Origin of the sequence: Bacillus sp. SKDU12 (assembly GCF_010093085.1) — a bacterium.
GTDB classification, from domain to species: domain Bacteria; phylum Bacillota; class Bacilli; order Bacillales; family Bacillaceae; genus Bacillus; species Bacillus mexicanus.
This window is the reverse complement of record NZ_MSRC01000017.1, coordinates 1-115,343: the sequence shown is the minus strand read 5'-3', so window position 1 is coordinate 115,343 and position 115,343 is coordinate 1. Positions and strand designations below refer to the sequence as shown.

The following is a 115,343-nucleotide window of genomic DNA, read 5'->3' as shown; positions in this document are numbered from 1 at the left end:
TAACTTCAGGAAGCACCGCAAAGTTGTAATGCGGCGGAATCGCAGAAGAAGTCGCCCAATCAAGCGTACGTCCCACACCCCATGAATCTCCGCTGATTTCACGAGTAGAGTAACGGAAGCTGTAGTAGATGTTATAGCAAAGGATTAAGAATCCTATACCCATCATGAAAGCTCCGACAGTTGAGATAAAGTTCAATGTTGTCCAGCCGTCATTCGGTCCGTATGTGTAAATACGGCGAGGCATGCCTTGAAGCCCCAAGAAATATTGAGGGAAGAAACATACATTGAAACCGATCATAAAGATCCAGAAGAACCATTTTCCGATTCTTTCGTTCAGCTTGTGACCGAACATTTTTGGATACCAGAAAATAAATCCTGCGAAACAAGCAAATACAGTACCCGCAATCAGCACATAGTGGAAGTGAGATACAAGGAAGTACGTATTATGATATTGATAATCCGCTGCTGCCATCGCAAGCATAACCCCTGTAACCCCGCCGATCACGAAGTTCGGAATGAACGCAAGCGCCCACAGCATAGGCGTTGTAAAGCTAATTCGGCCTTTATACATTGTAAAGAGCCAGTTAAAGATTTTAACCCCGGTCGGGATTGAGATTGCCATTGTCGTAATTGAGAAGAATGAGTTAACGGACGCACTGTTCCCCATTGTGAAGAAATGGTGAGTCCAAACTAAGAAACTCAATACGGAGATGGCGATAATAGAACCAACCATCGCTTTGTAACCAAACAATTGTTTTCTTGCAAAGCTTGAGATGATTTCTGAGAAAATACCGAACGCCGGAAGAATAACGATATATACTTCAGGATGTCCCCAAATCCAGAACAAGTTAGCCCAAAGCATTGGCATACCGCCCGCTTCCAATGTGAAAAAGTGAGCGCCGAACAAACGATCAAAAGATAAAAGTGCTAATGCTACTGTAAGAACAGGGAACGCAAACACGATAATAACCATTGTGATCAGTGTTGTCCAAGTGAACATTGGCATACGCATTAATGTCATGCCTTTTGTTCTCATTTTTAAGATTGTTACCATAAAGTTGATCCCTGTCATCAGGGTACCGATACCTGCAATCTGAAGTCCGAGGAGGTAATAGTTCTCACCCGGCCCAGGGCTCATGTCGTTACTTGCAAGCGGCATGTAACTTGTCCAGCCTGCATTCGGAGAACCTCCGATAACGAAAGAAATATTGAAAAGCATCGCCCCTACGAAGAACGTCCAGAAGCTTAGGTTGTTCAAGTAAGGGAACGCAACGTCGCGCGCACCGATTTGAAGAGGTACAACAACGTTGATAAGACCGATTAAGAACGGCATCGCCATGAAGATGATCATGATTGTACCGTGTGTTGTAAAAATTTCATTATAGTGGTTTGAGTCTAAAAAACTGTTATTCGGAAGCGCTAGCTGGGCGCGCATCATCACGCCGTCGACACCACCGCGGAAAAACATAATTACAGCAGATATAATATACATAATTCCGAGTTTTTTATGGTCAACGGTAGTTATCCATTCAGACCAGAGCCATTTCCATTTTTTGAAGTAAGTCAGTACAAAGATGATGGCAATGGTTGAAAGCGCAATGGAAACTTGTGCGCCCAAAATTAATGGGTCACCAGTTACGAAAAATTCGTCCCATCTCATTTTCATGCGGGCTTCCTCCTTTCCTGATCAAATATCATTCTTCTGTATCATCAGACTTCTTAAATTCATTTTTCTTTACGTTTTCAAACGGATCTGTTTTAGAGTGCGGAGAAACAGCTTGATAGCCTAGGCGTTTGCGCGCTTCCATCGCGTACTCAGCATCTTGTCCGTGATCAACGTATTTTAAGTGAGTGGAAGAGAACGTTAATTCGTCCACATTTTCAGGAAGCATCAATTCATCATACTTCTCTTTTGTCAGCTTAGGAGACTCTTTCTGAGTCTTTTTCACCCAGCTGTTAAAGTCTTTTTGCGTGACTGCATTTACATCAAACTCTTGGTCTGCAAAATGTTCACCTGTGAAGTTCGCGTTGCGGCCTTCGTAAGTTCCCACTTTATCGGCCTGTAAGTATTGATCCATCAGCATGCCTGCCATCGCGTATTTTTGTCCTCCAAGCTGAGGAATCCATAGCGAAGCCATAGAATCTGCAGATGCAATTTTGAACAAGATCGGGCGGTCGACAGGAATGTTTAAGTAGTTGACCGTTTCAATATCTTGTTCCGGGTAGCTAAATACCCATTTCCAGTCTACCGAAGTAGCATAAACAACAAGAGGCTCTTTGTCCTTTGTTGCTTCAGGAGCTTTTTCTAATGAATATATCGTCTGTACGGTTGGCACAGAAAGTGCAATGACGATTAAAATTGGGATCACTGTCCAGACTACTTCTAAGAACGTGTTACCATGAATTTTTGGGTTATAAGATCCATTATCTTTGCCTTTACGGTCGCGGTATTTTACTAAGATAATGGTAAATAGAACAAAGACAACCCCGACAATAAACAGCATAAATCCGATAGATAACAGGATTAAATCACTTTGCTGTTCAGCTACAGGTCCTTTTGGATCTAATACTGAAGCATTGCTGCATCCCCCAAGGACGAAAACCACAGTTAACAGCGCTAATACAAGCAACGGTTTTAATGCTCTGAACAAGAAGATCACCATCCTTCCTATTGGTGTAATAAATCTGAAGTGCAACTTCCTCAAAATCTTTTCTTTACTTTGTTATGCTATCAAAAAGTTCACATATTAGCTTTATTTTTTTCTAAACTTCATCCCTTTTTCGCTTAAATGTCATAAAATCGACAAAAAATGCTCCAACTTTATTCACATCTATCGCTTAAGATGAAAAGTTTTTAGATATTTCCGCATATAAGTAAAGAAAGATAGTGAAGAATTATTTCTGACAAGTAAAGGTTTACCATAATAAAAAACCTAGGTCAATCAAAAGTTTCATTTTGTTAAACTTTTTAGATAGAAATGATTTTTCCTTGTCTAGTACCATTTCACACAGTTACCATTTTAACGCAACCATTTTTGAAAAAAAAGGCTTAGTAAAGCGTCGATATGCTCTGAATTGTTTCCATTTTTTATGAAAGCATTCAAATGTTTATCAAATATCAAACAGTGGAATGATATAAACAAATAAATCGAAATAGGATGTGTTATATGATGAGTTTCATTATTTCTCTTATTGTCGCTATTATTATCGGTTGGCTTGGCAGCCTGTTTGTGAAAGGAGATATGCCCGGAGGAATTATTGGGTCTATGATCGCAGGCCTTATTGGTGCCTGGATTGGACATGGGCTTCTTGGAACATGGGGGCCGCATCTAGGAGGATTTGCGATCATTCCTGCGGTAATCGGCGCAGCAATTGTTGTATTTCTAGTAAGTCTATTAACCAGAAGAAAAGGCTAAAAATAACGATGCCCAAAGTGTCAGCGCTTTGGGCATTTGTTTTGCGAGAAAACCAGAAAAGCCTCAGCTTTCATGGCTGAGGCTTTTGACTCGTTTGACGCCTAAATGATTGATAAACCTTTTGAAGGCCTGTTTGCCCTCCGGTGTCTGTTTAAATACACCTGCGTGTTCAAGAATGCGCGTGAATACGTGTCCAAGCTCTTCCTTTACGACAAGATCCGCATTCTCTTTTGTTATTGTTCTTTTTCCCCTCAACTGAAGAGCCCATTCCTTATGCTTTGCTGTGAGCGGGTTTTGCTCTAAAGCTGTTTTCGGATCAGCAGAGCAGAGCGCCGCTGCCGTTTCTTTCATTTCTTCCTGTAAACGCCCCGGCAATATTGCCAATCCCATGACTTCAATCAGGCCGATATTTTCCTTTTTAATATGGTGGACTTCCTGATGAGGATGAAATATTCCTAATGGATGCTCCTCATCCGTCCGGTTGTTTCTCAGCACGATATCGAGCTCGTACAAGTCTCCCCTGCGCCGCGCAATCGGTGTGACCGTATTATGGGGCGTATCGCCTGTAGATGAGGCGATGCCTGCTTTTTCATCGGAATACGTTTTCCATGTGCGGAATATATGATCAGCAGCTTCGGCGATACAATCCGGATTGTTTCCTTGGAGTCTGAGCACGGACATCGGCCACTTCACTAAGCCCAGCGTCACGCCGGGATAATCATTTAATTCATAAACGTCTTCTGCTTGTGCACGCGCCATCGGAAAATCGTGCGCCCCGCCTTGGAAATGGTCATGGCTTAGGATGCTGCCGCCGACAATCGGCAAATCCGCATTCGAACCGATAAAGTAATGCGGATATTGCCTGAGAAATGACAGCAGCCTTTCAAATGTTTTTCTGCTGATCTCCATCGGTTCATGCTCACCCTTTAAGACGATGCAATGCTCCTGATAATAAACATATGGCGAGAACTGCAAGTACCATTGTTCGCCTTTAAGGATGACCGGAATGATTCTGTGGTTTTGCCGAGCTGGGTGATCCACGCTTCCCTCATACCCGACATTTTCTTTACACAGCAAACACAGTGGATAATTTACCTGCTTCTGCTCTTTTGCAGCGGCAATCGCTTTAGGGTCCTTTTCAGGTTTTGACAGATTAATAGTCATTTCCAGCTCACCATATTCGGTCGACACCGTCCAATGAACGTTTTTGGCGATCCTGTCAGACCGGATATAATAGATATCCTCTGAATATTGATAAAATTCCTTTGTCGCCTGTTTTGGCCCGTATAATGCTTTTGTCTCTTCAAATTTGCGGATGACCTCAGATGGCGCAGGCACAAAACATCCCATCAGCTTTGCGCTGAGCAGGTCGCGGTATGTATCTGTATCCGCTTCCATTCTCCCGGTTTCCACAGCCCATTTGTAAATAGGAGCAAGCAAATCCGGCAGGCGTTGCGCCTGTTTGATCGATGTGCGAGAGACCGGCGCGGGAGGTTTAATGTCCAATGCTTCATAAAGACGGTTTCTCGTATATGCCTGATCCCAGATCGAAATCAGTTTTCGTTCCAGCCCATATTCCAACAGCTGTTCCAGATGTTCAACGATGCTCATATGTCATTCCCCCTTCAGTTCTCTCGCTCCCTCTCCGATATCAGCGACATAAAAATCCGCTTTGAGTCCTGTTTTTTCTTGATATCTATCTCCAACCTGCTGGATAAAATCATCCACAAACGCATCCTTTACAATGCTGATGGTGCAGCCGCCGAAGCCCGCTCCCGTCATTCTTGATCCAATTGCGCCTTCATGTCCCCATGCCGCAAACACAAGCTCATCAAGCTCTGGGCAGGTCACTTCATAATCCTCCTTTAATGAAAGGTGGGATTCCTTCATTAACCGCCCAATTTCGTCTATATTGTTTTCTCTGAACATACGGGCTGTCTTGATGGCACGTTGATTTTCATATACGGCGTGCTTTGCACGGCGCCTGTTCGTTTCATTTTGAATCAGGCTGGAATGGGCGAAGAAATCAGCGGGCTTGATGTCGCCCAATGAGGCAATATCAAGTGCTTTTTGCAGATCAAGCAAGGCGTCGCTGCATTCTTTGCGTCTCTTATTATAGCTCGAGTCTGCCAATGTCCTTTTTTTGTTGGTGTTTGCGATGACCATCGTGAGATCAGAGACATCGAGTTTGCTATATTCATAGTCGAGTGTGTCGCAATTCAGAAGTATCGCATGATGTTTTTTCCCCATTCCGATTGCGAATTGGTCCATAATCCCGCAATTGACACCGATGAATGAATTTTCCGCATGCTGCGCCATTTTGACAAGCTCCAGCGTACCCACTTCAGAATGAAAAAGGCTTTGGAGCACGACTCCCATCAGCAGCTCAATAGAAGCGGAAGATGAAAGTCCCGCCCCATTTGGAATATTCCCTGAAAATACAATGTCAAAGCCGCGGGGGATGGAGTAGCCTCTTTGCTGAAATTCATAAATGACGCCTTTCGGATAATTCGCCCAGTCGTCTTCTTTTTGATAGCGGATGTCATCAAGGCTGCATTCCTTGATACTTGCGGCCTTAAAGTTGTCTGAATACATCCTGACCATCCTGTCGTTTCTCTCTGCAACAGCAGCATATGTACCTATTGTAAGCGCGCATGGAAACACATGCCCGCCGTTATAGTCTGTATGTTCGCCAATCAGATTCACTCTTCCAGGTGCGAAAAAAAACCGCAACCCCTCTTTTTCTCCGAATACACTGGAAAATATCCCCTCTAGCTCTGCCTGCATGCACAATCACCTTTCATGGTTTTTATTTATTATTTCCCCCTATTTCTTCAGGGAAAACGGTCTTTTATACTGATGACCCTCTCATACCCCTTCTTCTTTTGTCTTTTTAAAGACAATCCATTTACTTGCCACATAGTTCACGACAACAATGACCGCGTTGTCGAGTATTTTTGCCAAGGTTTCATTTGTGTTGAACAGGCTGACAAGAATGATCATCATGCCTAAATCTATACCGAGAGACAGGACGCGAACACTGAAAAAAGCAGTGATTTCTTTCAACAGGCTCTGCAGGTCATGTGTTTTTTGCTGAAACACATATAATTTATTTGTAATGTATGCAAACAGCACGGACAAGATCCAAGCGACAACAGTAGCGGCTTTGTAATCCATATCTATGACCTCTGCAAAAATATAAAAGCTGGCGATATTCACAATGGTAGTGAAAACCCCCATAATGATATACATAATCATTTCTCTATACTTCACTGATGTTCCTCGCTTTCTGAAAAACTTTTCAACATTTTCGGGCTCGTGTGCTCTCTTTCAGGCGTAATGAAGACAGAAAGTGCGTCTGAAAAACTGCGAAAGGCGGCGGGCTTGCCCAATACGTATGATCGCTTGATGATTCCGTCGAGCACTGCACATATTATTTTAGCCGTATATCCCGGTTCAATACAGGAGTCAATCAGCTTTCTCTCCTTCAGCCACTTCATATATAACGCATTTTCTTCCACCCACAATTCGTACAGCCGGACATAGGCCTTGCACGTCTAAAGGACTTTATATGTCGGCATATTCATAGCAAAAGACGTAATGTCCCAAAACGGCTTATTGATGTAATAGGAATAAAGCAGCTCTGCTGATATCCTCTACAGAAACCGGATCATACGCTCGGTTAATCAACAAACTCAGGCCAGCATCTAAAAAACTTTCAAATGTTGCTTCCCTTTACATTTGAAAGTTTTTTTCATATTTTCTCCAGACAGTATGATTATCCTTATCTTACACCGGATCAATCTTTAGCGGTATTTATTTCTTTAAACGGCTATGCTAATCGGTTTCGCCGAGGTCATTTTTAATAGGCTAATTGATTTATTTTCATTTACATACTATCCAGTCAGTATTTAATTGTTTATTATTATAAATAAGATTCATTGGTTATATTAGTCAATTTTTTAGGGAATAGGTAGGTGGTTTTTCCTTCAGTTTGTGAATACCGAGCAACTATGTGTGAAATTTGTTGTACTCGCCTCATCATCGCGCCGGCTTATCAATATGCCCGCATGTTGCAGGAGAACATTTTATACAATTGGAGGTTACTATGAAAACTCATATTAAAAAAGAATTGGACAAAGATTGGCATATGTTAATGCAAGAAGCTAGATCCATTGGGTTAGGCATTCATGATGTGAGACAGTTTTTGGAATCTGAGACAGCATCAATAAAAAATTATCCTAAAAAAACCGTCCGCCAAGACTAACTCCGAACAGGCGGATCTATCACCTCTGGCTTTTCTATCATCTGATCTGAGTTTTCACCATATCCTCTATTCGAAAGCGAATGCTGCGCCGCCGGGCTTAGAGAACGGTGTGTCAGCTCCTCTACGACAGACAGCCGGTGATGTATAACCGGGCTCTGGCAAACAGCAGCTTCGCTGAGAACAAGCTGCATTCGGTGAGGTTTTGATAGCAGCTACGTTTATATGCGGCCGAGTTGGAAAACCTTCGTCTGTCTTCATACACTCGCATTCCTAGCTTACGACTTCCTTTATCATTCTCCAGATACTCATTATCAACGCATAAACCAGACTTTCAGTACATACCTATTGGTGTACCTTTTTACTTACTTTTAGCGAATGTAAGGGAGGATAGCCATGAACAAAACTGATTACAAACAGATTGCTGCAACACCGGCTTTTCAAGCTTTTTTAAAGCAGAAACGCGCTTTTATTGTTCCTTCTGCGATTTTCTTTTTTGTTTTTTATTTTTCACTTCCTGTTTTGACGTCTTATTTTACCTTTTTGAATGCTCCGGCCATCGGAGCTGTTTCATGGGCTTGGCTGTTTGCCATCACCCAATTCGCGATGACCTGGATCCTGAGTACGGTATATTCCCGAAGAGCAGCTCATTTCGATCGTTATGTAAGCGCTTTAAAATCAAGTCTGAAGGGTGAGCAAACATGAATATGACGGCTTTTCTTTTATTTTTAGCGATTGTCGCTCTGACGCTTATTATCACGTATTTTGCCGCGAAACAGACGAAAACGACGAGTGAGTTTTATACAGCAGGCGGCGGGCTCACCGGTGTTCAGAATGGACTGGCAATTGCCGGCGACTACATGTCCGCTGCCTCTTTTCTCGGGATTGCCGGAATGATTGCGTTATATGGGTTTGATGGGTTCTTTTACAGCATTGGTTTTTTGGTGGCTTACCTCGTTGTCTTATATATCGTGGCGGAACCGCTGCGGAATCTTGGGAAGTACACCATGGCGGACATGATCGCTGCTCGTTTTAAAGAAAAGAAAATCCGCGGTGTCGCAGCTCTCAATACCATTGCCATCTCCACTTTTTATATGATCGCCCAGCTTGTGGGAGCGGGTGCGCTGATCAAGCTGCTGCTTGGATTGGATTATACCGTGGCCGTCCTCATTGTCGGAGTGCTAATGACCATTTATGTCGTGTTCGGCGGCATGATTGCGACAAGCTGGGTTCAAATAATTAAAGCTGTTTTACTGATGGCCGGCACACTCGTCATTTCAATCATCGTGTTTTCAAAATTTGGCTTTAGCCTTAATACCATGTTTGAGCAGATGAAAACGGCAACTCCGCTTGGCGCTGATTTCTTAAACCCCGGAAATAAATACAAGGTGCCGCTTGAGACCCTGTCATTAAACTTAGCACTCGTGCTGGGAACCGCCGGCCTTCCGCATATTTTGATCCGGTTTTATACCGTTAAGGATGCCAAGACCGCCCGGACATCTGTTGTATCAGCGACATGGATTATCGGTGTATTTTACATTATGACGGTGTTTCTCGGCTTCGGCGCCGCTGCTTTTGTCGGTTATGAAGCGATTACGGCGGCAGATCAAGCGGGAAATATGGCGGCGCCTCTTTTGGCAAAAGCGCTCGGGGGAGATTTTCTGTTCGCATTCGTGTCAGCCATCGCTTTTGCCACCATTTTAGCGGTCGTGACAGGATTGGTGCTGTCGGCGGCCTCAGCATTTGCTCATGATATTTACAGCCAGATCATCAGAAAGGGAGAAGCAACTGAAAAAGAACAGATGAAAGCGGCCAGATGGGCTTCTGTCACCGTGTCAGTGCTCTCGATTCTCCTCGCGATTTTTGCACAATCATTAAATGTGGCATTCCTTGTCGCACTTGCATTTGCGGTAGCGGCAAGCGCTAATCTCCCGCTGATTGTGTTTACGGTCTTCTGGAAGAGATTCAATGCCTCAGGCGCTTTGTGTGGCAGCCTGACAGGCCTGATCAGCGCGCTTGTGCTTGTGTCGATGAGTCCTAGTGTGTGGGATCCGTCCGGAGGTGCCATTTTTACCGGAGACCCGCTTATCCCGCTTTCTAATCCGGGCATTATTTCTATCCCGCTAGGCTTCCTCGGCGCGTGGCTCGGAACAGTGCTGTCGCCACATAAAATGGTTGATGAAGAGACGTTTGCGGAAATACAGGTGAAGGCGCATACGGGTATTCATATGGAGCAGGAGTAAAATGAGAGCAGGATGTGGGCGGCGGCGTTGAGACAGACCGTCTAAGCCCATCTCAACGGCCGCCCCCGCCAACGCTCCTCATTTGAGGAAGTCGCGTCTTTGAATTTGTTGTTCATGCTGTTCCAAAATTCCTTTTATAGCACATTTGCAATCTCTGACATTTATCTTCCCGCTTTAAATGTTTGAATGTTTTCGCGAAACGTGCGTGCGGCGCCTTCTGGATCCTTCGCCTGGCTGATGGCGCTGATCATACTGACACCGTCAGCCCCAGCTTGGATAACAGGAGCGGCATTGTCGATTGTGATGCCGCCGATGCCGACAATCGGTATTCCAATACCTTGGCGGCGAACTGCTTCGATAAGAGATACCCCCTGTACGGCTCTCGTATCCTTTTTCGTTTCTGTCGGATAGATTGGCCCGAGTCCAACATAATCGGCCCCATCCTCTTCAGCTTTCTTTACCTCAGACATTGTATGGGCGGAAACACCAAGAATCATATCACCTATCGCATTTCTTACTTCTGTTGCGTTTGCATCTTCCTGCCCGATATGGATACCGTCAGCCTTCAGTTTCAGTGCAAGCTCTACATCATCATTGACAATAAACGGAACACCGGCTTCACGGCAGGCTTCCTGCACATTTTTAGCGAATTCAATCCGCGCCTCTCCTGTCAGCGCGTCCCTGCCCTTTTCACGAAATTGGTACAAAGTGGCGCCGCCTTTTAATGCTTTTTGTATGACGGTAACCGGAGCGGCTTTTGTATTGTTTGATCCCATAATGAAGTAAACAGACAATAACTCTTTTATCATTTCCCGAGAAATACGTGTCATGAGACAGTCACCCTTTCTATTCTCGCCAGTTCTTGGACATCTTGTTCAGTAACAGATGAAAGCTTGTTCAGCAATTCAATCTGAAAGCTTCCCGGCCCTTTATTAGCTGTCTCCTGCGCGGCAAGCTGAGCTGCAACTCCATAAGAAGAAATAGCAGCGAGAACCGCAGACAATGAATTTTCTTCCACAGCGCAAAATGCACCGACAACAGACGTCAGCAGGCAGCCGGCACCCGTCACTTTCGTCAGCAGTTTGTGGCCATTACGAAGGGTATATACACTCGACGTATCGGCTACCACATCCGCTTCGCCAGTAATCGCAATGACTGTATTTAGTTTTTGTGCCGCCTGCTGGGCCAGCCGGATGCTGTCCCCTCCGCCTTCCCCCGCGTCAACACCTTTAATCAGCCAATCGGTCACGCCGACGGTATGGGCAATTTCAGCAGCATTTCCTCTGATCGCAGAGAGGCGCACCTCACGAATGATGTCACGCGCCGATTCGGTACGGAACGGTGTGGCTCCAGCGCCGACAGGATCTAGTATGACGGGGACGCCATAATCATTGGCTGATTTTCCCGCAATGACCATGGCTTCGACTGATTCCTTGCTCAGCGTTCCAATATTTAAAACGAGTGCACCCGCCATCTTTGCCATATCGGCAACCTCTTCTTTTGCGTATGCCATGACAGGTGATGCGCCGAGGGCGAGCAGGCCGTTCGCTGTAAAATTCGTTACAACATTATTGGTTATGCTGTGTACCAGAGGGCAGTGCTGACGGACAGCAGTAAGACATTTTGCTGCTGATTGTGCATCCATTTTTCATCATCCTTCACTCTCTTTTTTCGAGTCCCATAAATACGATTTCGTATGGTCGAGCCAAGCTCTGGCCGCAAAGGGCAAGTAGCGGTCCTTTCTCCATATAATGGCCAGGTGCCAAGGAATGACTGGATCAATAAGCGGAATGATCTTCACTTTTTCCGGGTCAAGCCCGCGGCAGATTCGTTCCGGTAAAAGCCCGATTCCAAGGTTGGCTGACACCATCTCACTGATAAAATCCCATTGCGAGGTTTCATAAATGATATGAGGCCGGAACCCAGCCTTGATACATTCCGTCATAATTCGATTGTGCAGGACAAAATCCTCCCTGAAGAAAATAAAGGGCTCGTCCTTCAGCTCCCAGAGCCGGCACTCTTTTTCGTCAGCCAGCCGGTGGGAAGGGTGAACGACAAGCATTAAGGTTTCTTTTACGATTGTAAACGAATGAAAGATATCTTCGTTTGCGGGAAGAACGACAACACCGATATCAAGAGAGCCGTCCCCGACGCCTTCTTGAACTTTTATAGAACCGTCTTCGACCAGCTGAAAAGTGATATTCGGATAATTTTCGCGGAAATTGCCGAGCACTCGCGGGAAAAATCCCGACCCGATCATCGGCGGCAGTCCAATCCGAACGTGTCCTTTCTTGACCTCCATAATATCATTTAGTTCTGATGTCAGGTTTTGAAATGATTTAATAATTTCCTGCGCCTGTACATACATACTTTGGCCGGCGTCAGTCAGTTCCACCTGTCTGCCGTTTCGGTAAAACAGTTCGATCCCAAGCTCTTCTTCTAAATTTTTGATCATTTTTGATATCGTCGGCTGAGATACATAAAGGGATTGGGAAGCCTTCGTAAAGCTTTTTAAACGGGCGACTTCCAAAAAATATGTTAAATGGCGGATATCCATGTACTTCACCCTTTCTATAGACAAAAGGAATACTTATTATTCTTTATATATATTTTACCTATAGCGAGACATTATGTACAATATGAATATAAGGGAGGCATCAATATGAAAAAACTGTTGCTAACCGTTATTCAAATCGCTCTGTTATTTATATTTGCTCGGCTGATTAATTGGGTGACAGCCCTTCTTCATATAAATATTCCCGGCAGTATAATTGGGATTGTGATCCTTTTCACATTATTGCACTTTAAGATCATCAAGCTTGAATGGGTAGAGCTTGGCGCTGCGTGGCTTCTCGGGGAGCTGCTTTTATTTTTTATCCCGTCTGCCGTCGGAGTGATTGAATACGGAGACATTATGTCGAAATTTGGTGTCAGCATTCTGCTTGTTGTCATCATCAGTACGTTTGTCGTGATGGTGTCTACAGGAACGCTTACACAAATCATTGCAAAAAGAAAGGAGAATAAGCATACGTGTTCATCGGAATTGTAAGTTTGTTTTTAACGGTTTTGGTATATGTAGGTGCTAAAAAGGTATATCAACGCTTTCCGCGTGTCTATACATCGCCGCTATTGGTGACACCTGCTGTGTTAGTCGGTCTGCTGCTGGTAGTGAATGTTCCGTACGAGTCATATAATCTTGGCGGCGGCTTTCTGACCGATATGCTTCAGCCTGCCACCGTGGCATTCGCGATCCCGCTATATAAATATTTCCCTGTTTTAAAGAAATACGCAGTGGAAATTATTTTGAACGTGGCCGTCGGCTCATGCATCGCGATTATTTCAACCGCTCTTATTGCAAAATGGCTTCACCTTGGCACAGGCTTAATTGACAGCCTCGTTCCAAGATCAGTGACAACGCCGATTGCTATGAACGTATCTGAAATGATCGGCGGTATGCCTGCCGTAACAGCAGTGTTTGTCATTTTAACCGCTTTGCTCGGCACAATGATCGGCCCAATGGTCATCCGCTATTTCCGCATCGATAACGAAATTGCGCGGGGCGTGCTGCTCGGCACAAGCGCACATGGAGCAGGAACGTCTAAAGCATTTGAACTCAGCTCTGTGTCCGGCACGATTTCCAGTGTGTCGATGATCTTAGCTGCGATCATGACGCTTTGTGCGGCGCCGATTTTACTTTCGTTTATGTAAAAACTGTCCTTTTCAAGGACAGTTTTTTTTATGTGCTTCTCCTTATTGAAAAGCTGCAGAATTCCAATATAATGTATTTGTGGATACTAAAGGAGGCACCCCCATGCACAACTTGCAGGTGAGACGGCATTACGCCGCGTTAAAGGGATTTTATTTGTTTGCGTTTCTTGGCACAGGCAGCATTATCCCTTTACTCAGTATGTATTTAACGAAAGAACAGCATTTGAGCGGATCACAGGTTGGTTTGATTATGTCCCTCGGCCCGATTGTGATGATTTTCTTTCAGCCATTTTGGGGCATGCTGAGCGATTATACGCAAAAAACAAAAAGCCTGCTTGCGGTTTGCACATCGATTACGGGTATCATTGGTTTAGGCTATATTGCATTTGACGGCTTTCCGCTGCTTATTTTGATAGCGGCCTGTTTTGCAGCCTTTCAAAGCACAATTATTCCGTTATCGGACAGCATTTCGCTAAGGTACACACACGAAACAAACGGAAACTACGGCGGAATCCGCCTGTTTGGTTCTCTCGGTTTCGGACTCGCAGTGTTTGTCATGGGGCAGGTAACAAATCAGCTGTATCCCCTTCACGTGATCTTTATCTTTGCCTGTGTCTTTCTGTGCGTTGCCGCCATATTGGCCTCCCAAATGCCTGGCCAGCAGAAATCAAAAACAAAGGCCAATATCCGCAAAGGATTCCGGGAGCTTATCAGTAACAAAACGTTCCTCATCTTTATGATCATCACCTTTACGACATTTGCTCCAAACTTAGCGAACAATACGTATTTCAGTCTTTTTCTGGACGAAAGCGGCGCATCACTTTCCGCTATCGGCGTTTTATTTTTCATTGGCGTGATTTCGGAAATTCCATTTATGCGATTTGCCCAAACATTGATAGATAAAATGGGGCTGCTCAACATCATTATGCTGTCAGGCGGAATTTCATTATTCAGGTGGGTGCTCTATTTCACTGCGCCTTCATTATGGATCATTTATGCGACAGTTTTTCTTCAAGGAGCCGCCATCGGTTTATTTATCCCGGCGGCGCTTCAATATGTGAAAAAAATTACCCCAAGCCACGTGGAAGCGACGGCGCTGACCATGTACGCCGCTATCGGCAATGGATTCGGCAACTGGTTCTGCACATTTGCAGGCGGATATATTTTTGACTACGTGTCAATCTTTGCAGTTTACTTGCTTTTTGGCATTCTGAGCATAGCAGGCTTTGGACTGACATTATATTTAATGAAGGCTGAAAAAAACAAACATACTCTTCATCATCAAGCTGTTACTTTTAAACCATAATGACGATAATGAAAAAGAGAGAGGATGTGCACGATGAACGGACAAGAGCGAAACAGCATTTCAAAAGGAGTACAGGTTGATATTGTATTGAAAGCAGATCAAAAAACAGGAAAACTGACGAGAGGGACAGTGAAGGATATTTTGACGAAATCAAGCTTTCATCCGCACGGCATTAAAGTCCGGCTTGAAGACGGCCGCATCGGCCGCGTCCAGAAAATCATTTCCACATAAAAAAAGCTGCTCCTAAAACGGGCAGCTTTTTGCTTTATTTTTTCTGGAGAAAGACCACTTTTAAATAGTTGCCTTCCGGAAATGCCGAAGTTGTTTTGAAATCCTCTGGCAGTGTAAATTCCTCAATGATGGTGTAGCGTTCATTTGTTTCTTTAAAGGCAGCATCAATAAAGCCTTTGAATTTCTTCATGCCGAAGGCGCTGCTGTTTGTGGAAGCAACGATGATGCCCTTGTCAGCTGTGATCGCGATCGTTTCCTTTAACAGGTTTTTGTAATCCTTGGCCGCGCTGAAGGTGCGCTTTTTTGTCCGTGCAAAGGAAGGCGGGTCGAGAATAATTAAATCAAAACGGAGATTCTTTTTCGCCGCGTATGAAAAATAGTTAAACACGTCCATTACCTTAATATCGTGTGCCTCGTAATCGAGCTTGTTCACGCTGAATTGCTCGATCGTTTTGGCCAGGCTTCGGTTTGCCACGTCCACGCTTGTTGTTTTTTCCGCTCCGCCAAGCGCCGCTGCCACGGAGAATGCACCCGTATAAGAAAACGTATTTAACACTGTTTTTCCTTTAGCATACCGGTCTCTGATCGCCTTGCGCACATGTCTCTGATCCAAAAAGATACCCGTCATGGCGCCTTCATTTAGATCAACCGCGTATTGAATGCCGTTTTCCTGAATAATGAGCGGGAATTCGCCTCTTGTCCCTTTCAAGAAATCATCATCTTCAACATACTGTCCAGCCGTGTCGAAGCGCTTTTTCTCGTAAACCGCTTTATAATCAAGATTCAGTTCATCCAAAGCGGAAATCAGCATGTCTTTAAAAGTGTAAATGCCTTTGCTGTACCACTGAACCAGCAGGTAGCCGCCATAATAGTCGATTGTGACGCCGCCGATGCCGTCGCCTTCGCCATTGAACAGGCGGAAAGCCGTTGTATCTTGGGCGGTGAATAGTTTGGCGCGCGCTTGAACCGCTTTTGTTAATTTGCCGAGAAAAAATGCTTGGTCAATCTGTTCATCTTTGTTGCGGGTGAGCGTCCAGCCGACCCCTTTGTTTTGCAGACCATAATAGCCTCGCGCGAGAAACTCGCCGCTTTCTGACACGATATCAATGAGGTCTCCTTCTTTCACATGTCCCGCACTCCCTGCGAGAGCTTCCTTATCGATGAGCGGATAGCCTTTTTTGATTTTTGCAGCGTGTGCTTTCTTTAAGGTGAGTAGCTTCATATCTGTTCGTCCTCTTTCTGTTTGCTTTCCCTTATCGTACCACAAAACGCCAAGATGTCTGCATTGACAGAAAGGAAAGGTTTTTCTACGATAGACAAATAAGAGTTACGAGGAGGAACAGCATGGCAAAACGAATTGATCATACAGGCATTATGGTAAGAGATATGAACGCGTCCATCACATTTTATGAAGAGGTTCTCGGCATGAAATTGAAGGATCGCATCACACATACGAACGGTGTGATCGAGCTTGCTTTTCTCGGCTTTGAAGACGGCCCGGAAACAGAAATTGAACTGATTCAAGGCTACAGCAGCGAGCTTCCCGCCGAAGGAAAAGTACATCACATCGCCCTGCTGACGGATGACATCGCGGCTGAATATACAAAAGCGGAAAGAATGAACGCGAAATTTATCGATAAAGAGATCACAACACTTCCAAACGGATACCGTTATTTTTATATCGAAGGTCCTGATGGTGAGTGGATTGAGCTCTTTCAGCGTTAAAAATAAAGAACGTACATGCTGAGATGTACGTTCTTTTTTCATCTATACCAGCTCATATACGTTGACTCATCGCAAATCATGGCTCCCCAGCCCATACGCAGAATCAATTCATTGATGTTTTCACCTTTAACACCCATAAACACAAAGTCCTTTTTATCAGTCAAGATGAACTCTGTGACAGCAATATCAAATCTGTCTGCAAGTTCGACTCAGTTATGTTCGGAAAACAGCTAGAGGACATATTTCCCTTACATGAAACAGATTGCCTTTTCCCCTTATTTTTTTTTCGATCACATAACATTCTTCTCCCCTGCTTCAGCCGCACTCTCTTCCTTCCATTTTTGATAGTCCCATATTCTGAAAAACGGATAGTAGAGGACGCAGGTGATCAGCAGATTCACCAGCTGCATAACGGCGCCTGATACTTTTCCGCCTGTCGCCAGGTAGCCTGATATGAGCGGCGGCATTGTCCATGGCACGGCGATGCCGGCCGGCCTAGCCACCAGTCCAGTGCTCATGCCGATATAAGTTGCGGTTATTGTAAGGAGCGGTGCGATGATGAACGGAACGATAAGAAGCGGGTTCATGACAAGCGGCATGCCGAAAATGATCGGCTCGTTAATATTAAATAGCGCAGGGCCAATCCCCAAGCGGCCAAGCTGCTTCATTTGTTTGCTCCGTGAGCGTACCAGCATAGTCAGGACAAGCGCAAGCGTCGCTCCGCTTCCGCCGACATTGATCCAGATTTGAAAAAATTGAGTCGTAAAAATACTTGGCAGTGCCTCACCCGCCTGAAACGCGAGACGGTTAGCATCCATCGCGCCATACCAAATCGGCGCCATAATTCCGCCGATGATGGAAGCTCCGTGAATCCCGCATGACCAAAGCAGCATCTGTACAAATTCAGCGATCAGGCTTCCGCCGAGACTGCCGCCAAGAATCGAAAGCGGTGTGCCAAGCAGATCTCCTACGACATTGTGCAGGCTCTGAAATGGCGTCATTTCAATCAACAGACGTGCCAGCCATACGAAAAACACAATGATAAAGCCGGGAATCAGCGCGACAAATGATTTACTTACCGCCGGCGGCACGCCGTCTGGCATTTTGAAAACGATATTTATTTGAATAATGTACCGGTACATTTCCGTTGAAAACAAAGCGATCAGCATAGCGACAAATAAACCTTTGCTGCCAAGCAGTGTAATTGGGATTCCGCCGCCGACTAATGTGGATTCGGTTGAACCATCCGGCGTAAACGGCACCTCAAACGGTGTTGCCAATAGAAATGCTGCAATTGATATCGCGCCAGCCGAAAGAGCATCAACGCCATAGCTTTCCGCAAGACGATAAGCGATGCCAAAAGCGGCGATCATCGCCATAATATCAAATGAAGCATTAACGGGATAACTGAGCTTATCCGCCCACTCTTCCCCAAACACACTCGCCATGAAATCTGCATAACCCGGAATCGGCAGGCTCGTTAAAATCAAAAAGACAGACCCGATAATAATCAGCGGCATGGTTAGGATAATTCCGTCACGCAATGCGCTGAGATGCCGCTGTCCGGCAATTTTCCCGGCGACCGGCATTATTTTTTCTTCCATCACCCGAGTGAATGCGGTCATCTGAATAGCCCCCTTTTTCATTGCTTTGTGAACAACCTTCGCAATGTTTTCTTTATCTTATTTTGTAAACGCTTACATATTCATTCGAAAAATTTCCTCTTTCTCCGGAAAAAATCTAAATGCTGCTAAACAACCCTGTTCATTAAAAATATTCCCCTTACTATTAAACCCTGTTTTTTCTCCGATATATATATCAAACATCATAGAAAGAGGAGATTCATCATGAAAAACATGTCTTGCAAACTTGTTGTATCAGTCACTCTGTTTTTCAGTTTTCTCGCCATAGGCCCTCTCGCTCACGCGCAAACAAGCAGCGAGAAAGAAGTTATTGTGGTTTATAAAAATAAAGCCGTCAAAGATACCGTCCTTGACAGCGATGCTGAGGTTGAACAGCAGTATAAGCACCTTCCAGCTGTAGCAGTCACAGCAGATCAGGAGACAGTAAAAGAATTAAAACAAGACCCTGATATTTTGTATGTTGAAAACAATGTTTCATTGACCGCAGCGGGCGGCACAGATATCAAAGTGCTTTCAGGCAGCACTAAGGCCTCTGACAACTTCGGGCAGTGGAACCTTGAACCAATTCAAGTAAAACAGGCTTGGAAAGCGGGACTGACAGGCAAGAATGTCAAAATTGCAGTCATCGACAGCGGGATCTCCCCCCATGATGACCTGTCGATTGCCGGTGGGTTTTCAGCTGTCAGCTATACCTCTTCTTACAAAGATGATAACGGCCACGGAACACATGTCGCAGGGATTATCGGAGCTAAGCATAATGGCTACGGAATTGACGGCATCGCACCTGAAGCACAAATATACGCGGTTAAAGCGCTTGATCGGAACGGTTCGGGGGATCTTCAAAGCCTTCTTCAAGGAATCGACTGGTCGATCACAAACAGGATGGATATTATCAATATGAGCCTTGGCACGACGGCAGACAGCAACATCCTCCATGACGCCGTGGACAAAGCATATGAGCAAGGCATTCTGCTTGTTGCCGCAAGCGGAAATGACGGAAACAGCAAGCCAGTGAACTATCCGGCCGCGTACAGCAGTGTCGTTGCGGTTTCAGCAACAAATGAAAATAATCGGCTTGCCTCCTTCTCAACGACTGGGAATGAAGTTGAATTTTCAGCGCCGGGAACAAATATCACGAGCACTTACTTAAACCAATATTATGCGACTGGGAGCGGAACATCACAAGCGACACCTCACGCCGCTGCCATGTTTGCTTTGTTAAAACAGCGTGATCCTGCCAAGACAAATGTGCAGCTTCGAGCGGATATGCAGAAAAATATCTTTGATCCGGGAGCTCCAGGCCGCGATCAGCAATTTGGCTATGGCTTAATCCAGTATAAAGTGCAGAAATCAGACTCAGGGTACACGACGACAGAACAAGCAGTAAAAAAAGCGGAACAAACAAAAGCACAAACCGATATCGACAAAGCGAGAAAGCTCGTCAGCAAGCTTCCGAATTCCAATGCCAAAACAGCCCTGCAAAAAAGACTGGATAAAGTACAGTCATACAGAGATGTAAAAGATGCGAAAGACAAAGTGGCAAAGGCGGAAAAATATAAAACACAGCAGACCGTTGATACAGCACAAACTCCTATTAATAAGCTTTCAAACGGAACAGATAAAAAGAATCTGCAAAAACGCTTAGACCAAGTAAAACGCTACATCGCATCAAAGCAGGCGAAAGAGAAAGTGGCGAAAGCGGAAAAAAGCAAAAGGAAACCAGATGTTGACAGCGCACAATCAACAGTCAGCAAGCTTCCGGCAGGTTCAGAAAAAACGGGCCTGCAAAAACGCCTGAACAAAGTGAAGAGCGCCAATTTGAAAACAGCGCAGCAATCTGTATCTGCGGCTGAAAAGAAGCCAACCGATGCAAATGCGGCAAAAGCACAATCAGCAGTCAATCAGCTACAATCCGGCAAAGACAAAACGTCATTGCAAAAACGGGTAGATAAAGTGAAGAAAAAAGCGGCAGCAGCCAAAGCAAAACATATCGAAACTGCCAAAACCAAAGTTAAGAAAGCGGAAAAAGACAAAACAAAAAAATCAAAGAAATCCGCTCAATCCGCAGTGAATCAGTTAAAAGCATCCAATGAAAAAACAAAGCTGCAAAAACGGCTGAATGCCGTTAAACCGAAGAAGTAACCAAAAAGCCTGTAAGACTTATATTTTAGGGTCTTAGAGGCTTTTTTTTATTCAAAAAAACAACCATACGCAACCTTTTTCCCATTTTACCCGCAGGCTTTTTCTACTATTGCTATCAAGCGATGAACATCATAAAATGAACGTTATTACAGTTATCACCACATATGGAGGGATTGTGACTGGCAGGCAGGCAAGCCCCAATGATGCAAAGGGAGTATAAATGCCTAAAAACAGGGCATTTTCAACTCTTCTTTTCGTGTTGGACTCATAACGGCGCCATGGATACCCCCTTATTCTCATGCTCCGTCACCGATGCGGGCATTTTTTGTGCTGTTCCTGCACGTTTTGTCATTTTCAGCCGGTATTTCTCACTTTTTTCACTTTGATTGTCAACTTTTCATTTGATACGATAAACAAGCCGACTTTTCTTCTGCAAAGGAGGTTTTGATTGCTTGCAAAAAGAAATCGCAAAAGAACTAGTGCTCCTCGCAGGAGGAAAAAGCAATATTATCAGCATCAGCCATTGTACGACTCGTCTTCGTTTTAATATAAAAGACGAGACGAAAATCGATATACAAGCCATAGAAAACCTGCAAGGCGTACAGGGCACCTTTTTTCGATATGGGCTATTCCAGATTATCTTTGGAGCGGGCGTCGTTCATAAAATATATAAAGAAGTCGTTCAGATGTGGGAGGCCATGCCTTCTAAAGAACCTGTTCAACAGAAAAAGGCCAGCCGAAAGCTGAACCCTGTCGCAGCATTTGCAAAAACACTATCCGATATCTTTGTGCCGATCATCCCTGCAATAACGGCAAGCGGCCTGCTCATGGGGCTGATCGGGATGATTAAGGTGTTTCACTGGTTCGCAGCGGGAAGTCCGTGGATCAAAATACTTGATCTCGTGTCCAGCACAGCCTTTATTTTGCTGCCGATTTTGGTCGGCTTCAGTGCCGCACGGCAATTTGGCAGCAACCCTTATTTAGGGGCAGTGCTGGCAGGGCTCCTGACGCATCCTGATTTGCTGGACCCATCTATGCTCGGCAGTAAAACTCCCGCTTTCTTAGACATGGGAGGGCTGCATATTCCGTTGATGGGCTATCAGGGTTCCATTATACCGATTCTTCTCTCCGTTTATGTCATGAGCCAAATTGAGAAGCTCTTAAAATTGATTGTGCCGAAGTCGCTTGATGTCGTCATCATTCCTTTTATTACAGTTATGGTGACAGGGTGCCTCTCACTGATAATGATGAATCCCGTTGCGTCCATCATCGGTCAGATCATGACACAGTCGATTGTCTATATTTATGATCACGCCGGCATTGTTGCCGGAGCCCTGTTCGGCGGCATTTACTCCACTATCGTTCTGTCTGGCCTGCATCATAGCTTTTATGCGATTGAGGCAACGCTGCTTGCTGATCCGCATGTCGGCGTGAACTTTTTAGTGCCGATATGGTCGATGGCGAATGTGGCTCAAGGCGGAGCGGGCCTTGCGGTTTTCTTCAAAACAAAACAATCAAATTTGAAGAAAATTGCGCTCCCCGCTTCCCTGACCGCGTTTTTAGGCATTGTAGAACCGATTATATTCGGAGTAAATGTCAAACTGATCCGTCCCTTTATCGGAGCCGCCATCGGCGGCTCTATTGGCGGAGCATACGTGGTTGCAGCTCATGTCGTTTCGAATTCCTATGGGCTGACAGGCATTCCGATGATTTCGATCGTGCTGCCGTTCGGCGCCGCCAATTTTGTTCATTATATAATCGGTATTTTGATCGCAGCCGTCTCTGCTTTTATAGCTACATTGTTTCTCGGGTTTAAAGAAGAGACAGAATAACTGGATTTATTCGTTTTCATTCATAAAACGGGGGATGAAAGGACAAAAAAGCTATGAAAATTAAAAGAATTTTAAATCATAATGCTATCGTCGTAAAGGATCAAAATACAGAGAAGATTCTCTTAGGTGCAGGAATCGCGTTCGACAAAAGGAAGAATGATATTGTCGACCAGTCAAAAATAGAAAAAACGTTTGTCAGAAAAGATACAGATGACTATAAGCAGTTCGAAGAGATTTTAGAAACATTGCCGGAGGATCATATTCAGATGTCCGCGCAAATTATTTCCCATGCTGAAAAAGAGCTGAACATCAAAATCAACGAGCGAATTCACGTCGCCTTTTCAGACCATCTTTCCTTTGCGATCGAACGCCTGAGCAAGGGAATGATCATTAAAAACCCGCTGTTAAATGAGATCAAAGTTCTTTACCCGAAGGAATTCCAGATCGGCTTGTGGGCCAGAGCCCTGATTAAAGAGAAAACAGGGATTCACATTCCCGATGATGAAATCGGCAATATCGCCATGCACATCCATACAGCAAGAAACAATGCAGGGGATATGACACAGACGCTTGATATTACAACGATGATCCGTGATATTATCGGGATTATTGAAATTCAGCTGTCGATCAATATTGTGGAGGATACCATCTCTTATGAACGGCTTGTGACCCATCTCCGCTTTGCCATTCAGCATATCAAAGCGGGCGAATCCATTTACGAGCTGGATGCGGAAATGATCGACATTATTAAAGAGAGGTTTAAAGATGCCTTCCTGTGTGCCCTAAGCATCGGCACATTTGTGAAGAAGGAGTACGGCTTTGAGTTTCCTGAAAAAGAATTATGTTATATCGCCATGCATATTCAGCGGTTTTACCAGCGGTCAGTTGCACGCTGAGACAAAACAAAAACGCTTTTGAGATGATCAAAAGCGTTTTTACATTTATTGGTTCATTGCCGGATTGCTGATCGTACTCCACTTCGTATATGACATGTAGTGGAAATATTGATCGCGATACGGGTGTTTCGTATTGGAATTCCAAGGCTTTTCTCCGCCGCAGAAGTGAACAATAGCTGGGTTCTCTCTCGTTTCTCTATATTGCTTCTGGCCTGACAGTGTCGCAGGCTTTTTTTGTTTTAAAATGATATAAGTTTGAGCGTTCCAACGCGGATGAAGTTCATACCACTTATCATACAAGATCGCATTCAGTGCATCTTGGTCATGCAGCACAAGAAAATCTTCGTCAGGGTGTTCATTGATAAAGTCGATAACTTTTTCTGTGATGTTTTGCTTTCTCCAAGGTTCAAAGTCGATAATCATGATACCTGAGTTAAAATACTTCCCTGTATCACTGACGTTCATTTCTTTCAAGCGTTCATGCTGTCCTGCATCCTCAACAGCAGCAACAGTATACGGCGCAATATCCAAGTCCCACAGTTTTGAAACATCCTCAAGAATCAGCGCATCACAGTCGATATAAATCATTCGTTTGATGTTCTCATCCTTAATTAAGTCAGGAATTGAAATGCGGTAATACGCCGCTTTTGTAATATGGGTGCTCTCTACCGCATATTCATACATATTGGGGTCCACTTCTAAAAACTCAATTGGCACGCCGAATTTCAAAGTGGTTTCTTCCAATCTCTTTTTGTTATCAGGTTCAATTCCGCCATCAATGACGTATAATTTTACCGCTCTCTCCTGATCCATATTTGTCAATAAAGAAACGAACATTCCACCTAAATGACGAGCATAATTATCATCTGCGCATGACACGATATGCATAACTTCATCTTTCTTCAATGGTATTCATCTCCCTTTGTGTTGTACAAGTTACATTCCCGATTTCAAAAAAATAAACACCATTCATCCAAAAATTTTTTGATAGAATGTGCTGTACAACAAAAAGGGTGTCATGTCTTGAACATCCGATAAAGCCAAAAAAGGGCAAAAAAACTTACGAGCATAATCGCTTCAGCAACGGGAATATACCACGGCCAAGTCCCGAGAACATCCAAAAGAGAAGCTCCGCTCGGTTTTTTCGTCAAATACATATAATTCGCGTCAAGCCACCGGTCAAGCAGATAAATACAGACTCCGTACACATTAACAATGAGAACTGTCTTCCATAAAGAACGCTGCCTGAGCCTGAACGTCCCAATTACCGACATCAGCAGACAAGACAGAAACACGGATCCATGCGAAATAAAAAAGAGGATATAACGGATATGCGGAAATGAAAACATCCCGAGATCAGGAGTGGCAAGCGCCTGAATTGAGCTGCTGATGCCGGCAAAATACAAAAATACAAACAGCACCCTGCTCTTGGTCAACAGCATGATGGCTGACAAATACACCGACAGGTCACTGAGCTGGAGGGGCAATGAAGTGCGCACCGACCACATGCCTGCGGCGATCATCCATATATGATAACCGATTTGCGAACCAAGCAGCAGAACCACCAGCAAATGACGTAAAAAACGGCTGATCTTAAAGCGTTGGACCATCCCTCGGAACAGAAACAACAGCACGGCCAAAAGGGTGATGATCGACAATGTCACCACGTGCTCTGCTGAAAAAAGCTGGAATGGGTCATGTTTATAGACGGATTGAACATATTTTTGCAAGACTGCACCCCATTTGCGGGTTTTTGTTTATTTTGGCGTTATTCGGGCTTTTTTTATTCAATCAATAACGATACTCGACCTGTCCGCCCTTAAAGCACTTTTTACAGGTATAAAGAATGATCTTTTCAAAAACACTCCTATCTTGCAGGGAATTCCTTTAGCATCCCGAAATATTCCCCATCCATACATTAGGGGAGGTTTTATTCTGATGAAAAAGCTTTTGACTGTAATGACAATGGCCGTTGTAACTGCCGGCACGATTTTCACGCCGACACAAAGTGTCACCCCTGCTGCCCGCGCTGTTCAAATAGCAGATAGTGAGCAGGAGCTTCCATTCCAAGCAAAGCGGGCGTACTCCACCATTTCCCAGCTCAGTGAAGCAATCGGTCCCAGAATAGCCGGAACTGCCGCTGAAAAAAAGAGTGCCCTATTTATCGCCTCGGCCTTGAGAACACTAAATCTGGATGTGAAGGTTCAACGATTCAGTATTCCTGACAGGCTTGAGGGAACACTTTCTTCAGAAGGACATGATATTCTTCTTCGAGCGGCATCCGGGTCAGCCCCAACTGAGAAACAAGGGCTGACGGCGCCGCTTTACAATGCCGGCTTAGGTTATCCAAAGGACTTCACCGCTGACATTAAGGGCAAAATCGCCTTAATCTCCAGAGGAGACCTGACATTTTACGAAAAAGCCAAAAATGCCGAAGACGCCGGAGCGAAGGCCGTCATCATTTATAACAACAAAGAAAGCCTCGTGCCTGTGACGCCAAATCTGTCAGGAAATAAGATTGGCATCCCTGTGGTCGGTATTAAAAAAGAAGACGGTGAAACCCTTACTCAGCAGAAAGAAGCCACCTTAAAACTAAAAGCAATCACTAACCAAACCTCCCAAAACATCATCGGAATCAAAAAGCCCAAAAATATCAAACATCCAAACATTGTGTATGTGACAGCCCATTACGATAGTGTGCCTTTTTCACCCGGAGCAAATGACAACGCCTCGGGAACCTCTGTCGTGCTGGAAATGGCGCGTGTCTTAAAAAGTATTCCTTCTGATAAAGAAATCCGCTTTATCGCTTTTGGCGCTGAAGAGCTCGGTCTGCTCGGCTCCTCTCATTATGTAGATCACCTATCTGGAAAAGAGCTGAAAAAAAGCGAAGTGAACTTCAACTTAGACATGGTAGGCACAAGCTGGGAGAAAGCGTCTGAGCTGTATGTCAACACATTGGACGGCCAACCGAACGAGGTTTGGGCATCCAGCCATACCGCTGCTGAAAAAATTGGATTTGACAGCCTGTCTCTCACACGGGGAGGATCTTCTGATCATGTGCCGTTCCACGAAGCCGGCATTGATTCGGCTAACTTTATATGGGGTGACCCGGAAACTGGAGAAGTCGAGCCATGGTATCATACCCCGGAAGACTCGATCGAGCATGTCAGCAAAGAACGCCTCCAGCAAGCGGGTGATCTTGTAACAAACGCTGTCTATCAAGCTGTGAAAAAAGAGAAGAAACCGAAAACCATTAAGAAACAAACGAAGGCGGAAACCTCTGATATTTATGAAGATATCAAATAAAAAAAGACGGCGCATCTGCCGTCTTTTCAGCGTGATATTTCTCTAATCTACTTCTTTCTTAATCCCCAGCATTTTCTCGTCTAAGTAATGGGCGATCTCCGCGGCTTCCTTCAGCTCATCTGTTAATTGCTTAGGAACGTCATTGTTCAATTTGTAGTAAATTTTATGTTCAAGGCTCGCCCAGAAATCCATCGCGATCGTCCGAATTTGAATTTCTGCTTTGACATATTCCACGCGGTTCGTTAAATTCACAGGCATCTCAATAATTAAATGCAGACTTCGGTAGCCGTTCGGTTTAGGCGTCTGGATATAATCTTTCACTTTTACAATTCTCAAATCTTCATGCTGCTTTAAAACATTCACGACATTATAAATATCTGAAATAAAGGAACAAATAATGCGTACACCGGCAATGTCATTAATGTGCTCCTTCATTTCCTTCGTCGTAATCTCACAGCCCTTTCTCATTAACTTATTCACAATACTCTCAAAGCTTTTGACACGGGATTTCGTATGTTCAATCGGATTGTGACCGTGTATAAGGTTATATTCCTGGCTGATAATTGAAAACTTTGTATCCAAGGCATCCAGCGCAAATTTATAAACTAATAATTCATTTTTCCAATCTTCCATTACTGTTTTTAAATCGTCCATATGCGTTACAGATAAATCCATTTTCATCATCTCCTTTAACGGATATTTATCCGCTGTCCATGTACTAGACGTGTCTGGCTGCTGCAAGGTTTTGTGAATTTTTCTTCACAAAATGCAATCAAATGTAACAAAAAAAGATCGCCCAAACGAGCGATCTTTCTTTTCATCGGAAGTAACTGATCAATAATCCGATCGAGAGCAGGAATCCGAAAAATGTATTTGTTTGGGCTGTTGATTTCATTGCGATAATCATATTCATCGGCATTTCTTTTTGGACGAAGCCCTTCACTGCCTGAACCGGCTTAGGCACGCTCAAAAAGACAACAAACAGCCATGGGCTTGCGGCACCGGTGATGACCAAGCCGACAACCCAAATATAAGCGACAGCAAACGACGCAGCCAAGAGAGTAACAGCTCCCTTATGCCCCATCAAAATTGCCAATGTTTTGCGCCCGCCTTTTTTGTCCTCTTCAATATCGCGAATGTTGTTCGACAGGTTAATCGCGCCGACAAGAATGGCAATTGGGATTGAAATCAAAATGCTTTGCATATAGATCTTATCAGTCTGAATAAAAAACGAAATCAGCACAAACATCGAACCCATGCAAATGCCTGAGAATAACTCACCGAACGGCGTGTATGCAATCGGCAGCGGTCCGCCTGTATACAGGTAGCCAATCGCCATGCCGACAAGGCCGATCACAGCGAGCCACCAGCTGCTGTTCGCGCAAATATAGACGCCGAGCAGGATGGCAATCCCGTATGACGCGAGAGCTAATTGCAAAATCGTCTTAGGCTTCATTCCGTGACGTACAATGGCTCCTCCGATTCCGACAGACTCTGCTGTATCCAACCCGCGTTTAAAATCATAGTATTCATTAAATAAGTTCGTCGCGATCTGAATCCATAAGCAAGAAAACAGCATAGCCAGAAACAGCAGCAGATCAACTTTCACATAAAACATCGCCAAAACCGTTCCGAGCAGCACAGGCACAAACGATGCGGTTAACGTATGAGGACGGGTTAACTGCCAAAGGATCTGCCCCATGCTTTCTTTTTCCGGCGCTGTCTGACCCTTATTTGTTTGGTTCATCTTCCTCTTCCTTTCTATTAAAAGGCTTACTTTTTTTCAGCCGGCAGCTTTGATAAAAACTCCTTTTGCTTCCTTATCTATCATAATGACTTCTCCCCCATTTCACAAGATACCGCAAGAAGGCGTTTTCTTTCTTATTATACGCTTTCTGTCCCGATATCATTAGGTTTCCGCTCTCACCTGAACAAATAGGTACAGAAAAATTTTTTTAAATGCATTACGCTTTTTAAAAGTTAAAGAAAGATCTTTTGACTCCAGTGATCTTTCCCTTTATGATCAGCAAGAAGCTCCCGTATGATAAAGATTCACTTTCAAAAGAAGACGCCGATATATTAATCTGAGGGAGATTAGGGAAAAAATGAAACTTTTTGATGATTTATTCGTCAATACTCATGTAATTGTCGAAAAAACGGGAAGGGAATTTTTGATATGCTGCAATTGATGAAACAGCTGTATGAAAAACCCGCTGTCAAGTGGGCATGTCATACAGGATTTTATTTGATGATACTGCTCGTTTTGTTTTTTATGTATGGTTTTCACACCGCGAATACCGGTTCATATATTTATAACGATTTCTAAATGGAGAGAGAATAATGATGAAACTTTTACATGCTATTCAAACAAATGCGGAATCTTATCCGCAATCGGATGCCTTCCGCTCTCAAGGCCAGTCGCTCACATATCTGGAATTATGGGAGCAGTCTGACCGCGCGGCTGCCGCGATCCAAAAACGCATATCCGGAGAAAAGAAATCTCCTATCCTTGTGTACGGCCATATGGAGCCGCACATGATCGTTTCCTTCTTAGGGAGCGTTAAGGCAGGACACCCTTATATTCCGGTTGATATGTCCATTCCGTCCGAGCGGATTGCGAAAATTATCGAAAGTTCTGGAGCAGAATTGCTGATCCATACAGCCGGACTTCCAATTGATGCAGATATTCAGACGGTTTCTGCGGAAGAACTGCTGGAAAACACGGACGGCCCTGTCAGCCAAGATCAATGGGTCAAGGAACACGAGACGTTTTATATCATTTACACTTCCGGAAGCACAGGAAATCCTAAAGGCGTGCAGATTTCCGCTGCGAACCTTCAAAGCTTTACAGACTGGATTTGTGCTGACTTTCCAGTTAACGGAGGAAAAACATTTTTAAACCAAGCACCGTTTTCATTTGATTTATCTGTCATGGATCTTTATCCGTGCCTTCAATCAGGCGGGACTTTACACTGTGTAACAAAGGACGCTGTGAATAAGCCGAAAATCTTATTCGAAGAGCTGAAAAAATCCGGGCTGAATGTGTGGACATCAACCCCTTCCTTTGCACAGATGTGCCTGATGGACCCAGGGTTTTCACAGGAGCTGCTGCCTGAAGCAGACACATTTATGTTTTGCGGAGAGGTTCTGCCGGTTTCTGTTGCAAAAGCGCTGCTTGAGCGTTTTCCGAAAGCAAAAATCTTTAATACGTACGGTCCGACTGAAGCGACAGTGGCTGTCACATCTGTTGAAATTACAGAGGACATCATCAGCCGCAGCGAATCGCTGCCAGTAGGCTACGCGAAGCCAGATATGAACATTATCATTATGGATGATCAGGGACAGCCGCTTCCTGATGGAGAAAAAGGAGAAATCATCATTGCAGGGCCTAGTGTAAGCCAAGGCTACCTTGGAGAGCCCGAGCTGACTGATAAAGCGTTTTTCTCTTATGAAGGCGAGTGGGCGTACCGAACTGGCGATGCCGGCTTTATCCAAGATGGTCAGATTTTCTGCCAAGGGCGTTTGGATTTCCAAATTAAACTTCACGGCTACCGAATGGAGCTGGAGGAAATTGAGGTCCATGTCAGACAGTCTCAATACGTTCGCTCTGCTGTCGTGATCCCGTATCAGCCAAACGGAACCGTTGAGTATCTGATCGCAGCTATTGTGCCTGAGAAGCATGAGTTCCAGAAGGAATTCCAGCTGACAAGCGCCATTAAAAAAGAGCTTGCCGCTTCCCTTCCGGCGTATATGATCCCGAGAAAATTCATTTATCAGGATCACATTCAAATGACGGCTAACGGCAAAATTGACCGAAAACGCATCGGTGAAGAGGTTCTTGTATGACGCCTTACAGCTCGTTTTTATTTTTTATACTGCTTGGCATTCTTCTTCTGCCGACAATCATACTCGGCTTGAACGGAAAAAGATTTCAAGCATACAACATGTTCATATCTATCGTTATATTGGCTTTGATTTTTTCGCACGACTTACACGGGGCCATCGCGCTATGCCTGTTTACGGTATGGCAGGTGCTCCTGATCAGCGGCTATCTGGCATACCGGCAGAAAGCGAATAGCGGCTTTGTTTTTTGCGGAGCTGTTATCGCGTCGATTCTGCCTTTATTCTTGTCAAAAATATGGCCGTTTCTTTCACACCCGCAGCCGCATCAGCCGACACTTAACCTGATCAGCTTTTTAGGGATTTCGTATTTAACCTTTAAAGGCGTTCAGCTGATTATGGAGGCAAGAGACGGCCTGCTGAAAGAACAGCTGCCGCTGCACCGCTTGCTGTATTTCATCCTGTTTTTCCCGACGATTTCTTCCGGCCCGATCGACAGATACCGCCGATTCGTCAAGGATGAACAGAAGGCTTGGACAAAAGAAGAATACGCCGACCTATTGTATACTGGAATACATAAAATCTTTATCGGTTTCCTGTATAAGTTTATAATCGGTTATGCGATCAATACGTACTTCATCATGAATCTTCCCGCGATCACGCACAATAAGATTCTCGGGAACTTGCTGTACATGTACGGCTACAGCCTGTATTTGTTCTTTGATTTCGCCGGCTACACCATGTTTGCCGTCGGGGTCAGCTATATCATGGGTATTAAATCACCGGAAAACTTTAATAAACCGTTTATCAGTAAAAATATTAAAGATTTCTGGAATCGCTGGCATATGTCTCTGTCATTCTGGTTCAGAGATTATGTGTTCATGAGATTCGTATTTTGGATGACAAAGAAAAAGTGGATCAAAAACCGTATGGCCACCTCAAACATCGGGTATTTCCTGCTGTTTATGCTGATGGGGGTTTGGCACGGGCTTGCGCCGCAATATATCATCTACGGCCTCTATCATGCCGTGCTGATGACGTGCTACAACTTTTTCGAGAAATGGAATAAGAAATACAAATGGCTGCCGTCCAACCGGTGGACAACGGTTCTTGCGATTGTGATCACGTTCCATTTCGTTTGCTTTGGATTTTATATTTTCTCAGGAAAACTATTTCATCATCATTAAAGGAGATTAGAAAGCTATGGAATTTAAACAAGAGGTATTAGACGTTTTAGCAGAGGTTTGCCAGGATGACATCGTAAAGGAAAATCCTGATATTGATATTTTTGAAGAAGGTTTGCTTGATTCTTTTGGAACAGTAGAATTGCTGCTTGCGATTGAAAACCGTTTTGATATTTTAGTGCCGATCACTGAATTTGATCGGGATGTTTGGAATACGCCTAATAACATTGTAAACCAGCTGTCTGAGTTGAAATAATGAAAAAGCGTTTTTTCGGTCCAATTATTTTGGCGTTTATTCTATTCGCAGGCGCCATCGCAATTCCATCTTCATGGCTGACAGGCTTCATTACCGATAAACGGGTGAAGGAGTCAGCAACAGCCTTGAATCCAAGCATGTTTCAAGGGCTTTATTTACAAGATCAAGCACTCGAAGATCCGGCATATCTTCCGATTTACGGATCTTCTGAGCTTTCTCGGCTGGATGAATTCCACCCATCTAATTACTTTCAAGTAAACAATGAAGGGTTCACGCCATACCTTGTCGGCAAAGGCGGCTCCCAGTCGTTGATTCATTCCTTAAACTTCGCTGCCCATAAGGATCAGCTGAAGGGCAAAAAAATCGTATTCATCGTGTCCCCGCAATGGTTTATTAAGCGCGGATCTGATGAACAGCATTTCGCGCCGAATTTTTCCGCGCTGCAAGGGCTTGATTTGGCATTTAACGAGCAGATCGATCCCGATGTGAAAAAGTACATGATGAAACGCATGCTGCGCTTTAAAGTCGTGAAAAACGACGCGGTTCTTTCCGAGCTGTATAAAGCAATGATAAACGACCAGACATGGAAAGTGAACGCGCTGAAACCGGCGGCAAAAGTCTACTACAGCATGCTGGAAAAGAAAGACATGTATTATTCAACGATGGAATCCTCCGGGCCAAAGCGTTATATCTCGCAGTCGGTAAAGGACAAGTCATGGTCTGAATTAAATAAACTCGCAGATCAATCAGGCAAACGCCACTCCGGATCTAACGATTTTCACATCGACAACCCCATTTATAAAAAGCTAAAGCCGAAAGTGCCTAAGCTAAAAGGGACAAACAAAAGAAAATCGTATGCAGTGTCACCGGAATACAAGGATTTTGAGATGATGCTTGATATCCTGAAGGATGCGGGTGCAGAGCCTATGTTTGTCACCATTCCTGTTAACGGAAAATGGTACGACTATACCGGCTTCCCGAAAAAAGGACGCACTGACTATTACAAAAAGGTGAATAAACAGATCAGAGCCAAGGGCTTCCAGGTTGCTGACTTTTCAGGACATGAATATGATCCGTATTTCATGAAAGATACCATTCACATCGGCTGGAAAGGCTGGGTGCATGTCGATAAAGCAATCGACGAGTTTTACAAAACCGGAAAAGTCACTTCATCCTGAGCATCTCTTAGGACGCGGTTGCATATTTCCTGCTAAGATTTGAAATAGTAAAGGAATCACAGCCAACAGATAAGAGGTGTTACATCTATGAAGATGACAGGCAATACGGTGTTAATTACAGGCGGTTCCGCCGGCATTGGGCTTGAACTGGCCAAAAGGCTGCTGGAGCTCGGCAATGAAGTCATTATTTGCGGACGCAGCGAAACACGTCTAACCGAAGCGAAACAGCAGCTCCCGAACATCCATACTAAGCAGTGTGATGTTGCGGACCTTTCTGAACGTGAAGCATTATCTGAATGGGTTCTAAAGGAATTTCCGAATCTGAATGTTCTCGTCAACAATGCAGGCATTCAAAAGGAAATTGACTTCAGAAAAGGGACAGAGGAGCTTTTCGTGGACGGAGATGAAATAGAACTCAATTTTCAAGCGCCTGTCCATTTATCAGCCCTTTTTACTCCTCATTTGATGAAGCATTCCGAGGCGGCAATTGTTCAGGTCACATCTGGGCTTGCGTTTAACCCGTTAGCAGTTTATCCGGTGTACTGCGCAACGAAAGCGGCGCTTCACTCATTCTCGCTTACGCTGAGACACCAGCTTCGCAAGACGAGCGTGGAAGTAATAGAAATGGCGCCTCCTATGGTGGACACAGCATTAAACCAAAAATCACGTGATAAACAAGGTCTGACGTACCGCGGCCTTTCAACTGAAGAATATGTTCAGTATTTCTTGGACGGTCTAAAGGAAGGCAAACAAGAAATTACAAATGAACGCGTCGAAGGACTTCGGAATGCCACTCGCGCTGATTATGACAAGGTGTTCGAGCAAATGAACACGCAGGAGAATTAATTTCTCCTGCTTTTTTCTTATGAATTTCTTGCAAATTTACGTAAACCTATTGCGAATATTTGTTGAAGGTATACAATAGAATATAAATTATTTTCAAATAAGTTTGATAATATAAACAATTTAACAACAGGGAGATTGACCATGACTAAACAAACGATTCGCGTTGAATTGACATCAACTAAAAAACCAAAACCAGATCCAAATCAGCTTTCGTTCGGAAGAGTGTTTACAGACCACATGTTTGTAATGGACTATGCGGCGGATAAAGGATGGTACGACCCAAGAATCATTCCTTATCAACCCTTTTCAATGGACCCGGCGGCAATGGTATATCACTACGGCCAAACCGTGTTTGAAGGGTTAAAGGCTTACGTGTCGGAGAATGACCATGTCCTGCTTTTCAGACCGGAAAAAAATATGGAACGCCTGAATCAATCAAACGACCGCCTTTGCATCCCGCAAATCGATGAAGAACAAGTTCTGGAAGGTTTAAAACAGCTTGTTGCCATCGATAAAGACTGGATTCCGAATGCAGAGGGCACATCTCTTTACATCCGTCCGTTCATCATTGCAACCGAGCCTTTCCTCGGCGTTGCGGCATCTCATACGTATAAGCTCTTTATCATTCTCTCTCCGGTCGGTTCTTATTATAAAGAAGGCATCAAACCAGTCAAAATCGCCGTTGAAAGTGAATTTGTCCGCGCGGTAAAAGGCGGAACGGGAAATGCCAAAACCGCAGGGAATTATGCTTCAAGCTTAAAAGCTCAGCAGGTTGCTGAAGAGAAAGGATTTTCTCAAGTACTCTGGCTGGACGGCGTTGAGAAAAAATACATCGAAGAAGTCGGAAGCATGAACATCTTTTTCAAAATCAACGGAGAAATTGTAACACCGATGCTAAACGGAAGCATCCTTGAAGGCATTACACGCAATTCCGTCATCGCTTTGCTTAAGCATTGGGGCCTGCAAGTTTCAGAACGAAAGATTACAATCGATGAGGTCATCCAAGCCCATAAAGACGGCATTCTGGAAGAAGCCTTCGGAACAGGAACAGCAGCTGTTATTTCCCCAGTTGGCGAGCTGATCTGGCAGGATGAAACACTGTCGATTAACAACGGTGAAACAGGAGAAATCGCGAAAAAACTATATGACACAATTACAGGCATTCAAAAAGGCGCTGTCGCAGACGACTTCGGATGGACAACCGAAGTCGCAGCGCTGACTGAAAGCAAGTAAGCAAAAAGCCGGCACTGAATGCCGGCTTTTTTTACGCTTCAATTTTGTTAAAGAACTGCGGCAGGTACGCTTTGTGCGCCTCCAGCATTTCGTCTAAAATCTGTTTGGCCACAGTATCGGATGGGACGAGCGGATTGATCGTCATGGCGAGGAGCGCTGTTTGATAGTCGCCTGTGACCGCCGCTTCTGCCGCGACACGCTCAAATGATTTAATTTGCTGGACGAGGCCTCGGACAGATACCGGCAAGTCACCGACAGCAATTGGCTGAGGGCCGTTTTTCGTCATCACGCAGTTTACTTCAACCGCTGAATCGTCTGGGATGCTGGCGATTGCCCCGTTATTCACCGTGTTTACCGGCTGAATATCGTGTTTATCATTGTAAATGGAGCTGATTAAATTACAAGCTGCATCGCTGTAGTAAGCGCCTCCCCGCTTTTCCAGCTGCGGCGGTTTGATCGCAAGGTTTGGATCTTTATAAAGCTCAAACAGCTCTTTTTCGACCTTCTGCACCACTTCAGCGCGGGTGCCTTCTGTTTGTGATGCTTCCAGCTCGTGCTCAAGCATCTCTTTTGTTTTGAAATAGTAACGGTGGTAGCCGCAAGGAATGATATCAAGCGCTTTTAAAAATTCCGGCTCCCATTCTGCGCCTGAAATATTTTTCATCGTCATCGCGTTTTCCGGGTCACCCATCGCTTCGATGACTCGATCCTTCACACTGACGCCGTCCAAGAAAACATCGAGCCCGAACACCATATGATTCAGTCCGGCGAATTGGACTTCTACACGGTTCACATCTACATCAAGCGCTTTGGCAACACCCATTTTAATGCCGATTGGAACGTTACAGAGACCGACGACTTTCTTCAGGTTAGAGTAGCGAAGCAAGGCTTCTGTCACCATGCCGGCAGGATTTGTGAAGTTGACGAGCCATGCGTCCGGGCAAAGCTCCTCAATGTCTTTCGCGATTTCTAGGATAACCGGAATCGTACGCAATCCTTTAAACAGGCCTCCCGGGCCGTTCGTTTCCTGGCCGATAACCCCGTATTTTAAAGGGATGCGCTCATCCTTGGCTCTTGCCTGCAGAAGCCCGACGCGAAACTGGGTCGTGACAAAGTCTGCACCCTTCAACGCTTTTCTCCGGTCGAGCGTAAGGTGAATATCGATCGGGACGCCAGCTTTTTCAACCATTCGTTTGGCGAGCGTACCGACAATATTCAGCTTTTCTTCGCCCTCAGGGATGTCAACGAGCCATAATTCTCGGACAGGCAGCTCATCATACCGTTTAATCAACCCTTCCACTAGCTCAGGCGTGTAGCTTGAACCTCCGCCAATCGTGACAATCTTCAATCCTTTTGTCATATGCTTGCTCCCCTTTGTTCGGTGATTTTTTCATATAACTCAATGAACTCCGCCGCCAGATCCTTCACTGTCATCGCATTCATTAAATGATCCTGTGCATGCACCATCAGAAGTGTCATTTCCGTTTTTTCTCCGCCCGCTTCATTTTGGATCAGCTCTGTCTGATAATGGTGGGCTTTTGATAATTCTTCTGCGGCGTCTTGAAGCTTTTTCCGCGCTTCTTCTGGATCACCGCTTTTCGCAGCGGCAATGGCCTCCATTGCAGAGCTCCTTCCATTTCCTCCGTGAAGAATTATTTGAAAAATAATTTGCTCCATTTTTTCATTCACGCGATTCACTTCCTTTCTCTATAAAGCCGCTTCTTTGTCATCTGATGCTGCAGGCGTTTGAACCAGCTCTAGATCGTTTTCTTCTTTCAGCTTCTGTTTATCCCACATTCTAAAGAACGGGTAGTAGACGACAAAGGATACGGCGATATTAATGACTTGCATAACCGCACCTGAGACCTTCCCTCCTGTCGCCAGATAGCCTGAAAAGATCGGCGGCATGGTCCACGGAACCGCGATCCCCGCCGGCTTAGCAACAAGGCCGGTGCTCATCCCGATGTAAGTAAGGACCACTGCGACAAGCGGGGTGATGAGAAACGGAAGCAAAAGCATCGGGTTCATAACGATTGGCATTCCGAAAATAATCGGTTCATTAATATTAAAGACGGCCGGGCCGATCGCAAGCTTTCCGAGCTGCTTCATTTGTTTGCTTCGTGCGCGCAGAAACATCGTGACAACCAGTGCCAAGGTAGCGCCGCTTCCACCGATATTGACCCAGATATCGAAAAACTGCTGGGTAAAAATCTTCGGCAGCTCCTCACCGGCTTGGAAGGCGATCCGGTTGATATCCATAGCGCCGTACCAAATCGGTGCCATGACGCCGCCGACAATGTTTGCGCCGTGAAGACCGCAGGCCCATAAAAGCATTTTGACAGCTTCTGCAACAAGGCTTCCTCCGAGGCTTCCGCCAAGAATGGAAAGCGGGGTCCCCAGTAAAACGCTTACAATGTTATGAAGACTCTCAAACGGTGTTGCTTCCACAAGAAGCCGGGCTGCCCAAATCAGAAAGATGACGGCAAAGCCGGGAATTAACGCGACAAATGATTTACTGACTGCCGGGGGAACGCCATCCGGCATTTTGAAAACCAAGTTGCGCTGGATAATGAGTCGGTAAATCTCAGTCGACACCATCGCGATAATCATGGCGACAAACAGGCCTTTGCTTCCCATCAGCGAGAGCGGAATTCCGCCGCCGACCATGATTTCTTTCGTCGTACCGTCTGGTATAAACGGCACTTGATAAGGTGTTGCCAACAGAAATGCTGCAAGTGAAATGGCTCCGGCTGACAGGGCATCAACGCCGTATTTCTCGGCGAGCCGGTAGGCGATGCCGAACGCGGCGACAAGGCCCATAATTTCAAAGGTAGCGTCGACTGGATAAGCCAGCTTTTCAGACCATGAACTGCCAAACGTTTTTGCCATAAATTCAGCATATCCCGGTATCGGGAGGTTGCCGATGATGAGGAAAAAGGAACCGATGATAATGAGCGGCATCGTGAGAATGATACCGTCACGAAGCGCCTGCAAATGGCGCTGGCCCGCAATTTTCCCCGCTATAGGCATGACCTTTTCTTCTAAGAATTGATTGATTTTATTCACATAGCCCGCCCCTCTCTACGACACCTGTCCAAGCAGTTCAGCTGATTTCAGCACTTCCGCCCCGTTGCACGTGCCATAATGGACGGAATTGATAACGTCTACCGGAACCCCCTTTGTCTCTCCTAATTTTTTCAGCTGCGGAAGCATGTAACGGACTTGCGGGCCGAGAAGCAGCACATCCGCTTTATCGATATGATTCTGTACAGAATCGCCTGAAACTGCCCAAATGGTATATTCTTTCCCTTGTTCCTGCGCACTTTTTTCCATTTTGCTCACCAGTAAACTTGTAGACATACCTGCTGCACAAACGAGTAATATATTCATGTAAAAGACCCCCTAGAGTTTAATCAATTTTGTTAAGTCCTGCTGTTAATATCATCATATTATGAAATCGCTTTCATAAACACTCAAGGTTTTTCCGCAAGAAACGGAAAAAAGGTATATACAGACTGTCCGCTTAACGATTTTGGTCAAACACCTCTAAAAGTTCTTGATACGAACGGCTTTTGATCAGCTGGTTCACGGCTGCCGGATCGTCCAAAATGCTGCCTAGTAGTTTATACATGTTTTGCAAATCCGCTTTGTTCTCCTTTTCGACACAGAGCAAACAGACAAATTGAACACGCTGATTCTCCCAATCTATCGGTTTTTTTAACGTACAGACGGTCCAAAATGTTGTTTTTGTCTGCGGGACGAGCGGGTGCGGAATGGCAACAAGATTGCCAAAGCACGTTGGCGACATGTCTTCTCTTTCAAAAATTGAATCTATGATGTCGTGATTGGCATAGCCGGAATTAACCGCTTTTTGCCCTAAAAACTGAATCACTTCTTCTTTTGAGCGCATATCCTTCTGAAAAAAAACAAGTTCTTCTTTTAGATAGCGGGCCGCTTTTGCTTTTTCGTCACTTAAGATGGATTCAATTTTTACAAAGTCGGTGCCGCCCAAGAGTGTATTGACCTTCAGCACTGGTACAGGGAGAGCTTTTTTGATTGGGATGGTGCTGAGGATCAAATCAATCGATTCAAAGGACATTTGGTCAAGACTATAATACTCAGCGGTTCCTAAAATATCGAGCCGCTTGCCGAAATGGGAGCGGAGTTTTTCGCGCAGCAGCTGAGCGCTCCCGGCACCAGATGCGCACACAATGATACAGCGCTTCGGCGGGCTTTCTGTTTTTTTTCGTTCAATGGCGGCACCGAAGTGGAGAGCTAAATACCCAATTTCATTTTCATGAATATCGATACCCGTTTGTTCCTTTATGACTATTCCCGCAATGATTCCAGCTTCAAAAGCGAGAGGATAATGTTCCTTGATTGCTGCCAGCATTGGGTTTCGCAGGTTCATGCCGTATCGGTTGCGGCTGATCGCCGGCTTCACATGCAAAGCCAAGCCGATTTTCAGCTCGTTGTCATGCAGAATGCCAAACTTCAGTTCTCGATCAACAGCTTCCATCATCGTTAATATTAGCTGATCAGTTTCTTTGTCTATTGAAAATGAGTTCTCCCCGCATTGCAGCTGTGTCACTCGTTTTGTGCCGAGGAGATGCATAGCGATATAGGCCGTCTCGTCTTTCGGAAATGTAACAGCTAACGCTGATTCCAGCTCTTTTACAATGGCTTCAGCAGCCTGATATTCTTTTTGATGCAGGATATGATCCATATCTTCCGGGAAAAGAGATACATAGTTTTCCGTTCTAATCCGTTTACAGGCGATAGCGATATGTATGATGAGGTTATTCAGACCTAAGCTGGACAGAGGAATGCGGTCGTTTTTGATTTTTGTCAGGATGGCGGAACGGATGATGTCGATTTCTTTAGTTGGCAAAATATCAGCCTTTTCATTCAGAATATCAAGCTCTGTTTCTCTTTCATCGACGATGTACTCCGCCATACAATACCTCATCTGCACCTCGTCCCCGCGCAGCTTAAAGCCATAATTCGGACGTGTTTCCATAACGATGCGGTAAGGAAGCAGCCGTTTCTTCACTTCTTTTAAATCGGCTTGGAGTGTGGATTTTGAGATATACAGTTCTTCAGCCAGTTCATCAAGCTTGAGATAATGCTCAGCCAGCAGCAGCCTTTTCAAAAGATAGGCCATTCTCTCCTCCGGCAGCACCGGCAGGCCTTTTTTTTGCTGAAACACATCTTGCAAAAGCATTCTGAATGTCTGCTCGTCATGAATGCGGAGTTTGTAACCGGAGCCTCTTACCGATTGGACAAAGGCGCCATGACTGCTCAGCACGCTTTGCAGTTCCTTTATGTCATTGCGGACTGTCCGCGTCGTCACGTTTAATTGCGCAGCAAAAAACGAGCTTGTCACCGGGGCTTCAGCCGCCATCAACAAGCGCAGAATATCACGAAGTCGCCCATGAAGCATGAGAAAAACCTCCTATCAAGTAGAAATGCACGGATCAAATGAATAGGCAGAAAGGATCGAGAAGGAATACGAAATGTATATAAATTCTATAATGGGGAGAATTTCAAGTCAATGAACATCGGCGGGACGAGAGGGAAAATTACCCATAATAAAAAAACAGCCGGCTCAGCCGGCTGTTTTGGACACCTTGCGATCCTTCATGATTTTTCGAACAATCGGATATATGATCGGCGCCCACTTGATAACGGTTTTAATCATTTTTTTCAAAGCTCCGATTCTCCCTTCTTTTTTCTCAACCATTCCCCTGATTGCCTTTTGTTTAAACATGCTAACGCGAGACGTACCTGTTTCCCGTCACCCAGAAACGCCACGGATAATCGCGCGCCTCTCCGCTATTGTCGATGCCGATGCGCGGGCCGGTTGAGATGTCTTCCGGTGTATACCCGCTTTCAATATAAAGCGGCTGTTCCGTGATCCAGCGTCCGTAGTCATTCATCGTGACGCCAAGCGCTTTCGTCAGCTTTCCGGGCCCGTTTGTCCATTCTCTCGGACGGCGGCCTGTCCTTCTCTCCTCCATTAACAGCTGACCTTCATGCGGCTCAATCGCTCTGATTAATACCGCTTGCGGGACATCTGTTTCTGCGGCAACAACATTCAGCAATGTATGAGTGTGCATCACATATGTATACACCCGCCCAGCTTCTGCAAACATAATCTCTGTCCGCTTCGTACGGCGGTTGTTAAAGCTGTGAGCCGCTCTATCTTCGGCACCCATGTAGGCCTCTGTTTCCACAATATAACCTGACGCTGTGCCTTCGTCTGTTTCTTTTACTAGAAGGCAGCCGAGAAGCGACGGGGCAAGCTCAAGAGCGCTTTTTTGATAAAACGTGATCGGCATCGGCTTTATTTCTCTCGTCACGAATCGACCTCTCCTTTTACCGTTTTTTGTACATTGTACCATTCCCGAAGCAGCTGAAAAAAAACGGCGGTTTTAAAAACTTTTCATTCAGGGCATATTGTTACCGTTCAAAAAAGGAGGGTCAACGAATGAAAGATGATCATCGGAAAAAACATCACGGAACAAATGCACAGGGCAGCGAGGATGCGCTTTCTCATAAGACATCAGGGAAAAACGAGTCAGAGGATACCTTAACGAACAGACAAGGGCATCCTGTAACTGACAACCAAAATGTGAGAACAGTCGGGAATAGAGGGCCTACAACACTTGAGAACTATGATTTTCTCGAAAAAATCAGCCACTTTGACCGCGAGCGTATTCCTGAGCGGGTTGTACATGCAAGGGGAGCGGGTGCACACGGATATTTTGAAACGTATGGAAGCTTTGGAGACGAGCCAATTTCAAAGTACACCCGCGCCAAGCTTTTTCAGGAAAAAGGCAAAAAAACGCCTGCATTTGTCCGTTTTTCTACTGTGAATCACGGAAAACACTCACCTGAAACGTTGAGAGACCCGCGCGGTTTTGCCATTAAGCTTTATACCGAAGATGGAAACTGGGATTTGGTCGGGAACAACTTGAAAATCTTTTTTATCCGCGACCCGCTGAAATTCCCAGATCTTGTGCACGCATTTCAGCCTGATCCAGTGACCAACATCCAAGACGGTGAACGTATTTTCGACTTCATTTCTCAGTCTCCCGAAGCGACACATATGATTACCTTCTTGTTTTCACCTTGGGGCATACCGGCCAACTACCGGCAAATGCAAGGCTCCGGTGTACACGCTTATAGGTGGGTGAATGAGGAAGGCAAAGCTGTTCTCGTGAAATACCACTTCGAACCGAAGCAGGGGATCCGCAACCTGACACAGAAGGAAGCAGAAGAGATCCAAGGGAAAAACTTTAACCATGCAACACAGGATTTATATGACGCGATAGAAAATGGCGATTATCCAGAATGGGAAGTGTATGCCCAGATCATGAGCGATGACGCTCATCCTGAACTGGACTTTGATCCGCTTGATCCGACAAAGCTTTGGTATAAAGACGATTTCCCATGGAAGCCGATCGGTAAATTGGTTCTTAACAAAAATCCGGAAAACTACCATGCGGAAGTGGAGCAAGCCTCATTCGGAACGGGTGTGCTTGTCGACGGGCTTGATTTTTCAGATGACAAACTGCTTCAGGGGCGGACGTTTGCCTATTCTGATACGCAGCGCTACCGTGTAGGTGCCAATTACTTGCAGCTTCCGATCAACTCGCCGAAAAAACATGTTGCCACCAACCAGGAAGGCGGGCAAATGCTGTACCGGATGGATAGAGCAGAAGGACAAAACCCGCACGTCAACTACGAACCTTCCATTACAGGCGGGCTGAAGGAAGCGAAGCAGGACGGAAAAGATCATACGCCCCATGTCGAAGGTGATGTAAAGCGTGAAGCGATCGACAGAACGAACAACTTTGGACAAGCCGGGGAGACGTACCGGAGATTCACTGAGTTTGAACGAAACGAATTGATCACAAACCTGGTGAATACGCTTTCCACATGTCAAAAGGAAATCCAAGACCAAATGATTGAGAACTTTACAAAAGCTGACCCTGACTACGGAAAACGCGTAGCGGAAGGATTGAAAAAAGTCTCCGAAACCAACAACAACGGACCGATCGGCACAACTAAGACTGAACAGGCCGCAAAGCAGGCTGAACAGGAAAGTCACCCGTCTGATCCGTATTAACAAGCAGGAAACAGGGCGTTTGTTTAAGTCCTGTTTTTTTCCAGTATTGCAGCACTTTCCACAGGAAGGCTGAGAGAAATGATGGCCTTACAGCAGAACATCATTCCTTTCGATCGCGCCGTTTGTTATGTATGGTATTTTGTTTTTGGTTTTCAATCCTGTAAGAATATTTGCACTTTTCATGCGATGCAGCCGGCATCCGGTATTCGCCGCCTTTCATATGTTGCTCGCACAAACGTGTCAAAACGAACAATTAATAGCTTTCATACCGCCGAAAGCGCCACACAGAAAACATGGCCAGAAGCAGAATACACAAAATGGAAAATGCGAGTGACCACCCGAAATAATCCGCCCTTTCTCCGTGAAGAAGGATATGCTCTGCCTGCTTGCAAAGCTCAGCAGGAAGCCACTTCGCACCCTCAGGAAATAGCGAGGCAACAAAGGAAACGGCAGCTGTCAGCCCAATTCCAAAAGCCGCGGCTGCTCCTAAAGATCGAAACATCGTGCTTCCGGCAAGGCCGGCAGTTACGATAAACATGATCCAAAGAGCGTAGAGGCCAAGACTTTCGGCAAAATGGCTGAATGATGTGTGCTCAAACAGCAGCCGGACGTAATAATAAGCAAGTCCGTATCCAGCTGCAAACGATACGATCCCAATCACGCTTTGGATGAGCCATTTGCTCATTATATAATGGACTGCCCTCACAGGCCGCGACATGATCAGTGACGTTATCCCTTGGTTTCTTTCATTCGCCACGCTCCCCATTACACTAAAGATGACCAGAGCCATGCCCAGCGTGTTGAATTGAGAAAGCGTGCTGACCATCACTTCAGGTCCGGAAGGCGTCGTAAAACTGATTTTCATGCCGTCAGGAAGGTTTCCTCCGTGTTCAATGATTTCCGGCAGATAATAAATGGTCAGCGGCTGTGTCAGTCCTACAATCATCATCGCAATCGGCAGCCAGATCAGCTTGCCGCTCTTCCACCCTTCCAGCCATTCTTTCTGCAATAATGTCATCGTTACCTTCATGCGTGCACCACCTTTAAATAGACGTCTTCAAGAGATTCCGTTTTCTGTTCAAACCGAGTGATGGTCAATCCTGCACGGATACAATCACTCAGCAATGTCCGGCCATCTTGTATACCCGGCAGCTCAAAAACAGCTTGAGACGGATTGATATAGACAATAGCTGAGACATAAGGCTGCTCTTCAAGCCAGCCCTTAAGCTTTTCTTTTACAGCAAGGATAAATACATTCGTTTGATGCTGTTTTTTTAGCTGCTGTAACTCGCCATTCCATGAAACCTTCCCGTCTTTCATGATGACCACTTGATCACACACTTGCTCCGCATCGTGCAAAACATGGGTAGAAAACAGAACAGCCATATGCTTCTTCAGCTCCCGCATCATCTCCAGCACTTCGAACCGTCCAGACGGGTCAAGAGCAGACACCGGTTCATCCAAAATCAGCAGCTTCGGCTTATGGAGCAGCGCCTGTACCAGCCCAAGTCTTTGTTTCATGCCGCCTGAATAACTGCCGATTCTGGTATGCGCTGCTTCCTGCAAACCAACGAATTCCAGCATCCTTCCGATCTCCTCTTGGCACTTTTTCTTCGAAAGACCGGACAGTCTCCCCGCAAATGTTAAAAATTCGGCTGCCGTCATCCACGAATAGAAAGCCGGATACTGCGGGAGGTAGCCAATCAAACGCCGATCGATTTTTTTCTCTCCTAACATCTTGATTGTTCCAGAAGTTGGTGAAAGCAGCCCGGCCAGCATTTGCAGCGTTGTGGTTTTACCGGCTCCATTTGGTCCTAATAGTGCGACACACTCGTTTTCATTCACATGAAAACTGATATTTTCTACAGCTTGATGGTGCCGGTACGATTTGTATAATGACTCAATAGACAGCATGCCCGATCACCTTTGCTTTCTGCCGACGGTAAAAAATAAAATCGGTCCAATAATATTGATACACACAATGACCGCTGCCCACATCCACTTTGGCCCGTTTGTCCGCTCTTCCTTTATACAGCTGATAAGCGCAAACACTGCCAAAACCAACTGTAATACAATCAGCGGCAAAATCATTTCCCAAGAAATATTCATGGCTTAATCCCCCTTTTCTGCCGGTCCGGTTTAATGACAAAAAAGTAATAGCAAATGATCGGCATCGGTGCTTGAATCAATCCGACAATCCCCCAAACCCATGCCATGCGATCCCGTTTTTTGGCATCAATAAACAAAAAGATTCCCTGTGCCAATACGATAAGATAAGCCACCACAACCCCGACAATTTCTGTTTGTGTCATCGGCGCTCCACCTCGCATTCGCCGAGATTTCTTTTTTTCTCAGCAATAATCAAAATCGGTAATACCGTAAGCACACAAACCTGAAGCACAATAAATACAGTGAAAGCCTGAGTGAACGCTAGAATTGCCGCACTCACAACCATCATGGCGCAAAGTACAAATAAGATGATCTCTTTCAGCAGTTTTTTTCTTCGTTCAGCTCTCATTTGTAACAGTTGGCGGAGCAGTTCTTTTTGATCGGGTACAGAAGGATTGGCTGCTTGATCTATTTTCTGCCATTCTGATTTTAAATGATGAGAAAGCTGTTCTTTATTCATCGTTCCACTCCTTTCTGATTTGCCTAAGCCCTTTATGAACTCTGGACTTCACAGTGCCTTCTTTAATCCGCAGCATCAGCCCGATTTCGGCGTAGGTATAGCCGTAGTAATGCCTTAATAAAACCGGTGTGCGCATTTTAGGGTCAAGCATCGAAAACAGATCGAGCGTTTCGCTCCATTCTTCTCCTTTAACCGAGACGTCCCACTTGATCTTGCGGATTGTTTCCTCCGCAACCGTCTGATTCCGTTTCCATTCTCTCTTTCTCTTTTTCTGGTAATCAAGGTAGAGTCTCGATGCAATGGAGATCAGCCAGGTGGAGAATTTGGAACGGCCCTGGAAGCTTCCTAAGTGAATGTACCCTTTCAGAAAGGTTTCCTGAACAAGTTCCTCGCTGAGATCTGGATGGAGGGAAAGCTTTAACAAGTATTTATATAAAAATGAATAATGATAATGGAAAAGGGCTGTAAACGCCTCGTCGTTTCCCTCTTTCGCCTGCTGAATCAGCTGCTGTTCTTCATATGCATCCAATGGCCGCGATCCCCCTTTTTTTGTTCTTCTGTCTTATGAGACGACACCGGATTCAAAAGCGTTCAGCTTTTTTACAATTCTTTTCAACCCATTGACAGATCAATCTCCACGGCCGTTTGGCTGTACATCTGCATTTGTAAACCCCCTTATAGTCTGTTAAGCTATGACTTTATGTCGATTTGAAAATAACATCCAATATGGAGGACAATGCATTGAAAGTAGAAAGGCGAACGATTGAATATATTCCGAATGAAGAAAGACATGGTAAAGCAAAAGATTTATTTCCCGTATGGTTCGGGGCTAATATGCATATCACAACGTTGGTGACCGGTACGATTCCCGTTGCAATGGGACTTAATCTATTTTGGAGTGTTGCCGCTATTATTTGCGGAACCTTAATCGGTGCCATATTTATGGCTTCTCATTCCGCGCAAGGCCCTCAGCTCGGCATCCCGCAAATGATTCAAAGCCGTGCCCAATTCGGCGTAATCGGAGCGATTCTTCCCCTCTTCTTAGTTATGTTTATCTACCTTGGTTTCTTCGCAAGCAGCACGATTCTGGCGGCTGGAACCTTAAGCAGCTTTATCCCCATCCCGGGCTCATGGAGCATTATAGGCTTAAGCGCCGTATGTTTTTTACTCACGATTTTTGGCCATGATTTAATTCACAAAATGCAAAAAATCCTTTCTTGGACCTCTTTTGCTGTGTTTTTTGCTGCAACAATACTCATTTTTCAACTGCCGATCCCGGCAGGCAGCTGGATTCCCGGTGCGATTAATCTGCCAGTTTTCTTAGTGGCAGTCAGCGCAGTCGCAACATGGCAGCTTGCCTATGCACCGTATGTTGCCGATTATTCAAGATATCTGCCAATTAAAACATCAGCGTCTAAAACATTTTGGTACAGCTATGCAGGTACATCTGTCAGCTCCATCTGGATGATGCTGCTCGGTGCTTTGCTGACAACAGCACTGCCTGACTTTACAGCAAACTCAGGCAGCCAGATTGTGCAGTTGTTCGGACCCTTCTCGTTCATTATGCTGATCATTGTGTTATTTGGACAAATGGCGATCAATGTCTTTAACCTGTATGGCGCTTTCATGTCGACGACAACAACGCTGGAGCCGTTTCTGAAGCTAAAGGTCACGCCCAACGTCAGAATCATCATGATCCTCGGCGTCACGCTTGTCGGTACAGTTTTAAGCCTTCTCGGGCAAAGTAATTTTATGGAGCTGTTTTTGAATTTTATCTTTTTCATCAGCTACTTCTTAATTCCTTGGACGGCAATCAATTTAGTCGATTACTACTTCGTTCGCCACGGGAGCTATCAAGTCAAAGCCATGTTCGATATGAACGGGCCGTACGGAAAGGTCAATTGGATTACCACGATTGCGTTCGTCCTGTCCATCTTGCTAGAAATTCCGTTTATCAATACGTCCTTTTACATTGGGCCGCTGGCCAAAATGTTTGGGGGCGGAGACATCGCATGGATTGTCGGCTTGGCCGTGCCTTCTGTGCTTTACTATGTATTAATGAAACCTCGTCTGAAAAAACAGGCGGGCTATCAAGAAAAGCTGTCTTCTCTATGAAGACAGCTTTTTATCATTCAAATCGTTTCCATACGCGAGGCAGCATGTCAGAAAGCTCGTGTGCGAGCAGCGTATGAGCGGAATGCTCATCCGTCCAAAGCTCAGCGCACACACCGTGCAGATAGACTGCGTTTAATATCGCGTGTTTCGGATCATGATGACAGCAGAGCATGCCCAATATCATGCCCGTCAGCGTATCACCGGTTCCGCCCTTGGCGAGTGCCCCGCTTCCAGTTTGGTTAAGCCAGCAATCACCGTCGGGAAACGCGATAACGGTTTGATTTCCCTTTAATACAATGACAGCTTGCAGCTGAGCCGCCCATTCCTTCGCGTATTCTGCTCTTTTGTTTTGTAATTCTTTCACCGGCACCCCCGTCATGCGAGAAAACTCACCCGGGTGCGGTGTGAGGATAATGGGCGCCTCTCGTTTCGGGTATGTGCGCTTTACCAGCGCTCCGGCATCCAAAATGACGGGGCAATCCGCCGCAAGAACATGATCAACTGCCTGCTGTACGCTTTCGGTTTGCGGCAGACCCGGTCCAATGGCGATGGCTCGGTACGCCTCTTCAAGCTGAGAATCAGCCGTTTTTTTCCAGCCGTCACGCCAATAGGTCGCCTCAGGCAGAACAGGCACAATCAGCGGGATCACGCTTTCAGATGTACCAATGACCAGCTTTCCGAGACCGCTGCGCATCGCCCCAAGCCCCGCAAGAATCGACGCGCCCGGCATGTCGTCGCTTCCCGCCAGCAGCAAAGCTGTACCGAATGTACCTTTATGGCTCTCCGCCTTTCTTTCAGGGAGTGATGCCCTCACATGCTCTTCACTCCAGACTGGAACATTCATCTCTATCCCTCCTCTGTTTTCTCTTCCTATTTTTCCTGTACCTTTTCTATTTCAAACAAAAAAGACAGCCTGAAGGGCTGTCTTTTATTTTACAGGAACATCAAGATGATACAGGCGGCGATATCGTTCATTTCCTGCCAGCAGTTCCTCATGCGTTCCTTCCATTTCTGTTTTTCCATTTTCAAGAAACACGATTTTATCGGCCGCTTCCACTCCTGCGAGGTGATGCGTAATCCATAAGATCGTTTTTCCTTTCAACACTTCAAACACCGTTTCCATCAGCTCGCGTTCAGTGATAGGGTCGAGGCCGACTGTCGGCTCATCAAGGATGATGATCGGCGTATCCTGCAGCAAAATCCGAGCGAGTGCGATTCGCTGGCGCTCTCCTCCGGAAAACCGGATGCCGGTTTCTTGAACGGAGGTATGATAGCCGTCAGGCAGTGATTCAATATAGTCATGCAGCTTCACCTGTTTTGCGGCGCGGCGCACATCTTCGTCGCTTGCCTCTCCGTTTCCAAGCCTGATGTTGTTCAGAATGCTTGTATCGAACAGATGCGGCTTTTGGTTTAACACAGCCACCGCGTCAGCAATCTGATCCTTTAACAGCGCTGTCTCTACTCCGTTTAACGTCACAAATCCTGCATCAGGTTTCAGGACGCCTTCAATTAAAGCGAGCGAGGTTGATTTTCCAGACCCGCTTCGGCCGAGCAGCGCCATTTTTTCCCCTTGGCGCAGAGTGAAGGAAAAATTGTGCAGCACCCAGCTGCTGTCATCATAAGAAAACGTCACATCGTGAAATGACAGTGTGACATCTTGAAGATCTAATGCTTCAGCTGCTAATTCCGGTTGTGATGCCTCCGGCTGAGCAGCCACTCTATTCATTCGTCTGATGGAATCCTGATAGCCGGGCACTTCGCCCAAAGCATCTGAAAGAGGAAGAAAGGCTTCCGTCAGCGGGAAGACCACAAGAACAAAAGCAGCAATCATTGTTTTAGCAAGGCCGCCGTCTGCATGCTGACCCGCCGTCCAAAACAGCATCATCAAAATAAGACCGGCGACAAGACATTGTGCAGCAAAGTCCCGCCACCTGATAAAGTGTTGCTTTTTCCGTTCAAGCTCAAACCAATCATGTTCCTCTTTTTCATAGGAATCAATAAATGCATGACGGCGGCCGCTGAACATCCAGTCGCTGACACCCATCACAGCATCTGTCAGACGACTGTACAGCATATTACGCCCGCTTTTCAGCTTCGCATTTTTGGCCCTTGTGACAAGCAAAGACACAATCGGAAACAGCACCACAAGAACAAATAAATAAAGCGCAAGCAATATAGCAAACGGCCATGAGAAGAACCCGAGCGCAATCACAGAAACAGCGTACAGAAGCAAGGCAGAAACAGCAGGAAAAATCGTTTTTAAGAAGGCATCCTGCAAATGCTCAATATCCTCAGACAAAATGCCGAGCATATCTCCTGTGCGAAAACGGGAACGCAGCATCAAGGCGCCTGGCTCAAGCATGTTGTAAAGACGGACACGCATGTCGGACACGATTTTCAAAATAATATGGTGCCCAACGAGGCGTTCCACATATCGTGACACAGACCGCGCAATCCCAAAGGTGCGCACAGCGACAATCGGCACATAAATGAGGAGAATATTCTCCGGTCTTGTCGCCGCCTTAGAGATCAAAAATCCTGAGGTGAACATAAGAAAAGCAGCAGAAAAAATCGTCACCGCACCCAAAAAGATGACCAGAACGAACAGACGGGCATTTTGCTTGATATACGGCAGAATCCATTCTTCTTTCTTCATGCTCTTTCCCCCAGTTGTGCCTCCACGAGTTTGGTATACACACCATTTTTCTTCAGCAATTCATCGTGAGTCCCGATTTCCGTAACCCTGCCCCCATCCAGCACGATAATTTCGTCCATATCGAGCATCCAGTGAAGGCGGTGAGTCGCGAGAAAGACGAGCTTATCCTCAAATAAATCCAGCATCGTTTCTTTTATTTCATATTCTGTTTCGATATCAAGGTGGGCAGTCGGCTCATCCAGCAGCAGAATCGGGCGGTTTCCCAAAAAGGCGCGGGCAAGTGCGACACGCTGCGCCTGGCCGCCGCTGAGCGCCCGGCCGCCTTCCCCAATTCGTCCCTCTAACCCATTCGGAAGCTTGTCCATCATCTCCGTCAGCCCCGCCGCGGCAGCGGCGTGGGCTGTATCCTCAGCAGAAGCGCTTGGATGATAAAAGCGAATGTTGTTCGCCAGCGTATCATCAAAAATGTACGGATGCTGCGGGATATAGAGAAGGTTTTTCTGCCAGCTGCCGTCCTGCAAATGGGACCTGCCTGAACCATTAACTTCTATCGTACCGCCATTTGGTTCCAAAAAACCGCCGAGAATATCAATTAATGTTGATTTTCCGGCACCGCTTGCTCCGATGATGCCGATTTTTTTCTTCCCTTTGAATGATAGATCAATATCGGACACCGATCGGCCGACTGACACGCCTGACAGCTTCAACTCATCTCGATTAGACCATGCCCCAAGCTGAAGCGGCGCTTCTTCTTTAAAGCCAGGCTGCGACAAAATCTCTTGAATAGCTTTGCCTGCTTCCTGCCCGTTCAGCGTTGCATGATAATCATTCCCCACTTCCCGTACTGGCAGAAAATATTCAGGCGCGAGAATAAGCGCCGTTAAAGCGGGACCAAGCAAAATATCTCCTTCAATGAGACGCAGGCCCAAAAATACTGCGACTGTCGCCACCGACAGCATTGTAAAAAAATCGAGTGCAAAGGAAGATAAAAATGCCACTCGAAGCGTGCTCATCATTGCTTTGCGATATCGCTCACTCACGTAGAAAATATTTTTGCTGTGCGACTTGCTCAAACCTAGGAAACGCAATGTCTCCAGCCCGCGAAGAGAATCAACAAAATGGTTGGAAAGTCTCTGATAGGATTTCCACTGACGATCCGCCTTTCTCTGTGCGACAAGGCCGAGGAGAATCATAAAGATGATCAGAATCGGCAAAGCAGCGACTAAGATGACAGCTGATGTCCGGTCCTGAAAGAACACATAAATGACAACCGCCGCAGGCACAATGGCCATGCTGACCATTTTCGGGAGAAACAGCTCCAAGTAGCGGCGGAACTGGCTGATGCCTTCCATCGCCAGCGTCACCATTTGCCCCGTTCCCTCTTTCTTAGCAAAGCGAGGGCCTAACCGGAACAGCTGATCAAGAAAACTTCTTCTCAAATCGGCCCCTGTCCGGGCGGCATATTGATAGACCATTTTCTGGCGCGCCACCGTCACCGCGTGCCGTGCGACAAAAGCGATGAGGAAAAAGCCGATCACCGGGAACAGGGAGGCTATACTCTTCCCGTTGAACAGCCCGGTTACGGCTTTACTCAGCCACTCTGCCTGCATAATAATCGCGGCTGTCTGAATTAGCGTTAAACAAATAATCACAGTGAGAATCCGCTTCATTCCTTTATATCGAAACAGGTCTTTTCCCATTAATAAGTCATAGGCTCCTTATGACTGACGCGCTTCCGGAAGACGTAGTAGCTCCAGATCTGACTGCCGATGACAAACGGCAATAGCGTTAATGCTGCAATTGACATCACTTTAAGCGAATAATCCCCGGAAGAAGCGTTAGCTACTGTTAAATCGTACGCGCTTTGCAGCGAACTGACCATGACCCGAGGGAATAAGGAAATAAAGATCATTCCTACAGTCAGCGCCAGCCCTGCGCCTGTCATCCCAAATGTCCAGCCGTCTTTTTTCTTACGGATAAATACAGCTGCAAGCATAAAGCAGATGACGATCAAAATAACGAGCGGGATGGTAATCTCGCCGCGGCGAGTAAACATGTCTGTCTGATAGGCAGAAAGAGCCGCGAAGGCAAGAACCGCCACAAAAACAACACTCATTATCTTTTGCGCCATTTTTCGGGCGCGTTTTTGCAAATCACCAATCGTGCGCAGCGTGATAAACATTAATCCATGCTGGAAGCAAAGAAGTGTTACGGTCACACCGCCAAGTACAGAGTATACATTTATATAATCGGCTAGATGTGCGTGAATGTTCATATCGGCATCAATCGGCATTCCTCTGAATAATGTCGTGAACAGCACACCAAGCACAAACGGGGGAATCAGACTGCCGAAGAAAACAACCCAGTCCCAAACCTTTACCCATTTTAAATGTTCGACCTTGCCGCGGAACTCAAACGCGACCCCGCGGCCCATTAACGCAAGCAGCACAACGACAAACGGAATGTAATAACCGCTCAGCATCGTTGCATACCAGTTCGGAAACGCTGCGAAAATGGCGCCTGCACCAGTCAAAAGCCATACTTCATTTGCGTCCCAAAACGGTCCGATCGTATTGATCAGCACTCTGCGTTCTAATTCATTATGGCCAAGAAAACGTGTCGCCATGCCGACACCGAAATCAAAGCCTTCCAAAAAGAAAAATCCTACAAACAATACAGCAACGAGTATAAACCAAAGATCATGAAGAGATGCCATGGTATACCTCCTGACTAAATGGGTCTGTTGATACAGGAACATCATGATGATCACTATGATCTGCACCTTTTTTAATTTCACGGATGAACAAGAAGACAAGCAGTGCACCCAGAATCATATACATGACACCGAAGGCGATAATTGAGAATAACAATGAGCCTGCCGTTACGTTAGGCGACACAGATTGAGCAGTTGTCATCAAGCCCATGACTGTCCACGGCTGACGTCCGATTTCCGTCATAACCCAGCCCGCAGAGTTCGCGATAAACGGGAAGGAAATCAATGCGATCATGATGCGCAAATACCATTTGCTCGTTTCAAGCTTTTTGCGGCGGTTTAACCAAAGCCCGCCTAACGCAGCAAGAATCATGACAACACCTGCGCCAACCATGATGCGGAAGCTCCAGAATGTCGTTTTTACGGGCGGAATGTAGTCACCTTTTCCGTATGTTTTTTCATACTCAGCCTGAAGTGTTTTCATCCCTTTGACACTTCCGCTGAATTTCTGATAAGCCAAGTAACTCAAAGCATAAGGAACTTCGATTTCATTTGAGCTTTTTTCATTTTTTGTATCGATCGTAGCAAAAGCGGTCCAAGCAGCAGGGTCACCGCTGTCTTCCCATAAGCCTTCACTGGCAGCCATTTTCATCGGCTGTGATTCCATTAAATGCTCAGCCTGCATGTGTCCGCTCAGGCCGACGCCGAGACCGGCACAAAGGCCGACGATCATTGCGATTTTAAAAGATTGTTTAAAGAACGGCACTTCTTTTTTCTTCAATAGTTTAAAAGCACTCACTCCGGCGATAAAGAAAGCCCCTGTCGCAAGCGCCCCAAAAATGACGTGCGGGAATTCAACCCAAAGCTGCGGGTTTGTAATCAGCGCGGCAAAGTCATTCATTTCCGCGCGGCCGTTTTTGATTGTAAAGCCGACCGGCTCCTGCATAAAGGAGTTCGCTGTTAAAATCCAGAAAGACGACATAATCGTTCCGAATGACACGAGCCAAATGCAGAGAGCGTGAATTTTTTTCGGCAGGCGATCCCATCCGAAAATCCATAATCCGATAAAAATAGATTCCATAAAAAATGCCAATAATGCTTCAATCGCTAGCGGAGCGCCAAATACATCTCCGACAAAACGAGAATAATCAGACCAATTCAGTCCAAACTGGAATTCTTGCAAAATCCCCGTTACAACACCGACAGCGAAATTTATTAAAAATAAGTGTCCCCAAAACTTTGCCATCTTGAGGTACAGCTCATTTTTCTTCACAAGATAAAGAGTCTCCATCAACGCAACCATAAACACAAGCCCGATAGACATCGGCACGAACAAGAAGTGAAACAACGTTGTTGATGCAAATTGAATGCGGGCTAATACCAATTCACTCATGCTTTCTCCTCCATTTCCCGTTGAAACTGCATTTACTTTGCTCACTACTTCACATATAAAACCGGATACTTTGATCAGTAATTCACAAAATAGACGAAAAAAATATATTGCTCAATATTTCACAAACATGTCAAAAAGCCATTCCATATGATGCTAGATTGCCAGACTGACCAAATGACACATTCTTTAACTGGTTCATATTAAGTACTTTACAACGATTTATTTTAAAAAGAAAGCCCAAAATAATTAAAAAGACCTAAATGATGTGACGGATTGTTGTCTGTTTTGTTGCTGATTTATGGCGGACGCTAGGATAAATGACCCTTTTTTATCGTACATCAACACATTGTTTCTTGCGAATAAAATGCTTGGCAGGCTCTTGTGTTCATTTCTCATTACTCTGTCATAGGCCGATTTTAGTCAGATTGTCTCTTTCCTGGTGAACCGAAAAGTTGTGACAAGCTGAATAGTACATTTTTAATATATCCATTATTTGAATTTTTCAGTATGATTAACGTAGTGAACAATTCAATGCATCAAGAATAGGGGGAGGTTTTTCAATGGAAGAGCTTCAAACACAAGTGCAGTTGCAAACGGATACAATTTATAAAGGATTTCGAAAAGAAAATGTGTTTGCCAAAGCCATGAATATAAAAGTAGGCATCATACCGCTTCCTGTGTATGTCTTGCTGTTTATATTAATCACCGTATTTGTTATGCATCACAATGTAAAAAGCGACATTTTGACATCCATTGCCGTTATGGCATTTTTCGGGTTTACCTTTGCCCAAATCGGCAAATCGATACCGATTGTTCGTTCAATCGGCGGCCCTGCCATCCTAGCTACTTTTATTCCGTCCGCTGTCGTCTACTATCACCTGCTGCCTAATGATATCGTCAAATCCACCACAGAATTTACAGAAAACTCAAACTTTCTATACTTATTTATCGCCGGGATTGTCGTCGGAAGCATCCTCGGCATGAAAAGAGAAACACTCATAAAAGCATTCATGAAAATCTTTATTCCGCTTATTGCCGGTTCTGTCGCGGCTGCTCTTGTCGGTCTGGCTGTCGGCACAATTCTTGGGCTCGGATTCCAGCACACACTGCTGTACATCGTCATTCCTATCATGGCTGGCGGTGTCGGAGAAGGCGCTATCCCGCTGTCGATCGGCTATTCTGACATCATGCCTATGTCTCAAGGAGAAGCGTTCGCCCTTGTTCTGCCGTCAATTATGCTAGGCAGCCTGTGCGCGATCATTCTAGCGGGTTTGCTGAATAGAATTGGAAAGAAAAAACCGGAATGGACAGGCAACGGTAAAGTGGATCGGTCAGAACAAGAGTCCCCTGCGCTGCAGAAATCACAAAGCGGACAGCAAATGTTCAACCTTTCTTTATTTGCGTCAGGCGGAATTCTTGCAGTCTCTTTATACTTAGTTGGCATGCTCGCTCACGACTTTTTCAGTTTCCCCGCACCTGTTGCGATGCTGTTGCTGGCTGTCCTGATTAAGCTGTTCAGATTGGCGCCTGCCTCAATCGAAAATGGCGCATTTGGAGTGTCCCGCTTCTTTTCAACTGCTGTGACCTATCCGCTGCTCTTTGCAATCGGAGTATCCATGACGCCGTGGGACAAGCTTATCGCCGCCTTTAATATCAGCAATATTATTACGATTTTGTCTGTCGTTATAACCATGATGGTCGTCGGCTTTTTCACCGGAAAATGGCTGAACATGTACCCGATTGAAACCGCTATTATCAATGCGTGCCATTCAGGACAAGGCGGCACCGGGGACGTCGCTATTTTAAGCGCCGCAGAAAGGCTTGAATTAATGCCATTCGCCCAGGTATCCACCCGAATCGGGGGAGCGATTACAGTGTCCTTAACCTTATTGCTGCTGCATCTATTTTATTGAGACACCTCAAGCAAGTTCTTCGCAAATCGGAAGAACTTGCTTTTTTTGCATGTCAGTGTTTTTCCAACTTCCCGCATCATGCTATAGTAATAGTTGGAAATACTAGATAGAAAGGACTCTGGCATGCCTATGGGAACACATCTATTTCTTTTTGCGATTCTCGGGCTGGGACTTTATTTTATATCAGCCCTCGCAGCAAAACTCATTCCGGCCATAGACTTTTGGATTGATATTGTTCTGTGGATCGGCGCTGCTGTTTACATCTTCTCTCATCAATCATTTATGGACGGTATTATCTCGATTGCGATCATGTTCACCTGCTACTGGACCGCAATGGATCTCACTGTTTCAGAGCAGGCAGCAAAACCTTCCGGGGATTGGGAGGAAGTCGAGCTTGCCAGAAACAAAACACGCCTCCTGTCAGACATCACACTGACAGCCGTCGTGTTTGCGGGCGCCGTTATTTTTTTCATCTATGGGCCTGACCCAAGCCCCCTCAAATATGTGATCCTTTTCGGCATGATTTCCGGCGGAGGGGCACTGGTGAAACGAATATGGAATGTTTTTAGTGCGAACGTTATGTATTCAGCTTCCTTAGAAACATTGCACATCAGCTCTCGTTATGAAACCCGTACATACCCGCTTTCTGATTTGAAAGACATTCAGCTTGAATCTACGGTTGATCTTTTAAAGCTCCATCCGCTTTTGACAATGTATTCATCCCGTTTAGATCTGACAACAAGCTTTCAGCAAGTCATCAAACTGTCTTTTCCTGGTGAAACACTATTTCTGACGGTAAAAGAACCGCAAAGATGGAAAGCAATCTTCGGCGAATACATCGATTCAGAAAACAACGAGAACACTGTGATTTCTGTTTTGCCGTTTTATCATAGAAAAAATGTGAAGCGGCTGCTTGGGAAGCTGTATTTTGCTGTCAGCGTAAAAGGCGTATCAGCATATGGGTTATTGGTGCTTGCTTTATACGCACTACATGCCTCTCCATGGATCATGGCTGGTGCTGTGATGCTGTACTGGGTATTCAACATGTATCTGTCAGACCGTGTGCTGCGGGCGGCAATGGATGCCAAGCCTTGTCATCAGCCGCACGTACAGGCAGCGGCCGACAAGATTTTTCGCAAGGCCGGCATTTCCCATGTCCGCATATATGAAACGGAGAGTGAAGATTACAACGGAATGGCAGTGGGCATGAATGTCGGAAGGTCAATGGTTATTTTGACGAGCGCTACCCTAACCCTTCCGCTGCATGTTATCGAAGGCATTCTGGCCCATGAGGCAATTCATATTAAAAAACGCGATGTTCTGTCATCACAACTTTTGCGTTTTCTATATCTCGGAGCCGTCGTGGGGATCATCCTCCTCATTGAGCAGCATATCACCCATCCGCAGGCTCACAAAGTGACACTTTGGGTTTTCATTATGGCCATCATCATCCTATTTCAGCTCTATCAATCCTTTTGTTCACAGTGGATGGAGGTTCGTGCTGACAACCTTGGCGCATCAATGCTGGAAGGCGGGTACAAACAAATGGCCGAGGCCTTGAGGATCTTGGCGGTTCGGCAGGATGAGGATACACAAAAACGAAGCGCTTACAGCTCTGAAGCAGACGAGGACGAGCTTACCATCGACTCTCTCACACGCGATAAAAGCTGGTTTTTCAGATTAATTGATTTTCAGTTCGCTCCTCATCCCCCTATGTATTGGCGTGTCAGCACATTATTGTCTAACAGAGGCCAGGGAGTAGTAAAGCGCTGGCTCAGAGACCGGCTGAAAGAGTCCGTCTCTTTGAAATGAAACCGATCAGCGTTTGACCCGTATAACAAATATGGTGAAACAAGGGAGTGATGAGAAGTGATGGTGATCATTTTATTGATTATCTCTATTATTGTTTTTCTTTACATCATTCAGCCGCAGCCTTCGAAAAATAGAAGCCGTCAGCAAGCGGATAGCGGGTTTTTCGGTTATTCAGACAACGGCTCGCATCATGATGGATGCGGCAGTGACGGAGGTTTCAGCGATTCCGGCTGCGGGGGCGGCGATTGAGCGCCGCCTTTTTTCATTTCATTGATTCGATATACGCACCAAAAGACGCACCCGACATGCCCGGCGACACGCGTACGCGATGGAGAGCATGCATTCCTTGGTCTCTCGATGCCGCGCCTGGTTCTGTCGTCACGCCCATTTGATAGCCCGTATCTTTGGCGGCCTTCAGCGTCTCCTCATTGTAGCGCCCTACCGGATAGCTGATGATAGAAGTTTGCTGATGAAACATCTGATCAAACAGTTTTTTCGAATCATCCATCTCACTATGCTGCTGTTCAGGCGTTAACCCATTCAGCTCAAGATGGTCAATCGTATGGCTTTCAATCGATACGCCATGCTTCGCCATTTCCTTCATTTGCTTCTCTGTCAGATGATTTTTATGTCCAATCGATTTGCCTATCATAAAAATTGTCGCCTTCATTCCGTACTTTTTTAGCACTGGATACGCATCTTGATAATTGTCGGTGTATCCGTCATCCAATGTAATCAATACGCATTTCTCACTCGGCTTTTTATCCTGTGTCAGCATGAGGTACGCTTCTTTGGGCGTTAATGTCCGATAGCCGTTTTCGTGAAGCCACTTCATATGCGCTTCGAACTCTTCCTTCGGGACACGGAGGCTGTTTCCAGAGGAAATGCTATGGTACATCAAAATCGGCAGCTTTGCCGGTTTCTCTGTTTTGATCCATGCGGACGTATCGTCTTCTTTTTTCTGAACATGCACTGCCTTTTTTTCCGGTTTCTTTTGTTCAGCTTTCGGCATCTGAGGCTCCGTGTTTGCCTCTTGATCAGCGCAAGCCGCGAGAGCCAAGCAGCTTCCTAAAAGAAAAATGCTTAGAATAAAACGTTTCAATCGATTCCCTGCTTTCTGTCTATTTCTTCCTCCTTTTTCATCGGTTGATTTATTGGATTTTCAAGAACAACTTTAAAACACACATGATAATTGAATACGGAAGAAATCGAATCGTTTACTTGCAATAAAAAATGATATAAAGAGGAATCGATTTGAAACCGAACAAAAAGAGAGCGCGTAAACCACTCTCTTTTCAATATTTTCCAGATGTTAACAGGCAGCACAGTGATGAAACCTATGATTGGAACACTGTTTTCCTACGCCTCGCAGCCGCTAGCTCTGCTTGTATTCTGATTTTTGTGGTCACCCTTTTAGAAACCACGTACGCAAAAACCATAAACGACTTCTCCCATCCGCATACCATACCTCCCCTTTTTTTATGTGAATCGCAAAAAGGGCACTCGAGAGTTTTGAACTCAACGAATTCTCACTTCTGTCTCACTGTCAAAGAAATGGCCTTTATTCATGTCAAACGCAACCGTCAGTTCATCACCTGATTGAATATCGAGACGGGCGTCAATCCGTGCGATGAAGTCTTGGCTGCCGATCTGCGAATAAATCATGATCTCAGAACCGAGCAGCTCCGCGACATTGATTTTCGCTGTAATGGAAGAGTCCTTATACGATTCCACGACAATCAATTCATCATGAATATTTTCAGGACGGATGCCGAAAATGACCTCTTTGCCGATGTAGCCTTTTTCCCGCAGCACCTTCATTTTCCCTTCCGGCACGGTTAATGCCGCAGAACCGATTTTGATGACACTGTCCGTCAGCTTCCCTTTGAAAAAATTCATCGCTGGTGAGCCGATAAAACCGCCGACAAATACGTTTTCAGGGAATTCATATACTTCCTTTGGCGTCCCGATCTGCTGAATTTTCCCGTCTTTCATAACGACGATTCGTGTCGCCATCGTCAACGCTTCTGTCTGGTCATGCGTCACGTAAATTGTTGTGGTTTGCAGCCTCTGATGGAGCTTAATAATTTCCGCCCGCATTTGCACCCTCAGCTTTGCGTCCAGATTCGACAAAGGCTCATCCATCAGGAACACCTTTGCATCCCGCACAATTGCACGGCCTAGTGCGACCCGCTGTCTCTGACCTCCGGAAAGCGCTTTCGGTTTGCGATGCAAATAGTCCTCCAGCCCGAGAATTTTAGCGGCCTCTTCCACCCTTTTCTTGATTTCTGGCTTTGGCATTTTTCGAAGCTTCAGTCCGAATGCAATATTATCGTAGACCGTCATATGGGGATAAAGCGCGTAGTTTTGAAATACCATCGCGATGTCCCTATCCTTTGGCGCCACATCGTTGACCCGTTTTCCTTCAATATAAAAATCACCTTTCGAAATTTCTTCAAGGCCCGCGACCATCCGCAGCGTCGTTGATTTCCCGCAGCCGGACGGGCCGACAAATACGATAAATTCCTTATCGTCAATATGAAGGTTAAAGTCGTCAACAGCCGCTTCCTTCTGATCATAGTATTTATAAATGTGCTCCATCCGCAATTCAGCCATTTCACATCCCCCTTTTTATGTAAACGCTTTCCTGAATTGAGTGTAACAACCTTTTCCTACCACGGGAATAGGCAGCTTTCATAAAATCAACCAGCTATTTTTCGTGCATATTTCCAATTTACTCTGAAGCTTCACTTTGCAGGCAGATAAAATAGGCGAGCAGTGAGCCTTTATACGTTTTAATGTCTATCCCCGATCGCTCAATAAATTTATCAATCCGATATTGCAGACTGTTGCGATGCAGATGCAGTTTTTTCGCCGTTAACGTCACATTTGAATTGTTTTCAATGAACAGCTTAATCGTTTTCCTCAACTCAGATTCATTTCCAAATAAAATCTCAGCTTCTTCAGAGAGCAGCGTTTCAAGCTTTTCTTTTTCAGTTTCTAATAATAAAAAAGGAAATATCATCTCAAAGGTTACACTCTGCATCTGGGGCAGCCGTTTTTCAGCAAATAAGAAATACGTCTGTTCCCGGGCATAATGGTTACGCAGACTCTCATCCGGTTCATAAAATCTCCCGGCATAAAAACGGACACTGGAGTAGAAATCACCCTCAAGAACCTTAGCGAGTGATTCTAGTTCGTCCTTGCCCGCTGCCGCTTCACTTTCCTGCTCGACAACCACGCCTCTGTCCTCATGCATCCACACAATCACAAAAGGCACCGGCCAAAAATGGCGAACTGCTTCCGCAAAGGACGTCCGTTCTATTTTACCGAGCAAATGAAAATGAACAAATCTCGTCCGTTTTTTTATGCTCTCCGGCACTCCTCCTTTAGAGAAAAGAAACGCAAACCACTTGTTTTCCTCCGGCGACTTTAAAGACAATTGATTGACCCCATCCACAGGTGTTAAAAAAGACTGCAGCAGCAAGGCCTCTTTATCGCTGATCTCTGTTTTCGGGATGGAGATATATCTCTGACTGCTCTCATCAAAAAAGCATAGACAGTCTTCCTTTACGCAAAGCTTCTCAGATACAATCGAACTGGGATATACAGCCAGAAGCGATTTCATAGAGTCTCCTCTCTTATGTAAGGATCTGTATATTCAGTATAAGGCGAAATTCACTGGTTCTCCAATAAAAAAAGGCGATGATAAAATGAAAGCGTTCGTTTACTGATTAATTCCAGTGGAAACAGTAAGGGGTATGCAGAACTAAAGGAGGATGATCATTAATGAGTTTAGAAGCGTTAAACGAAAGTTTTATCAACGGAAAATGGATCAAAGGGGAAAGCGGGCGCACGGAGGACATTTTGAATCCGTATGACCAGTCTGTCATCACAACAGCCACTCTGGCAACATGCAAACAGCTGGAGGATGCCTTTGACATTGCACAGCAAGCGCAAAAAGAGTGGGCCAAGAGCACAGCAGAAGACCGAAAAGCAGTCCTGCAAAAAGCGCGCGGCTACTTACAGGAAAATCGTGATGACATCATCATGATGATTTCCCGCGAAACCGGCGGAACGATCATTAAAGCAACGATTGAGCTTGAGCAGACAATTGCGATTTTAGATGAAGCGATGACATACACCGGCGAATTAGGCGGCGTCAAAGAGGTTCCATCCGATATTGAAGGGAAAATCAATAAGATTTACCGCCTTCCGCTCGGTGTCATTTCATCGATTTCTCCATTTAATTTTCCAATGAATTTATCCATGAGAACCATTGCTCCGGCGATTGCGCTGGGAAACAGTGTTGTTCACAAGCCTGATATCCAAACCGCTCTTTCCGGCGGAACCACCATTGCGAAAGCGTTTGAACACGCCGGTCTTCCTGCGGGTGTCCTCAACGTCATACTGACGGATTTAAAGGAAATCGGAGACGGCATGCTGACCAATCCGATCCCGAAATTAATCAGCTTTACAGGATCAACCGCTGTCGGGCGCCGCATCGGTGAAATCGCCGGGCGTGACTTCAAGCGGATGGCCCTTGAGCTCGGCGGCAACAACCCCTTCGCTGTTCTTTCTGACGCAGATGTCGACCGTGCTGTGGACGCGGCGATTTTCGGGAAATTTATTCACCAAGGGCAAATCTGCATGATTATCAACAGGATCATCGTTCATCAAGAAGTGTACGACGAATTTGTCAAAAAATTCACCGCCCGTGTCAAACAGCTTCCATACGGTGATCAAACCGACCCGAAAACCGTTGTCGGCCCGCTGATCAACGAGCGCCAAATCGAAAAAGCGCTGGAGATCATTGAGCAGGCAAAGGCAGACGGCATCGAACTTGCGGTTGAAGGAAAACGTGTCGGGAACGTACTCACACCGTACGTCTTTGTCGGTGCCGACAACAACAGCAATATTGCCCAAACAGAGCTGTTTGCCCCGATTGCAACCATTATCAAAGCCTCCAGCGACCAGGAAGCGATTGACATGGCAAATGATACAGAATACGGCCTTAGCTCGGCAGTTTTTACTTCTGATTTAGAAAAAGGTGAAGCATTCGCCCTGCAAATTGACAGCGGCATGACCCATGTCAACGACCAGTCCGTCAATGACTCGCCGAATATCGCCTTTGGCGGAAACAAAGCCAGCGGAGTCGGCCGCTTCGGAAATCCGTGGGTGGTCGAGGAATTTACCGTAACGAAATGGATTTCGATACAGAAGCAATACCGCAAATATCCGTTCTAAACGAACGAATCCCTCTGCTTTGCACGCAGAGGGATTTTTCATTATTTCGATATATCAACAAAGCCTTCACCGAATACATCGCGTACGTCATGAACGATCACAAATGCTTTTTTATCGCAGCTTCTGATGATTTTCTTCAGCATGGACAGCTCCTGTTTATTAATGACGATATACAAAATTTCTTTGGATTGGCCCGTATAGTTTCCCTTTCCCGATAAAATCGTCACTCCCCGATCCATCAAGGTATTTACCTGCTTAGCAATCTCACTCTTATGTTCCGAAATAACCGTAATGGCTTTTTTCGTATTCAAGCCTTCAATAATGAAGTCCATCACTTTCGTACCGATATACAGCATCACGATGGTAAACATCATTTTTTCCGTGCCAATGATAAAATATGAGCTAAATACGACGAGTAAATCAAAAAACAAGAGCGCGTAGCTGACATTCCAGTCTAAATATTTATTAGCAATTCTGGCCAAAATCGCGGAACCAGCTGTCGTCCCGCCAACCCGGATAATGATCCCAATCCCGACTCCCGCAAAGACACCTGCGAAAATTGTATTGATGATCAATTCATCAGACGGAATGCTCCACCCGTGTGTCAGATGCAGGAAAAGCGAATTCGCCGCTACGGCAATGATGGTATAGATAGTCGTTTTACCGTCCAAAAATTTGTAGCCGACGACAAGCAGAAACGCATTTAAAATAAAGTTCGTTATTCCGGGAGACCATTGAAACACATAATACAAAATCAGCGTAATCCCAGTGACCCCGCCTTCTCCAAGGTCATTGGGAATCGCAAACAAATTCACCGCAAGCGCGAAGAAAAAAGCGCCAATCACAAGCATCAGCACATCAAGCATTTTCTTTTTCATCACAAAACACTCCTTCTTCAGATCCTATCAACAAAAAAACCCAGGAGTACGCTCTCGTAAAAGAGCAGAAACTCCTGGGCTTTTATCCCACCGTGTCATAACAGCTGGGCTGCTATGTGTTTTCTCTCGGTCACAGTCCAATTTCCATTGCGGAACCCTAGAAAACCAATGTTATTATCCTATCATTTTTTCTTTCTGATATTAGCATTATAAGTGACGGTTTGGATTGATTCAAGGGGTGTTTGCGGAGATTTGGTCAGTAAATTAAGAGAAAGAAAAAGACATTTAACTGTTAATAAATGAAAACTTTTAACCGATATGATAAAAAGCACCTTTTTTAAAAATTAAAATTTAAAATTTTATCTGTAATTTATCATTGACTATACGAAAATATATAGGCAAAATAGAACATATATTTTAAGCATTTAATTACATAGGAGGAAATAAAATGTCAGATAAACTAACACACTGTAAAGCTTGCGGTCAAGAGATTGCAAAAGGTGTTAAAAAATGTCCGAACTGCGGTAAGGATCAACGCAACTTTTTTATGAGACATAAAATCATTACATTTATTTTAGCGATCGTTATCATTTTCATCATTTTTGCAAATATCGGAAACGATACAGACTCTCAAGCTTCTACCAGCTCCGACTCTAAAAAGTCAGCGAAAACAGTACAAAAGGCTGATATAGAAAAACTATATACCAATGCTGATCAATTTAAAAATTATAAAGTTGATCTATATGTTAAAGTTTTTGACGTTGAACAAGACGATAATGGTACATACCTTCAAGGCTATAACAATCCAGAAAAGTTAAGCAAAAATACTATTATTATGAGTGACGATTCTAATTTAGATATTAAAGATGACGATATTATTCATGTAGTCGGTACAGTGAAAGACAAATTTGATGGCGAAAACGCATTGGGCGGATCTGTTTCAGCACCGAGAATTGTTGCCGATTCCATTGAAAAAAGCGACTATGCAACAGCTTTTGCTCCAGCTCAAAAAACAATTAACGTGAATAAAACACAAAACCAGCACGGATTTGCACTTACGCTTCAAAAGGTTGAACTTGCTGAAAAAGAAACTCGCCTATATGTAAATATAGAAAACAAATCAAAAGATGAAATCAATTTTTATAAATTCAATGCCAAAATTACAGCTGATAATAAACAAATCGAGCCTAAATCCGACCTTTCAGAGTATCCTAAAATTCAAAGTGAAATCTTACCGGGCGTTAAAACTGAAGGCGTTATTGCTTTTCCTAAGATCGAAAGCAAAACAGCGAATATTATTTTAGATGGTTCTTCCGAAAACTACGATATTACAATCAACCCATTTACATTTGAAGTAAACTTGGATAAATAAAAAGAAGAGCTAGGGAAAACCCTAGCTCTTCTTTTTATGCTTTCGCACTCTTATACCCATTCACATTAGAAGACTGCCATCTCCAAGAGTCGGCACACATTTCCTCCAGGCCTCGTTTTGCTTCCCAGCCCAGTTCACGCTTTGCTTTCGCAGGATCTGCGAAGCAGGTGGCGATGTCTCCAGGACGACGGTCCGCAAAACGGTACGGAACTTCTTTCCCTGACACTTTTTCAAAGGCTTTGACCATTTCAAGCACACTGTAGCCTGTACCCGTTCCGAGATTATAGGCATCTGCTCCTGTGGCATTCAATACTTTTTCCAATGCTTTGACATGTCCTTCAGCGAGATCAACGACATGAATATAATCGCGCACGCCTGTCCCATCTTTTGTCGGATAATCATTGCCGAATACGCTTAATTGATCAAGCTTGCCGACAGCTACCTGCGCCACATACGGCATGAGGTTATTCGGAATGCCGTTCGGGTCTTCACCGATCCGTCCGCTTGGATGCGCACCGAATGGATTAAAGTAACGAAGCAGCGCGACACTCCATTCATTGTCGGCTGTATGCAAATCACGCAAAATTTGTTCAAGCATGAGCTTCGTCTGCCCATAAGGATTTGTCGCACTTAATGGAAAGTCCTCCGTAATTGGCGATGTTTCCGGAACGCCATACACCGTGGCAGATGAACTGAACACGATTTTCTTGACGCCGTACTTCTCCATGACCTCGCATAAAATAAACGTACCCGTCAGGTTGTTATGATAATATTTGAGCGGAATCGCAACAGATTCACCGACTGCTTTTAACCCCGCAAAATGAATTACAGCTTCGATTTCATTTTCTGCAAAAACGGAATCTACCGCTTTACGGTCCAATAGATCCGCTTCATAGAATGTTAAATCTTTTCCCGTAATCTCCTTAACGCGGTTCAGCGCCTCCGCCGAACTGTTGGATAGATTGTCAAGAACGACAATGTCATAGCCGCTATTTAATAATTCAACACATGTGTGGCTCCCGATGTATCCCGCGCCGCCTGTTACAAGTATTGCCATGATGTAAACCCTCCTAAAAAATGACCTGGGATCATTATATAATGTTTAAAACGGGTCCGCATCCATTTTCAAGAAGTTTAATCATTGTTTCATATTATTCCGGCCAAGTTGGCAGAGGACAGATCAGAAAAATCAATCTGCCGGTTGACGTTTTTTTTCTGCATATTCGCTATGCTTAATGCAGAAAGGATTTGATGACATGGCGATGAGCCCTTATATTTTTATAGTCTTTATTCTTATTGTTTTATCGATGTATCGAGAAAGAAAGGTAAAGCCCGGGAAGCTGCTGATCATTCCGCTCTTGCTGTTATGGGGCGTATCAGCATCATTTCAGCCGGTATATGTTCATTCTGTATTACACGTAGCGATCAGCGGTATGCTATTACTGATCGGGCTGGCCTGCGGGTTTGGCATCGGAAAGATGGTAAACGTGCGGCTTCACCCGGAAACTGGAAAGGTCACTTCACGCGGCTCCCTTGGAAGTGTTATCCTCATTCTAGTGATACTTTCTTTGCGGATGGCCGCGAGAGTATGGCTGCCTGAGAGCAATGAGATTTTTATTTCCATTATTCATTCTATGTTCTTCATTCCCCTCGGCACCATCACAGCCCGCAACATCATGCTTTACAAAGAATACAGACGGCTGACCGCTGGCAAAGTATCGATTCAATAACTGAAAGAAGGACCAGCATGAACCGACAATCTCCGGCTCGGCACTACAAGAAGCTTGTGCCGAGCCTTATTCTCATTTTGAATTGCATACAATTTTTATTTCATCCAGGTAAAGCTAATTCTATTTTGTTAGCGTTTGTGTTTGCGGTATACTTAGCATTCATTTGGATCATTCGCTATGCAGCATCCGTTGCTGTCAAATTGAGCATATTTATCGGGCTTTGGCTCCTTACCATTTTTCTTTGGCTTGATTCAGGTCAAGAACAGGGAGCCGCCTATTTTTTGATTGTATTTTTAATGATTTATGCGGCCTTCTGGCTCCCTTCACGACTTTCCATCATATTTACAGCATGTATAATTGGCGGCAATATATTTGTGCTATCCATACATGGCGGGAACTTGGATACCATCATTGGCAACATCTCGATCATGATCGGACTATACGTCTTTTTTTCCTCCGTTCGTTTCAGGCGAGAAGCGAGAAGAGAGGCTGAACGGAATCATGCTGAATTGGCGAAAATGCATGAGCAGCTGGAGCAGGCGCATGGAGAACTCCAGAAAGCGCACGCAGAGCTGCAAGAGGCTTCTGTTCTTTCTTTAAGATACGCGGTCCTCGAGGAGCGTACAAGAATTGCCCGCGACATTCATGACAGCATCGGTCATGAGCTGACTTCTGTGATTGTTCAGCTTCAATCTCTTCCCTATATCCTGAAAAGCAGCAAGGAGGATTCAGAACAAGTCATTCAAAATGTACTGACTGTCGCCAGAGAATGCCTTCAGGAAGTCCGGTCTGTCGTTCACCAAATGGGCCGAAGTGAATCGCTGGTCGGTCTTACGGCTTTGCGGGGACTTATTCATCAAGTGGAGGAACGGAGCGGTTTGCACGTTTCGTTAGACACTGCTGGCCTGTCAGAAGAGTCTTGGCCTCAACATGTAAGCGAAACGATCTATCGCATTTTGCAGGAAGGGCTGACCAATACGATTCGTCATGCTCACGCTGACCAAGCGGCTGTCGTCCTATCTAACGACGAAACTCATCTCTACCTCACCATCACCGACGACGGGCAATTCACCGGCAATCTTACTTGCGGATTTGGGCTGACAGGAATGAAAGAGCGCGCTGAAATAGCAGGTGGCTCTCTTTCTTTCAGCGCCGTACAGCCGAGTGGCCTGCAAATTGAGCTGGCATTGCCGCTGACGATAACGAATAAGGAGAAAAAAGATGAACAAAGATAAAATACGCGTCGCACTTGCCGATGATCAGCCGCTTGTACGCGAAGGCTTCCGTTACATCATCAACGCACAGCCGGATATGGAGGTTTCCGGTGAGGCTGGCGACGGATACGGCATTATTGCGCTGGCAAAGCAAACAAAACCCAGCGTCATCCTAATGGATGTCCAAATGCCGCATTGCTCAGGCATTGAAGCGGCGAAAGACATTATGTCCGCACTTCCAGATACGAAAATTGTCATTTTAACAACCTTTGATACCGAAGAATATGTCTTTGAAGGAATTCGCGCGGGCGCAGTCGGCTATCTGCTGAAAGATACGCTTCCTGAAGAATTGATTGACGCCATTCGCGCCGCGGCCAGAGGCGAAGCGATTTTCCGCACAGCCACAGCGGCTAAAATTATCAGCGAAACATTTCGCTCGAAGCAGCAAACTCAAGCCGAAGAACCGGCAGATCCGTTTACTAAAAGAGAGCTCGAAGTTCTTCAGCAAATGGCCTACGGGTTGAGAAATGAAGATATTGCGGAAGCGCTTTTCGTCAGTGAAAGCACCGTAAAAACCCATGTGCACCGCATTCTCCAAAAGTGCAATGCCCAAGATCGGACACAGGCAGTCGTTTTTGCTATTCGAAACGGTATTGTGCAATAGAAATCTCTCATCCCGCCATGATAAAATAAGACAAAGGAGATGATTGGAAATGAAAGAAGACATCATTGAACGGTTTACTACATACGTAAAAGTCGACACGCAGTCCGATGAATCCGTCGACACTTGCCCTTCCACACCCGGCCAGTTGACGTTAGGAAACATGCTCGTTGATGAATTAAAATCAATCGGCATGCAGGATGCAGCTATTGATGAATATGGCTATGTCATGGCGACTCTTCCCTCCAATACTGAAAAAGACGTGCCGACAATCGGCTTTCTAGCCCACGTCGATACCGCCATAGACTTTACTGGCAAAAACGTCAATCCGCAAATCATTGAAAGCTACGACGGAAAAGACATTGTTCTCAATGAAAAGCTGCAGGTCACCCTGTCGCCTGATCAATATCCGGAACTGTCCGGCTATAAAGGCCACACACTCATCACCACAGACGGCACCACCCTTCTCGGCGCAGACAATAAGGCCGGGATCGCAGAAATCATGACAGCTATGGATTACCTCATCAAACACCCTGAGATCAAACATGGCACGATCAGAGTCGCCTTTACGCCCGATGAAGAAATCGGCAGAGGCCCGCACAAATTTGATGTGAAACGATTTAATGCGTCCTTTGCCTACACAGTTGACGGCGGCCCTCTCGGCGAACTTGAATACGAAAGCTTCAATGCCGCTTCAGCAAAAATCACGATCAAAGGAAACAACGTACATCCCGGCACGGCAAAAGGGAAAATGATCAACTCTGCAAAAATCGCAATGAAGCTGAACAGCCTGCTTCCGGCAGACGAAGCGCCTGAATACACAGAAGGCTACGAAGGCTTCTACCACCTGCTGTCGATGCAAGGGGATGTAGAGGAAACAAAACTCTATTACCTTATAAGAGACTTTGACAAAGATCGCTTTCAAAACAGAAAACAAACAATGAAGCGTGTCATTGAGGAACTTCAAAACAAATATGGCCAAGACCGGATTCAGCTTGATATGAACGATCAATACTACAACATGAGAGAGAAAATCGAACCTGTCATTGAAATCGTCAATACCGCCAAGCAAGCAATGGAAAACCTCGGCATTGAACCAAAGATTTCTCCAATCCGCGGCGGCACGGACGGATCCCAGCTGTCCTACATGGGACTCCCCACACCAAATATCTTTACCGGCGGGGAAAACTTCCACGGCAAATTTGAATACATCTCAGCCGATAACATGGTCAAAGCCGTAAATGTCATCGTTGAGATTGCAAAACTGTTTGAAGAACAGGCGTAATGCGAAAGACCAGTCCAAAAAGGGCTGGTTTTTTGCGTAAAAACGAAACATTTCGAATACTTCCTCCGTAAAACAAGTATTGACGAATGAGGAGGAAAAACCGATGACCAAACATGCAATCGCCGCTAAGAGTCTATTGAAAAAATGGATGACAGCCAGACCGCTTAACACCCAAAAGAAATCGAGTCCCTTTCAAAAAATCAGAAAGATGTTCAAACGCTTCTTCTGATCAGTCACTTATATCTCCCCAAAAAACAACCCGCGTTCACTCCCATCGCCCAAATACTCCGTCATTTGGGTTTTTTGTGTTCAATTACGAAAAATAGGGTATAAACCAAACAAGCAAGCGCTCCCACCCAGAAAACAGTCAATAGGAATTAGTTTAATTTAGGTTAAAAGTTATATAAAGGAATTTAACCACCCGCCGATAGTAACTATAGAACCAATCATCAACAAGAGAACTCACCATTTTATAAGACTATTTTCAGATTATCAGGTTAGACTGTTTTTGAGGGGCAGCTATTTATTTTTTGTAGATTAAGAATTTTTTGAATACTTATTGGCGTTTTATCCGTATAATAGAGAATACCAAAACAATTTTTGGGAGGTATGTAAAATGATTCTATTTATTATCATCGCATTATGTGGCTATCTTCTTTTTTCTTTCAGCAAGGACAATCGCCGCAAACCGCAAAAGACAAGCCCTCTGCCAGCAGCCGCACCTCATCAAAACAACCTAATCGACCTTGACGCCATCCGCCAAAAACGCCGGATGCATCTTTCCTAAACCTATATTTCAAGGAAAAGGCTGCTGACCAATTGCAGCCTTTTTCATTTTAAAAACATAACTTGAAACCTTTTTACCCCCTGTCCGTAATCTTTTACAAGGCGAATTCAAAAGGAGACTGCGCAATGATCGATTTATTTATGAAACAAAAAATGTTCTCGTTTAAAGATGCATTCCACATTTATAACCGGGATGAACAGGAGAAATTCAAGGTAGAGGGCCGGTTTTTTTCGTTAGGCGACTCGCTGCAAATGACAGATTCATCTGGAAAATCGCTCGTTTCTATCGAACAAAAAGTAATGTCTTTTTTGCCGAGATATGAGATTTCAATTGGGGATGAATTGGTTTGTGAGGTGACGAAAAAAGTAACATTTTTCAAACCGAAATTTGAAATTTCCAAGCTCAGCTGGGAAATCGACGGTGACTTGTGGAAAAATGAATTCCAGATAACAGATGGAGAGAATGTCCGAATGTCAGTCAGCAAGAAGTGGCTCAGCTGGGGTGATTCCTATCATTTGCAGATTGCAAACGAAGAAGATGTGCTGATCTGCACGGCTATCGCTATCGTGCTTGATATGGTGTTATATGAAGATAAAGATGACCATATTTTCTAAAATATCATTGACAATTGATCTAAAAGTAATAATATTAAGATAATTGAAATTTGAATATGCAGATGTACCTTATCAAGAGAGGTGGAGGGACTGGCCCTATGATACCCGGCAACCGCTGTTTCACAACAGAATGGTGCTAAATCCTTTAGAACATTGCGTTCTTGCAGATGAGGCGGAGATTTGATCATTCAAGCTCTTCCTTACTCGAAGGAAGAGCTTTTTTATGTTCAACACATTTCAGAAAAGAGGCGAATGACATGGCTCAACAAACAAATGGTGCGGGACAAAAACCAGCAAAACAACACAGCGCTCCCTTCCGTGCCGATCATGTTGGCAGTTTACTGCGATCTGTTCCGGTGAAAGAAGCACGGCAGAAGAAAGCGGCCGGCAAGGTCACAGCAGAACAGCTTCGTGAAATCGAAAATCAAGAAATCATCCGGATTGTAGACAAGCAAAAAGAAATTGGCCTTGAAGTGGTAACTGATGGGGAATTCCGCCGTTCTTGGTGGCATTATGATTTCCTGGAGGGGCTTGACGGAGTGGAACCGTTTATTCCGGCGGAAGGAATTCAGTTCCACAATGCAAAAACAAAAGCACGCAGCATCAAAGTGACGGGAAAACTCGATTTTACGGATCACCCAGCGCTTGCTGATTATCGATTTTTACAAGAAATTGCTGGAGATGCGACACCAAAACTGACGATTCCGAGCCCGAATATGCTGTTTTTTGGTGAAAAGGCGGATAAAAAAGTTTATGACGACCAAGAGGAATACTTTCATGATCTGGCCCAAGCGTACAAAAAAGCAATCAAAGCCTTTTATGATGCCGGATGCCGTTACCTTCAGCTTGATGATACGTCATGGTCCCTCTTCTTTGAGGAAAAAGGCAGAGAAGTTGTCCGGGCACTCGGCGGCGATCCAGAAACATTGCCTGCCTTGTTCGCCAAAACGATTAACGAGGCAGTGGCAGACCGGCCTGATGATTTAACAATCACGATGCACATTTGCCGGGGCAACTTCCGTTCAACTTGGGCGGCATCAGGAGGCTATGATGCTGTTGCAGAAACGATTTTGGACGGCTTACACTTGGATGGACTGTTCTTGGAATACGATGATGACCGCTCTGGAAACTTTGATCCTCTCCGTTTTGTGAAGCGCAAGGATCTGCACATTGTGCTCGGTTTGATTACATCGAAATACGGCGAGCTTGAAAATCCTGAAGATGTGAAACGCCGAATTCATGAAGCCGCGCGCTTTGTCAGCCTGGATCAGCTGTGCCTCAGCCCGCAATGCGGTTTCGCCTCTACAGAAGAAGGCAATCTTTTGACAGAGGAGCAGCAATGGGCGAAGCTGCGTCATGTCATCAACATCGCAAATGATGTGTGGAGATAATCTATCATTGACAGAATCAGAAAATGTGTGAATAATAGATAATATCAGAAAATTTCATAAAAGGTTTTCCTTATCAAGAGAGGTGGAGGGACTGGCCCTGCGATACCCGGCAACCGCTGTTTAACAGAATGGTGCTAAATCCTTTAGAACAATGATTGTTCTTGAAGATAAGGTTGAGATTGTCAGACAAGCTCTTCCTTATCCCAAGGAAGAGCTTTTTATATTTGAATGGAAAGAAGGAATGGACAACATGCCACAACAAAAAACACCCGCAGAACAAAAATCACTTCAAAGAAAAAAACCGCCGTTTCGCGCGGATCAAGTCGGAAGCTTGCTGAGATCAGAGCCCGTTAAAAAAGCGCGGCTGCAAAAAGCGGCCGGCGATATAACGGCTGAGCAGCTTCGCCAAATCGAAAACGATGAAATCATCCGCATCGTGGAAAAACAGAAGGAAACCGGCCTGAACGTCGTGACAGACGGTGAATTCCGCAGAGCATGGTGGCACTTTGATTTTCTGGAAAATTTGGATGGCGTTGAGCCGTTTACTCCTGAGCAAGGGATTCAATTCCATAACGTACAAACAAAAGCACGCGGCATTAAAGTCACAGATGATATCGACTTTTCAACTCACCCAATGCTCGAAGATTACTCATTTCTCCATAGCATTGCCGGTGATGCGACGCCTAAGATGACAATCCCAAGCCCGAATATGCTGTTTTTCCGCGGAAAACTGGAAAAGGGTGCATACAAAAACGACTATCACCTTTTCCAGCACGATGTGTCCCAAGCATATAAAAAAGCGATTCAAGCGTTTTATGACAGAGGCTGCCGTTACCTCCAGCTTGATGATACAGCATGGGCTGTTTTCTTATCAGAAAAAGGCTTAAAACAAATCGAAGCGTTCGGAACAACACCTGATGAGCTTCGCCAGCTGTTTGCGAAATCAATTAATGACGCGATTGCAGACCGTCCGGATGACCTGACTGTCACCATGCATATTTGCCGCGGCAACTTCCAGTCCACTTGGACAGCGGAAGGCGGCTATGACGCAGCTGCTGAAACCATTTTTGACGGCTTGAATCTTGACGGGCTTTTCTTAGAGTATGATGATTCACGCTCCGGCGGATTTGAGCCGCTCCGTTACGTAAAACGGCCTGACCTTCAACTAGTCCTTGGCTTAGTGACATCTAAATTCGGTGAACTTGAACACCCGGATGATGTGAAACGCCGGATCGAAGAAGCGTCTCGTTATGTAGGCTTAGACCAGCTTTGCCTCAGCCCGCAATGCGGATTCGCTTCAACTGAAGAAGGCAACAAGCTGACTGAAGAACAGCAGTGGGCGAAGCTCCGCCATGTGGTTGAAATCGCTAACGATGTTTGGAAATAAGCAAAGAAAAAACACACTTGATTCCATTGCGGAGCAAGTGTGTTTTTTTTCAGCTGTTGCACCATCCTGAGTGCCACACGGCTCTTATCAAAATCAGACAGAGCAAATATCTGCAAACAAATTGACTGCATGAAATGGAGGGCACACGAACGTGTTATTCCTTTATTTTCTCATGCCGCAATATTAATTTTATTATTGTGAAAAAAGTTAAAAAGGTTGATTTTCAAAAAATGAAAGGATAAAATACTGCTATCATCTTAGAAAAAGACATTCTTGTATATAATCAGTAATATGGTCTGATTGTTTCTACCTAGTAACCGTAAAAAACTAGACTACAAGAAAGTTTGATTAAATTTGAACGAGTTGAAAAGGACAAGTTCTTTTCTGTTTGCTCTTATTTTTCACACTTTCTGTATTTCCAGAATTTGTGAAGGATAAGGGCTTTTTTCGTTTCCATAATAAACCACATAGGAGTTGCTATCATGTATTTTTTATTAAACCTTATCGGTCTCATTGTGATTATGGCAGTTGTATTCCTATGTTCTCCGCAGAAAAAGAAAATCAAGTGGCGTCCGATCATTACGTTAATTGTGCTGGAATTGCTGATTACTTGGTTTATGCTGGGAACAAAAATCGGAAGCTGGGTCATCGGAAAAATTGGTGAATTCTTCACTTGGCTGATTGCTTGCGCCAGTGACGGTATCGCGTTTGTCTTCCCGTCTGTCATGGCGAATGAAACAGTGGACTTTTTCTTCAGTGCACTTCTTCCAATTATCTTTATCGTCACATTCTTTGATATTTTAACCTATTTCGGCATTTTGCCTTGGCTGATTGATAAAATCGGATGGGTGATTTCAAAGGCTTCCCGTCTGCCGAAATTAGAAAGCTTCTTCTCTATTCAAATGATGTTCCTGGGAAATACCGAGGCTCTTGCGGTCATCCGCCAGCAGCTTACGGTATTAAATAACAACCGTCTGCTTACTTTCGGCTTAATGAGCATGAGCAGCATCAGCGGCTCTATTATTGGATCTTACCTGTCAATGGTGCCTGCGACATATGTGTTTACAGCGATTCCTTTGAACTGCTTAAACGCGCTGATTATCGCAAACCTGTTGAACCCCGTTCATGTGCCTGAGGAAGAAGATATCATCTATACGCCGCCTAAAGAAGAGAAGAAAGACTTTTTCTCTACAATTTCTAACAGTATGCTTGTCGGCATGAATATGGTTATCGTCATTTTGGCAATGGTGATCGGATATGTCGCGCTAACGTCAGCAGTCAACGGCATTCTCGGCATTTTCATGCAGGGCCTGACCATCCAGACGATTTTCGCTTATCTCTTCAGTCCGTTCGCATTCCTGCTTGGACTGTCGGTACACGATGCGATGTATGTCGCTCAGCTGATGGGAATGAAATTGGCGACAAACGAATTTGTTGCAATGCTTGACTTGAAAAACAATCTTACATCACTCCGCCCTCACACAGTTGCGGTGGCGACGACATTCCTGACGTCATTTGCCAACTTCAGTACGGTCGGCATGATTTACGGAACGTACAACTCGATCCTTGACGGTGAAAAGTCAACGGTGATCGGGAAAAACGTATGGAAGCTGCTCGTCAGCGGAATTGCGGTATCTTTACTCAGCGCTGCGATTGTCGGCCTGTTTGTGTGGTAACAACATTGAGCCATATCCCTTTAAAGGATATGGCTCTTTTTATTGATAAATAGTGGCTGGCACCTGCACATCCCGAATTCCGGCTACATAAGGTCCCAAGTCATACTGGCCGAAAACAATGGCGATCCCGTTATTTGTAAAATAAAACATTGTGTCTTTGTTAAGGGCTATATCCTCTTTCTTTACATCAGGGAAAAACAGTTCATCGTGTTTTTTAATATAGCGGTACAGATAATCTCTCGTTTTGCTGACTTTTGTTTTGGTGTTCAGAATCTGATTCAGCGTCACCCGCTTTTGTGTTTTCAAGTCATAGTTGAAGGACTGGACAGACGTCAAACCGTGGGCGCCGCCTGAATAAATATAATTGAGCGTTTGAATACTGAGTTTGTCTGCCGCATTGAATTTGACGCTGAAGGTTGTTTGATATTCCGTTTTGAAGCCCTGCTGTTCGCCTGCTTTTTTGTTTTTTAGATATTCCTGATACGATTGTTCAATGTAGGTTTTCAGCTCTTGATTGATTTTCTTTTCAAACGCGGCATTCCCGAGGTGATGCACTTGTGGATACTTTAATTCCTTGATGTTTTTGTACGTATGGCTGCTGACAATCGGCGTTTTCGCTTGAACTGCTTTTAAAGATGGGGCCGCATATACGAATACAGAAAAAAGCAAAACCGCAATCCCCGCGGCTTTTGGCATGTGATGCCATTTCATACGATCTCCTCCTTTGATGTCGTTGTTTATCATTCCCTTTTTTAAGCAAGGTACACCTTAATAGACTGACCAAATCAGTTTCTAGATCTAACAGTTCGATTCTTCCAAATAAAAAAAGAGACAATTCAATGTCTCTTTTTCTGGTTGCGTTCAAAAATCGCTTCATGAACCACTTGAGCCAAATCTGTATTTCCAAACATCTCTAACACCGCAATGAGAGTCTGGTCCGGAATGTGTTCTGATTCGTGTTTCGGCACGACCAGTTCATCCATCGTTTTTTTCAAGCTTTCATTGAGTTTTTGCTGCGGATAGGCTTTGGTGTACAGCGCCATTGGATCAAGATCATGGTTCACACACCATTGGGCGAACACCAAAACCATCATATTTTCATCGCGTTCGTAAGCTTCAGCGAGCTGTTTTTCATTCATTTGTCATGCTCCTTATGAAAAGTATCTTCCTTTACGATACAGGAGCAGGTCAAATTCGTCTATCCCAATGACGGTGGGCGGCGACTGCCTCGATAAACGTCTTGCTGAAATCAGTGTAATCAGCTTCATCTTTCGCGGTCACGACGCCCGGCCCCTCTGTTGTGCCGACAGCTGCCTGAAGAAGGTCAACTCCTTCATTTGCCGCACTGATCGCCTTATAGTGGCTGTAGGCTTCTTGTATAAATGCCATCGCTTGCTTGTTGTCTTTTAGCGCTGGTCCTCCTGCGGCGTAAACAGCATCATACAGAACAGAATCAGTCGTCAGGAACGTGCCGCTGGCCTCAAGCTGCTGTCCGTTGCTGCTTGTGATGTATCCCAGCGTTTGGCTGATAATATCCACCGTGATCCCTTCTTGCTTTAAGGCATCCAGCACTGTTTGAAGCTCTTTTTCATCGAATCCGTTTCCGACGAGAACAGCAACTTTTCTCGACAACGCGGTTGTTACGGTACGGGCTTGGCTTAACGCTGGTGAGGTCAGAATCTCTTTTGATTCTTTCTGTTTTGCCGGCGGCTCCACACCTACTCCTTTGGCGATTTCTTCTGCTAAGTCTGCATCGACATTGCTGAAAACGTCAACGACCTGCCGCTGTACGTCCTTGCTTTTAACCTTCCCGACCTCGAAGCAGAAAGCAGAGATGATATGCTGTTTCTCGACAGGAGACATGCTGTTCCAGAACAGCTTCGCCTGTGAGTAATAATCGTTAAAGCTGTCGCTCCGCTGGCGGATTTTTTTGCCTTCTACTTTTTCCTCATAGTGGACATAGCCGCCTTCTTCTGCTGTCGCAGGCGACGGATCATTGTTTTGCAGAGAGTTTTTATGATAAGCGACTGGTCCCTTATTGATCGTCATTCGATGATAGCCGTCGTATTGGTTGTTATGGAACGGACAAACCGGACGGTTAATCGGAAGCTCATGGAAGTTTGGGCCGCCGAGACGAATCAGCTGTGTATCTGTATATGAGAAAAGTCGTCCTTGCAATAACGGATCATTTGTAAAATCAATGCCCGGCACAACATTTCCCGGGTGGAAAGCGACTTGTTCCGTTTCTGCAAATACATTGTCCTGGTTGCGGTTCAGTGTCATTTTCCCAATGATTTTTACTGGTACAAGTTCTTCCGGCCACAGTTTTGTCGGATCAAGAATATCAAAATCAAATTTGAATTCATCTTCTTCATCAATCATCTGAACACCGAGTTCATATTCAACTGTGCCGCCATTTTCAATGGTTTCCCACAGATCGCGGCGGTGGAAATCCGGATCTTTCCCGGCAATTTTCTGCGCTTCATCCCATACGAGAGAATGCACGCCTAAAACAGGCTTCCAGTGGAATTTCACGAAACGCGCCTTTCCTTGTTCATTGACAAAACGGAACGTGTGAACGCCGAAGCCTTCCATCATTCTGTAGCTGCGCGGGATGCCTCGGTCTGACATCGTCCACATCACCATATGAGCTGACTCAGGGTTGTTGGCGACAAAATCCCAAAACGTGTCATGGGCAGTCGCGGCCTGAGGCATTTCATTGTGAGGCTCAGGCTTAAACGCGTGAACCAAATCCGGAAATTTGATCGCATCCTGAATGAAAAACACAGGGATGTTATTGCCGACTAGATCGTAGTTTCCTTCTTCCGTATAAAATTTCGTCGCAAAACCCCGGGCATCGCGCACTGTGTCGGCGGAACCTTTAGAACCTGCGACCGTCGAAAACCGGACAAATACGGGTGTCTTCACTGAAGGGTCTTGAAGAAATTTGGCCCGTGTGTACTCTGTCATCGGCTCGTAAACCTGAAAAAAGCCATGCACGCCATATCCGCGCGCATGCACGACACGCTCTGGAATTCTCTCATGGTCAAAGTGTGTCATTTTCTCCCGGAAGTGAAAATCCTCCATTAGCGTCGGGCCGCGAACCCCTGCTTTTAACGAGTGCTCATCCTCTGATACCCGCAGACCTTGGTTTGTTGTCATTTTCTTCCCGCTGTTATCGCTCCTGTACTGCTCAAGCTGCTCATCCTTTGAGTGTTCATTTACACGTTTGTTTTGATCATCACTCATGTCAGTTCCCCCTTTTTCCAAACAAAACATTCTACAGCACATTTACCCGCAGCATTCTTCATATAAACTGCTAATCTGCTTAATAGGATTTTAGGTCTACACCTGCATACAGGGTCATACATATTTGAAATAAGCCTTCCTGGCAGAAAAAACATTTGGAAGCGCTTACTAATTTTATTGTTAAACGAGGGAGGTCATATCGTGCTTGCTGTACTTGGTTTTGTGATGATCATTGTTTTTATGTACCTCATTATGTCTAACCGGCTTTCCGCTCTTATTGCGTTGATTGTTATTCCTGTTGTGTTTGCATTGATAAGCGGCTTTGGCAAAGATCTCGGCGAGATGATGATTCAGGGTGTTACAGACCTCGCTCCTACCGGAATCATGCTGTTATTCGCCATCCTGTATTTCGGTATTATGATTGACTCAGGTTTGTTTGATCCTCTCATTGCAAAAATCCTATCGCTTGTCAAAGGAGACCCCTTAAAAATCACTGTAGGAACTGCGGTGTTAACGATGACCATTTCGCTGGATGGAGATGGAACGACAACCTACATGCTTACCATCGCAGCGATGCTGCCGCTTTACAAACGGCTCGGCATGAATCGTTTGGTGTTAGCGGGAATTGCGATGCTCGGTTCGGGTGTTATGAATATTATTCCGTGGGGCGGACCGACGGCGAGGGTTTTGGCTTCCTTACAATTGGATACGTCGGAGGTCTTTACGCCGCTGATTCCCGCCATGATCGCCGGCATTCTCTGGGTAATCGCCGTTGCTTATATTCTTGGAACAAAAGAACGGAAGCGGCTCGGCGTCATTTCGATTGAATACGCGCCGTCTTCTGATATAGATGCACCGCCGCTCAAACGTCCCGCTCTCCAATGGTTTAATCTGCTGCTGACTGTCGCTCTGATGGCGGCTCTAATCACCAGCCTGCTGCCGCTCCCTGTTCTTTTTATGACCGCGTTCGCCATCGCCTTGATGGTCAACTATCCAAATGTCAAAGAGCAGCAGAATCGGATTTCGGCGCATGCGGGAAATGCGCTAAACGTTGTTTCGATGGTGTTTGCGGCAGGTATTTTCACAGGCGTTCTCTCCGGCACAAAAATGGTCGATGCGATGGCACACTCTCTCGTTTCACTCATTCCAGATGCCATGGGCCCGCACCTGCCGCTGATCACAGCCATTGTCAGCATGCCTTTCACCTTTTTCATGTCGAATGATGCCTTTTACTTCGGGGTCCTTCCCATCATCGCAGAAGCCGCTTCCGCTTACGGAATAGACGCCGCTGAAATCGGAAGAGCCTCTTTGCTGGGCCAGCCGGTGCATCTTCTCAGCCCGCTTGTGCCTTCCACCTATCTATTGGTCGGAATGGCAGGTGTCAGCTTTGGCGACCATCAAAAATTCACCATCAAATGGGCCGTGGGGACAACGATTGTGATGACGATGGCGGCGCTATTGATTGGGGTTATTTCGTTTTAAAATAAAACGCCGGTGGAAATCCTCTTGTACTGTATCAATCTACAATGAGTAAAGTGGCAGCATAAGGGTCACAAAGAAAGAGCCTGGCTATATTGAGGCAGCAGGCTCTTATCACATTTAATATTATTTTTTTGTATAACGTACCCAGTCATAATGAGCGTATAGCGGTGTTACTCCATTGTAGGAACCGAGCCAGTCATCGACACCTGTACCATTCCACAAGTTCATCATGATCTTTCCTGGCGTAGTCGGAATTTGGCTTGTCGCGGTATGCTTTAATTGTCCATCGACGTACCATTTAATAGAGTTTGGCTGCCAATCAAATGCATACGTATGATAGGAGTTGGCAGCATCAAATCCGAGATCCACAAGCTTCTCATGGTTTCCTGCACCATTCGTATAATAGTTAAATTGGACCTTTGTTGTGTCTTTTCCTAAAAATTCGATATCAATCTCATCCCAAGGAGTTCCATCCGTTGGACCTGTGTAAGTGAAGAACGAAGAAACGATCCCTACATTTTTTGCTGGTTTCATCCTGACTTCATAAAGCCCATAGCCATATGTTTGAACTGAGCGGTTTTCCCCGCAGTCAAACTTGTTATAAGACGGACTTGTCAATGCCAAACGCAGTTCACCTGCTGACGTCATTGATACGTTATTTGCACGCCAAGTGCAGTTGAACATATCCCCATTCGAATAACCATTTGCTTTTTGCCATAAACCAGAGTTATAGCTGTTAAAAGGGTCATAAAACGATCCGCCTGTTTGAGCCGAGGCAGTAGAAGTGACTGCAGACAAACTTAGAAACAATCCAGTGACAAGAAGCAACAACACTCGTTTCATACGATAAGACATGTTGGCATCCCCCTTTGTTTGAAAGCGTTTTCCTAAATGATCATACATGATTCTTTTAAAAGGGAACATCAGTCAAAATAATGATAATAACGACTTGTACTTACTAGAACCCTGTTACTATCATTTTCAGCTTAAAAAGTAAATTAGACTCAGCTTTTTTAAACATAAAGGTAATGAGGCGGATCGAATTCTAGGGAACATGTTTGGTATCCCTTCTTCAACACGGCGGTTTTAACAAAAGAGAAGGAAAATGAATCGATGTACTACCAGTCAAAGAGTCTATTCAATATAAAAGTCTACTCGCTAAGGCTAAAAGAAATATGATCAAGGGATATCTTGCGATGTTGCAAAAAAAATAATTTACAGTCACAAATTCATCTCGGCTGACGTAAGGAAATCAAGTCAATGGCTCACTTCTAGCTGTTTAAAAGCGCCAAGCCCGTTTTCTATGGTGATGAGTGGAGAATGCCCTTTGTACATTCTTTTGGTGTCAGCCAATATCATCCGGGAAAGACGGGAATGGTCAATACAATTCATTTAGCACCGGCTGCCCGGGCTGTTTTTGAAGCAGCGTCTCCAAATGGCGTTTAAATGATGCCTTGTCAGCTCCCTGCTTCTTAACAATACTGTTCATGATTTTCACACTTTCGGCGCTATATTGCGTATATTGTTTTTTCAGCTGATCCAGCTGCTGTCTCGTCTGCTTCGCGTTTTTCGTTGTGACCTGGCTGATGAGCGTCATCATACTGTCAGACACCTCAAAAAAGGCATCTCGATTATCTTTCAGCTGCTGCATTTCAGCGCGGCTCATTTCTTGGTTTCGGGTTTTTTTAAGCAAAGCGATTGCCTCACTGTTTTGTCTTTTTAGCGATTTGTTTTCGAGTTGAATCGATTCAAGGTTCTCCTTTGCCTTGTTTGCTGCTTCTTCAGTCATGCTGCTCCGCACGAAATATTCAGGATTGCCGATTCCATAATCAAATGCTTCGCTTACACGTATCATGGCACTGAATACAATCGCCAGCTGCATATCGCTCGTGAGAATTTTGAACTCCTGATTATTCTTATTGCTCATCGGTTTCGCTGCGGTATATTTTACTGTCTTTTGGCCGCAATCTGCAAACGTCTGAGCCTCGCCATCACTTTCGCATGCGCTCATCACAAGAACTGTGACCAGCAGGCTTATATACAAGCCTATTCGCCTCATGCTCTATCTCCTCTCTGCTGAATCTCTTCTGGAAAATGCGGAAAATATAGTGAAATGGTACCAGATATTCCGGTACCCATCAATAAATCAAAAGTATGATTTAACAGCCAACACATAAACAGTTTGTAAAATTAACGTGCATTTCATTCTTTTCATAATTGATCCTCGTACAATGGTAGTATCGTTTCCGGAGAGGGGCTCTGATGATGAAGCGTTTTACGAAACAAGAAAACAGCTGGATGTTATATGACTGGGCAAATTCCGCCTACTCGATTGTCGTGACCACCGCGGTGTTTCCGTTGTTTTATAAATCAGCGGCTTCGGAAAGCGGTGTCGGCGCCGCTCAATCAACTGCCTATTTAGGCTATACTATTGCGATGTCGACATTTATTCTCGCCATGCTCGGACCGATTTTAGGCACGATCGCCGACTATGAGGGGTGCAAAAAACGGTTCTTCGGTTTCTTTGTGTCTGTCGGTGTCGCCAGCACTGCGCTGCTTGCCTTTATCCCGAGTGAACATTGGCTGCTTTTATTGCTGTTTTATACGATATCAGCTATCGGCTTTTCCGGCGCCAACGTGTTTTATGATGCCTTTCTTGTTGATGTTACGTCAGAAAAACGCATGAATCTCGTTTCGGCACAGGGCTTTGGCTTAGGCTACATCGGAAGCACCATTCCATTTATCATCAGCATCGCTGTCATCCTGCTCGCTCAAGCAGAGATAATTTCGTTGTCTGTACCGGCCGCAAGTCGGCTCGCCTTTTTCATAACAGCTGCCTGGTGGGGTCTGTTCACCATCCCGATGCTGAAGCATGTCCATCAGCGCTATTCCATCAAAAGAGAACCCCGTATCGTTATCAACAGCTTTAAGCGGCTCGGCCAAACGATGAAGCGGATCAGACAGTACCGGGCGCTGTTCCTCTTTTTGCTTGCTTATTTCTTTTATATCGACGGAGTCGGCACGATCATTACGATGTCGACATCCTACGGATCTGATTTAGGGATCAGCCCCTCAAGCCTCCTGATTATCCTGTTTGTCACTCAGGTCGTCGCCGCGCCGTTTTCCATTGTCTACGGAAAACTGGCAGAACGCTTTACAGGGAAGACAATGCTGTACGTCGGGATCGTCATTTATATGATTGTCTGCGTATACGCTTATTTTCTGGAGACAACACTGGATTTCTGGATACTGGCTATGCTTGTCGCTACCTCGCAGGGCGGCATTCAAGCCCTAAGCCGTTCTTATTTCGCCAAGCTTGTGCCTAAGCGCCACGCCAATGAATTCTTCGGCTTCTACAACATTTTCGGAAAATTCGCCTCGATTATGGGGCCGCTGCTTATTGCCGTTACCGCCCAGATGACCGGAAAATCCTCGACTGCGGTGTTCAGCCTGATTGTGCTATTTGTAATCGGAATTGTGATTCTCGCGTTTGTTCCCGAAGAGGCCAGCGCCGATGTCAGCCGGCAGAAAAATGACCTGCCCCTTTAAGAGGGAGCAGGTCACTTCATCATTTATTCGCTTTATTCACCTTGAGCTTTTTCCCTTTAACGGTTGTGTCCTTCATCACCTTAAGAACATGAGGGCCTTTACCATTTAAAATCTCCACATAAGAGGCGTTATCCATAATCGTGATGATACCGATATCATCAGCTGACACGCCGTCAATTTTGGCAATCGTTCCTACAAAATCAACCGCTCTGATTTTCTTTTTCTTTCCGCCGTTAAAATACAGCTTCATAATGTCTTTATTCAGCTCTTCGCTTTTGTCCTTTTTGATGTCCGGACGATCATTTAATTTAGATAGAAAATCAGGTTTCTTCTTTGCCACTTCCTCTTGAGAAGGCGCTTCTATTTTTTGAATGTCAAAGCCGATATATTCTTCAATGTCGGCTAAAAACCGTTTTTCGAACGCGGTGACAAACGAAATGGCCTTCCCTTTATTCCCTGCACGCCCCGTCCGGCCCGTGCGGTGGACGTAGCTTTCCTTTTCGAGCGGCAGGTCGTAGTTGATGACAAGGGAGATATTTTCAATATCAATCCCGCGCGCGGCGACGTCTGTCGCGACTAGGTACCGGTAATCGCCCCGTTTAAATTCATTCATGACGTCAAACCGATCTTCCTGAATCATTCCGCCATGAATTTTATCGCATGGATAGCCTAAGTCATCCAATTCATCGGTCAGCTGGTTGACATGCTCTTTCGTCCTGCAGAAAATGATGCAGCTGTCGGGATTTTCGGTCATCAGCACATCTTTCAGCAAAGCAAGCTTATTCTCTTCTCTTACTTGAATCACCGCATGTTCAATATTCTTTGTGGTTAGTCCTGCCGCTTTGATTTCAATATGCTCCGGATTTTGCATATATTGACGGCTCAGCTTCTCAATATCCTCCGGCAGCGTCGCTGAAAACAGCATCGTCGTACGCTCAGTCGGCAGATGCTTGATAATCGCCTCCACCTGCTCGATGAAGCCCATATTCAGCATCTCATCCGCTTCATCAATAACCAAATAGGAGAGACGGTCTAACGGCAGTGTGCCCTTTTCGATATGATCTAAGACACGCCCCGGTGTGCCGACAACAATATGGCTTTTTTGCTTAAGCTCAGCCTTTTGTTTATCAAAGGATGATTTCCCAAACACGGCTGTCGCTTTGATCCGTTTGAATCGTCCGATGTTCGTAATATCCTCTTTTACTTGCACCGCCAGCTCACGGGTCGGTGTCAGGATCAGCGCCTGCGGCTTGTTTTCATCCCAATCCGCCAGCTCACAGAGGGGAATCCCGAATGAAGCTGTTTTCCCGCTTCCCGTCTGTGATTTGACGACAAGATCCTTTCGTTCAAGGGCAGCCGGAATCACGCTCTGCTGTACCTTCGTCGGTTCTGTATATCCCAATCCTTCTAATGCTCGTAAAATGTCATGACTGATTTGATAGTTTTTAAAATGACTCATGTATAAACTCCTGTCTCTTGCAGATGTTCTCATTATACTCTAATTGGCGAAGGCATATGTGTTTTGTCGAAAAATGATGCAGTAAAACCAGCAATGTCGCATTAGTGCGATTTCCGGGTGGTTGGATACAGCTTATCTCTGGCCATATAACGCAAGGGATTGTCCGGAGCGTTCAATGTAAAGGGTACTGAGCTGAAAACACTCAAGTTAATGTGGTGTGTTTTTTCTCTTGGCTAAAGCCAAGCGCACCATCCTATGAAAAATGCATACTCGGCAGTTTTCTTTTTATAACAACTGTAGGCGGAACGAAGCCGATTTACTCCGACCGTTCAACCATGATTGATAAATATAAACAAAGTGAATATAACCTTCGCTATATCACATTGTTTATGCTCTGTCTTACTGCGTCACTATCATCAGGAGTATGCTTATTTCTGATGAAGCTTCCATACTTAATAACACCATTCACATCCTTTTTATCTTTCTCATCGCCATTACTATCCCGGCTATCCTCACTTACACAGCCTCTGTCTTTAGAATTTGGCGAGTCAAGCGCAGAAACCCCAACCTTGAGTGAAGGCTGGGGCTTGCTTAGTCATAAAACGATTAATAAAGAGAAGAGAATGTATACAGAATCGTTTTTTAGTTCCTGGGTTACTACATTTAAACCTGTATTTTGTTTTATAGCTCTTAGATGCTTTGCTGTAGCTCAAGTTAGTATGCCTTGTCTTCTGTTGCATCTCGGCTTTTATTTTCCCGCTTCCAGATTCTTTGGCAGTAATGCTTGCATTTGTCCCTTGGCCTGAGTGCCAAATCTGAAATGTTGGTGAATATGTATAGTTTTTAAATGAACCTGAATGGTAGTAGGTCGTCCAAATACTTTCTTTTCGCATCCAATTTTTAGCTTAAGTTTTGTTACCAGCAATATAAATGTCTGGAATACTTATCAAGGGCAATAACAAAAGCCGTAAATGTCATGATCAATTTCTTTTTCATTATGTAATTCCTCACACACACAATGATGATAGACCAATGCTTTAACTATTACCTGTTCTGCTAGTGATATATCCTTGATTATACCGAAAGAACGTTCAGACATAAAAAAGCAGCTGTATCCAACAGCTGCTTCGATATTCTTTCATAAAATCTACATTTGAGAATCTTCAGCCATAACTTCCACTTTCCCCTGTCTTCTGACAAGCGTCAAAGCCATGCCCGCAAAGATCATTACAATGCCAAGTGTTTGATAGAGGTCTGGGCGAAAGCCTGTTAAGACGGTATCGAGTACAATTGCGACAGCTGGGTCAAGGAAGACAATGATTGAAATAAATTTCGTTGATAAAAATCGCAAACTGTCAAAAAACAGCAAATACACAATACCTGTATGAATGATACCGGTAGATACCACCATGATCCAGTTTCCTTGAGACAGATCAGCAAAAGTGCCGAAGTGAATAAACGGAATCAGGATAACAACCCCTAAACCGGTTTGCAAAAATGTGGTCGTGTAAGGGCTGAGGTTTTGAATGCCTTTCCCTAATAAAGTAGTGAACGCATAAAACAGTGCGGCGAGAACTGCCCAAATGATTCCTGACCCCATCAGCTGTGTAAATGAAGTACTGCCGTTAATTCCGGAAATCAGCGCCGTTCCTAGAAAACAGATGACAATGGAGCTGACGGAAATGACATGTAATCTCTCTCTGTAGATGATGCTCCCCAGAAGAAGGACAAGCACCGGCGCAAGGTGATAAACAGAGATGGCAATCGTAACAGATGTTTCTTCAAAAGACTTAAATAAAAACACCCAGTTGAATACAAGAAAGAAACCGCATGCCAATGTTTGCAGCACATCCCTCTTGCTCCACTTTTCGGTTTTATACTGACCGGACGCCAGCCAGCAGAAGCTTAAAAATAGCGTCGCGCAAAGGCAGCGGACAAATACCAGTTCAAATGACGGCAGATTGGTATGCTCTGAGAAAAAGCCGATTGAACCGAAAATCACCATGGAGATGACCATTTTCAGTACGGCTGTTGATTTTTGTTTTTGTGCCATTAAGAGATCTTGCTGCATCAAGCGTATTCTACCTCCAGTTATGTATAGGGAAAAGCACCCCACTGCAAGGTGCTTTTCCTTTTTTATAGTTTCTTGCCAGCCGTCCAGCCTCCGTCTATGACAAAGTTTGAACCTGTAATAAAGTGCGCCTCATCAGAAGCCAAATACTTCATACAGGAAACGACATCACTCGGTTGCCCCCACGTATGCAGGGCATGGTTATCTTTAATCAGCTGAACCATTTCTTCGTCTTGAAAATACGCTTCCGTTAATTCTGTCTGGATCACGCCCGGCGAAATGCTATTCACCCTGATTCCCATTGATCCGAATTCCATAGCAAGCTGCTTTGTCAATCCGATAACCGCATGCTTGGAAGACACATAGGCAGCCCGAGCAGGCTCTGCCATCAGCCCGGACACAGAGGCGATGTTGATCACACAGCCTCGTATTCCCAGCTTAGACCATAGCCTTGCCGCATCTCGTGAAAGAATAAAAGCTGCCGTGAGATTAATGTCTATCACCTTTTTGAATGCATCTGCTGATAATTCAAGAACAGGGGTGATTTCCCTTATTCCTGCTGCATTCATTAAGATGTCAGGAATCAATCGGCTTTGTTCAAGCTTTGGCAGCAAGGATTCCGCCTGCTGGACATCAGACAAGTCTGCTTCTTCCATGTGAAAATCATTGTTGACTATAAATTCTGACATTTTATTCGTTTGAATATCTACTCCAACGACCCGAAAGCCGTCTGCTAGAAATTGCTGTACCGCCGCAAAACCAATTCCGCTATTTGCCCCAGTAATCATTATAATCTTTTTTTTCGCCATTTTACATTCTGCCTTTTTTCATTTTGGTAATTCGAAATAATCTGAATAATAATATTTGACAACATATTACAAATATTTTAGCATGGTGTTACATCCTCTATTTTCCACATTTTCTATCATACAGGATATGTCCGAAAAAATCATCTACTTTTTAAGGAGAGATCGATATGGTACAAGTGTCAAAAGAGTTACAATCTGATATTGCTAACTATGCTTCTTATTTAACGGAAAACGGCTATTCTTATATTCCAGCAGATTTCTACCAGCAAAAAACAACAGACAGCGCAGTGCACGAATTACAGCTTACATATGATGATTTGAAAGCAGACCCTAAAGGAGGCGGCCGTTACAGAGCGCACTCTCGCTATATTCTGGCCCCTCACTCTGACACCCTTGAATTAGATCCTGATAATGGATATTTCCAATCGAAAGAATACAATTATGATGACGGAGGTATTGTCAGACAATTCGATAAAATATCAGACGAGTTTTTGCAGCATCCAGTGACGCAGCAAATGATACATTCAAACGTAGAAATAGCCCGTCAAACCGATTTAGTCGATTGGGAGAAGGAAGTGATCGTCGGGCTCCATCAAGTCAGATACCGTGTCACTCCTGAGGCACCATCATACAGTTCTCCTATTTGGCTGCACCGCGATGATGAACCGCTTGTATTCGTCCATTTGTTTCAACTGAGCGAAGATGCTATCGGCGGCGATAACTTGATTGCTCCGTCTGTCAAACAAATTGATAAAGTGCTGCGGCTGACGAACCCGCTTGAAACACTCGCTCTCGGACAAAAAGTCTTTCATGCGGTAACACCAGTCGGCACTGCCAATGCAGATGGCGCGCATCGAGATATCCTTTTGGTTACCTTTTCTAATAAATAAAAGACAGATATATAACCATTTTAAAATAACCACAAAGCATGTTCATTATTCCAAATTTCAGGTCATTACAATGAAGAGAAGAATGAACAAAAACCGTATAAAAAAGAAAAATACCTACGATGAAATGACTAGATGATTTTTTTCATATTTATAAATTTTCTGTTTCAAAAACGCCCCGGCTTCTCTGCGAGCCGGGGTGTTTTTTACCAGCACGAAGGAAGAACCAATAAATACTATTATGTTCAATGGAGTTAACTATTGACGAGAGGGGTAATACTGTTGATATCACAACTTACATTTTAGAAAGGAAAGATGTTAATGGAGTCTATCTGGCTGGAATATGCCTGGACATTGTTAATTTTAATCGGATTAGAAGGACTGCTGTCAGCAGATAATGCTCTTGTACTGGCAGTGATCGCCAAACATTTACCCGACGATCAGAAAAAAAAAGCAATAAATTATGGAATTATCATGGCATTTGCCTTCCGGTTTGCAGCGCTTTTTGCCATTTCGTTTATCGCAAATGTCTGGCAGATCCAAGCAATAGGAGCTGCTTATCTTCTTTACCTGGGCTTAAAGCATGTGATAAAGGCCCAGTTTGGGAAAAAAAATGAGAACATTCATAAGGAGGACAAAGAGGAGGCTGCCGGGAAAGGCTTCTGGCCCACAGTCGGGAAGATTGCTTTAGCGGATCTCGCTTTTGCCATTGATTCGATACTGGCTGCAGTTGCTTTAGCACTCGGTCTTCCGGATTCACCGCTTAATGATTTCGGCGGCATGGATGGAGGACAATTTATTATTGTTGTCCTCGGAGGGATTGCCGGCCTGATCCTGATTAAGTTTGCAGCAACCTGGTTTGTCAAGCTCCTTAATCAGCGCCCTGCACTGGAAACAACCGCTTATGCCATTGTGGCCTGGGTCGGAGTCAAACTGGTGGTTATTACCCTTGCCCATGAAGATATTGGAATCCTGGACCACAACTTTCCGCATGGCACAACCTGGACGCTGATCTTCTATGGCGTCTTAGTAGCCATTGCATTATTCGGTTGGTTTGCGCCGGCCAATAAAGCAGCGAATAAATAGAAGATTTAAAAGCATCAATGGAAAGAAAGGATATGATAAGCTACTTACCTTCGAATAAAAACTCAGAAAGTCGGGGACTAAACTTGATAGCCAGTTAACCAGATGGAGGCGGCTTTCCTTACCTTATTGGTCAATGAAAGGCGCCTCTTTTGGTAAAACTGTTTTACAATTTTAATTTTATCAACGAACAATTAAAACCGGGCAAGGCGATAATTGTGATACTTTATGGCTGACGCTTCCAAGCATTATTTCTTTCAGGCCGCTGATGCCTCGGCTGCCGACAACGATAAGGCTGATGCCTCTCTCTTTTGCCGTATTCAAAATTTCATGAGCCGGCTCGCCATTCACGTAGATCGTTTCAGCTTGAACACCGTTTTCAGCTGCATTTTCTTTTGCATTCTCGAGGATTTTCAGACCTTCTTTTTTAACCTCGCCCCTGATTTCTTCAATAAAATGTTCAGGCACATAGGTCATTCCCGTCAGAGAAGAAGTCGTGACAACGGCTTCTCTTCCCACATGAAGGATGCTTAGCTCCGCCTGCTGTTCATTAGCCAAATGCACTGCGGCATCAAGCGCTTTCGCACTCATATCTGATCCGTCAATCGCAACTAATATTTTGTTAAACATGCTCATCCCGCCTTTCGGATCGTGGGTGGTTCATCTTTCTCTTTTATTGTCCGCCTGCTTCCGGCTATTGTCAATTGAAGTGCGTGAGTTTTCAATAAGTTGTCAGAGACTCTCTCCGTTTGTGGCGATGACCTGCTGATACAGCTGACGCTTTTTTTATTCCCGCAGTGGATGTGCTAAGTGGGCCCCATGATGTGTAGCCGATTAAGTCAACGCCGTCCGGCAGTGTTTCTGTTGTCTCCATTTTGCAGATTTCTTTCACCGGCGGAATTTTAGTTTGTGTTGGTCGAATTGTTAACGCAGACTATAACTAAGCGAATAACTTTTATAGCGGTAAGTCATTTTGTTTTTCCGCATAGTTTATTACTGCAATTTGTTTATCCAACCTTTTTTCAATCCATAAAGAGTATTCCAGTCGTGAGTTACATGATGTACTTTGAAAGTATTTAAGGTGATTTTCAATTTCTAACCTCCTTACATTTTATGTATCATTAAATAAAAATAATTCCAAGTTGATTTTTAAATATAACCTTTACCTTTGGTTCGTTATGAATATATATAAATAAAGTAGAATTATACTTCTTTAATTGAGTAACATTTATAAATTCAGATTCAAAAACAAGCAACTCATTGAAGGTGAGACTTAGATTGCACTCCAAAGCGTATACATCCATTGTCAGAAATCAGTTTAAAGCCTTGTATATCCTCTATAGTATACATGAGTACGTCTGCAAGCGGATCACTCGACACGCATATGGGCTCACTATCAAACAGTTCTAATAAATCATATTCATTATAAATAGTAAAAATTATAAACCACCCCTCAACTTTTTTATTGTTGCTTGAAAAGATGGTAATTGTCAAAAATCTTGAAAGGTTCGTCCCTCAAGGTTTTTCTTTGTTTTAATGCTTCTTCTAATATGTTGATTTCAATAATGAATCATTTATTTTTCTCAATAAAAATTTCTCATCTATCTTCTTCACTTTTTATATTTAAACAGAGTCTCTTAAAAATTCTATGCTTATCCTATCAACCTTTATCTCAACATGTTCCCCAATCAAATAAGGATATTCAGAAAAATACTCATCTTCATCAGTAAGAACGATTCCTGCATCAATTGAATTCTCTTGCAAAATTCCCCTAATATAATATTGATATCCTAAACCAATTCGTTCTAATTCTTTTGTTTTTTCTTTACTTTCATGAATAACTAACTCATCCAAAATCGTAAAACCAACTAACACAGGATATTTTTTCCCCACTTCAATTTCATAAGGACAGACAGAAGAAAAACCTGTAAATTCTATCCCTTCTATTTCGAGAATCACTTCCTCTTCGATATGTGGATCAAGTTTTTTAACAAGCGCCTTATATATCATCTTAAGAACCTCCCGTCTAATCTGCTGGATTAATTACTGGAATATTTTTTCCGTTAATTGTCTTCCAAATCTTTTTTCCACCCTCAGTATGATAGGTTGTAATTTCCCCTTTATTATTAGTACCTACAAATTCAAATTTCGCTTTACCGTTTCTGCTATTACCCATAAACTTAACATAACCTGTTCGGATTTCACCCTTATAATTATAATTAACTTTTATACCGTTTTTGATCACTTCTTTTGCACCTTCAAGATATTCATCAGCATTTTTATATAATTCACCAAATTCATTTCCATGTTTATAGAAATGAGATTCTAGCTTTTCCCTATCTGCAAAATTAGAGGGGTTTTTCCCCTTACCTTTAATATCTTTTCCAACATTCGGAACCCTCTTTACTGCTTTCTCTCCCTTACTCCACACAAAAACATACTTCCCAACTTTAGCAAAAGGAATAATAAAAAGAGTACTCAACATTCGTTCATCAACTGGAATTTTTTTATAGGTTTCAGGATCTTCGCCAGTTGTTGCCCGAATTCCATCATTAACAATAAAAAACTCACCTATTGTATCCGTTACTTTTCCTAAACCAGGTACTTCTTCATCAATATTCTTTACCCCGACAGCACTTTTGCCGTCTGGAATCTTTTCAACAATTTCAATATTAGGTTTACCATTTTTAAGATATCGTCGAACGATTTGGCCATTTTCGTAGATACTGTATACTCCGCCGATATAGTTTATATCTGCTTGATTCCTCACAGTTTCATCAGCAACATCTACTCTTTGGACCACTTTCCAGCCTTTAACGTTATAAAGTTTACCATTTATCACTCGAATATCTCCAGCTGCTTTTGGAGATATCTTAGCTGCTTCTTTCTGTAATACCGTTACGTTACTGTCATCAGCATGAATCTCACGCTCAATCTTCTGTTGTTTGCTATCCTTCATCACGGTATCAACGTTGGACTGCTTATGTTTCTCCAACTTCTTCAACATCATCTCCATCGGTGATTCATCCGGCTGTTTCATTTGCGGATTGATGGCGCCGAAGGTTTGGTTGATGTTTTCTTCTTCCTGAGATTTCAAGATAGAGCCGGTTTTGTATCCTGTGATTTCGATTTTCGGACCGGTGTACATCGTTTCGAGCTGATCAATGTATTTTTTCATTGTTTGAAAATCTGATTTTGCTGTTTCTAGTGCTTGGGTTTGCTGGCCGTCAAATTGAAAGAGCTTATGCAGGGTGTCTGAAATCAGCCGTTCAGCCTGTTCTGTTTCCACCCGGAAAAAGGAGTCATTAACTGTCGGCAGGCTGACGATGTGGCCGATGGCTGATGTTTGGCGATTCACTGCGTCTGTGAGCTGTTCTGTTACTTCGCGCGCATGCTTGACCCCGTGTCTCGCATCGTGTGAGAGAAAAGCCTCTGCGATCATGCCGTGGGAGTCAGATTCTACCGAGGAAATCGCATGCTGCGTTTGTTTCAGCACTTTTTTGTATTCGTCGATAAACATGCCAAAGAAAAGGAGAAAAGGCTTGTGGCACTCCTCGTAAAAGGTCCGGATGGCGTCTCCGCCTTTTCCTTTTAGCGCGTCCTTCATGCCTGCCAGATGCTCAACGCTTTTTTCCAGCTTCTCCAGCTGCTGTTTTTGCTTGTCCAGTTTCTCAATCGTATGCTGAATGCCCTCGTGAAGAGCGTGGACATCTAATGTTTTCAATCCCTTGTCCTCCCGCGCTTTATTTCATGGAAGATGATATATTTTCGTCCGTTTCCTTCATGGCGTTTACCGCGCTTTCCGTTTGTGCGATATGTTTAGCCAAAACGGACGCATATGCTTCAGTGAGCTCTTTGATGTCCTCATTTAATTGCTCGATGGACTTCACAACGTTTAAATGGTTTCGGCCTGAGATGTGGCCGGGCACGGAGGATTTGAGTTCAGCTGAATTCTTGAGCTGTGAGAGCCCTTGCTTCACTGTGCCATACACCATTTTAATTTCCTGTGCCATTTGTGCTCACCTCACTTTTTATGTTTTTCCTTCTCTATTTCATGCTCTATTCTTGTGATTTGGCGTCTGATGGAATAGACATCGCCCTCTAAGGAGTGGATTTTTCCTTCGATGCTTTCGATGATTCCGCTGACTTGATCGCTTTTAATTTGCTGATATGCTTTGTTCATTCCTTCACGAATATCTTCGAATCGCTCCGCATGTGTTCCTCTCCATGCCTCTCGGTTAAGATGAGGCCGGTGAATGAGACGCTGGCCCTCGGAAAATTCGTGTTTGATTTGCCTGATTTCGTGCAGCACTCGTTTTAATTGATGGATCTGTTCCTGTTTTTCATGTAAGTCGGCTTTTACCGAATGTAACAACATTTCACTATGCATGCCGCAACACCTCGTGTTTCTATCAAACTGTGTCAATTCTTTACAATACAGACTATTTTCATATTACATGATGGGTCATATTGGATAAATGGGTAAAAGGGATTGTCTTTAGAAGAGGAATTCCAGTTCGAAATTACTGAAATTTCGATTCCTATGATTTTATAAGAGGGATAACCAGAATTGACAGGCCTTATTATCTAAGCCTTTAAACTCATCTTCACTTCTGGTTTTTTCTTTAGTCGGACTATTTCATATAGTCAATATAGATGATAAAAAACGTTATCACGTTCTTACCCCCACTGGGTGGATGTACTGCTTCAGAAAGCAAAAAAATCCAAACCTCGTAAAAGGTTTGGACTCTTTTTTATCCCGTAATCACCGTATGAATCAGCTTCGGCGCCTTTGCTTCCGCTGCGATGCGGATGTTTTCATAGACTTTTGCGATGGCTTCATCGACGTTTTCGCGGTTGGCGTAAAGCGTCACGAGCGGGTCGCCTTTTTCTGCCTTGTCGCCGACCTTTTTGCGGAGCATGATGCCGACGGCTAAATCGATTTCGTCTTCTTTTGTGGCGCGTCCGGCACCCAGCAGCATCGCAGCGACGCCGATTTCGTCCGCGACGATTTCGGAGACGACGCCCGCTTCTTTGGCAGGCACATCAATTTGATATGCAGCTTGTGGAAGCTTAGACGGATCGTCAACAATCGAGCTGTCGCCGCCTTGGTTTTTCAGGAAGTCCTTGAACTTCTCAAGCGCTTTGCCGTTTTTCATGACCTCTTCCAGCTTTGCTCTCGCTTCGTCTAAAGTATTGGCTTTTTTCGCAAGCACAACCATCTGGCTTCCGAGCGTTAAGACAAGCTCATGAAGATCCTCAGGCCCTTCGCCTTTGAGCGTGTCGATCGCTTCTTTCACTTCAAGCGCATTTCCGATCGCAAAGCCGAGCGGCTGGGACATGTCAGAAATAACAGCCATTGTTTGGCGGCCGACGTTATTGCCGATGCGCACCATCGCTTTGGCGAGTTCAGCCGCGTCTTCTTCCGTTTTCATGAAGGCGCCCGCTCCCGTTTTCACGTCGAGCACGATGGCATCCGCCCCAGCAGCGATTTTTTTACTCATAATCGAGCTTGCAATCAGCGGGATGGAATTGACCGTTCCCGTTACATCACGAAGCGCGTACAGTTTTTTATCAGCAGGCGTTAAATTGCCGCTTTGGCCGATGACGGCGACCTTGTCGCGGTTCACAAGCTTAATAAATTCGTCCTTCGACAGTTCCACGTGGAAGCCTTCGATTGCCTCTAATTTATCAATCGTTCCGCCCGTATGGCCGAGGCCGCGGCCGGACATTTTGGCAACCGGCACATCAAGAGCCGCAACTAGCGGAGCGAGAACGAGTGTTGTCGTGTCGCCGACGCCGCCGGTAGAGTGTTTGTCGACTTTAATTCCTTCAATGGCAGAAAGATCAATCGTTTCACCGGAGTTCACCATAGCCATCGTCAAGTCCGCGCGTTCACGGTCACTCATATCCTGAAAGAAAATCGCCATAGCAAGCGCGCTTGCCTGATAATCTGGAATGCTTCCGTCCGTATAGCCGTTCACGAAAAACTGGATTTCTTCTGTGGTGAGTTCGTTTCCGTTTTGTTTTTTGATGATGATATCTACCATTCTCATGTATAGTCACCGATCCTTTTCAATTATGTTCAGTAAATCAAGCCCACAATTGCCGCTGATAAAAAGCTGACAAGCGTAGCGCCGTATAATAATTTCAGACCGAAACGAGCGACGACATTTCCTTGCTTTTCATTCAGTCCTTTCACCGCTCCGGCAATGATTCCGATCGAGGAGAAGTTTGCAAATGACACAAGGAATACCGATACAATCGCTGTTGTACGGCCGCTGAAATGGAAGCCGTTTTGCGTGAGCGACGTCATGGCGACAAATTCGTTGGATACCATTTTTGTTGCCATAATGCTTCCCGCATTAACAGCTTCATTCCATGGGATACCAACAAGGAAAGCAAATGGAGCAAACACATATCCAAGGATGTCTTGGAAGGAAATACCGAATACCGCGTTGAAAATGCCGTTAATGAGGGCGATAATCGCGACAAATCCAATCAGCATCGCAGCGACAACAACCGCTACTTTGAAGCCGTCAAGGATGTATTCTCCGAGCACTTCGAAGAAGGATTGTTTTTCTTCTTCTTCAACACGAAGCATATCCTCTTCTTTGGCAACCTCGTAAGGATTAATAATGGAAGCAATAATGAAACCGCCAAATAAATTCAAGACCAGCGCTGTTACGACATATTCCGGTTTCAGCATCGTCATATACGCACCGACGATTGACATGGATACGGTTGACATTGCAGAAGCGCACAATGTATACAAGCGCTGCTGATTTAAAAGGCCAAGTTCTTTCTTCAAGGAAATAAATACTTCCGATTGCCCTAAAATAGCAGAAGCAACTGCGTTATATGATTCCAGTCTTCCCATACCGTTTATCTTGCTGAGGGCAAGACCGATATATCTGATAATAAAAGGAAGGATCTTCCACTTTTGCAAAATCCCGATCAGAGCGGAAATAAACACGATTGGCAAGAGAACATTCATAAAGAATGTCGTTTGATCCGCATTCACCAGACCGCCAAACACAAAGTTGATTCCTTCTGCCGCGTATCCGAGCAGGTAATCGAATCCTTTCGCAAACCCTCCGACGAGGAAATTCCCTATTCCGGTATTGAGGAGAATGTAGCCAAGAATAAATTGCAAAATGAGCATAATAACAATTGGGCGGATCTTAATTCTTTTTTTCCCGCTGCTTGCGATCCACGCAAGGCCTAAAAACACGATTAAACCGATAATCCCAATCAAATACTTCATATGTGTTCTCCTTTATTTGTATTAGCTTGCGAAAATTTTTCCCTCAGAAAATGGAAAGCAGTCTGCCCACCAGCTTTTTAGTAGTTGTCTCCGCCTGTTGCATGTTCTCCTTTGACAATAGAGACACCTGCGCTGGCGCCGATTCGGCTTGCGCCCGCCTCGACCATCGTGTCTACATCTTCTTTCGTTCTGACACCGCCGGATGCTTTCACGCCGATATCAGGCCCTACTGTTTTTCGCATTAAGGCGATGTCTTCTTTTGTTGCGCCGCCTGTAGAGAAGCCTGTTGATGTTTTCACAAAATCCGCACCCGCTGAAACTGCTAAACGGCAAGCTCGTTCTTTTTCCTCATCAGTCAGAAGGCATGTTTCGATAATGACTTTGACAAGCGCTTTTCCGGCTGCGGCTTCCACCACACCGCGGATATCCGCTTCCACCACGTCATCTTCTTTATCTTTCAAAGCGGCAATATTAATAACCATGTCCACTTCAGTGGCGCCTTTTGAAATCGCATCTTTTGTTTCGAACGCTTTTGTTTCCGTTGTATTGGCACCGAGCGGGAAGCCGATGACCGTACAAACGTCAACTCCAGTTCCCTTAAGCTCCTTTGCAGCAAGCTCCACCCAAGTCGGATTAACACATACTGACGCAAATTTGTATGCTTTCGCTTCTTCGATTAATGTTAGAATGTCCGCTTTTTGTGTATGCGGTTTCAAAGCTGTATGATCAATTATGTGAGCTAATGACATCCTTCGCACACTTCCTTTTTTGTTAAGATATTTTTTAGCATAACCGACTTTTGAACATATGTAAATTAGTAAATGAAATTTTGTTCAGCGAACGGTTTGCGCGTGTCACAAACCATTAACAAGCGCCCTTGCGGTGTGCTGGTCAATGATTAATACGTTGGCATATTTTCCAGTTAATGCACCATGTATGGACGACACTTTTCTGCTCCCTCCAGCCACTAAAATGGAGCGCTCCTTCAGCCTGAGGTCTTCAAGCTCGACACCGATGGTCCGGTCATTGATAGCCTTGCTGCAAACATTCCCTCTCGCATCAAAAAAGCGTGAACAGATATCTCCGACGGCCTGTGTTTTCAGCAGTGCTTTCTCTTCTTCATTAAAATAGCCAAGCCGGAATAACAGGGCTTCATCACGGACAGTTCCCACTGTAAAGAGAGCGATATTTGCCTGTTTGCCCATCTCAATGATCCGCTCAATATGACGGTCTTTCTCTACCATTCGCTTCACATCCGCATGATCAAACACGACGGGAAGCGGGAGATAACGCGGAACCGTTTGAAAAGCCTCTGCAAACAGCTGAATCGTTTCGGCGGAATACGTGTTTACCTGAGAGTGGCTGATGCCGCCTTTCAGCTGAACGACCTCAACGCCTTTCACCTGCTTTGGCAGCATGTTTTGCGCGATTTGGTACATGGTGGTTCCCCAGCTGACACCGACAATGTCGCCGTCATTGACCGTTTCATGAATATATTCTGCACCATAGCGGCTTAGGTGATGTGTGATTTCTATATAATCGGGTGTCGGGGAAAAGACAACATGCGCCTCGAGAAGCCCGTATTTCTCTTTAAGCATGGAACCGAGCGCATCCAAATCCTCAAAAGGGTCGATGACGCGAATCTGGACAAACCCTTTTTCCTTTGCATATTGCAGCAGCCGGGAAACGGTCGGCCTTGAAATGTTGAGCTGCTCAGCAATTTGCTGCTGACTGTAGTCAGACTGATAGTAAAGCCTTGCCGCTTCTATGCTTAGTTGTTGTTTTTCCCGATCCATTCCGCACCTCCTTGTGGATCAGTTCATGATGAAACTGCTCTCGATCTGCTTTTATTATACAGGCTGGCCCCCGCTTTCATCCACCTGATTTCTGAGAAACTGAAAAACGCTCTGGACGCGTTTGCCCAGAGCTTATTCCTCCCATGTCATATGCTGATAAACGCCTTTCATAATCGCGTACAATCCATATAAAATCAGCCCGCACGCCAAAATAGACAGCATCATTTTGCCATGCGGCTGCTGTGCGAGTTCAGCGAGTGCACCGTCAAAGCCTCGTGTGTCGTCAGGATCAGCGGTCATGGCTGTTTTTATGAGAAAATAGCCGATGGCCGAGAAAATAATTGCGCGGGCGATATTGCCTGCGCGTCCGATGTTTTTTGTAATGCATATCATCTGTCTATTCATTTTTGACGTATCGAATTCTTTCATAAAAGTAGCCCGGACACTTTTCAAAAATTGAACAATCGCAAATAAAATAAAGCCTGCACCTGCCAGCCCTGTGAGCCCTCGGCCGAATGGCTGCGCCAATACATAAGCGGACCACGTCTGTTCAGAAGTGCCGCTGTTGCCATGGCCAAACACTAATCGCAAGGCATTCCAAGCAATGGATGCGTAAACAACGGCACTGAAAAAATTCCCCATTCTCCGTGACAGGCCGCGCCTGCTTGTTCCGTGACCCTCCGTATCCTTGAGGGCGCTCAGCACCATCCAGATCACATAACCGATGAGACCGACGCCAATGAAAAAAAGCAAAATGGATCCGTACGGCATGTGCGATAAGGTGCGGAGCGCTCCGTTCGAATCTTTTGCGCTGCCTGCACCTGATGCCGTCATAAATGCCAGAATCCCGAGCAGGATAAAAACACCGCCGAATGAAAAATAACCAAGCCGTCCAAATTGCTTGACCAAAGGCTTGGCTCCCTGTTTGATTTTTGACATACTCTGGTCTTTCACGGCCATGTGTCCAACCCTCTTTCACAGACAGAATCATTACATCTACATTCCCGATTACTTAAAGCTTGAAACAGTTTCTGCTTTAGCCGTTTTTTGCTGAGGCATGTAGTTGCCAATCAGAAATGATATATTCCCTTTCTGAAAACTGCACAATGCCAAGCATTTAACGGAGTGAATGTTCTCATTGTGTGAGACCGATAAACAAAAACCCAGCCTTTTACAAGGCTGGGTTTCATTATTTCGCCAAAACAAACTCATGAATCGCGTGCGCAACACCATGTTCATTATTGGAACGTGTTTGAAAGTTTGCAGCTTCCAATACTTCCGGGATGGCGTTTGCCATGGCAACGCCGCAGCCCGCCCATTCAATCATTGTCAGGTCGTTTCCGTTGTCACCTATGCACATGACTTCGGCCTGCTCAATTCCGAGCAGCTGCGACAGCTGGCGCACAGCATTTCCTTTGCTGGCTTCGGGATGAAGAATTTCATAAAAGAAAGGCGCGCTTCTAACCATCGTGTATTTTTCCCTCACGTCATTTGGAATCGAGGTAATGACGCAGCTTAAGTTCTCCGGTTTATCAATAAACATCACTTTCGGAATGAGGATATCTTTTGGCACTTCATCCATCTTGCGGAAATGGAGCGGCACTTGTGTCACATACGATTCGTATACAGTAAATTCGCTGATATCGCGGTTAGGCGTATACAGGTTAGATGTATCAAAGAAATGCATCGGCGTCTTCAGCTCTAGGCTCAGGTCATATAATGAAGTCAAATCCTCATAACCGAGAGACAGCTCCGTAACCACTTCATTTGTATGCGTATTTTGAACAAGCGCTCCGTTATACGCGATGACATAATCGCCTTCTTCAATAAGATTCAATTCATCTAAGTATCTTCGCACACCCCCGATAGGCCGGCCGGTGCAAAGCACAATTTTCACGCCTTCCGCTTTTGCCGCGTGAAGCGCGTCGCGGACTTCCTCTGTGACTTCATGACGATCATTTAAAAGGGTTCCATCCATATCAATTGCAATTAGTTTATACATTCCGCATCTCCTTCGTGTCGTTTTCAGGCTATAGTCTCATCATATCGTTTTTTCTTTTTGATATTCAACTGGAAGAGATGGTTTTCTCCGCGTTTTATGCAGACGCCGCCCTTGTCTTCGGATGCGTGTGCGCGGTTTTTGCTTTCTTTCTGTCTCCATGCCGCCGTTTTCTGCTTTTTCCTGTTTCATCAGCAGGAAGCCGGCAGCTATAAAAGGAATACCGGTGATATTCAAGACGGCAAGCTTCACACCCGCCGCCGTCAAAAAGAATCCCCATGCAGAGGCGGGATTTCGTCTGATCATGATGTAAGCGGTCATTTCCAGAACAATCAAGATAGCATGAAGAACTGCACAATACATCAGCGTAATAAGCGCAAAAAACAACACATAATTCACAAAGGCCCCTGAATAGATCATAGACCGCAGCATTTGTACAAACGATAAGGACTGCATTGATCCGCCGACGACATTTGGGTTATAAATCGTATAGTCACTAAATAGATGTTTGATCTTGAGAAAAGCCCATAATATAAATCCCCATTGAATGATATGTAAAATGAGTCCTGTAATCACCAGGCTTTCAGCTTTTTTATTTCTCATATGTCTCCTCCTTACTGGTGTTTGATTTGATTCTTGTTATCGCTGCTTTGCTTCTAATATCCATGTCCCGTTTTCTCCTCTTTTTAGCGGGTAAGAAGAGCGGAGATTCCGTCATAAAACGACGCGTTTCTCGTTTTGCTGTCCTTTCTCACCTTTTTAGGCACATGCCGTGGCACTGTGCCAATGACTACATAAGTTATAAGGAATTCACCTACATTTTTTAAGGAGATGGATTACATGAATCCTTACCAATATTACAGCCCGCAGCTGCCTCAGCAGGAACCTTACTATAGCCAATATGAATACAATTCTTATCCGCAGCCGGATTATTATGATCCCTATCAGGCGGACAGACAGCCGTCCGCGTTAGAAAGAAGAGTTGCCGCGCTTGAACGGCAAAACGAACAGCAAACAAGAGAATTAACACGCCTCACGAATGAAGACCGCCGTCAAAATCAGGAAATTGCACGGATGGCCGAACAGGTCAATCAGTTAAGCCAGGCTGTTGAACGCCATACACGCCGCTTAAACCGGCTCAATCAACGCCTCCGCACAGTAGAAAACAGGCTGAATATCCCATTTACTGCAGGTGAAGGCGGTTTTTGAAGCAGCAAGAAAAAAGCGGAATACGATTTTCCCGATTCGAGGATTTCGTTTTCCGCACTTCTTATGTTTTTTAATGCGGCGCATTTACATAAAAAGGGTTTATACAAGTATACAATCTTTACTGTTTTCATTCAAAGATATGGGGATAAGGAAAATAATTGTAGTTTCTCATTTGCAGCATTTCTTTTCATTGAAGTTGCATGATAATACCGACTCACGTCAATCGATTACACGGAGGGGTAATTCATGCATACTACACAACACGGCTTGCAGCAGCTGAATCAATGCCGACAGACTGCTCAGCAGCTCATTCAGCAAACACAGCAAAGCAGCCAGCAATACCGCCAAATGCTTCACCAGGAGCAGCAAAATATCCAAATGCTCCAGCAGGTTCTGACCCATGAACAACAAGCTGCGCATACGATTCAACAAGCGTTGCACGGGCACGACATGGCTATTCAAAAATGCCAGCAGGTTGTCAATATGTGCAACCAAATGCAGCAAGAACTCACTGGACAATCCAGCGGCATGAACACAAATATATCAACACTTCCATTCGGCCAACACACGCCATTCCAGCAGCATACCTATCAGCAGTAACATAGAAAAAGCTCAACACTGCATTGTGTTGAGCTTTTTCTTACTGTTCTTTTCGTATATGTATATCTTGAATAGACTGTTTCGGCGCATCAAATCTGCTTTCGGCTTCACTTCTTGCCTCAGCAAAGGCTCTTGCCTCCACATTATCTTTATAGACATCCAGCTGAATCAGATACAGCGGACGCACTTTAAACCCGTGAACAATGGTCACTGCCCATAACGGGACTACAATAAAAACGCCGAGCTGAGCGGGCAAAACAAAACCAAACGCAACAATTAAAAAATAAATGATTCCGTACATGATCCACTTTCTATTTCTGACCTTGATGCCAATAAATAAAAAGGCAAAAAAACTGGTAATGGCAAAAGGCATGAAAATAAACAGCATCCACCAGCTATGAAGCCATTCCCACGCGGCACCTCTTTTCGTAATTCCCATATTTTTCACCTCCTATTTACCTATAATAATCGATTAAACAAATCACGTCACCTGTAAAATAGTGATAGACGAGGGGCGGGTTTCTTGCTATATTATTAATTGATAATGATAATCATTACTAATAAAAGAGTGTATGGGGGATTCTTGATGAAAAAGAAAGCATTGCTTACCGGCCTGCTGGTATTGCTTCTGATGTTTGTCAGCGCTTGCAGCGGTACAGCCTCGAAAGGTGATTCAGCTTCAGATAAGACAGACATGAGAACTTACAATTCAGTAAAAGGGAAGGTTGAAATTCCTGCGCATCCGAAACGCATCGTCACTGATTTTTATGCTGGGGAATTGCTGTCTGTCGGAGCCAATGTGGTCGGCGCGGGATCATGGTCATTTCGAAATCCATTTTTGACATCACAGCTGAAAGAAGTAAAGGACGTCGGTGATCCGATCAGCGTTGAAAAAGTGATGGAGCTTCAGCCTGATTTGATTGTCGTCATGAAGGAGGAGAACGTCGATAAATTAAAGAAAATCGCTCCCACTGTTGTCATCCCTTTTAACACAGCGAAAAACGTACAGGATACAGTCAGCATGTTTGGAGATATGACAGGAGCGAAAGACAATGCAAAATCATTTATGGATGACTTTAATAAAAAAGCAGAAGCTGCCAAAAAGAAAGTGGACAGCGTCATCGACAAAGATGCGACCTTTGGCATTTTTGAAAGCACGGACAAAGGTGCACTCTGGGTATTCAATGACAATAGCGGACGCGGCGGCCAAGCCGTATACAATGCGCTCGGCTTAAAAGCGCCTGAAAAAATTGAACAAGATGTCATCAAAAAAGGAGAGATGAAACAGCTCTCTCAAGAGGTTATTCCTGAGTATGCCGCAGACTATATGTTCATTACCGATTACAATCCGAATGGAGAAAACAAAACACTTGAGCGTCTAAAAGATTCATCCGTTTGGAAAAACCTCGATGCGGTCAAGAACAATCGTGTCTTTATCAATGACTTCAACACCTTCTATCCGTACGACCCGATTGCCGTCAGCAAACAGATTGATTTAATTGCTGATATGCTTGTGAAGCGGGAAAAAGAAAATCAGAAATAAATGACATGACAAAAGCACTCACGATGTTGTGAGTGCTTGATCTTCAGCAGACTTCCTTCTGTGCGGCTTTATCATCTGATCTGAACTCTTATTTTGCTTTTCACTGTTTCCTTTTACCGCCTCAATTCCCAGCTTCATATTTCTAAGAGCAAAACGAATTCGAACAGCGTGCCCACGAAAGGTGACTTCAACCCAGAGAATAGGCCAAGCATACCCGGGTTATTTGAGCTGGGTGTGAACGCAAACTCAGACTGATTGGAATCTCAATTGCTTCCATTCTCAATGATAATCAAATAAGTAAGCTCTTCTGGTACATCGCGCGGAACAGCCATTTGCGCAGTGTAATCGAAATTCTCTTTTTCGTTGCCGAATATTGAGCTGCTTTTAACCCATTCACCGTATAAAAAAAGGATTTCAGAAAAAGCAAAAGAAGTATATCTATGAGCTGACTATTTTAAAATTCGGAAAATCAATACTGTTGGCGTATGTACCGTTTGAAAGGTTCCATTGCACCGCGACCCTCTCAACCACTAGATGATGAAATACACACAGTATTGTAATGAGCACCAAATCGGCATTCATCTGGCCTAATTGTTACAATAGGGTTGAGAGTCTATCATCCATTTTATTCTAGGAGGCAGATCATGAAAAAAGCTACGCTCGGAAAATCAGACTTGCAGGTATTTCCTATCGGATTAGGAACAAATGCTGTCGGAGGACATAACCTCTACCCGAACCTAAATGAAGAAACTGGAAAAGAATTAGTTCGCGAGGCGATCCGCAATGGCGTGACAATGTTAGATACCGCCTACATTTACGGGATCGGCCGTTCCGAAGAATTAATTGGTGAAGTGCTGCGCGAATTCAATCGTGAAGATGTAGTCATCGCCACAAAAGCCGCGCACAGAAAAGAAGGAAATGACTTTGTTTTTGATAATTCACCTGAGTTTCTGAAAAAATCAGTCGATGAAAGCCTGAAACGTTTGAACACAGATTATATCGACTTGTTCTACATTCACTTCCCTGACGAGCATACGCCGAAGGATGAAGCCGTCAACGCGCTGAATGAGATGAAGAAAGCCGGAAAAATCCGCTCCATCGGTGTCTCCAACTTCTCATTAGAGCAGTTGAAAGAAGCAAACAAAGATGGCTTGGTAGATGTATTGCAAGGTGAATACAACCTGTTAAACCGTGAAGCGGAGAAGACTTTCTTCCCGTACACGAAGGAGCACAACATTTCATTTATCCCTTACTTCCCGCTCGTATCAGGATTGTTGGCAGGCAAGTATACAGAAGATACAACGTTCCCAGAAGGCGACCTGCGAAACGAACAGGAACACTTCAAAGGCGAGCGTTTCAAAGAAAATATCAGAAAGGTCAACAAACTTGCGCCTATTGCCCAAAAGCACAACGTTGAGATCCCTCACATCGTATTGGCTTGGTATTTGGCAAGACCGGAAATTGATATTCTCATTCCTGGAGCAAAACGTGCCGATCAGCTGGTTGATAACATCAAAACAGCCGATGTGACGCTTTCTCAAGAGGATATTTCATTTATTGATCAGCTGTTCTCATAATAAATAAACCCGCCTTCACGTTTAAGAAGGCGGGTTTATTTATTAATGATTTCCATTTATATAACAAAAATGAGTTTACACTCGTTTTTTTCATTTTTTAAAATTAAAGTTACTTTTTCCCTAAAGTCATAGTATGATAGGAATTGTTGAGCAGAAAATGCACATTGCAATATTTCTATTGTCTTATATTTTTGATTCTGCTTACCAATATCATCTTAGAGAAGAGGGATAAATACGATGAAGGTTTTGCTGAAAAATGAAGGCGGACTGACAAAGGAAGTAAAAGTCGGATTTAGCTGGACGACTTTCTTCTTCGGGTTTTTCCCTGCGTTATTCCGCGGGGATTTAAAATGGGCTGCTATCATGTTTATTATTTCTGTCGTTCTTGGCTCATTTACGTTAGGAATTGGCAGCTGGGTCAGCGGCATTGTTTTCTCATTTATTTATAACAAGCTCTACATAAAAGAGCTCATTGAAAAGGGATACCGCCCTGCAAACGAAGAATCCCAAGCGATTTTAGAAAGAAATCAAATCGTTTCACCTGCAGCATAAGAATGAAAACCTTACCCCATGAGGAGTAAGGTTTTTTATGAATGTTCTTCATCGAAGAACAGGCCAAAACTATTTCGCATATGACAATCACAAGATCATCTCTCTATGCTGTTGTAAACCACGTATATAAATAAGAGGTCGTGCCTTCATAACCAAACACCAGAAACAAATTCCATTCATCATAGATGACGACATGTCTGCTTTCGCCTGTAAACAGCCGCTCATCAATTTGAATACCGTTATTTTCATAGGTAGAGATTCTCTGTAAAACAAATACTCCGTCAATTTCGGCAAAAATCCCATGCTCTATAACTGGTTCCAGTATGTTCGGTAATATAGCATCTCTGTTTCCCTCTATTACCGCTCTGTTCCAATCCTGGCTTGCTTCGGCATATTCTTCCCTCTCTAGTAATAAACTAAAAACCTCTTCAACTGATCTCTCTTCGGTCCCTTCAACTGTTAAGTAAAAAACGAATCCTTCTGAATCAGGCTGGCGAAATTCCTGAATACTGATATGCGGTAAAAAATCCACTTGGCTGCTGCACACTTTCTTAAGCTTTTGCTTTTTCAACATAGGAAAACCTCCTTTTCCTCATATCCTTGCAGAAAAAAGGTTTTGGCGCTTACAATAATTTTGAAAGGAATGATCACAATGGCAAATTCTCAATTCCCTCTTATCACACAAAACCTTTCTCTCGATCTCGTGAATACTGAAATCATAAGCTATGATAAACGGCAAGATCTCATCCATACGGAAAAAGATCTGCTGGCATGGTTAGAAATAATGGGAGAAACCGCTCCTTTTCTCAGTTCTTTTGCGCTGCAGCAAGTCCAAGAACAATTGCAGCGGATTCATCGATTCCGTGCTGAGCTGAGAAAACATTTTGAGCGTATCGCTGAGGGCTGCGAACCTTCTCAAGCTTTTATCTCTTTCCTGCAAAATCAAATCGCCGCCGCTCCCTTTTCTTATCAAGTCATAGGTGAAAAACTTGCCCGCATTCCAAATGGTAAACTGGATGATTCCATTTTATCGCTAATTGCTTACGATGCATTATGGCTAATTCATACAAAAGAAATCAAACAGCTGAAACGGTGTGCAAATGAAAAGTGCATTTTGCTTTTTCTTGATAAAACAGGAAGACGAAAGTGGTGCTCCATGAAGATTTGCGGCAACAGACAAAAGGTCTCACGCCATCAGAAAAAAATGAATAAGGAGTAAGAGTCCGTTCCCCAGCGAACGGTTTTTTTATCGAACCAAAAACTAACCTATAAAATAAAATTGACAGGTTAGTTTTTAGCTATTATTCTATACATACTAGGGGGGATAAATTTGGGAAAAAACTTCTTTTTGAAAATGAAAGGAACAGGAAAAACGCCTTTACAGGTAAACGTCAAAGACGCAGTCACAGGGCTTATAGGAGGATTTATCACCATACTGATACTTGCTTTACTGACCGCTTATACATCAAGCTTATGGTTAATGGCGCCTTTTGGAGCAAGCTGTGTGCTCGTATTCAGCGCTTGGAGTACCCCATTATCACAGCCGAGAAATGTGATTGGCGGCCATTTTATTTCCGCGCTAACCGGGATTGGTGTCCTTCACATATTCGGTGCCAACCCATGGACCTTTGCATTAGGGACAGGGCTTGCTATTTGCCTAATGATGCTGACCAAAACCACTCATCCTCCTGCCGGCGCCGATCCGATCGTCGTCATTCAAGGAGCGTATGCTTGGAGTTATTTAGTATTTCCTGTACTTATGGGATCTGTCCTCATCGTGATCATCGCCCTTGTTATCAATAACTTGCGAAAAAATCGACAATATCCCGCATTTTGGCTTTAATGTTCAAAACAAATGTTTCAAATCAAATAGGGTAAGGGTACTACTCTATTAACCTTGTTATACATACTGATTGCCCTAACATCTGAGGAGGAACATTTGTGAAAATAAATATAAGGAAATATATGATCTACTTTTTCGGCGCTTTAGGAGGGCTGCTTTACGGTTATGATACGGGCGTCATCTCTGGGGCGCTGCTATTTATAAACAATGATATTCCATTAACGACATTCACAGAAGGATTGGTTGTCAGCATGCTGCTTCTTGGTGCGATTTTCGGCTCGGCCTTAAGCGGCACGTGCTCTGATCGCTGGGGCAGAAGAAAAGTTGTATTTGTCCTTTCCATCATTTTTATTATCGGCGCGCTCGCCTGCGCGTTTTCTCAAACGATCGGCATGCTGATTGCATCTCGGGTAATTCTCGGACTGGCCGTCGGCGGATCAACGGCGCTTGTACCCGTATACCTGACAGAAATGGCACCAACGAATATTCGCGGAACACTCGGCACGATGAACAACTTAATGGTTGTGACCGGTATTTTATTAGCATATATCGTAAACTATCTGTTCACACCGTTTGAAGCGTGGCGTTGGATGGTGGGACTGGCTGCGGTGCCTGCGGTGCTTTTATTAATCGGGATCGCGTTTATGCCTGAATCACCAAGATGGCTCGTCAAGCGCGGACGTGAAGATGAAGCGAGAAACATTATGAAAATCACTCATGACGAAGACAATATTGAACAAGAACTTGCAGATATGAAAGAAACAGAAGCAGAAAAAAAAGAAACAACGCTCGGATTGCTGAAAGCGAAATGGATTCGCCCTATGCTTCTCATTGGTATCGGCCTTGCCATTTTCCAGCAGGCTGTCGGTATTAACACGGTCATCTACTACGCGCCGACCATTTTTACAAAAGCCGGTCTTGGCACATCAGCATCAGTCCTCGGTACAATGGGGATCGGTGTCCTCAACGTATTGATGTGTATTACAGCTATGATTTTGATCGACCGCATCGGCCGCAAAAAACTGCTGATGTGGGGAAGCGTCGGCATTACACTAAGCTTGGCCGCACTGGCAGCTGTGCTCCTGACACTGGGTCTTTCTACATCAACAGCATGGCTGACCGTCGTTTTTCTCGGCGTTTATATCGTCTTTTATCAAGCAACATGGGGTCCGGTTGTATGGGTTCTCATGCCTGAGCTTTTCCCATCCAAAGTACGCGGAGCCGCAACAGGCTTTACTACCTTGGTCTTATCAGCAACAAACCTGATCGTGTCGCTCGTCTTCCCGCTGATGCTCAGCGCGCTGGGAATCGCATGGGTCTTTACCATTTTTTCAGTGATCTGTCTGCTCTCATTTTTCTTCGCCTTCTACGTGGTTCCGGAAACAAAAGGAAAAAGCTTGGAAGAAATTGAAGCAAGCCTGAAAAATCGGTTTAAAAAGAAGAAAAACAGCCAAAACCAAAAGCTGAATGAACGTACTTTATAAATAAAAAAGGAATCGTCCGTGGGACGATTCCTTTTTCTTATTACACCATCACCTTGCAAATATTGTTCGTGAATTCCACAGGGTCCTGGATCGGCAGGCCTTCGATAAGGAGTGCCTGATTGTACAGAAGATTTGTGTACAAATTCAGCTTCTCTTTATCCTGTTCAAATGCATCCTGTAATGTGTTGAATACCTCGTGATTCGGATTGATTTCCAGTACTTTTTCTGCCTGTACATGTTGGCTGTCCGGCATCGCATTTAAGATTTTTTCCATCTCGATTGTCACTTCGCCGTCAGCGGCAAGGCAGACCGGATGAGATTTAAGTCGTTTTGACACTCTGACGTTTTTCACTTTGTCTGACAGAATGTTTTTCATTTCCTCAAACAGATCCTTGTACTTGCTTTCCTCTTCCTCGGACTGTTTTTGATCCTCATCTGTATCTATGCCAAGGTCTCCGCTTGATACGGATTTGAATTCTTTTTCCTGATACGATGCCAGCATTTTAATCGCAAACTCATCGATGTCCTCGGTAAAGTAAAGAATTTCATAGCCTTTGTCTGCCACCATTTCCGTTTGCGGCAGTTTCTCAATGCGGTCATAAGAATCACCAGTCGCATAATAAATGTATTTCTGCTCTTCTGGCATTCTGGATACGTACTCGTCTAAGCTGACCAATTTTTTCTCTGTAGAAGAGTAAAATAATAAGAGATCCTTCAATTGATCCTTATTCGCGCCAAAATCATTGTACACGCCGAATTTCAGCTGTCTGCCGAATGCGTTATAGAACGTTTCGTATTTCTCGCGGTCTTTTTTCAGCAGGTTTTGCAGCTCGTTTTTGATTTTTTTGCTGATGTTTTTCGCGATCAGCTTTAGTTGGCGGTCATGCTGGAGCATTTCTCGGGAAATATTCAGCGATAGATCCTCGGAATCGACCATTCCTTTCACGAAGCTGAAGTGATCTGGAAGCAGATCAGCGCATTTGTTCATGATCAGCACGCCATTGGAGTACAGCTCTAAGCCTTTCTCATATTCCTTGGAATAATAGTCAAACGGCATGTTTTCAGGGACGAATAGAATCGCGTTGTAGCGAACAGCGCCATCCACACTGATATGAACGTGTGTGAGCGGTTTATCAAATCCGTAATGCTTTTCAGCGTAGAACTTTTCATAGTCCTCATCTGTCAGCTCACTTTTGTTTTTTCTCCAGATTGGCACCATGCTGTTAACTGTCTGTTCTTCCTGTACCTCTTCAAATTCATTCTCGCTGCCTTCCTTCTGCTTATTAACGGCTGTGTCCATTTTGATCGGGTAGCGAATGAAGTCGGAGTACTTTTTGATGATGGCTTTTAAGCGATGCTCCTCTAAAAATTCGTCATAGCTGTCGTCTTCTGTATTTTCTTTGATTTTCAGGATAATATCTGTACCGACAGCATCCTTTTCACACGGCTCAATTGAATAGCCGTCTGCACCCGCAGATTCCCATCTATACGCCTCTTCGCTGCCGAGCGCCTTACTGATGACTGTCACGACATCGGCAACCATAAATGCTGCGTAAAAACCGACACCAAATTGGCCGATGATGTCATGTCCATCTTTCAGCTCGTTTTCCTTTTTAAACGCAAGAGAACCGCTTTTTGCAATTGTTCCAAGATGCTGTTCAAGCTCATCCTTCGTCATCCCGATCCCTGTATCAGAGATGGTGAGCGTTCTCGCGTTCTTGTCAGCTGAAACCTTTATGTAGTAACTGTCTTGATCAAACGTAAGCGTATCGTCCGTCAGCGCTTTGTAATAGATTTTGTCAATCGCATCACTCGAATTGGAGATTAACTCACGCAGGAAAATTTCTTTTTGCGTATAAATGGAGTTAATCATCATATCCAGCAGCCGTTTGGACTCTGCTTTAAACTCTTTTTTCGCCACTCTAGATCGCCCCTTTTTTAATATGTAGTTGTGTTATTAAGTAAACTCTTTTCAGCATCTATTTATCACATCCGGTGACAATTGTCAATCAGATTGATAGATGCATATATATGTAAATTTAACATGATTTAGATGCCCTTTCACTAATTATTCTTGAAAAAAGAGGATTGATCACCCTCTCTTTCTTTCCGCATCATTCCAACGGCCAAACTCTTTCTTCATCCAAATATGTACCGGGTAGAAAAACAAACTGAACGGTATTAAAAATAATAGATTATGCCATGAAGCATTTAGAAAAGCGCGTGCTGTAACTGGAAATGTAATCTCCTGCAAGATAAAAGAGATAACAGTCAGCACAACAAACACTAATGGAGTCATGACAAAGCAATAAAACTTGAGTTCCTTCTTATGCTGTACTTTCAAAACAAATAAACCTCCTAACAATCTAATCAATCTTAACATATGTTGGCAGTTCTTTTCATGTATGTTTATCACTGCACAGAGCGGGAAGACAAATAGAAAAAGGAGGTCTTGTCATGGGAAGACTTGAAAACAAAACCGCAGTGATCACAGGCGCCGCGACAGGCATTGGACAAGCGACGGCAGAGGTTTTTGCCAATGAAGGCGCGCGTGTGATGATCGGGGACATCAATGAAGACCAAATGAAAGAAACAGTTGAAGCAATCAGACAAAACGGAGGACAGGCGGACGCCTTTCATCTCGATGTATCAGATGAAAACAGCGTGAAAGCATTTGCTGATCAACTCAAGAAGGCTTGCGGAACGATTGATATTCTGTTTAATAACGCCGGCGTTGATCAGGAAGGCGGAAAAGTTCACGAATATCCAGTTGACTTGTTTGACCGCATTATCTCCGTCGATCTGCGCGGCACATTCCTTTGCAGTAAATATCTGATTCCGCTCATGCTCGAAAAAGGAGGCTCTATCATCAACACCTCCTCCATGTCAGGCCGTGCCGCGGACCTTGACCGCTCCGGCTACAATGCGGCAAAAGGCGGAATCACCAACCTGACAAAAGCGATGGCAATCGACTACGCACGAGACGGCATCCGCGTTAATTCCATCTCTCCGGGTACGATCGAAACTCCGCTGATTGATAAACTGGCAGGCACCAAAGAACAGGAAATGGGCGAGAAATTCCGCGAAGCCAACAAGTGGGTCACACCGCTCGGACGCCTCGGCCAACCGAAAGAAATGGCGACTGTGGCGCTATTCCTCGCTTCAGACGACAGCTCATACGTCACTGGCGAAGACATCACCGCAGACGGCGGCATCATGGCGTATACTTGGCCTGGGAAGATGCTGATTGATGAGAAATGGAAGGAAGAGACGAAATAACGTTAGCTCAAAGAGGGATAAATATCTCCCTCTTTTTTTAATATCCGAATGCAAACGAAACCGAAAAAACACCCATATTTATGACTTTTTCAATCCAAAACCTTGAGCATTGAATATTAGGCAGACTCCGACTATCTCAGTAATATGTTTCATTTAAGAATATCTCCAAAAGACTCCTTTCAGTTTTAACAATTTTCACCCTATCAATGTAATATATATTTTACAAAAAGTAATATATATGTTACAATCATTAAATAAAGGAGGATGCCATGAATAATAAGGTTAAAATTGAAAGATTAACTCTTGGTTTAACTCAGGCTGATTTAGCTAAAAAACTTGGGATAACAAGACAAACTGTTAGCTTAATAGAAAAAGGTCAGTACAATCCTAGTTTAAATTTATGTATAAGAATTTGTAACGTTTTTAAAAAAACTTTAGACGATGTTTTTTGGCCTTCAGATAATTTATAGAGGAGCGGATAGATAGAATGATTGATGAAAGAATACAGCAGGAACAACATAAACTGAGTTATTACAGTTTTGGTCTGTCTATAATTTTATTTATTCTTAGTTTTTTTGTTTCTGTTCTAACCCAAAACTTATTTTACACCCAGTTAAGTATAATTATATCGTTTATGGTTGTTAGCACTTATTATTCAATTTTTGCTATAAAAAGGGGCTTAATAATCAAGAGAAAAAACAGCAATTTAAAACATTTTTATATTTTTATACTGAGCGGAATGTTTTGGA

114 protein-coding genes, 5 pseudogenes and 4 riboswitches (1 of these 123 running past the window's edge) are annotated in these 115,343 nt (G+C 44.5%); of the genes and pseudogenes, 53 read left to right on the top strand and 66 right to left on the bottom strand.

Annotated features, from left to right (window positions below; all coding sequences use genetic code 11):
- Together qoxB and qoxA are read right to left on the bottom strand one after the other, a co-directional pair.
- Positions 1 to 1,666, bottom strand: the 5' portion of a protein-coding gene (qoxB, locus tag BTW01_RS14800) for a cytochrome aa3 quinol oxidase subunit I (RefSeq protein ID WP_162103763.1). It extends 284 nt beyond the left edge of the window; the window shows 1,666 of its 1,950 coding nt (coding positions 1–1,666); the start codon lies at positions 1,664 to 1,666; its stop codon lies off the left edge, out of view.
- A gap of 28 nt (positions 1,667 to 1,694) precedes the next feature.
- Entirely contained in the window at positions 1,695 to 2,660 is a 966-nt protein-coding gene (gene qoxA / locus BTW01_RS14795; protein ID WP_162103986.1) for a cytochrome aa3 quinol oxidase subunit II, read from the bottom strand.
- Positions 2,661 to 3,170: 510 nt separating this feature from the next.
- Here qoxA and BTW01_RS14790 point away from each other — a divergent pair.
- The gene (locus BTW01_RS14790) at positions 3,171 to 3,416 is read left to right on the top strand and encodes a GlsB/YeaQ/YmgE family stress response membrane protein (RefSeq protein ID WP_162103762.1); all 246 of its coding nucleotides are present in this window, start codon (positions 3,171 to 3,173) and stop codon (positions 3,414 to 3,416) included.
- Positions 3,417 to 3,479: 63 nt separating this feature from the next.
- Here BTW01_RS14790 and galT read toward each other — a convergent pair whose 3' ends face one another.
- The 4 genes and pseudogenes from galT to BTW01_RS14770 all read right to left on the bottom strand — a co-directional run.
- Positions 3,480 to 5,027 carry a UDP-glucose--hexose-1-phosphate uridylyltransferase gene (galT, locus tag BTW01_RS14785; protein WP_162103761.1) on the bottom strand — a complete coding sequence of 516 codons (1,548 nt, stop codon included), beginning with the start codon at positions 5,025 to 5,027 and terminating at the stop codon, positions 3,480 to 3,482.
- A gap of 3 nt (positions 5,028 to 5,030) precedes the next feature.
- Positions 5,031 to 6,203 carry a galactokinase gene (locus tag BTW01_RS14780; protein ID WP_162103760.1) on the bottom strand — a complete coding sequence of 391 codons (1,173 nt, stop codon included), beginning with the start codon at positions 6,201 to 6,203 and terminating at the stop codon, positions 5,031 to 5,033.
- Between the two features lie 81 nt (positions 6,204 to 6,284).
- Entirely contained in the window at positions 6,285 to 6,668 is a 384-nt protein-coding gene (locus tag BTW01_RS14775) for a GtrA family protein (RefSeq protein WP_162103985.1), read from the bottom strand.
- A 17-nt stretch (positions 6,669 to 6,685) separates the two neighbouring features.
- Positions 6,686 to 7,151: pseudogene (locus BTW01_RS14770) on the bottom strand (hypothetical protein); the annotation flags it as partial.
- 373 nt (positions 7,152 to 7,524) lie between these two features.
- On the opposite strand from BTW01_RS14770, the gene slrA reads away from it, so the two are divergent.
- A complete protein-coding gene (gene slrA, locus BTW01_RS14765) occupies positions 7,525 to 7,683 on the top strand; it encodes a transcriptional regulator SlrA (RefSeq protein WP_162103759.1) in 159 nt (52 codons plus the stop codon).
- Between the two features lie 66 nt (positions 7,684 to 7,749).
- Here slrA and BTW01_RS14760 read toward each other — a convergent pair whose 3' ends face one another.
- Positions 7,750 to 7,941, bottom strand: coding sequence for a hypothetical protein (locus BTW01_RS14760; protein ID WP_162103758.1), 192 nt, complete (start codon positions 7,939 to 7,941; stop codon positions 7,750 to 7,752).
- A gap of 135 nt (positions 7,942 to 8,076) precedes the next feature.
- Here BTW01_RS14760 and BTW01_RS14755 point away from each other — a divergent pair, with 135 nt between their 5' ends.
- On the top strand, positions 8,077 to 8,385 hold the full coding sequence (locus BTW01_RS14755; protein WP_162103757.1) for a DUF485 domain-containing protein: 309 nt from the start codon (positions 8,077 to 8,079) through the stop codon (positions 8,383 to 8,385).
- On the top strand, positions 8,382 to 9,923 hold the full coding sequence (locus BTW01_RS14750; RefSeq protein WP_162103756.1) for a cation acetate symporter: 1,542 nt from the start codon (positions 8,382 to 8,384) through the stop codon (positions 9,921 to 9,923). Before BTW01_RS14755 ends, BTW01_RS14750 begins: the two co-directional genes overlap by 4 nt.
- A gap of 161 nt (positions 9,924 to 10,084) precedes the next feature.
- On the opposite strand, the gene thiE is transcribed toward BTW01_RS14750, so the two are convergent.
- Genes thiE through cidR form a run of 3 tightly spaced genes read right to left on the bottom strand, consistent with a single transcriptional unit; the run spans position 10,085 to position 12,480 of the window.
- A complete protein-coding gene (gene thiE / locus BTW01_RS14745) occupies positions 10,085 to 10,753 on the bottom strand; it encodes a thiamine phosphate synthase (RefSeq protein ID WP_162103755.1) in 669 nt (222 codons plus the stop codon).
- A complete protein-coding gene (gene thiM / locus BTW01_RS14740) occupies positions 10,750 to 11,568 on the bottom strand; it encodes a hydroxyethylthiazole kinase (protein WP_162103754.1) in 819 nt (272 codons plus the stop codon). Before thiM ends, thiE begins: the two co-directional genes overlap by 4 nt.
- A gap of 6 nt (positions 11,569 to 11,574) precedes the next feature.
- Positions 11,575 to 12,480, bottom strand: coding sequence for a cidABC operon transcriptional activator CidR (gene cidR / locus BTW01_RS14735; RefSeq protein WP_162103753.1), 906 nt, complete (start codon positions 12,478 to 12,480; stop codon positions 11,575 to 11,577).
- Positions 12,481 to 12,585: 105 nt separating this feature from the next.
- Between cidR and BTW01_RS14730 the strand changes: the two genes are divergently transcribed.
- The 4 genes from BTW01_RS14730 to BTW01_RS14715 all read left to right on the top strand — a co-directional run bounded on the left by BTW01_RS14730 (position 12,586) and on the right by BTW01_RS14715 (position 15,168).
- Complete coding sequence (locus tag BTW01_RS14730) at positions 12,586 to 12,972, top strand: CidA/LrgA family holin-like protein (protein WP_162103752.1); 387 nt, start codon at positions 12,586 to 12,588, stop codon at positions 12,970 to 12,972.
- Positions 12,954 to 13,631 carry a CidB/LrgB family autolysis modulator gene (locus BTW01_RS14725; RefSeq protein ID WP_162103751.1) on the top strand — a complete coding sequence of 226 codons (678 nt, stop codon included), beginning with the start codon at positions 12,954 to 12,956 and terminating at the stop codon, positions 13,629 to 13,631. Before BTW01_RS14730 ends, BTW01_RS14725 begins: the two co-directional genes overlap by 19 nt.
- 103 nt (positions 13,632 to 13,734) lie before the next feature.
- Positions 13,735 to 14,937 (top strand): MFS transporter, encoded by a 1,203-nt coding sequence (locus BTW01_RS14720; RefSeq protein ID WP_162103750.1) that lies wholly within the window; start codon positions 13,735 to 13,737, stop codon positions 14,935 to 14,937.
- A 33-nt stretch (positions 14,938 to 14,970) separates the two neighbouring features.
- Positions 14,971 to 15,168: a YwbE family protein gene (locus tag BTW01_RS14715; protein ID WP_162103749.1), complete on the top strand. Its 198-nt coding sequence runs from the start codon at positions 14,971 to 14,973 to the stop codon at positions 15,166 to 15,168.
- A gap of 34 nt (positions 15,169 to 15,202) precedes the next feature.
- Here BTW01_RS14715 and BTW01_RS14710 read toward each other — a convergent pair whose 3' ends face one another.
- On the bottom strand, positions 15,203 to 16,390 hold the full coding sequence (locus tag BTW01_RS14710; protein ID WP_162103748.1) for a class I SAM-dependent rRNA methyltransferase: 1,188 nt from the start codon (positions 16,388 to 16,390) through the stop codon (positions 15,203 to 15,205).
- Between the two features lie 122 nt (positions 16,391 to 16,512).
- Between BTW01_RS14710 and glxA the strand changes: the two genes are divergently transcribed.
- Positions 16,513 to 16,893: a glyoxalase GlxA gene (gene glxA, locus BTW01_RS14705; RefSeq protein WP_162103747.1), complete on the top strand. Its 381-nt coding sequence runs from the start codon at positions 16,513 to 16,515 to the stop codon at positions 16,891 to 16,893.
- A gap of 38 nt (positions 16,894 to 16,931) precedes the next feature.
- Here glxA and BTW01_RS18510 read toward each other — a convergent pair.
- Positions 16,932 to 17,113: pseudogene (locus tag BTW01_RS18510) on the bottom strand (DUF2711 family protein); the annotation flags it as partial.
- 70 nt (positions 17,114 to 17,183) lie between these two features.
- A complete protein-coding gene (gene celB, locus BTW01_RS14695; RefSeq protein WP_162103746.1) occupies positions 17,184 to 18,518 on the bottom strand; it encodes a PTS cellobiose transporter subunit IIC in 1,335 nt (444 codons plus the stop codon).
- Positions 18,519 to 18,740: 222 nt separating this feature from the next.
- On the opposite strand from celB, the gene BTW01_RS14690 reads away from it, so the two are divergent.
- The 3 genes from BTW01_RS14690 to sacY all read left to right on the top strand — a co-directional run bounded on the left by BTW01_RS14690 (position 18,741) and on the right by sacY (position 23,406).
- Complete coding sequence (locus BTW01_RS14690) at positions 18,741 to 20,678, top strand: S8 family peptidase (RefSeq protein ID WP_162103745.1); 1,938 nt, start codon at positions 18,741 to 18,743, stop codon at positions 20,676 to 20,678.
- A gap of 452 nt (positions 20,679 to 21,130) precedes the next feature.
- A complete protein-coding gene (locus BTW01_RS14685; RefSeq protein ID WP_162103744.1) occupies positions 21,131 to 22,510 on the top strand; it encodes a sucrose-specific PTS transporter subunit IIBC in 1,380 nt (459 codons plus the stop codon).
- 53 nt (positions 22,511 to 22,563) lie between these two features.
- Complete coding sequence (gene sacY / locus BTW01_RS14680) at positions 22,564 to 23,406, top strand: transcription antiterminator SacY (RefSeq protein WP_162103743.1); 843 nt, start codon at positions 22,564 to 22,566, stop codon at positions 23,404 to 23,406.
- Positions 23,407 to 23,451: 45 nt separating this feature from the next.
- Here the strand turns inward: sacY and BTW01_RS14675 are convergent, their stop codons facing one another.
- Together BTW01_RS14675 and BTW01_RS14670 are read right to left on the bottom strand one after the other, a co-directional pair.
- The gene (locus tag BTW01_RS14675; protein ID WP_162103742.1) at positions 23,452 to 24,312 is read right to left on the bottom strand and encodes a glycosyltransferase family 8 protein; all 861 of its coding nucleotides are present in this window, start codon (positions 24,310 to 24,312) and stop codon (positions 23,452 to 23,454) included.
- 110 nt (positions 24,313 to 24,422) lie between these two features.
- Positions 24,423 to 25,136: a TIGR02206 family membrane protein gene (locus BTW01_RS14670; protein WP_162103741.1), complete on the bottom strand. Its 714-nt coding sequence runs from the start codon at positions 25,134 to 25,136 to the stop codon at positions 24,423 to 24,425.
- A gap of 208 nt (positions 25,137 to 25,344) precedes the next feature.
- On the opposite strand from BTW01_RS14670, the gene BTW01_RS14665 reads away from it, so the two are divergent.
- Positions 25,345 to 26,712, top strand: a complete 1,368-nt coding sequence (locus tag BTW01_RS14665; protein WP_162103740.1) for a M28 family metallopeptidase — start codon at positions 25,345 to 25,347, stop codon at positions 26,710 to 26,712.
- Positions 26,713 to 26,754: 42 nt separating this feature from the next.
- Here BTW01_RS14665 and ywaC read toward each other — a convergent pair whose 3' ends face one another.
- The 3 genes and pseudogenes from ywaC to BTW01_RS14650 form a co-directional block, all read right to left on the bottom strand.
- On the bottom strand, positions 26,755 to 27,387 hold the full coding sequence (gene ywaC, locus BTW01_RS14660) for a GTP pyrophosphokinase YwaC (protein WP_003222250.1): 633 nt from the start codon (positions 27,385 to 27,387) through the stop codon (positions 26,755 to 26,757).
- Positions 27,388 to 27,529: 142 nt separating this feature from the next.
- A complete protein-coding gene (locus BTW01_RS14655) occupies positions 27,530 to 28,459 on the bottom strand; it encodes a 1,4-dihydroxy-2-naphthoate polyprenyltransferase (RefSeq protein WP_162103738.1) in 930 nt (309 codons plus the stop codon).
- A 162-nt stretch (positions 28,460 to 28,621) separates the two neighbouring features.
- A pseudogene (locus tag BTW01_RS14650) lies at positions 28,622 to 28,758 on the bottom strand (hypothetical protein).
- Between the two features lie 130 nt (positions 28,759 to 28,888).
- Between BTW01_RS14650 and BTW01_RS14645 the strand changes: the two are divergent.
- From BTW01_RS14645 to BTW01_RS14615, 7 genes are all read left to right on the top strand, one after another.
- Positions 28,889 to 29,038 carry a teichoic acid D-Ala incorporation-associated protein DltX gene (locus tag BTW01_RS14645; protein WP_162103735.1) on the top strand — a complete coding sequence of 50 codons (150 nt, stop codon included), beginning with the start codon at positions 28,889 to 28,891 and terminating at the stop codon, positions 29,036 to 29,038.
- Between the two features lie 17 nt (positions 29,039 to 29,055).
- Positions 29,056 to 30,558 (top strand): D-alanine--poly(phosphoribitol) ligase subunit DltA, encoded by a 1,503-nt coding sequence (gene dltA / locus BTW01_RS14640; RefSeq protein ID WP_162103984.1) that lies wholly within the window; start codon positions 29,056 to 29,058, stop codon positions 30,556 to 30,558.
- A complete protein-coding gene (gene dltB / locus BTW01_RS14635) occupies positions 30,555 to 31,739 on the top strand; it encodes a D-alanyl-lipoteichoic acid biosynthesis protein DltB (protein ID WP_162103733.1) in 1,185 nt (394 codons plus the stop codon). Before dltA ends, dltB begins: the two co-directional genes overlap by 4 nt.
- A 16-nt stretch (positions 31,740 to 31,755) precedes the next feature.
- Positions 31,756 to 31,992, top strand: a complete 237-nt coding sequence (gene dltC, locus BTW01_RS14630; protein ID WP_039075079.1) for a D-alanine--poly(phosphoribitol) ligase subunit DltC — start codon at positions 31,756 to 31,758, stop codon at positions 31,990 to 31,992.
- Positions 31,992 to 33,170 carry a D-alanyl-lipoteichoic acid biosynthesis protein DltD gene (gene dltD / locus BTW01_RS14625; RefSeq protein ID WP_162103730.1) on the top strand — a complete coding sequence of 393 codons (1,179 nt, stop codon included), beginning with the start codon at positions 31,992 to 31,994 and terminating at the stop codon, positions 33,168 to 33,170. Before dltC ends, dltD begins: the two co-directional genes overlap by 1 nt.
- Positions 33,171 to 33,257: 87 nt before the next feature.
- Complete coding sequence (locus tag BTW01_RS14620) at positions 33,258 to 34,016, top strand: SDR family oxidoreductase (RefSeq protein ID WP_162103728.1); 759 nt, start codon at positions 33,258 to 33,260, stop codon at positions 34,014 to 34,016.
- Between the two features lie 141 nt (positions 34,017 to 34,157).
- Positions 34,158 to 35,249: a branched-chain amino acid aminotransferase gene (locus BTW01_RS14615; RefSeq protein WP_162103720.1), complete on the top strand. Its 1,092-nt coding sequence runs from the start codon at positions 34,158 to 34,160 to the stop codon at positions 35,247 to 35,249.
- A 31-nt stretch (positions 35,250 to 35,280) separates the two neighbouring features.
- On the opposite strand, the gene licH is transcribed toward BTW01_RS14615, so the two are convergent.
- The 7 genes from licH to BTW01_RS14580 all read right to left on the bottom strand — a co-directional run bounded on the left by licH (position 35,281) and on the right by BTW01_RS14580 (position 41,611).
- Complete coding sequence (licH, locus tag BTW01_RS14610) at positions 35,281 to 36,609, bottom strand: 6-phospho-beta-glucosidase LicH (RefSeq protein WP_162103718.1); 1,329 nt, start codon at positions 36,607 to 36,609, stop codon at positions 35,281 to 35,283.
- Positions 36,606 to 36,938 carry a PTS lichenan transporter subunit IIA gene (gene licA, locus BTW01_RS14605; protein WP_162103715.1) on the bottom strand — a complete coding sequence of 111 codons (333 nt, stop codon included), beginning with the start codon at positions 36,936 to 36,938 and terminating at the stop codon, positions 36,606 to 36,608. The genes licH and licA overlap by 4 nt, the downstream gene beginning before the upstream one ends.
- 18 nt (positions 36,939 to 36,956) lie before the next feature.
- Entirely contained in the window at positions 36,957 to 38,315 is a 1,359-nt protein-coding gene (gene licC / locus BTW01_RS14600) for a PTS lichenan transporter subunit IIC (RefSeq protein ID WP_162103713.1), read from the bottom strand.
- A gap of 15 nt (positions 38,316 to 38,330) precedes the next feature.
- Positions 38,331 to 38,639: a PTS lichenan transporter subunit IIB gene (licB, locus tag BTW01_RS14595; RefSeq protein ID WP_162103710.1), complete on the bottom strand. Its 309-nt coding sequence runs from the start codon at positions 38,637 to 38,639 to the stop codon at positions 38,331 to 38,333.
- Positions 38,640 to 38,772: 133 nt separating this feature from the next.
- Positions 38,773 to 40,692, bottom strand: a complete 1,920-nt coding sequence (gene licR / locus BTW01_RS14590) for a transcriptional regulator LicR (protein ID WP_162103708.1) — start codon at positions 40,690 to 40,692, stop codon at positions 38,773 to 38,775.
- 165 nt (positions 40,693 to 40,857) lie between these two features.
- The gene (locus BTW01_RS14585; protein ID WP_162103706.1) at positions 40,858 to 40,992 is read right to left on the bottom strand and encodes a hypothetical protein; all 135 of its coding nucleotides are present in this window, start codon (positions 40,990 to 40,992) and stop codon (positions 40,858 to 40,860) included.
- 28 nt (positions 40,993 to 41,020) lie between these two features.
- Positions 41,021 to 41,611, bottom strand: coding sequence for a DNA-3-methyladenine glycosylase (locus tag BTW01_RS14580; RefSeq protein ID WP_162103704.1), 591 nt, complete (start codon positions 41,609 to 41,611; stop codon positions 41,021 to 41,023).
- A gap of 128 nt (positions 41,612 to 41,739) precedes the next feature.
- Here BTW01_RS14580 and katX point away from each other — a divergent pair, with 128 nt between their 5' ends.
- Positions 41,740 to 43,383: a catalase KatX gene (gene katX, locus BTW01_RS14575; protein ID WP_162103701.1), complete on the top strand. Its 1,644-nt coding sequence runs from the start codon at positions 41,740 to 41,742 to the stop codon at positions 43,381 to 43,383.
- A gap of 253 nt (positions 43,384 to 43,636) precedes the next feature.
- On the opposite strand, the gene BTW01_RS14570 is transcribed toward katX, so the two are convergent.
- From BTW01_RS14570 to sigY, 6 genes are read right to left on the bottom strand one after another with little or no spacing between them, the layout of a single operon-like run.
- Entirely contained in the window at positions 43,637 to 44,413 is a 777-nt protein-coding gene (locus tag BTW01_RS14570; protein ID WP_162103698.1) for an ABC transporter permease, read from the bottom strand.
- Positions 44,410 to 45,297, bottom strand: coding sequence for an ABC transporter ATP-binding protein (locus tag BTW01_RS14565; RefSeq protein ID WP_162103696.1), 888 nt, complete (start codon positions 45,295 to 45,297; stop codon positions 44,410 to 44,412). Before BTW01_RS14565 ends, BTW01_RS14570 begins: the two co-directional genes overlap by 4 nt.
- A 6-nt stretch (positions 45,298 to 45,303) precedes the next feature.
- Positions 45,304 to 45,492, bottom strand: a complete 189-nt coding sequence (gene yxlE / locus BTW01_RS14560; protein ID WP_162103693.1) for a sigma Y negative regulator YxlE — start codon at positions 45,490 to 45,492, stop codon at positions 45,304 to 45,306.
- Positions 45,489 to 45,695, bottom strand: a complete 207-nt coding sequence (yxlD, locus tag BTW01_RS14555) for a sigma Y negative regulator YxlD (RefSeq protein ID WP_162103690.1) — start codon at positions 45,693 to 45,695, stop codon at positions 45,489 to 45,491. Before yxlD ends, yxlE begins: the two co-directional genes overlap by 4 nt.
- The gene (locus BTW01_RS14550) at positions 45,692 to 46,012 is read right to left on the bottom strand and encodes a YxlC family protein (protein WP_162103688.1); all 321 of its coding nucleotides are present in this window, start codon (positions 46,010 to 46,012) and stop codon (positions 45,692 to 45,694) included. Before BTW01_RS14550 ends, yxlD begins: the two co-directional genes overlap by 4 nt.
- A complete protein-coding gene (sigY, locus tag BTW01_RS14545; protein WP_162103685.1) occupies positions 46,005 to 46,541 on the bottom strand; it encodes an RNA polymerase sigma factor SigY in 537 nt (178 codons plus the stop codon). The genes BTW01_RS14550 and sigY overlap by 8 nt, the downstream gene beginning before the upstream one ends.
- A 212-nt stretch (positions 46,542 to 46,753) precedes the next feature.
- Here sigY and BTW01_RS14540 point away from each other — a divergent pair, with 212 nt between their 5' ends.
- Positions 46,754 to 48,127 (top strand): cytosine permease, encoded by a 1,374-nt coding sequence (locus BTW01_RS14540; RefSeq protein ID WP_162103682.1) that lies wholly within the window; start codon positions 46,754 to 46,756, stop codon positions 48,125 to 48,127.
- Positions 48,128 to 48,140: 13 nt separating this feature from the next.
- On the opposite strand, the gene BTW01_RS14535 is transcribed toward BTW01_RS14540, so the two are convergent.
- From BTW01_RS14535 to cydA, 5 genes are all read right to left on the bottom strand, one after another.
- The gene (locus tag BTW01_RS14535; protein WP_162103681.1) at positions 48,141 to 48,971 is read right to left on the bottom strand and encodes an NAD(P)H-hydrate dehydratase; all 831 of its coding nucleotides are present in this window, start codon (positions 48,969 to 48,971) and stop codon (positions 48,141 to 48,143) included.
- Positions 48,972 to 49,055: 84 nt separating this feature from the next.
- A complete protein-coding gene (cydC, locus tag BTW01_RS14530) occupies positions 49,056 to 50,783 on the bottom strand; it encodes a thiol reductant ABC exporter subunit CydC (protein WP_162103679.1) in 1,728 nt (575 codons plus the stop codon).
- Complete coding sequence (gene cydD / locus BTW01_RS14525) at positions 50,780 to 52,483, bottom strand: thiol reductant ABC exporter subunit CydD (protein WP_162103670.1); 1,704 nt, start codon at positions 52,481 to 52,483, stop codon at positions 50,780 to 50,782. Before cydD ends, cydC begins: the two co-directional genes overlap by 4 nt.
- Positions 52,483 to 53,499, bottom strand: coding sequence for a cytochrome d ubiquinol oxidase subunit II (gene cydB, locus BTW01_RS14520; protein ID WP_162103669.1), 1,017 nt, complete (start codon positions 53,497 to 53,499; stop codon positions 52,483 to 52,485). The genes cydD and cydB overlap by 1 nt, the downstream gene beginning before the upstream one ends.
- Positions 53,483 to 54,889 (bottom strand): cytochrome ubiquinol oxidase subunit I, encoded by a 1,407-nt coding sequence (cydA, locus tag BTW01_RS14515; protein ID WP_162103668.1) that lies wholly within the window; start codon positions 54,887 to 54,889, stop codon positions 53,483 to 53,485. Before cydA ends, cydB begins: the two co-directional genes overlap by 17 nt.
- 560 nt (positions 54,890 to 55,449) lie before the next feature.
- On the opposite strand from cydA, the gene cimH reads away from it, so the two are divergent.
- The 3 genes from cimH (at position 55,450) to BTW01_RS14500 (ending at position 58,863) form a co-directional block, all read left to right on the top strand.
- Entirely contained in the window at positions 55,450 to 56,802 is a 1,353-nt protein-coding gene (gene cimH, locus BTW01_RS14510; protein WP_162103667.1) for a citrate/malate transporter CimH, read from the top strand.
- 123 nt (positions 56,803 to 56,925) lie between these two features.
- The gene (locus BTW01_RS14505) at positions 56,926 to 58,614 is read left to right on the top strand and encodes a M56 family metallopeptidase (protein ID WP_162103666.1); all 1,689 of its coding nucleotides are present in this window, start codon (positions 56,926 to 56,928) and stop codon (positions 58,612 to 58,614) included.
- Positions 58,615 to 58,671: 57 nt separating this feature from the next.
- Entirely contained in the window at positions 58,672 to 58,863 is a 192-nt protein-coding gene (locus BTW01_RS14500; RefSeq protein WP_162103665.1) for a hypothetical protein, read from the top strand.
- 13 nt (positions 58,864 to 58,876) lie between these two features.
- Here BTW01_RS14500 and BTW01_RS14495 read toward each other — a convergent pair whose 3' ends face one another.
- From BTW01_RS14495 to BTW01_RS14485, 3 genes are all read right to left on the bottom strand, one after another.
- Positions 58,877 to 59,716 (bottom strand): polysaccharide deacetylase family protein, encoded by an 840-nt coding sequence (locus tag BTW01_RS14495; RefSeq protein ID WP_162103664.1) that lies wholly within the window; start codon positions 59,714 to 59,716, stop codon positions 58,877 to 58,879.
- A 416-nt stretch (positions 59,717 to 60,132) separates the two neighbouring features.
- Entirely contained in the window at positions 60,133 to 61,230 is a 1,098-nt protein-coding gene (gene msmX, locus BTW01_RS14490; protein ID WP_162103663.1) for a maltodextrin ABC transporter ATP-binding protein MsmX, read from the bottom strand.
- A gap of 118 nt (positions 61,231 to 61,348) precedes the next feature.
- On the bottom strand, positions 61,349 to 62,242 hold the full coding sequence (locus tag BTW01_RS14485) for a PucR family transcriptional regulator (protein ID WP_162103662.1): 894 nt from the start codon (positions 62,240 to 62,242) through the stop codon (positions 61,349 to 61,351).
- A 161-nt stretch (positions 62,243 to 62,403) separates the two neighbouring features.
- Here BTW01_RS14485 and BTW01_RS14480 point away from each other — a divergent pair, with 161 nt between their 5' ends.
- Complete coding sequence (locus BTW01_RS14480; RefSeq protein WP_162103661.1) at positions 62,404 to 63,861, top strand: aldehyde dehydrogenase family protein; 1,458 nt, start codon at positions 62,404 to 62,406, stop codon at positions 63,859 to 63,861.
- Positions 63,862 to 63,902: 41 nt separating this feature from the next.
- Here BTW01_RS14480 and BTW01_RS14475 read toward each other — a convergent pair whose 3' ends face one another.
- Positions 63,903 to 64,739 carry a YitT family protein gene (locus BTW01_RS14475; protein ID WP_162103660.1) on the bottom strand — a complete coding sequence of 279 codons (837 nt, stop codon included), beginning with the start codon at positions 64,737 to 64,739 and terminating at the stop codon, positions 63,903 to 63,905.
- Between the two features lie 69 nt (positions 64,740 to 64,808).
- Positions 64,809 to 64,911: riboswitch (guanidine-I (ykkC/yxkD leader) on the bottom strand.
- A gap of 276 nt (positions 64,912 to 65,187) precedes the next feature.
- On the opposite strand from BTW01_RS14475, the gene BTW01_RS14470 reads away from it, so the two are divergent.
- On the top strand, positions 65,188 to 66,111 hold the full coding sequence (locus BTW01_RS14470) for a zinc ribbon domain-containing protein (protein WP_162103659.1): 924 nt from the start codon (positions 65,188 to 65,190) through the stop codon (positions 66,109 to 66,111).
- A 34-nt stretch (positions 66,112 to 66,145) separates the two neighbouring features.
- Here BTW01_RS14470 and galE read toward each other — a convergent pair whose 3' ends face one another.
- Entirely contained in the window at positions 66,146 to 67,168 is a 1,023-nt protein-coding gene (gene galE, locus BTW01_RS14465; protein ID WP_162103658.1) for a UDP-glucose 4-epimerase GalE, read from the bottom strand.
- 199 nt (positions 67,169 to 67,367) lie between these two features.
- On the opposite strand from galE, the gene BTW01_RS14460 reads away from it, so the two are divergent.
- The 10 genes from BTW01_RS14460 (at position 67,368) to BTW01_RS14425 (ending at position 76,856) form a co-directional block, all read left to right on the top strand.
- A complete protein-coding gene (locus BTW01_RS14460; RefSeq protein WP_162103657.1) occupies positions 67,368 to 67,841 on the top strand; it encodes a CcdC protein domain-containing protein in 474 nt (157 codons plus the stop codon).
- 17 nt (positions 67,842 to 67,858) lie between these two features.
- Positions 67,859 to 69,076, top strand: coding sequence for a sensor histidine kinase (locus tag BTW01_RS14455; RefSeq protein ID WP_162103656.1), 1,218 nt, complete (start codon positions 67,859 to 67,861; stop codon positions 69,074 to 69,076).
- Positions 69,063 to 69,719 carry a response regulator transcription factor gene (locus BTW01_RS14450; protein WP_162103655.1) on the top strand — a complete coding sequence of 219 codons (657 nt, stop codon included), beginning with the start codon at positions 69,063 to 69,065 and terminating at the stop codon, positions 69,717 to 69,719. The genes BTW01_RS14455 and BTW01_RS14450 overlap by 14 nt, the downstream gene beginning before the upstream one ends.
- Before the next feature lie 49 nt (positions 69,720 to 69,768).
- Positions 69,769 to 71,001: a peptidase T gene (pepT, locus tag BTW01_RS14445; protein WP_162103654.1), complete on the top strand. Its 1,233-nt coding sequence runs from the start codon at positions 69,769 to 69,771 to the stop codon at positions 70,999 to 71,001.
- A gap of 103 nt (positions 71,002 to 71,104) precedes the next feature.
- Positions 71,105 to 71,230, top strand: coding sequence for a hypothetical protein (locus BTW01_RS18640; RefSeq protein ID WP_258894769.1), 126 nt, complete (start codon positions 71,105 to 71,107; stop codon positions 71,228 to 71,230).
- 330 nt (positions 71,231 to 71,560) lie between these two features.
- Complete coding sequence (locus BTW01_RS18310; protein ID WP_225493168.1) at positions 71,561 to 71,788, top strand: hypothetical protein; 228 nt, start codon at positions 71,561 to 71,563, stop codon at positions 71,786 to 71,788.
- 125 nt (positions 71,789 to 71,913) lie between these two features.
- Positions 71,914 to 72,402: an LURP-one-related/scramblase family protein gene (locus BTW01_RS14440; RefSeq protein WP_162103653.1), complete on the top strand. Its 489-nt coding sequence runs from the start codon at positions 71,914 to 71,916 to the stop codon at positions 72,400 to 72,402.
- 66 nt (positions 72,403 to 72,468) lie between these two features.
- Positions 72,469 to 72,576: riboswitch (SAM riboswitch) on the top strand.
- Positions 72,577 to 72,659: 83 nt separating this feature from the next.
- The gene (locus BTW01_RS14435) at positions 72,660 to 73,793 is read left to right on the top strand and encodes a 5-methyltetrahydropteroyltriglutamate--homocysteine S-methyltransferase (protein WP_162103652.1); all 1,134 of its coding nucleotides are present in this window, start codon (positions 72,660 to 72,662) and stop codon (positions 73,791 to 73,793) included.
- A gap of 67 nt (positions 73,794 to 73,860) precedes the next feature.
- Positions 73,861 to 73,967, top strand: a riboswitch (SAM riboswitch).
- Between the two features lie 76 nt (positions 73,968 to 74,043).
- Positions 74,044 to 75,180: a 5-methyltetrahydropteroyltriglutamate--homocysteine S-methyltransferase gene (locus BTW01_RS14430; RefSeq protein WP_162103651.1), complete on the top strand. Its 1,137-nt coding sequence runs from the start codon at positions 74,044 to 74,046 to the stop codon at positions 75,178 to 75,180.
- Between the two features lie 253 nt (positions 75,181 to 75,433).
- Positions 75,434 to 75,535, top strand: a riboswitch (purine riboswitch).
- A 127-nt stretch (positions 75,536 to 75,662) separates the two neighbouring features.
- Positions 75,663 to 76,856: a NupC/NupG family nucleoside CNT transporter gene (locus BTW01_RS14425; protein WP_162103650.1), complete on the top strand. Its 1,194-nt coding sequence runs from the start codon at positions 75,663 to 75,665 to the stop codon at positions 76,854 to 76,856.
- A 39-nt stretch (positions 76,857 to 76,895) separates the two neighbouring features.
- On the opposite strand, the gene BTW01_RS14420 is transcribed toward BTW01_RS14425, so the two are convergent.
- The 3 genes from BTW01_RS14420 to BTW01_RS14410 form a co-directional block, all read right to left on the bottom strand.
- Positions 76,896 to 77,567, bottom strand: coding sequence for a DUF3298 and DUF4163 domain-containing protein (locus BTW01_RS14420; RefSeq protein ID WP_162103649.1), 672 nt, complete (start codon positions 77,565 to 77,567; stop codon positions 76,896 to 76,898).
- Between the two features lie 125 nt (positions 77,568 to 77,692).
- Entirely contained in the window at positions 77,693 to 77,995 is a 303-nt protein-coding gene (locus BTW01_RS14415) for a hypothetical protein (RefSeq protein ID WP_162103648.1), read from the bottom strand.
- A 49-nt stretch (positions 77,996 to 78,044) separates the two neighbouring features.
- Entirely contained in the window at positions 78,045 to 80,105 is a 2,061-nt protein-coding gene (locus BTW01_RS14410) for a catalase (RefSeq protein ID WP_162103647.1), read from the bottom strand.
- A 201-nt stretch (positions 80,106 to 80,306) separates the two neighbouring features.
- On the opposite strand from BTW01_RS14410, the gene citH reads away from it, so the two are divergent.
- On the top strand, positions 80,307 to 81,587 hold the full coding sequence (gene citH / locus BTW01_RS14405) for a citrate transporter CitH (protein ID WP_162103646.1): 1,281 nt from the start codon (positions 80,307 to 80,309) through the stop codon (positions 81,585 to 81,587).
- Positions 81,588 to 81,710: 123 nt separating this feature from the next.
- On the opposite strand, the gene bglS is transcribed toward citH, so the two are convergent.
- A complete protein-coding gene (gene bglS / locus BTW01_RS14400; RefSeq protein ID WP_162103645.1) occupies positions 81,711 to 82,442 on the bottom strand; it encodes a beta-glucanase in 732 nt (243 codons plus the stop codon).
- A 523-nt stretch (positions 82,443 to 82,965) separates the two neighbouring features.
- A complete protein-coding gene (locus tag BTW01_RS14395; protein WP_162103644.1) occupies positions 82,966 to 83,646 on the bottom strand; it encodes a hypothetical protein in 681 nt (226 codons plus the stop codon).
- A 203-nt stretch (positions 83,647 to 83,849) separates the two neighbouring features.
- Between BTW01_RS14395 and BTW01_RS14390 the strand changes: the two genes are divergently transcribed.
- Positions 83,850 to 85,136, top strand: coding sequence for an MFS transporter (locus tag BTW01_RS14390; RefSeq protein WP_162103643.1), 1,287 nt, complete (start codon positions 83,850 to 83,852; stop codon positions 85,134 to 85,136).
- Between the two features lie 19 nt (positions 85,137 to 85,155).
- Here BTW01_RS14390 and dbpA read toward each other — a convergent pair whose 3' ends face one another.
- From dbpA to BTW01_RS14375, 3 genes are all read right to left on the bottom strand, one after another.
- Positions 85,156 to 86,595: an ATP-dependent RNA helicase DbpA gene (dbpA, locus tag BTW01_RS14385; RefSeq protein WP_162103642.1), complete on the bottom strand. Its 1,440-nt coding sequence runs from the start codon at positions 86,593 to 86,595 to the stop codon at positions 85,156 to 85,158.
- A gap of 1,147 nt (positions 86,596 to 87,742) precedes the next feature.
- A complete protein-coding gene (locus BTW01_RS14380) occupies positions 87,743 to 88,666 on the bottom strand; it encodes a DMT family transporter (protein ID WP_162103983.1) in 924 nt (307 codons plus the stop codon).
- Between the two features lie 65 nt (positions 88,667 to 88,731).
- Positions 88,732 to 89,475: an SDR family NAD(P)-dependent oxidoreductase gene (locus BTW01_RS14375; RefSeq protein WP_162103641.1), complete on the bottom strand. Its 744-nt coding sequence runs from the start codon at positions 89,473 to 89,475 to the stop codon at positions 88,732 to 88,734.
- A gap of 167 nt (positions 89,476 to 89,642) precedes the next feature.
- Here BTW01_RS14375 and BTW01_RS14370 point away from each other — a divergent pair, with 167 nt between their 5' ends.
- On the top strand, positions 89,643 to 90,365 hold the full coding sequence (locus BTW01_RS14370; protein WP_162103640.1) for a 2OG-Fe dioxygenase family protein: 723 nt from the start codon (positions 89,643 to 89,645) through the stop codon (positions 90,363 to 90,365).
- A gap of 318 nt (positions 90,366 to 90,683) precedes the next feature.
- A complete protein-coding gene (locus BTW01_RS14365) occupies positions 90,684 to 91,448 on the top strand; it encodes a TerC family protein (RefSeq protein ID WP_162103639.1) in 765 nt (254 codons plus the stop codon).
- Between the two features lie 180 nt (positions 91,449 to 91,628).
- On the opposite strand, the gene BTW01_RS14360 is transcribed toward BTW01_RS14365, so the two are convergent.
- The 13 genes and pseudogenes from BTW01_RS14360 to BTW01_RS14295 all read right to left on the bottom strand — a co-directional run bounded on the left by BTW01_RS14360 (position 91,629) and on the right by BTW01_RS14295 (position 103,110).
- Positions 91,629 to 92,075, bottom strand: coding sequence for a universal stress protein (locus BTW01_RS14360; RefSeq protein ID WP_162103638.1), 447 nt, complete (start codon positions 92,073 to 92,075; stop codon positions 91,629 to 91,631).
- Positions 92,076 to 92,177: 102 nt separating this feature from the next.
- Positions 92,178 to 92,301, bottom strand: a pseudogene (locus BTW01_RS14355) (hypothetical protein); the annotation flags it as partial.
- Positions 92,302 to 93,068: 767 nt separating this feature from the next.
- Positions 93,069 to 93,455, bottom strand: coding sequence for a hypothetical protein (locus BTW01_RS14350; RefSeq protein WP_162103636.1), 387 nt, complete (start codon positions 93,453 to 93,455; stop codon positions 93,069 to 93,071).
- Between the two features lie 16 nt (positions 93,456 to 93,471).
- On the bottom strand, positions 93,472 to 95,169 hold the full coding sequence (locus BTW01_RS14340) for a T7SS effector LXG polymorphic toxin (RefSeq protein ID WP_238391427.1): 1,698 nt from the start codon (positions 95,167 to 95,169) through the stop codon (positions 93,472 to 93,474).
- Positions 95,170 to 95,188: 19 nt separating this feature from the next.
- Entirely contained in the window at positions 95,189 to 95,458 is a 270-nt protein-coding gene (locus tag BTW01_RS14335) for a YwqI/YxiC family protein (RefSeq protein ID WP_162103635.1), read from the bottom strand.
- Positions 95,459 to 95,469: 11 nt separating this feature from the next.
- Positions 95,470 to 95,835 carry a YwqH-like family protein gene (locus BTW01_RS14330; RefSeq protein ID WP_162103634.1) on the bottom strand — a complete coding sequence of 122 codons (366 nt, stop codon included), beginning with the start codon at positions 95,833 to 95,835 and terminating at the stop codon, positions 95,470 to 95,472.
- A 364-nt stretch (positions 95,836 to 96,199) separates the two neighbouring features.
- Positions 96,200 to 97,501 (bottom strand): pyrimidine-nucleoside phosphorylase, encoded by a 1,302-nt coding sequence (locus BTW01_RS14325; RefSeq protein ID WP_162103633.1) that lies wholly within the window; start codon positions 97,499 to 97,501, stop codon positions 96,200 to 96,202.
- A gap of 29 nt (positions 97,502 to 97,530) precedes the next feature.
- Entirely contained in the window at positions 97,531 to 98,712 is a 1,182-nt protein-coding gene (gene nupC / locus BTW01_RS14320; RefSeq protein WP_162103632.1) for a nucleoside permease NupC, read from the bottom strand.
- 77 nt (positions 98,713 to 98,789) lie between these two features.
- Positions 98,790 to 99,461: a deoxyribose-phosphate aldolase gene (deoC, locus tag BTW01_RS14315; protein ID WP_162103631.1), complete on the bottom strand. Its 672-nt coding sequence runs from the start codon at positions 99,459 to 99,461 to the stop codon at positions 98,790 to 98,792.
- Between the two features lie 105 nt (positions 99,462 to 99,566).
- Entirely contained in the window at positions 99,567 to 100,508 is a 942-nt protein-coding gene (locus tag BTW01_RS14310; protein WP_162103630.1) for a sugar-binding transcriptional regulator, read from the bottom strand.
- Positions 100,509 to 100,640: 132 nt separating this feature from the next.
- Complete coding sequence (locus BTW01_RS14305; protein ID WP_162103629.1) at positions 100,641 to 101,468, bottom strand: DUF1206 domain-containing protein; 828 nt, start codon at positions 101,466 to 101,468, stop codon at positions 100,641 to 100,643.
- A gap of 229 nt (positions 101,469 to 101,697) precedes the next feature.
- Positions 101,698 to 102,510 carry a sugar-phosphatase gene (gene yidA, locus BTW01_RS14300; protein WP_162103628.1) on the bottom strand — a complete coding sequence of 271 codons (813 nt, stop codon included), beginning with the start codon at positions 102,508 to 102,510 and terminating at the stop codon, positions 101,698 to 101,700.
- Positions 102,511 to 102,549: 39 nt separating this feature from the next.
- A complete protein-coding gene (locus tag BTW01_RS14295; protein WP_162103627.1) occupies positions 102,550 to 103,110 on the bottom strand; it encodes a hypothetical protein in 561 nt (186 codons plus the stop codon).
- 237 nt (positions 103,111 to 103,347) lie between these two features.
- On the opposite strand from BTW01_RS14295, the gene cotNE reads away from it, so the two are divergent.
- Positions 103,348 to 103,716, top strand: coding sequence for an inner spore coat protein CotNE (gene cotNE / locus BTW01_RS14290; RefSeq protein ID WP_162103626.1), 369 nt, complete (start codon positions 103,348 to 103,350; stop codon positions 103,714 to 103,716).
- A 246-nt stretch (positions 103,717 to 103,962) separates the two neighbouring features.
- Positions 103,963 to 104,316: a hypothetical protein gene (locus BTW01_RS14285; protein WP_162103625.1), complete on the top strand. Its 354-nt coding sequence runs from the start codon at positions 103,963 to 103,965 to the stop codon at positions 104,314 to 104,316.
- A 40-nt stretch (positions 104,317 to 104,356) separates the two neighbouring features.
- Here BTW01_RS14285 and BTW01_RS14280 read toward each other — a convergent pair whose 3' ends face one another.
- The gene (locus tag BTW01_RS14280; protein WP_162103624.1) at positions 104,357 to 104,755 is read right to left on the bottom strand and encodes a hypothetical protein; all 399 of its coding nucleotides are present in this window, start codon (positions 104,753 to 104,755) and stop codon (positions 104,357 to 104,359) included.
- A gap of 147 nt (positions 104,756 to 104,902) precedes the next feature.
- On the opposite strand from BTW01_RS14280, the gene BTW01_RS14275 reads away from it, so the two are divergent.
- The 4 genes and pseudogenes from BTW01_RS14275 (at position 104,903) to BTW01_RS14260 (ending at position 107,988) form a co-directional block, all read left to right on the top strand.
- Positions 104,903 to 105,859: an iron-hydroxamate ABC transporter substrate-binding protein gene (locus tag BTW01_RS14275; protein ID WP_162103623.1), complete on the top strand. Its 957-nt coding sequence runs from the start codon at positions 104,903 to 104,905 to the stop codon at positions 105,857 to 105,859.
- Between the two features lie 402 nt (positions 105,860 to 106,261).
- Positions 106,262 to 106,450: pseudogene (locus BTW01_RS14270) on the top strand (DeoR/GlpR transcriptional regulator); the annotation flags it as partial.
- 53 nt (positions 106,451 to 106,503) lie between these two features.
- On the top strand, positions 106,504 to 107,436 hold the full coding sequence (locus tag BTW01_RS14265; RefSeq protein WP_162103622.1) for an aldo/keto reductase: 933 nt from the start codon (positions 106,504 to 106,506) through the stop codon (positions 107,434 to 107,436).
- Between the two features lie 237 nt (positions 107,437 to 107,673).
- Positions 107,674 to 107,988, top strand: coding sequence for a DUF2628 domain-containing protein (locus BTW01_RS14260; protein ID WP_162103621.1), 315 nt, complete (start codon positions 107,674 to 107,676; stop codon positions 107,986 to 107,988).
- Positions 107,989 to 108,091: 103 nt separating this feature from the next.
- Here the strand turns inward: BTW01_RS14260 and BTW01_RS14255 are convergent, their stop codons facing one another.
- Entirely contained in the window at positions 108,092 to 108,562 is a 471-nt protein-coding gene (locus tag BTW01_RS14255) for a hypothetical protein (protein WP_162103620.1), read from the bottom strand.
- Positions 108,563 to 108,640: 78 nt separating this feature from the next.
- Here BTW01_RS14255 and BTW01_RS14250 point away from each other — a divergent pair, with 78 nt between their 5' ends.
- From BTW01_RS14250 to BTW01_RS14240, 3 genes are all read left to right on the top strand, one after another.
- Positions 108,641 to 109,207, top strand: coding sequence for a CGNR zinc finger domain-containing protein (locus BTW01_RS14250; protein WP_162103619.1), 567 nt, complete (start codon positions 108,641 to 108,643; stop codon positions 109,205 to 109,207).
- Positions 109,208 to 109,342: 135 nt separating this feature from the next.
- Positions 109,343 to 109,831 (top strand): HPP family protein, encoded by a 489-nt coding sequence (locus tag BTW01_RS14245; RefSeq protein ID WP_238391430.1) that lies wholly within the window; start codon positions 109,343 to 109,345, stop codon positions 109,829 to 109,831.
- Positions 109,832 to 109,929: 98 nt separating this feature from the next.
- On the top strand, positions 109,930 to 111,315 hold the full coding sequence (locus BTW01_RS14240) for a sugar porter family MFS transporter (protein ID WP_162103617.1): 1,386 nt from the start codon (positions 109,930 to 109,932) through the stop codon (positions 111,313 to 111,315).
- Between the two features lie 40 nt (positions 111,316 to 111,355).
- Here BTW01_RS14240 and htpG read toward each other — a convergent pair whose 3' ends face one another.
- The gene (htpG, locus tag BTW01_RS14235) at positions 111,356 to 113,236 is read right to left on the bottom strand and encodes a molecular chaperone HtpG (protein WP_162103616.1); all 1,881 of its coding nucleotides are present in this window, start codon (positions 113,234 to 113,236) and stop codon (positions 111,356 to 111,358) included.
- 171 nt (positions 113,237 to 113,407) lie between these two features.
- A complete protein-coding gene (locus BTW01_RS14230; protein ID WP_162103615.1) occupies positions 113,408 to 113,659 on the bottom strand; it encodes a hypothetical protein in 252 nt (83 codons plus the stop codon).
- A gap of 113 nt (positions 113,660 to 113,772) precedes the next feature.
- On the opposite strand from BTW01_RS14230, the gene BTW01_RS14225 reads away from it, so the two are divergent.
- The 3 genes from BTW01_RS14225 to BTW01_RS18505 form a co-directional block, all read left to right on the top strand.
- Positions 113,773 to 114,594, top strand: a complete 822-nt coding sequence (locus BTW01_RS14225) for an SDR family oxidoreductase (protein ID WP_162103614.1) — start codon at positions 113,773 to 113,775, stop codon at positions 114,592 to 114,594.
- Positions 114,595 to 114,863: 269 nt separating this feature from the next.
- Positions 114,864 to 115,064: a helix-turn-helix transcriptional regulator gene (locus BTW01_RS14220; protein ID WP_162103613.1), complete on the top strand. Its 201-nt coding sequence runs from the start codon at positions 114,864 to 114,866 to the stop codon at positions 115,062 to 115,064.
- Positions 115,065 to 115,081: 17 nt separating this feature from the next.
- A partial coding sequence (locus BTW01_RS18505; RefSeq protein ID WP_238391426.1) for a DUF6773 family protein occupies positions 115,082 to 115,343 on the top strand: 262 nt, incomplete at its 3' end.

Coding starts and splice junctions, on each gene's coding strand:
- BTW01_RS14790 (WP_162103762.1), top strand. CDS start 3,171: ATGAGTTTCATTATTTCTCTTATTGTCGCTATTATTATCGGTTGGCTT.
- galT (WP_162103761.1), bottom strand. CDS start 5,027: ATGAGCATCGTTGAACATCTGGAACAGCTGTTGGAATATGGGCTGGAA.
- BTW01_RS14780 (WP_162103760.1), bottom strand. CDS start 6,203: ATGCAGGCAGAGCTAGAGGGGATATTTTCCAGTGTATTCGGAGAAAAA.
- BTW01_RS14775 (WP_162103985.1), bottom strand. CDS start 6,668: ATGTATATCATTATGGGGGTTTTCACTACCATTGTGAATATCGCCAGC.
- slrA (WP_162103759.1), top strand. CDS start 7,525: ATGAAAACTCATATTAAAAAAGAATTGGACAAAGATTGGCATATGTTA.
- BTW01_RS14760 (WP_162103758.1), bottom strand. CDS start 7,941: ATGAAGACAGACGAAGGTTTTCCAACTCGGCCGCATATAAACGTAGCT.
- BTW01_RS14755 (WP_162103757.1), top strand. CDS start 8,077: ATGAACAAAACTGATTACAAACAGATTGCTGCAACACCGGCTTTTCAA.
- BTW01_RS14750 (WP_162103756.1), top strand. CDS start 8,382: ATGAATATGACGGCTTTTCTTTTATTTTTAGCGATTGTCGCTCTGACG.
- thiE (WP_162103755.1), bottom strand. CDS start 10,753: ATGACACGTATTTCTCGGGAAATGATAAAAGAGTTATTGTCTGTTTAC.
- thiM (WP_162103754.1), bottom strand. CDS start 11,568: ATGGATGCACAATCAGCAGCAAAATGTCTTACTGCTGTCCGTCAGCAC.
- cidR (WP_162103753.1), bottom strand. CDS start 12,480: ATGGATATCCGCCATTTAACATATTTTTTGGAAGTCGCCCGTTTAAAA.
- BTW01_RS14730 (WP_162103752.1), top strand. CDS start 12,586: ATGAAAAAACTGTTGCTAACCGTTATTCAAATCGCTCTGTTATTTATA.
- BTW01_RS14720 (WP_162103750.1), top strand. CDS start 13,735: ATGCACAACTTGCAGGTGAGACGGCATTACGCCGCGTTAAAGGGATTT.
- BTW01_RS14715 (WP_162103749.1), top strand. CDS start 14,971: ATGAACGGACAAGAGCGAAACAGCATTTCAAAAGGAGTACAGGTTGAT.
- BTW01_RS14710 (WP_162103748.1), bottom strand. CDS start 16,390: ATGAAGCTACTCACCTTAAAGAAAGCACACGCTGCAAAAATCAAAAAA.
- glxA (WP_162103747.1), top strand. CDS start 16,513: ATGGCAAAACGAATTGATCATACAGGCATTATGGTAAGAGATATGAAC.
- celB (WP_162103746.1), bottom strand. CDS start 18,518: ATGACCGCATTCACTCGGGTGATGGAAGAAAAAATAATGCCGGTCGCC.
- BTW01_RS14690 (WP_162103745.1), top strand. CDS start 18,741: ATGAAAAACATGTCTTGCAAACTTGTTGTATCAGTCACTCTGTTTTTC.
- sacY (WP_162103743.1), top strand. CDS start 22,564: ATGAAAATTAAAAGAATTTTAAATCATAATGCTATCGTCGTAAAGGAT.
- BTW01_RS14665 (WP_162103740.1), top strand. CDS start 25,345: ATGAAAAAGCTTTTGACTGTAATGACAATGGCCGTTGTAACTGCCGGC.
- ywaC (WP_003222250.1), bottom strand. CDS start 27,387: ATGGATTTATCTGTAACGCATATGGACGATTTAAAAACAGTAATGGAA.
- BTW01_RS14655 (WP_162103738.1), bottom strand. CDS start 28,459: ATGAACCAAACAAATAAGGGTCAGACAGCGCCGGAAAAAGAAAGCATG.
- BTW01_RS14645 (WP_162103735.1), top strand. CDS start 28,889: ATGCTGCAATTGATGAAACAGCTGTATGAAAAACCCGCTGTCAAGTGG.
- dltA (WP_162103984.1), top strand. CDS start 29,056: ATGAAACTTTTACATGCTATTCAAACAAATGCGGAATCTTATCCGCAA.
- dltB (WP_162103733.1), top strand. CDS start 30,555: ATGACGCCTTACAGCTCGTTTTTATTTTTTATACTGCTTGGCATTCTT.
- dltC (WP_039075079.1), top strand. CDS start 31,756: ATGGAATTTAAACAAGAGGTATTAGACGTTTTAGCAGAGGTTTGCCAG.
- dltD (WP_162103730.1), top strand. CDS start 31,992: ATGAAAAAGCGTTTTTTCGGTCCAATTATTTTGGCGTTTATTCTATTC.
- BTW01_RS14620 (WP_162103728.1), top strand. CDS start 33,258: ATGAAGATGACAGGCAATACGGTGTTAATTACAGGCGGTTCCGCCGGC.
- BTW01_RS14615 (WP_162103720.1), top strand. CDS start 34,158: ATGACTAAACAAACGATTCGCGTTGAATTGACATCAACTAAAAAACCA.
- licH (WP_162103718.1), bottom strand. CDS start 36,609: ATGACAAAAGGATTGAAGATTGTCACGATTGGCGGAGGTTCAAGCTAC.
- licB (WP_162103710.1), bottom strand. CDS start 38,639: ATGAATATATTACTCGTTTGTGCAGCAGGTATGTCTACAAGTTTACTG.
- licR (WP_162103708.1), bottom strand. CDS start 40,692: ATGCTTCATGGGCGACTTCGTGATATTCTGCGCTTGTTGATGGCGGCT.
- BTW01_RS14585 (WP_162103706.1), bottom strand. CDS start 40,992: ATGGTTGAGAAAAAAGAAGGGAGAATCGGAGCTTTGAAAAAAATGATT.
- katX (WP_162103701.1), top strand. CDS start 41,740: ATGAAAGATGATCATCGGAAAAAACATCACGGAACAAATGCACAGGGC.
- BTW01_RS14570 (WP_162103698.1), bottom strand. CDS start 44,413: ATGAAGGTAACGATGACATTATTGCAGAAAGAATGGCTGGAAGGGTGG.
- BTW01_RS14565 (WP_162103696.1), bottom strand. CDS start 45,297: ATGCTGTCTATTGAGTCATTATACAAATCGTACCGGCACCATCAAGCT.
- yxlE (WP_162103693.1), bottom strand. CDS start 45,492: ATGAATATTTCTTGGGAAATGATTTTGCCGCTGATTGTATTACAGTTG.
- yxlD (WP_162103690.1), bottom strand. CDS start 45,695: ATGACACAAACAGAAATTGTCGGGGTTGTGGTGGCTTATCTTATCGTA.
- BTW01_RS14550 (WP_162103688.1), bottom strand. CDS start 46,012: ATGAATAAAGAACAGCTTTCTCATCATTTAAAATCAGAATGGCAGAAA.
- BTW01_RS14535 (WP_162103681.1), bottom strand. CDS start 48,971: ATGAATGTTCCAGTCTGGAGTGAAGAGCATGTGAGGGCATCACTCCCT.
- cydC (WP_162103679.1), bottom strand. CDS start 50,783: ATGAAGAAAGAAGAATGGATTCTGCCGTATATCAAGCAAAATGCCCGT.
- cydD (WP_162103670.1), bottom strand. CDS start 52,483: ATGGGAAAAGACCTGTTTCGATATAAAGGAATGAAGCGGATTCTCACT.
- cydB (WP_162103669.1), bottom strand. CDS start 53,499: ATGGCATCTCTTCATGATCTTTGGTTTATACTCGTTGCTGTATTGTTT.
- cydA (WP_162103668.1), bottom strand. CDS start 54,889: ATGAGTGAATTGGTATTAGCCCGCATTCAATTTGCATCAACAACGTTG.
- cimH (WP_162103667.1), top strand. CDS start 55,450: ATGGAAGAGCTTCAAACACAAGTGCAGTTGCAAACGGATACAATTTAT.
- BTW01_RS14505 (WP_162103666.1), top strand. CDS start 56,926: ATGCCTATGGGAACACATCTATTTCTTTTTGCGATTCTCGGGCTGGGA.
- msmX (WP_162103663.1), bottom strand. CDS start 61,230: ATGGCTGAATTGCGGATGGAGCACATTTATAAATACTATGATCAGAAG.
- BTW01_RS14485 (WP_162103662.1), bottom strand. CDS start 62,242: ATGAAATCGCTTCTGGCTGTATATCCCAGTTCGATTGTATCTGAGAAG.
- BTW01_RS14480 (WP_162103661.1), top strand. CDS start 62,404: ATGAGTTTAGAAGCGTTAAACGAAAGTTTTATCAACGGAAAATGGATC.
- BTW01_RS14475 (WP_162103660.1), bottom strand. CDS start 64,739: ATGAAAAAGAAAATGCTTGATGTGCTGATGCTTGTGATTGGCGCTTTT.
- BTW01_RS14470 (WP_162103659.1), top strand. CDS start 65,188: ATGTCAGATAAACTAACACACTGTAAAGCTTGCGGTCAAGAGATTGCA.
- galE (WP_162103658.1), bottom strand. CDS start 67,168: ATGGCAATACTTGTAACAGGCGGCGCGGGATACATCGGGAGCCACACA.
- BTW01_RS14460 (WP_162103657.1), top strand. CDS start 67,368: ATGGCGATGAGCCCTTATATTTTTATAGTCTTTATTCTTATTGTTTTA.
- BTW01_RS14455 (WP_162103656.1), top strand. CDS start 67,859: ATGAACCGACAATCTCCGGCTCGGCACTACAAGAAGCTTGTGCCGAGC.
- BTW01_RS14450 (WP_162103655.1), top strand. CDS start 69,063: ATGAACAAAGATAAAATACGCGTCGCACTTGCCGATGATCAGCCGCTT.
- pepT (WP_162103654.1), top strand. CDS start 69,769: ATGAAAGAAGACATCATTGAACGGTTTACTACATACGTAAAAGTCGAC.
- BTW01_RS18640 (WP_258894769.1), top strand. CDS start 71,105: ATGACCAAACATGCAATCGCCGCTAAGAGTCTATTGAAAAAATGGATG.
- BTW01_RS14440 (WP_162103653.1), top strand. CDS start 71,914: ATGATCGATTTATTTATGAAACAAAAAATGTTCTCGTTTAAAGATGCA.
- BTW01_RS14435 (WP_162103652.1), top strand. CDS start 72,660: ATGGCTCAACAAACAAATGGTGCGGGACAAAAACCAGCAAAACAACAC.
- BTW01_RS14430 (WP_162103651.1), top strand. CDS start 74,044: ATGCCACAACAAAAAACACCCGCAGAACAAAAATCACTTCAAAGAAAA.
- BTW01_RS14425 (WP_162103650.1), top strand. CDS start 75,663: ATGTATTTTTTATTAAACCTTATCGGTCTCATTGTGATTATGGCAGTT.
- BTW01_RS14420 (WP_162103649.1), bottom strand. CDS start 77,567: ATGAAATGGCATCACATGCCAAAAGCCGCGGGGATTGCGGTTTTGCTT.
- BTW01_RS14415 (WP_162103648.1), bottom strand. CDS start 77,995: ATGAATGAAAAACAGCTCGCTGAAGCTTACGAACGCGATGAAAATATG.
- BTW01_RS14410 (WP_162103647.1), bottom strand. CDS start 80,105: ATGAGTGATGATCAAAACAAACGTGTAAATGAACACTCAAAGGATGAG.
- bglS (WP_162103645.1), bottom strand. CDS start 82,442: ATGTCTTATCGTATGAAACGAGTGTTGTTGCTTCTTGTCACTGGATTG.
- BTW01_RS14395 (WP_162103644.1), bottom strand. CDS start 83,646: ATGAGGCGAATAGGCTTGTATATAAGCCTGCTGGTCACAGTTCTTGTG.
- BTW01_RS14390 (WP_162103643.1), top strand. CDS start 83,850: ATGATGAAGCGTTTTACGAAACAAGAAAACAGCTGGATGTTATATGAC.
- dbpA (WP_162103642.1), bottom strand. CDS start 86,595: ATGAGTCATTTTAAAAACTATCAAATCAGTCATGACATTTTACGAGCA.
- BTW01_RS14380 (WP_162103983.1), bottom strand. CDS start 88,666: ATGCAGCAAGATCTCTTAATGGCACAAAAACAAAAATCAACAGCCGTA.
- BTW01_RS14375 (WP_162103641.1), bottom strand. CDS start 89,475: ATGGCGAAAAAAAAGATTATAATGATTACTGGGGCAAATAGCGGAATT.
- BTW01_RS14370 (WP_162103640.1), top strand. CDS start 89,643: ATGGTACAAGTGTCAAAAGAGTTACAATCTGATATTGCTAACTATGCT.
- BTW01_RS14365 (WP_162103639.1), top strand. CDS start 90,684: ATGGAGTCTATCTGGCTGGAATATGCCTGGACATTGTTAATTTTAATC.
- BTW01_RS14360 (WP_162103638.1), bottom strand. CDS start 92,075: ATGTTTAACAAAATATTAGTTGCGATTGACGGATCAGATATGAGTGCG.
- BTW01_RS14350 (WP_162103636.1), bottom strand. CDS start 93,455: ATGATATATAAGGCGCTTGTTAAAAAACTTGATCCACATATCGAAGAG.
- BTW01_RS14335 (WP_162103635.1), bottom strand. CDS start 95,458: ATGGCACAGGAAATTAAAATGGTGTATGGCACAGTGAAGCAAGGGCTC.
- BTW01_RS14330 (WP_162103634.1), bottom strand. CDS start 95,835: ATGCATAGTGAAATGTTGTTACATTCGGTAAAAGCCGACTTACATGAA.
- BTW01_RS14325 (WP_162103633.1), bottom strand. CDS start 97,501: ATGAGAATGGTAGATATCATCATCAAAAAACAAAACGGAAACGAACTC.
- nupC (WP_162103632.1), bottom strand. CDS start 98,712: ATGAAGTATTTGATTGGGATTATCGGTTTAATCGTGTTTTTAGGCCTT.
- deoC (WP_162103631.1), bottom strand. CDS start 99,461: ATGTCATTAGCTCACATAATTGATCATACAGCTTTGAAACCGCATACA.
- BTW01_RS14310 (WP_162103630.1), bottom strand. CDS start 100,508: ATGGATCGGGAAAAACAACAACTAAGCATAGAAGCGGCAAGGCTTTAC.
- BTW01_RS14305 (WP_162103629.1), bottom strand. CDS start 101,468: ATGGCCGTGAAAGACCAGAGTATGTCAAAAATCAAACAGGGAGCCAAG.
- yidA (WP_162103628.1), bottom strand. CDS start 102,510: ATGTATAAACTAATTGCAATTGATATGGATGGAACCCTTTTAAATGAT.
- BTW01_RS14295 (WP_162103627.1), bottom strand. CDS start 103,110: ATGAGAAATAAAAAAGCTGAAAGCCTGGTGATTACAGGACTCATTTTA.
- cotNE (WP_162103626.1), top strand. CDS start 103,348: ATGAATCCTTACCAATATTACAGCCCGCAGCTGCCTCAGCAGGAACCT.
- BTW01_RS14285 (WP_162103625.1), top strand. CDS start 103,963: ATGCATACTACACAACACGGCTTGCAGCAGCTGAATCAATGCCGACAG.
- BTW01_RS14280 (WP_162103624.1), bottom strand. CDS start 104,755: ATGGGAATTACGAAAAGAGGTGCCGCGTGGGAATGGCTTCATAGCTGG.
- BTW01_RS14275 (WP_162103623.1), top strand. CDS start 104,903: ATGAAAAAGAAAGCATTGCTTACCGGCCTGCTGGTATTGCTTCTGATG.
- BTW01_RS14265 (WP_162103622.1), top strand. CDS start 106,504: ATGAAAAAAGCTACGCTCGGAAAATCAGACTTGCAGGTATTTCCTATC.
- BTW01_RS14260 (WP_162103621.1), top strand. CDS start 107,674: ATGAAGGTTTTGCTGAAAAATGAAGGCGGACTGACAAAGGAAGTAAAA.
- BTW01_RS14255 (WP_162103620.1), bottom strand. CDS start 108,562: ATGTTGAAAAAGCAAAAGCTTAAGAAAGTGTGCAGCAGCCAAGTGGAT.
- BTW01_RS14250 (WP_162103619.1), top strand. CDS start 108,641: ATGGCAAATTCTCAATTCCCTCTTATCACACAAAACCTTTCTCTCGAT.
- BTW01_RS14245 (WP_238391430.1), top strand. CDS start 109,343: ATGAAAGGAACAGGAAAAACGCCTTTACAGGTAAACGTCAAAGACGCA.
- BTW01_RS14225 (WP_162103614.1), top strand. CDS start 113,773: ATGGGAAGACTTGAAAACAAAACCGCAGTGATCACAGGCGCCGCGACA.
- BTW01_RS14220 (WP_162103613.1), top strand. CDS start 114,864: ATGAATAATAAGGTTAAAATTGAAAGATTAACTCTTGGTTTAACTCAG.